Origin of the sequence: Clostridium sp. AWRP (assembly GCF_004006395.2) — a bacterium.
In the GTDB taxonomy this organism is placed as follows: domain Bacteria; phylum Bacillota; class Clostridia; order Clostridiales; family Clostridiaceae; genus Clostridium_B.
This window is the reverse complement of the sequence record NZ_CP029758.2, coordinates 230,687-346,029: the sequence shown is the minus strand read 5'-3', so window position 1 is coordinate 346,029 and position 115,343 is coordinate 230,687. Positions and strand designations below refer to the sequence as shown.

The 115,343-nt window shown below is 31.4% G+C and carries 100 protein-coding genes, 6 tRNA genes, 1 pseudogene, 4 riboswitches and 1 other annotated feature (2 of these 112 running past the window's edge); of the genes and pseudogenes, 24 read left to right on the top strand and 83 right to left on the bottom strand.

The features are described 5' to 3' along the window. From DMR38_RS01635 to DMR38_RS01590, 10 genes are all read right to left on the bottom strand, one after another. A protein-coding gene (locus DMR38_RS01635; protein WP_127719697.1) for a hypothetical protein crosses the window boundary here: on the bottom strand, positions 1-1,138 show its 5' portion. It extends 416 nt beyond the left edge of the window; only the first 1,138 of its 1,554 coding nucleotides appear in the window; its start codon is at positions 1,136-1,138; its stop codon lies off the left edge, out of view. 90 nt (positions 1,139-1,228) lie between these two features. Next, the gene (locus DMR38_RS01630; protein ID WP_127719696.1) at positions 1,229-2,167 is read right to left on the bottom strand and encodes a glycosyltransferase; all 939 of its coding nucleotides are present in this window, start codon (positions 2,165-2,167) and stop codon (positions 1,229-1,231) included. After that, positions 2,168-3,283 carry an FAD-dependent oxidoreductase gene (locus DMR38_RS01625; RefSeq protein ID WP_127719695.1) on the bottom strand — a complete coding sequence of 372 codons (1,116 nt, stop codon included), beginning with the start codon at positions 3,281-3,283 and terminating at the stop codon, positions 2,168-2,170. It abuts the gene before it with no gap. 40 nt (positions 3,284-3,323) lie between these two features. Further along, a complete protein-coding gene (locus DMR38_RS01620) occupies positions 3,324-4,277 on the bottom strand; it encodes an aldo/keto reductase (RefSeq protein WP_175412894.1) in 954 nt (317 codons plus the stop codon). Between the two features lie 15 nt (positions 4,278-4,292). Continuing rightward, positions 4,293-5,228: a glycosyltransferase family 2 protein gene (locus tag DMR38_RS01615; RefSeq protein ID WP_127719693.1), complete on the bottom strand. Its 936-nt coding sequence runs from the start codon at positions 5,226-5,228 to the stop codon at positions 4,293-4,295. 27 nt (positions 5,229-5,255) lie between these two features. Further along, the gene (locus tag DMR38_RS01610) at positions 5,256-6,044 is read right to left on the bottom strand and encodes a sugar phosphate isomerase/epimerase family protein (protein ID WP_127719692.1); all 789 of its coding nucleotides are present in this window, start codon (positions 6,042-6,044) and stop codon (positions 5,256-5,258) included. 35 nt (positions 6,045-6,079) lie between these two features. Continuing rightward, positions 6,080-7,792, bottom strand: a complete 1,713-nt coding sequence (locus tag DMR38_RS01605; RefSeq protein WP_127719691.1) for a methyl-accepting chemotaxis protein — start codon at positions 7,790-7,792, stop codon at positions 6,080-6,082. A gap of 349 nt (positions 7,793-8,141) precedes the next feature. Next, positions 8,142-9,080, bottom strand: a complete 939-nt coding sequence (locus tag DMR38_RS01600; RefSeq protein WP_127719690.1) for a DMT family transporter — start codon at positions 9,078-9,080, stop codon at positions 8,142-8,144. 226 nt (positions 9,081-9,306) lie between these two features. Then, positions 9,307-9,636 (bottom strand): DUF3870 domain-containing protein, encoded by a 330-nt coding sequence (locus tag DMR38_RS01595; RefSeq protein ID WP_175412893.1) that lies wholly within the window; start codon positions 9,634-9,636, stop codon positions 9,307-9,309. Between the two features lie 110 nt (positions 9,637-9,746). Next, positions 9,747-11,459, bottom strand: coding sequence for a methyl-accepting chemotaxis protein (locus DMR38_RS01590; protein ID WP_127719688.1), 1,713 nt, complete (start codon positions 11,457-11,459; stop codon positions 9,747-9,749). A 132-nt stretch (positions 11,460-11,591) separates the two neighbouring features. On the opposite strand from DMR38_RS01590, the gene DMR38_RS01585 reads away from it, so the two are divergent. The 3 genes from DMR38_RS01585 to DMR38_RS01580 all read left to right on the top strand — a co-directional run bounded on the left by DMR38_RS01585 (position 11,592) and on the right by DMR38_RS01580 (position 12,694). Then, the gene (locus DMR38_RS01585; RefSeq protein ID WP_127719687.1) at positions 11,592-12,059 is read left to right on the top strand and encodes a staygreen family protein; all 468 of its coding nucleotides are present in this window, start codon (positions 11,592-11,594) and stop codon (positions 12,057-12,059) included. A gap of 61 nt (positions 12,060-12,120) precedes the next feature. Beyond that, positions 12,121-12,381 (top strand): hypothetical protein, encoded by a 261-nt coding sequence (locus tag DMR38_RS21660; protein ID WP_127719686.1) that lies wholly within the window; start codon positions 12,121-12,123, stop codon positions 12,379-12,381. Further along, a complete protein-coding gene (locus tag DMR38_RS01580) occupies positions 12,371-12,694 on the top strand; it encodes a hypothetical protein (protein WP_127719685.1) in 324 nt (107 codons plus the stop codon). The genes DMR38_RS21660 and DMR38_RS01580 overlap by 11 nt, the downstream gene beginning before the upstream one ends. Positions 12,695-12,937: 243 nt before the next feature. Here DMR38_RS01580 and DMR38_RS22190 read toward each other — a convergent pair whose 3' ends face one another. Beyond that, entirely contained in the window at positions 12,938-13,030 is a 93-nt protein-coding gene (locus DMR38_RS22190) for a hypothetical protein (RefSeq protein ID WP_243124562.1), read from the bottom strand. Positions 13,031-13,358: 328 nt separating this feature from the next. Further along, positions 13,359-13,868: a winged helix-turn-helix domain-containing protein gene (locus tag DMR38_RS22185; RefSeq protein WP_127719683.1), complete on the bottom strand. Its 510-nt coding sequence runs from the start codon at positions 13,866-13,868 to the stop codon at positions 13,359-13,361. A gap of 55 nt (positions 13,869-13,923) precedes the next feature. Next, a riboswitch (TPP riboswitch) is annotated at positions 13,924-14,022 on the top strand. Positions 14,023-14,070: 48 nt separating this feature from the next. On the opposite strand from DMR38_RS22185, the gene DMR38_RS22180 reads away from it, so the two are divergent. After that, positions 14,071-14,754, top strand: a complete 684-nt coding sequence (locus DMR38_RS22180; RefSeq protein WP_243124410.1) for a cache domain-containing protein — start codon at positions 14,071-14,073, stop codon at positions 14,752-14,754. Positions 14,755-14,778: 24 nt separating this feature from the next. After that, positions 14,779-15,747 (top strand): annotated as a pseudogene (locus tag DMR38_RS22175) (methyl-accepting chemotaxis protein). A gap of 163 nt (positions 15,748-15,910) precedes the next feature. Here DMR38_RS22175 and DMR38_RS01555 read toward each other — a convergent pair. From DMR38_RS01555 to DMR38_RS01535, 6 genes are all read right to left on the bottom strand, one after another. After that, the gene (locus DMR38_RS01555; protein WP_127719682.1) at positions 15,911-16,912 is read right to left on the bottom strand and encodes a carbon-nitrogen hydrolase family protein; all 1,002 of its coding nucleotides are present in this window, start codon (positions 16,910-16,912) and stop codon (positions 15,911-15,913) included. A gap of 1,014 nt (positions 16,913-17,926) precedes the next feature. Next, positions 17,927-18,187, bottom strand: a complete 261-nt coding sequence (locus tag DMR38_RS01550) for a YkuS family protein (RefSeq protein WP_127719681.1) — start codon at positions 18,185-18,187, stop codon at positions 17,927-17,929. A 208-nt stretch (positions 18,188-18,395) separates the two neighbouring features. Continuing rightward, positions 18,396-18,566: a hypothetical protein gene (locus tag DMR38_RS21650; protein WP_175412892.1), complete on the bottom strand. Its 171-nt coding sequence runs from the start codon at positions 18,564-18,566 to the stop codon at positions 18,396-18,398. Positions 18,567-18,631: 65 nt separating this feature from the next. After that, on the bottom strand, positions 18,632-19,429 hold the full coding sequence (locus DMR38_RS01545) for an EFR1 family ferrodoxin (protein ID WP_127719680.1): 798 nt from the start codon (positions 19,427-19,429) through the stop codon (positions 18,632-18,634). 144 nt (positions 19,430-19,573) lie between these two features. Further along, positions 19,574-20,065: a GNAT family N-acetyltransferase gene (locus DMR38_RS01540; RefSeq protein ID WP_279230812.1), complete on the bottom strand. Its 492-nt coding sequence runs from the start codon at positions 20,063-20,065 to the stop codon at positions 19,574-19,576. A 96-nt stretch (positions 20,066-20,161) separates the two neighbouring features. After that, the gene (locus DMR38_RS01535; protein ID WP_127719678.1) at positions 20,162-21,589 is read right to left on the bottom strand and encodes a pyridoxal-dependent decarboxylase; all 1,428 of its coding nucleotides are present in this window, start codon (positions 21,587-21,589) and stop codon (positions 20,162-20,164) included. A gap of 116 nt (positions 21,590-21,705) precedes the next feature. Between DMR38_RS01535 and DMR38_RS01530 the strand changes: the two genes are divergently transcribed. Further along, positions 21,706-23,199, top strand: coding sequence for a PLP-dependent aminotransferase family protein (locus tag DMR38_RS01530; RefSeq protein WP_207670769.1), 1,494 nt, complete (start codon positions 21,706-21,708; stop codon positions 23,197-23,199). 247 nt (positions 23,200-23,446) lie between these two features. Here DMR38_RS01530 and DMR38_RS01525 read toward each other — a convergent pair whose 3' ends face one another. The 31 genes from DMR38_RS01525 to DMR38_RS01375 all read right to left on the bottom strand — a co-directional run bounded on the left by DMR38_RS01525 (position 23,447) and on the right by DMR38_RS01375 (position 62,383). Beyond that, positions 23,447-23,908 carry a GNAT family N-acetyltransferase gene (locus DMR38_RS01525; RefSeq protein ID WP_127719677.1) on the bottom strand — a complete coding sequence of 154 codons (462 nt, stop codon included), beginning with the start codon at positions 23,906-23,908 and terminating at the stop codon, positions 23,447-23,449. 161 nt (positions 23,909-24,069) lie between these two features. Then, positions 24,070-25,509 carry a 23S rRNA (uracil(1939)-C(5))-methyltransferase RlmD gene (gene rlmD / locus DMR38_RS01520; protein WP_127719676.1) on the bottom strand — a complete coding sequence of 480 codons (1,440 nt, stop codon included), beginning with the start codon at positions 25,507-25,509 and terminating at the stop codon, positions 24,070-24,072. Positions 25,510-25,839: 330 nt separating this feature from the next. Continuing rightward, positions 25,840-27,597, bottom strand: a complete 1,758-nt coding sequence (gene pyk / locus DMR38_RS01515; RefSeq protein WP_127719675.1) for a pyruvate kinase — start codon at positions 27,595-27,597, stop codon at positions 25,840-25,842. 41 nt (positions 27,598-27,638) lie between these two features. Continuing rightward, complete coding sequence (gene pfkA, locus DMR38_RS01510; RefSeq protein ID WP_127719674.1) at positions 27,639-28,595, bottom strand: 6-phosphofructokinase; 957 nt, start codon at positions 28,593-28,595, stop codon at positions 27,639-27,641. 215 nt (positions 28,596-28,810) lie between these two features. Then, positions 28,811-32,287, bottom strand: coding sequence for a DNA polymerase III subunit alpha (locus DMR38_RS01505; RefSeq protein WP_127719673.1), 3,477 nt, complete (start codon positions 32,285-32,287; stop codon positions 28,811-28,813). A gap of 159 nt (positions 32,288-32,446) precedes the next feature. After that, positions 32,447-33,751, bottom strand: a complete 1,305-nt coding sequence (locus DMR38_RS01500; protein ID WP_127719672.1) for a DRTGG domain-containing protein — start codon at positions 33,749-33,751, stop codon at positions 32,447-32,449. An 11-nt stretch (positions 33,752-33,762) separates the two neighbouring features. After that, the gene (gene whiA / locus DMR38_RS01495; protein WP_127719671.1) at positions 33,763-34,713 is read right to left on the bottom strand and encodes a DNA-binding protein WhiA; all 951 of its coding nucleotides are present in this window, start codon (positions 34,711-34,713) and stop codon (positions 33,763-33,765) included. Between the two features lie 13 nt (positions 34,714-34,726). After that, positions 34,727-36,055, bottom strand: a complete 1,329-nt coding sequence (locus tag DMR38_RS01490) for a gluconeogenesis factor YvcK family protein (protein WP_127719670.1) — start codon at positions 36,053-36,055, stop codon at positions 34,727-34,729. Then, positions 36,052-36,936: an RNase adapter RapZ gene (gene rapZ / locus DMR38_RS01485; RefSeq protein ID WP_127719669.1), complete on the bottom strand. Its 885-nt coding sequence runs from the start codon at positions 36,934-36,936 to the stop codon at positions 36,052-36,054. The genes DMR38_RS01490 and rapZ overlap by 4 nt, the downstream gene beginning before the upstream one ends. A 121-nt stretch (positions 36,937-37,057) precedes the next feature. Next, positions 37,058-37,972 (bottom strand): UDP-N-acetylmuramate dehydrogenase, encoded by a 915-nt coding sequence (gene murB, locus DMR38_RS01480; protein ID WP_127719668.1) that lies wholly within the window; start codon positions 37,970-37,972, stop codon positions 37,058-37,060. A 205-nt stretch (positions 37,973-38,177) separates the two neighbouring features. Next, positions 38,178-40,046: an excinuclease ABC subunit UvrC gene (uvrC, locus tag DMR38_RS01475; RefSeq protein WP_127719667.1), complete on the bottom strand. Its 1,869-nt coding sequence runs from the start codon at positions 40,044-40,046 to the stop codon at positions 38,178-38,180. A gap of 17 nt (positions 40,047-40,063) precedes the next feature. After that, entirely contained in the window at positions 40,064-40,672 is a 609-nt protein-coding gene (locus DMR38_RS01470; RefSeq protein WP_127719666.1) for a metal-dependent hydrolase, read from the bottom strand. A gap of 142 nt (positions 40,673-40,814) precedes the next feature. Beyond that, positions 40,815-42,242, bottom strand: a complete 1,428-nt coding sequence (locus DMR38_RS01465) for a penicillin-binding transpeptidase domain-containing protein (protein WP_127719665.1) — start codon at positions 42,240-42,242, stop codon at positions 40,815-40,817. Between the two features lie 4 nt (positions 42,243-42,246). Continuing rightward, complete coding sequence (locus DMR38_RS01460; RefSeq protein ID WP_127719664.1) at positions 42,247-43,449, bottom strand: FtsW/RodA/SpoVE family cell cycle protein; 1,203 nt, start codon at positions 43,447-43,449, stop codon at positions 42,247-42,249. 52 nt (positions 43,450-43,501) lie between these two features. Then, positions 43,502-43,942 carry an FHA domain-containing protein gene (locus DMR38_RS01455; protein WP_127719663.1) on the bottom strand — a complete coding sequence of 147 codons (441 nt, stop codon included), beginning with the start codon at positions 43,940-43,942 and terminating at the stop codon, positions 43,502-43,504. 69 nt (positions 43,943-44,011) lie between these two features. After that, entirely contained in the window at positions 44,012-46,834 is a 2,823-nt protein-coding gene (uvrA, locus tag DMR38_RS01450; protein ID WP_127719662.1) for an excinuclease ABC subunit UvrA, read from the bottom strand. 38 nt (positions 46,835-46,872) lie between these two features. Continuing rightward, complete coding sequence (gene uvrB, locus DMR38_RS01445; RefSeq protein ID WP_127719661.1) at positions 46,873-48,855, bottom strand: excinuclease ABC subunit UvrB; 1,983 nt, start codon at positions 48,853-48,855, stop codon at positions 46,873-46,875. Positions 48,856-48,858: 3 nt separating this feature from the next. Next, the gene (locus DMR38_RS01440; RefSeq protein ID WP_127719660.1) at positions 48,859-50,160 is read right to left on the bottom strand and encodes a PDZ domain-containing protein; all 1,302 of its coding nucleotides are present in this window, start codon (positions 50,158-50,160) and stop codon (positions 48,859-48,861) included. Positions 50,161-50,276: 116 nt separating this feature from the next. After that, positions 50,277-51,452 (bottom strand): S41 family peptidase, encoded by a 1,176-nt coding sequence (locus DMR38_RS01435; protein ID WP_127719659.1) that lies wholly within the window; start codon positions 51,450-51,452, stop codon positions 50,277-50,279. A 173-nt stretch (positions 51,453-51,625) separates the two neighbouring features. Further along, positions 51,626-52,516 (bottom strand): permease-like cell division protein FtsX, encoded by an 891-nt coding sequence (gene ftsX, locus DMR38_RS01430; protein ID WP_127719658.1) that lies wholly within the window; start codon positions 52,514-52,516, stop codon positions 51,626-51,628. Further along, positions 52,506-53,192, bottom strand: a complete 687-nt coding sequence (gene ftsE / locus DMR38_RS01425; RefSeq protein WP_013236991.1) for a cell division ATP-binding protein FtsE — start codon at positions 53,190-53,192, stop codon at positions 52,506-52,508. The genes ftsX and ftsE overlap by 11 nt, the downstream gene beginning before the upstream one ends. A 186-nt stretch (positions 53,193-53,378) precedes the next feature. Then, on the bottom strand, positions 53,379-54,320 hold the full coding sequence (locus DMR38_RS01420) for a transketolase family protein (protein WP_127719657.1): 942 nt from the start codon (positions 54,318-54,320) through the stop codon (positions 53,379-53,381). Then, positions 54,320-55,144, bottom strand: a complete 825-nt coding sequence (locus tag DMR38_RS01415; RefSeq protein ID WP_127719656.1) for a transketolase — start codon at positions 55,142-55,144, stop codon at positions 54,320-54,322. The genes DMR38_RS01420 and DMR38_RS01415 overlap by 1 nt, the downstream gene beginning before the upstream one ends. A gap of 176 nt (positions 55,145-55,320) precedes the next feature. Beyond that, on the bottom strand, positions 55,321-55,671 hold the full coding sequence (locus DMR38_RS01410; RefSeq protein WP_013236988.1) for a type II toxin-antitoxin system PemK/MazF family toxin: 351 nt from the start codon (positions 55,669-55,671) through the stop codon (positions 55,321-55,323). Then, positions 55,631-55,951 (bottom strand): hypothetical protein, encoded by a 321-nt coding sequence (locus tag DMR38_RS01405; RefSeq protein WP_029170139.1) that lies wholly within the window; start codon positions 55,949-55,951, stop codon positions 55,631-55,633. Before DMR38_RS01405 ends, DMR38_RS01410 begins: the two co-directional genes overlap by 41 nt. A gap of 940 nt (positions 55,952-56,891) precedes the next feature. Continuing rightward, the gene (locus tag DMR38_RS01400; RefSeq protein ID WP_127719655.1) at positions 56,892-57,500 is read right to left on the bottom strand and encodes a germination lipoprotein GerS-related protein; all 609 of its coding nucleotides are present in this window, start codon (positions 57,498-57,500) and stop codon (positions 56,892-56,894) included. A gap of 95 nt (positions 57,501-57,595) precedes the next feature. Beyond that, positions 57,596-59,095 carry an NAD(P)H-hydrate dehydratase gene (locus DMR38_RS01395; protein WP_127723842.1) on the bottom strand — a complete coding sequence of 500 codons (1,500 nt, stop codon included), beginning with the start codon at positions 59,093-59,095 and terminating at the stop codon, positions 57,596-57,598. Further along, the gene (gene acpS / locus DMR38_RS01390) at positions 59,067-59,471 is read right to left on the bottom strand and encodes a holo-ACP synthase (protein ID WP_065079011.1); all 405 of its coding nucleotides are present in this window, start codon (positions 59,469-59,471) and stop codon (positions 59,067-59,069) included. The genes DMR38_RS01395 and acpS overlap by 29 nt, the downstream gene beginning before the upstream one ends. A 253-nt stretch (positions 59,472-59,724) precedes the next feature. Continuing rightward, positions 59,725-60,075 (bottom strand): DUF6514 family protein, encoded by a 351-nt coding sequence (locus tag DMR38_RS01385; protein ID WP_127719654.1) that lies wholly within the window; start codon positions 60,073-60,075, stop codon positions 59,725-59,727. Positions 60,076-60,311: 236 nt separating this feature from the next. Then, positions 60,312-61,001 carry a spore cortex-lytic enzyme gene (gene sleB, locus DMR38_RS01380; RefSeq protein ID WP_127719653.1) on the bottom strand — a complete coding sequence of 230 codons (690 nt, stop codon included), beginning with the start codon at positions 60,999-61,001 and terminating at the stop codon, positions 60,312-60,314. A 119-nt stretch (positions 61,002-61,120) separates the two neighbouring features. Continuing rightward, complete coding sequence (locus DMR38_RS01375; protein WP_127719652.1) at positions 61,121-62,383, bottom strand: CBS domain-containing protein; 1,263 nt, start codon at positions 62,381-62,383, stop codon at positions 61,121-61,123. Positions 62,384-62,622: 239 nt separating this feature from the next. Beyond that, a riboswitch (M-box (ykoK) riboswitch) is annotated at positions 62,623-62,789 on the bottom strand. A 288-nt stretch (positions 62,790-63,077) separates the two neighbouring features. On the opposite strand from DMR38_RS01375, the gene DMR38_RS01370 reads away from it, so the two are divergent. Beyond that, on the top strand, positions 63,078-64,922 hold the full coding sequence (locus DMR38_RS01370) for a YgiQ family radical SAM protein (protein ID WP_127719651.1): 1,845 nt from the start codon (positions 63,078-63,080) through the stop codon (positions 64,920-64,922). A gap of 74 nt (positions 64,923-64,996) precedes the next feature. Here the strand turns inward: DMR38_RS01370 and DMR38_RS01365 are convergent, their stop codons facing one another. The 4 genes from DMR38_RS01365 to DMR38_RS01350 form a co-directional block, all read right to left on the bottom strand. After that, complete coding sequence (locus tag DMR38_RS01365; RefSeq protein WP_127719650.1) at positions 64,997-65,698, bottom strand: hypothetical protein; 702 nt, start codon at positions 65,696-65,698, stop codon at positions 64,997-64,999. A 78-nt stretch (positions 65,699-65,776) separates the two neighbouring features. After that, positions 65,777-66,673 (bottom strand): YegS/Rv2252/BmrU family lipid kinase, encoded by an 897-nt coding sequence (locus DMR38_RS01360; protein ID WP_127719649.1) that lies wholly within the window; start codon positions 66,671-66,673, stop codon positions 65,777-65,779. Between the two features lie 137 nt (positions 66,674-66,810). Beyond that, complete coding sequence (locus DMR38_RS01355) at positions 66,811-67,239, bottom strand: CBS domain-containing protein (protein ID WP_013236977.1); 429 nt, start codon at positions 67,237-67,239, stop codon at positions 66,811-66,813. Positions 67,240-67,359: 120 nt separating this feature from the next. Further along, positions 67,360-67,920 (bottom strand): TVP38/TMEM64 family protein, encoded by a 561-nt coding sequence (locus DMR38_RS01350; protein WP_243124409.1) that lies wholly within the window; start codon positions 67,918-67,920, stop codon positions 67,360-67,362. A gap of 487 nt (positions 67,921-68,407) precedes the next feature. On the opposite strand from DMR38_RS01350, the gene pssA reads away from it, so the two are divergent. Then, a complete protein-coding gene (pssA, locus tag DMR38_RS01345; RefSeq protein ID WP_127719647.1) occupies positions 68,408-68,929 on the top strand; it encodes a CDP-diacylglycerol--serine O-phosphatidyltransferase in 522 nt (173 codons plus the stop codon). Between the two features lie 53 nt (positions 68,930-68,982). Here pssA and DMR38_RS01340 read toward each other — a convergent pair whose 3' ends face one another. Further along, on the bottom strand, positions 68,983-69,351 hold the full coding sequence (locus DMR38_RS01340; RefSeq protein WP_065079003.1) for a hypothetical protein: 369 nt from the start codon (positions 69,349-69,351) through the stop codon (positions 68,983-68,985). Positions 69,352-69,944: 593 nt separating this feature from the next. Here DMR38_RS01340 and DMR38_RS01335 point away from each other — a divergent pair. From DMR38_RS01335 to DMR38_RS01320, 4 genes are all read left to right on the top strand, one after another. Further along, positions 69,945-71,453: a PAS domain S-box protein gene (locus DMR38_RS01335; protein ID WP_127719646.1), complete on the top strand. Its 1,509-nt coding sequence runs from the start codon at positions 69,945-69,947 to the stop codon at positions 71,451-71,453. A 15-nt stretch (positions 71,454-71,468) separates the two neighbouring features. Beyond that, positions 71,469-71,852 (top strand): ATP-binding protein, encoded by a 384-nt coding sequence (locus DMR38_RS01330; RefSeq protein WP_127719645.1) that lies wholly within the window; start codon positions 71,469-71,471, stop codon positions 71,850-71,852. 134 nt (positions 71,853-71,986) lie between these two features. Further along, positions 71,987-73,975 (top strand): methyl-accepting chemotaxis protein, encoded by a 1,989-nt coding sequence (locus DMR38_RS01325; protein WP_127719644.1) that lies wholly within the window; start codon positions 71,987-71,989, stop codon positions 73,973-73,975. Between the two features lie 11 nt (positions 73,976-73,986). Further along, positions 73,987-74,271: an STAS domain-containing protein gene (locus DMR38_RS01320; RefSeq protein WP_127719643.1), complete on the top strand. Its 285-nt coding sequence runs from the start codon at positions 73,987-73,989 to the stop codon at positions 74,269-74,271. 89 nt (positions 74,272-74,360) lie between these two features. On the opposite strand, the gene larB is transcribed toward DMR38_RS01320, so the two are convergent. Next, positions 74,361-75,107 (bottom strand): nickel pincer cofactor biosynthesis protein LarB, encoded by a 747-nt coding sequence (larB, locus tag DMR38_RS01315; RefSeq protein ID WP_127719642.1) that lies wholly within the window; start codon positions 75,105-75,107, stop codon positions 74,361-74,363. A gap of 45 nt (positions 75,108-75,152) precedes the next feature. Further along, complete coding sequence (locus DMR38_RS01310) at positions 75,153-76,868, bottom strand: nucleoside kinase (RefSeq protein ID WP_127719641.1); 1,716 nt, start codon at positions 76,866-76,868, stop codon at positions 75,153-75,155. Positions 76,869-77,040: 172 nt separating this feature from the next. Here DMR38_RS01310 and DMR38_RS01305 point away from each other — a divergent pair, with 172 nt between their 5' ends. The 9 genes from DMR38_RS01305 to leuS all read left to right on the top strand — a co-directional run bounded on the left by DMR38_RS01305 (position 77,041) and on the right by leuS (position 85,059). Then, complete coding sequence (locus DMR38_RS01305) at positions 77,041-77,736, top strand: DUF421 domain-containing protein (RefSeq protein ID WP_127719640.1); 696 nt, start codon at positions 77,041-77,043, stop codon at positions 77,734-77,736. Continuing rightward, entirely contained in the window at positions 77,733-78,113 is a 381-nt protein-coding gene (locus tag DMR38_RS01300; RefSeq protein ID WP_127719639.1) for a DUF4363 family protein, read from the top strand. Before DMR38_RS01305 ends, DMR38_RS01300 begins: the two co-directional genes overlap by 4 nt. Before the next feature lie 339 nt (positions 78,114-78,452). Then, positions 78,453-79,385, top strand: coding sequence for a class II fructose-1,6-bisphosphate aldolase (gene fba, locus DMR38_RS01295; protein WP_127719638.1), 933 nt, complete (start codon positions 78,453-78,455; stop codon positions 79,383-79,385). Positions 79,386-79,512: 127 nt separating this feature from the next. Next, positions 79,513-80,043, top strand: coding sequence for a CYTH domain-containing protein (locus DMR38_RS01290; protein WP_127719637.1), 531 nt, complete (start codon positions 79,513-79,515; stop codon positions 80,041-80,043). 8 nt (positions 80,044-80,051) lie between these two features. Further along, on the top strand, positions 80,052-80,930 hold the full coding sequence (locus DMR38_RS01285; protein WP_127719636.1) for a DUF5685 family protein: 879 nt from the start codon (positions 80,052-80,054) through the stop codon (positions 80,928-80,930). Then, a complete protein-coding gene (locus tag DMR38_RS01280) occupies positions 80,914-81,495 on the top strand; it encodes a DnaJ domain-containing protein (protein ID WP_127719635.1) in 582 nt (193 codons plus the stop codon). The genes DMR38_RS01285 and DMR38_RS01280 overlap by 17 nt, the downstream gene beginning before the upstream one ends. A gap of 31 nt (positions 81,496-81,526) precedes the next feature. After that, positions 81,527-82,045, top strand: a complete 519-nt coding sequence (locus DMR38_RS01275; RefSeq protein ID WP_127719634.1) for a hypothetical protein — start codon at positions 81,527-81,529, stop codon at positions 82,043-82,045. Between the two features lie 76 nt (positions 82,046-82,121). Then, positions 82,122-82,196, top strand: a tRNA-Gln gene (locus DMR38_RS01270). A 101-nt stretch (positions 82,197-82,297) separates the two neighbouring features. Then, positions 82,298-82,504: a binding site (T-box leader), on the top strand. Positions 82,505-82,626: 122 nt separating this feature from the next. Continuing rightward, positions 82,627-85,059, top strand: coding sequence for a leucine--tRNA ligase (gene leuS, locus DMR38_RS01265; protein ID WP_127719633.1), 2,433 nt, complete (start codon positions 82,627-82,629; stop codon positions 85,057-85,059). Positions 85,060-85,137: 78 nt separating this feature from the next. Here the strand turns inward: leuS and DMR38_RS01260 are convergent, their stop codons facing one another. Then, a complete protein-coding gene (locus DMR38_RS01260) occupies positions 85,138-85,926 on the bottom strand; it encodes a GTP pyrophosphokinase family protein (RefSeq protein WP_127719632.1) in 789 nt (262 codons plus the stop codon). Between the two features lie 187 nt (positions 85,927-86,113). Here DMR38_RS01260 and DMR38_RS01255 point away from each other — a divergent pair, with 187 nt between their 5' ends. Beyond that, positions 86,114-86,923 carry a DUF2225 domain-containing protein gene (locus DMR38_RS01255; RefSeq protein WP_127719631.1) on the top strand — a complete coding sequence of 270 codons (810 nt, stop codon included), beginning with the start codon at positions 86,114-86,116 and terminating at the stop codon, positions 86,921-86,923. 43 nt (positions 86,924-86,966) lie between these two features. On the opposite strand, the gene DMR38_RS01250 is transcribed toward DMR38_RS01255, so the two are convergent. The 5 genes from DMR38_RS01250 to DMR38_RS01230 form a co-directional block, all read right to left on the bottom strand. Next, on the bottom strand, positions 86,967-87,653 hold the full coding sequence (locus DMR38_RS01250; protein WP_127719630.1) for a metallophosphoesterase: 687 nt from the start codon (positions 87,651-87,653) through the stop codon (positions 86,967-86,969). Between the two features lie 4 nt (positions 87,654-87,657). Further along, complete coding sequence (locus DMR38_RS01245; protein ID WP_013236956.1) at positions 87,658-87,924, bottom strand: EscU/YscU/HrcU family type III secretion system export apparatus switch protein; 267 nt, start codon at positions 87,922-87,924, stop codon at positions 87,658-87,660. Positions 87,925-87,997: 73 nt separating this feature from the next. Then, complete coding sequence (locus DMR38_RS01240; protein WP_243124408.1) at positions 87,998-89,842, bottom strand: hypothetical protein; 1,845 nt, start codon at positions 89,840-89,842, stop codon at positions 87,998-88,000. A gap of 108 nt (positions 89,843-89,950) precedes the next feature. Beyond that, entirely contained in the window at positions 89,951-90,577 is a 627-nt protein-coding gene (locus DMR38_RS01235; protein WP_127719629.1) for an ECF transporter S component, read from the bottom strand. Positions 90,578-90,665: 88 nt separating this feature from the next. Beyond that, positions 90,666-90,782, bottom strand: a riboswitch (FMN riboswitch). Between the two features lie 66 nt (positions 90,783-90,848). Continuing rightward, complete coding sequence (locus DMR38_RS01230) at positions 90,849-93,002, bottom strand: Tex family protein (protein WP_127719628.1); 2,154 nt, start codon at positions 93,000-93,002, stop codon at positions 90,849-90,851. A gap of 163 nt (positions 93,003-93,165) precedes the next feature. Between DMR38_RS01230 and DMR38_RS01225 the strand changes: the two genes are divergently transcribed. Then, a complete protein-coding gene (locus tag DMR38_RS01225; protein WP_127719627.1) occupies positions 93,166-94,500 on the top strand; it encodes a M28 family metallopeptidase in 1,335 nt (444 codons plus the stop codon). Between the two features lie 73 nt (positions 94,501-94,573). Here DMR38_RS01225 and gdhA read toward each other — a convergent pair whose 3' ends face one another. The 14 genes from gdhA to DMR38_RS01155 form a co-directional block, all read right to left on the bottom strand. Beyond that, on the bottom strand, positions 94,574-95,920 hold the full coding sequence (gene gdhA, locus DMR38_RS01220; RefSeq protein WP_127719626.1) for an NADP-specific glutamate dehydrogenase: 1,347 nt from the start codon (positions 95,918-95,920) through the stop codon (positions 94,574-94,576). A gap of 165 nt (positions 95,921-96,085) precedes the next feature. Beyond that, positions 96,086-97,324 (bottom strand): MFS transporter, encoded by a 1,239-nt coding sequence (locus tag DMR38_RS01215; RefSeq protein ID WP_127719625.1) that lies wholly within the window; start codon positions 97,322-97,324, stop codon positions 96,086-96,088. An 86-nt stretch (positions 97,325-97,410) separates the two neighbouring features. Beyond that, positions 97,411-98,518 (bottom strand): peptide chain release factor 2 gene (gene prfB, locus DMR38_RS01210; protein ID WP_127719624.1). Its coding sequence is split into 2 segments (ribosomal slippage): positions 97,411-98,439 and positions 98,441-98,518, totalling 1,107 coding nucleotides; the frame shifts between segments, so codons are not numbered across the junction. Positions 98,519-98,538: 20 nt separating this feature from the next. Beyond that, positions 98,539-101,052, bottom strand: coding sequence for a preprotein translocase subunit SecA (secA, locus tag DMR38_RS01205; RefSeq protein ID WP_127719623.1), 2,514 nt, complete (start codon positions 101,050-101,052; stop codon positions 98,539-98,541). A 180-nt stretch (positions 101,053-101,232) separates the two neighbouring features. Beyond that, positions 101,233-101,760, bottom strand: coding sequence for a ribosome-associated translation inhibitor RaiA (raiA, locus tag DMR38_RS01200; protein WP_127719622.1), 528 nt, complete (start codon positions 101,758-101,760; stop codon positions 101,233-101,235). A gap of 433 nt (positions 101,761-102,193) precedes the next feature. After that, positions 102,194-102,874, bottom strand: coding sequence for a ComF family protein (locus DMR38_RS01195; RefSeq protein ID WP_127719621.1), 681 nt, complete (start codon positions 102,872-102,874; stop codon positions 102,194-102,196). Continuing rightward, complete coding sequence (locus DMR38_RS01190; RefSeq protein WP_127719620.1) at positions 102,847-103,869, bottom strand: hypothetical protein; 1,023 nt, start codon at positions 103,867-103,869, stop codon at positions 102,847-102,849. The genes DMR38_RS01195 and DMR38_RS01190 overlap by 28 nt, the downstream gene beginning before the upstream one ends. After that, positions 103,853-106,090, bottom strand: a complete 2,238-nt coding sequence (locus DMR38_RS01185) for an ATP-dependent RecD-like DNA helicase (protein WP_127719619.1) — start codon at positions 106,088-106,090, stop codon at positions 103,853-103,855. Before DMR38_RS01185 ends, DMR38_RS01190 begins: the two co-directional genes overlap by 17 nt. Positions 106,091-106,220: 130 nt before the next feature. Next, positions 106,221-107,396 (bottom strand): methionine adenosyltransferase, encoded by a 1,176-nt coding sequence (metK, locus tag DMR38_RS01180; RefSeq protein WP_127719618.1) that lies wholly within the window; start codon positions 107,394-107,396, stop codon positions 106,221-106,223. 189 nt (positions 107,397-107,585) lie between these two features. Beyond that, a riboswitch (SAM riboswitch) is annotated at positions 107,586-107,685 on the bottom strand. Positions 107,686-107,763: 78 nt separating this feature from the next. Further along, positions 107,764-107,848, bottom strand: a tRNA-Tyr gene (locus DMR38_RS01175). A gap of 5 nt (positions 107,849-107,853) precedes the next feature. Beyond that, a tRNA-Thr gene (locus DMR38_RS01170) sits at positions 107,854-107,929 on the bottom strand. Between the two features lie 21 nt (positions 107,930-107,950). Beyond that, positions 107,951-108,026, bottom strand: a tRNA-Val gene (locus DMR38_RS01165). 9 nt (positions 108,027-108,035) lie between these two features. Next, positions 108,036-108,120 (bottom strand) — tRNA-Tyr (locus DMR38_RS01160). Between the two features lie 5 nt (positions 108,121-108,125). Further along, positions 108,126-108,201: transfer RNA gene (locus tag DMR38_RS01155), tRNA-Thr, on the bottom strand. Positions 108,202-108,450: 249 nt separating this feature from the next. Between DMR38_RS01155 and yyaC the strand changes: the two genes are divergently transcribed. Further along, positions 108,451-108,999, top strand: a complete 549-nt coding sequence (gene yyaC / locus DMR38_RS01150) for a spore protease YyaC (RefSeq protein ID WP_127719617.1) — start codon at positions 108,451-108,453, stop codon at positions 108,997-108,999. 92 nt (positions 109,000-109,091) lie between these two features. Here yyaC and DMR38_RS01145 read toward each other — a convergent pair whose 3' ends face one another. The 7 genes from DMR38_RS01145 to DMR38_RS01115 form a co-directional block, all read right to left on the bottom strand. Next, a complete protein-coding gene (locus DMR38_RS01145; RefSeq protein ID WP_013236940.1) occupies positions 109,092-110,123 on the bottom strand; it encodes a rod shape-determining protein in 1,032 nt (343 codons plus the stop codon). 97 nt (positions 110,124-110,220) lie between these two features. Then, positions 110,221-110,475, bottom strand: coding sequence for a sporulation transcriptional regulator SpoIIID (gene spoIIID / locus DMR38_RS01140; RefSeq protein WP_013236939.1), 255 nt, complete (start codon positions 110,473-110,475; stop codon positions 110,221-110,223). Positions 110,476-110,695: 220 nt separating this feature from the next. Continuing rightward, complete coding sequence (locus tag DMR38_RS01135) at positions 110,696-111,412, bottom strand: M23 family metallopeptidase (protein WP_127719616.1); 717 nt, start codon at positions 111,410-111,412, stop codon at positions 110,696-110,698. 151 nt (positions 111,413-111,563) lie between these two features. Next, complete coding sequence (gene spoIID, locus DMR38_RS01130; protein ID WP_127719615.1) at positions 111,564-112,610, bottom strand: stage II sporulation protein D; 1,047 nt, start codon at positions 112,608-112,610, stop codon at positions 111,564-111,566. Between the two features lie 184 nt (positions 112,611-112,794). Beyond that, positions 112,795-114,054: a UDP-N-acetylglucosamine 1-carboxyvinyltransferase gene (gene murA, locus DMR38_RS01125; protein ID WP_127719614.1), complete on the bottom strand. Its 1,260-nt coding sequence runs from the start codon at positions 114,052-114,054 to the stop codon at positions 112,795-112,797. 94 nt (positions 114,055-114,148) lie between these two features. Beyond that, positions 114,149-114,886, bottom strand: coding sequence for a hypothetical protein (locus DMR38_RS01120; protein WP_127719613.1), 738 nt, complete (start codon positions 114,884-114,886; stop codon positions 114,149-114,151). 342 nt (positions 114,887-115,228) lie between these two features. Next, a protein-coding gene (locus DMR38_RS01115; protein ID WP_127719612.1) for a F0F1 ATP synthase subunit epsilon crosses the window boundary here: on the bottom strand, positions 115,229-115,343 show its 3' end. 284 nt of this gene lie beyond the right edge of the window; 115 of the gene's 399 nt are visible here — the last part of the coding sequence; its start codon lies off the right edge, out of view; the stop codon is at positions 115,229-115,231.

Here is a 115,343-nt window from a genome sequence, read left to right as displayed (position 1 = left end):
TTACAATAGCTGCAATATGTTTATACCTACTTTTTGTTTTGTACAACTCATAAGGAAGCCACGCCATACATATAGGATAAGAATATGAAAAAAATCTCAACCATCCATATGAATTACCACCAAGCAGCATAACATAATGAAATATTAACATAGTTAAAACCAATATAAAGAGCATGAAAAAATCACTTTGAAGCAATTTTTTTGTTACTATGCGTATAAGCACAATACCAAAGAATAGTGGCAAAAATGGTAGAGATTTCTGACTGACATACCCAAACACTGTGCTAGATGTACTAGTTGTAATTGCATATTGACTCTGTGCAGTATTTGAATAAACAGAGTTCAGAAAATAAAGAGGATTACCTGTAATAGTCCAGTTCAAAAATATCCATAATAAAATTCCATACAAAAAAGGTGCATACAATACTATAGCAGTCCCTTCTGCATAATAGTACATTTCTTTTCTATTATCTGCGGGAATAAATTGTTTTTCTTTTTTATTAAAAAATATATTTATTAAAACTGCAAGACCAATTGCAGCAGCAAACGGTATGGCTTCATATCTACAATAAAATGCAGCTGTTAGTGCAAATGCAATTTTTATGATATACTCAGGTTTACCTTCACTCATCCAGAAAGTCATATACGTTACTGCATACATAGCTATAAAAAAGAAAATACTTTCACTCATTCCATTCATTCCATAAAAAAATATAAAAGGATTTGACACATATAAGAAAATTATAAGTATTGAATATTTTTTAGGTATATAAAATCTTGTAAAAGCTTTTAACAATAATACAGCACTCATAGCTGCAAAAAATGATGTTATTATGACTGCAGAAATACCCGATGAAGCCATTGGTCTCCAAACCTTAGCAATTTCCATAAATGGCAGTTGCATTATACTTGGAAGTGGATTCCAAACGAGTCCAATAGATGCAAGTCTTATAGGTTTTATATAGAGAACATAGAACGCATTAGCAGTTCTACTAAAAGCATCATTCAATAATATTCCTTTGAAATAACTAAAGTAAATACCACCTATAATTTCTGCTACGAATACTACCGAAAATACTATTAATAATTCTGTTTTTGGAGATTGCTTGGTCTTAATTTTATTGTATCTCTTTTTCATATTTCAAAATAACTCCTTAAAGTTATATAAGTCATTTTCAAAGAAATAACTAGTCAATATACCAGCGTATTTTCTTCCAAATGATTAAATTTATTGATTTTTTGACATTTTATCAATAGACTTATACACATATTGAGGTCTGTCCTTTACTTCTCGCAGCAATATGGTCATATATTTTGACAACAATGCAAGTATAAAAAACATGCCTGTAAAACTTATTGACAAGAAAAGCATTATTGTTGTCCATCCAGGTTGTATAGACTTTACAGTAAGATAACTTTTTAAAGTATATATTCCTGCCAGCAGCGAAATAATAAAAAATATAAGAGAAATCATTCCAATTATTCTCGTACCTATATTTGAAAAATTTATTAAAATGTCAATAGCAAAGCCAACTCTCTCTCCTACATTCATATGGTTCTTTCGAGTAACCTTATCAATGCTCCTATAATATATCATTGCAGTATCAAATCCTGAATAGTTATATAAAGCTTTTCGATATCTAAATCTCTCTTTGCTGTTAAGAACTCTATTTAAGCATCTTCTTGATATCAATCTAAAAGTTTCAGTAGTCAATTGCATTTTTCTATATGATACTCTATTTAAATATTTATAAAATAGTCTGGAACTGTAACTGCTCTTACCTTTTGGTGAAGCTGATACCACATCAAAACCTTCAATACATTTTTTATACATATTCCATACAATTTCAACATCATAATCTATAATTAAAGAATCAAATTCATATATATAATCACCAATAGCCAAATCTACACCTGCCAGCATTGACAACTCCATTCCATGCTTCCATGCCATGTTAATTATTTCAATACTACCATGTATCTTGTCTTCAATTTCTAATATTTTTTTTATGGTATTATCTTTACAAGCATCATTTACCAGCACAAATTCATAAGTATCAAACTTATCTTTCATAATTCCATCAATAGTCATAAGAAATTTTATAATGTCATTTTCTTCATTATGCATATAGGCAACCATTGAAATAAAATTTTTTTCTTTAATCATCTATAACACCTCATCCAAATCATATATAGTATTAAATTTACCAGAAAGTACAGATATAAAAATAGGATCTTTAGAAAACCATTTTATAACCGTTGGCCTGGAATCATCTATTTCGGATGCCATCAATATAGGCTTAATTGCAAATAATGAAGTATCATATGTAATATCAATTTCAGATTTTAAATATTTTTTTAAAAGAGTTTTCATATATTTCCATGATGTAGGAGGCTTATAAAGACATTTATTACAATTTTCTAACTGATCAGGGGAACAATCTACATTTTTCTGACACTCAAAAGTAGGTAATTCATCATAAGATGTTCTATGAGGTGTAAAGGTAACAGATGTTAGTGAATGTAATCCAGAAAATCCAAAAGGCATTATAGAAAAAAAAGGTCCATCCATTACAGTTATACCAATGTTCCTTATTTGATCCGATGTTTTGCACATAATTACTTCACACATTTCATATTTTATCTTAAAAGTTTCCAGTTCCATCTTTTTTATTATCTGGTTAACGCTGGCATAAGTTGCATTCAATATATAATTGGAAACAAAACTACTTCCATTTTCCAGTGTTATCTTATAATTACTATTTTGTTTTTGAATAGTTTTTATCTTTGAGTTATAAATAATATTTACTTTTTGATATTCATGCAATTTATCAACATAATAATCTCTAATTTTTTTGGCATCAAATGTATATTCTTGGGTTATAAATGCACCACTTACACTACCTTTTTTGAAATATTTATACGGATTAATTTCTTCACACTTTATTCTTGTATTATCACAAAACTTTTGGAATTGACGGGCAGATGTCCATGAATACTTTTCAGATATGCCATAAATTTTTTGAAATTTATCATTAATAGCAAATTTAAATTCATCGTTAAACTTATTAAAATACTTTGAAGATTTTATTGCAGTGGAATAACTTCTGGGATAATGATATCCATTATGAACTCTTGCTTGATTTACATATGATCCCCTAGATAACGCTTCATTATCATATTCAAGAACAATAATTTTCTGTCCTTTTTTAGCACTGAAATACGCTGCATATAATCCGTATATGCCTGCACCAATTATAATTTTATCCACTTTACCTTCCATTCATGCCATCTCCATTCAAATCAATAAATAAAATAACTGACTATTCAATAGCATTTAGTTCCTTCAGTAAATTCTCACTTATTTCTATGTCAAGTGATCTTGCATTCCATTCTAACTGTTCTGGTTTTGATGCGCCAATAACGGGCAACACTCCTCTATCAATTACCCATCTTAAAGCAAGTAATGCCGGATCAACTTCATATTTATTAGCTATATCAATAAACGAATCTATTCTATTCTTATTCTGATTGTATATATTTAATGTCTTATTATATTTAATCAGTGATGACTTTGCAACCCTAGAGTCTTTGGGAACTTTTCCATATCTATACTTACCTGTAAGAAGCCCCTGGGCTAATGGGGAAAAGCACATTATTCCAATGCCATTTTTATTACAAAATTCCTTAACACCATTATATTCAATTTTCCTTATAGCAAAAGAATAAATAGGTTGTTCTACAATAGGTGCTTCAAGAAATAACTCCTTGCATACGTTCACACATTTTTCAAGTGCTTCTTTAGGCCACTCTGAAGTTGCCCAATATCGAATTCTTCCGCTTCGAATCAAGTCATTAAAAGTTCTCACTACTTCTTCCATGGGAACTTCCTCATCATATCTATGTGCATAGTAAACATCTATATAACCTAGATTTAACCTCTTCATGGATGAATCAAATGCTTCCATAACATGTTTTCTTGAAAGTCCTCTTTCATAAGGCGAATTCCCCATAGGCCAGCTTCCTTTTGTCGATACTATATACAAATGTCGTGGATATTTCTTCAGAGCTTTTCCAAGAAGAATTTCCGCATTACCATTTCCATAATTGTTAGAAGTATCAAAAGATCTGATTCCAATATCCCATGCTTTGTCTATCATCATTTGAGCATATTCAATATCATTATGCTCAGTACCAATTGTAAGTGCAGTACCATAAGTCAATGCTGTAGTTTTTAATCCAGACTTACCTATTCTATAATATTTCAAGATTTTCACAATCCTTTCAAATTATTAATCAAGTGGATTCATAAATTCATCAATTATATATGAAGGTCTATGCTTTACTTCAATAAAAATTTGTCCAATATATTCACCAATTATTCCAATTGCAATGAACTGAAGTGCACTAAAGAAAATAACTATTGTACAAAGCAATACAACCCACCAATTTGAAATTTTTAAAAAAAGCATTGCACCAAAAGCAATTATTCCTATTAAACAAATAAATAATTCTATAATTCCTATTAAAATAATATATCTTAGTGGTTTTATTCCCGCAGATGTGATACCATCCACAGCATATTTTACAAGCTTTGCATAAGAATATTTGGTTACTCCAGCATACCGTCTATCCCTTAAATATTCAATTGTAGCAGTTTTGTATCCAATATTTGGAACAATGACTCTAAAAACAGTATTTACTTCAGGAAGCGATTTTATTGTTTCTACAACTTTTCGCGACAGCAATCTATAATTTGCTACATTTTCCTCAAAATCTATGTTTCCAGACATTTTTTTTACAAATTTATAATAAACAGATGCCGTAAATCTTTTAAAAAAGGAATCATAGGGTCTCTCTTTCCTTCTTGCATTTACAACCTCATAACCATGCTGCCACATCTTTACCAATTGTATTACAAGCTCTGGAGGATCTTGTAAATCCGAGTCCATAATTATTACAGCATCTCCAGATGCAGCATTTAACCCAGCATTAACTGCTCCTTCTAATCCATAATTTCTGGAAAACTTCACAATTCCAATTTTTTTATATGTCATTCTTTCTTCTTTTAATATATCTAATGTATTGTCTCTAGAACCATCATCTACTGCAATTATTTCATACTGAAAATCTTTAAGTGATTCCATAACTTGAACCATTTTAGCTATATATGCTCTTGCCGTTTCTGCCTCATTATACATAGGAGCAACAATACTAATTTTCTTCATAAATTTTTCTCCTTTTGCTAATGAAATTTATTTAAATACAGAAAGTATGTATGATATAGTCTTATTAACTGTATTTATATTATTACAATTTTTCATTTCAATGGAAACATATTTTTCATAACCACTGCATTTCAAAATATTATAAAGTTCTCTATGCTCTTTTCTTGGCAAAATTGGCTTAAGAAAGGGTTCACTAATATGCACATGATTAATTAACTTTACATTATTTGAAACTAACCCCATATCTTCATCATTTGCTAAAATAGTACCTAAGTCTAAATTTAACTTAAATCCACTACTATTAACTTTCTTTATAAATTTTATAGCTTCTTCTGTGGTATTAATAAAGTTTGTATCATATATTTTAGGGTTTGGCTCAATACTAAAAATAGTATTTTTTGAAAAAGCATAATCTCCAAGTTTTTTAAATACCTTCAAGGCTTCATTATAATCATCTTCTGATTTTATAACTCTATTTTTAGGTGAACCAAATACAATATTTTTACATCTTAAAGCCGCTGCAAAATCTATTGCCTTTGTGAGCAAATTTACCGCATCATTTAAGGCATCCTTTGTTTCAAACATATTAATTTTAAATCCAAAGAGAAGTGACTGCATACTTGAAACTTCAAAACCAAATTTATCATATACTTGGTTCATTTTATTCCAAGCCAAATTTATCTTATCATATGGATTAGACTTTATTAGTCTTCCAGGTGCAACCTCAATTCCCTGAAGTCCATATTTCTTAATAATTTCATACATATAAATATCATCATTATAATCCCAAGCAATATTAGAAATAGATACCTTCATGCGGTTCCACCTTTCAACTAAATTTTGTTATTATTTTATATTTCAAATTTACTTACTATATCTGTAAGTTTTTCTGCGAGCTCTGCCTGACTTTGAGAAGAAGCAGATATATCTGAAACAGCCTTAGTAACCTCATTTACGCTGCTGGAAATTTCCTCAGATCCAGCAGCAGACTCCTGAGCAGTAGCTGCTGCACTTTGAATACTAGCATTTACCTCAGATACTATCTCACTCATCTGTTTTGAAGCTACAGCAATTTCCTCTGACATCTGATTCATAAATTCTGCATCCTTTTCATACTGCAGTCCTGTGTCCATTAGAATTTGATAATTTGGTTTAACACTATTTGACATATAATTCAAAATTTCTTTGCCGCTGTCAGACAAATTATTAAAAGCATCTTCCACCGCAAGTACCATTCTATTTATATTTTCAACTGCTTCTGAGGATTCTTCTGCCAGTTTTCTAACTTCATCTGCAACTACTGCAAATCCCTTGCCATGCTCACCTGCACTTGCAGCTTCAATAGCTGCATTTAACGCTAGAAGATTTGTCTGCTCTGCTATATCCCCAATAGAAGCTGCCATAATTTTAACTTCTGAAACCACTTTGCCATTTTCAATAGCCTTTATAATATCATCTCTTCTTTTATTATATATATCAGTACCTTCTTCTATATTCTTAGCTGCTTTTTCCTTTATGTTCACAGCACGTTTTTTTATTTCTGTTGAAGATTTTGTAGCTTCACTTGCCTTTTTGGTAAGCTTATGCGTATTTTGTTCAATTTTTTCACAAGAGGCACTTATTTCTTCTGTAATCCTACTTAAATCTTCAGATCCACCTGCTATTTGTGAGGTAGACTCATTTACGGATGTCATCATAGAAGATATTTCCTCCGTAGTAGCAGATAACTCCTCACTAGAAGCACTTATATTTTCAGTACTTTGAGTTATCTCAGTTATCAAATTTCTAATATTTTTATTGGCCTTACCCAATTCTCCAGCTATAGTTCCCATCTCATCTTTACTTAATATCTGAAGGGATTTACTTAAATCCCCCTGACTTATAGCATCTGTAAATTTCAAAATATTATTTGCTTCTCTTGAAATTGATGAAGCAATCTTATTTCCTAAAAAGAAAGCTGTAACTATTCCAATTAGAACAATTATCATTATCATATACAATGACTTATTATACGTAGCTGTATTTTCAGTATTCTTATTACTAGCTTCCTTTACTGCACTTTCACTTAACTGCTCAATAGTAGCGGTCAATTTCCTTCTATACGTAATAGCTTCTTTATTTAAATTTGCTGCTTCATCATATTTTCCCTGACGCATAAGCTCTACAATCTTATCACATATGCTCCTCCAGTCAGCTATCTGATTTTCCAATTTAGATAGTAAATTCTTTTCCTGTAAAGTCAAATTAGAATTTTTATATTTATTAAGCAGACTATTATCTTCATTTTGATAAGTGGTTATGGTCTTCACAGTATCTTCAACTTTATTCTTATCCCTGCTTTCTACAAGATTCACTAATTCTAGACGATGATGCATTATATCAGCATCAACCTTATCAAGATTTTTAACATTTTGCAAGTTAACACTATACATACTACTAGAACCTTTATTTATTATATACATATTTAATGTGCCTATTATTCCTACTATTACAACAAATAAAATTACTGTAAAAAAACCTATAACCTGTTTTTGCTTAATTTTCAAATCATTAAACCATCTCATATATTATTTCCCCCTTGTAAAATATTGAATGGCTTGTCCTAAATAGCATAAAGCTTAAATATATTACTAAACTTCATCTTAATAAATAATTTAAATTACTATTATATTGTTTAATTAAAACTATTATTTATTAAGATGGAAATTATTAAATTGTAAAAATAAAACCTCACACCTATAGATTATAGATGTAAGGTCGGTTGTATCATTAACTCCATATATGTCTGATACCCAAATTACGGCATATATATCATAGTTTCCATTACATTATCAATAATATTAACACAAATACATGCCTTATTCAACAAAATTTTTATACTGTAAAGTCAAATTAACACTATGCAATTTTTATTTAACCTTCTACTTGTCCAACTTTAGCTCTACCCTTAGCTGTAAAGGAAAAATAGGATCCAATTAGTATGAAGCATATACCTATGACAGTATTCATAGGTATTTTTTCACTTAAAGCAATTAATGCAAAAATAGGTGCAAGTGCTGGTTTAATAAAAAAAGCTATAGATGCTGTGGTTGCTGAAGTCTCATCCATAGCCATAAAATAAAACATATATCCCAATCCTGTTACTACAATTCCTAAAAATATTACTGGAATTATATTAACAGCACTTATTCCATAAATAATTGGTATATGAGACATAAAACTTAAACCACCCTTAGGGTTTATCATGCTGCTAACTACTGGAAGATTTGATAATAATATAATCACAAGCATAATAATATCTCCAACTAAAAAACTAACACAGTTTAAAGTAATACTTCCATACTTTTCAGATCTCAACTTTCCAACTATACCATAAAGTGAAAAAGTAACTGCTGCTAAAATAGATAATACTATTCCTTTTACATCACTAACTGTACCAAAAGGATTTAGTATGCACACTATACCAACTAGACTAAGTATAATTGATATAATAGTACCTCTATTTAAATCTTCTTTTAAGAATAAATATGCAAACATTACCGTAAATACAGGGTTTGTACTAAAAATTATGGCAACCGTAGATGCCTTTGTAAATGTAATTGCCAATTGAAACAGAGACATACTAAGTACAACACATAAAAATCCTGTACCTAGAAAATAATATAAATCATCTTTTCTAAATTTCATTTTTCTATTTTTTACAGCTTTAATAGTTGGCGGTAATAAAATTAATCCTCCTATTAAAAACCTAAGAAAATTTAATTGCAGTGGGTTTAAACCCACTGCTAACTTGCCTACTATCTCCATCGTACTAAAAATTACAGCAGCTAAAATAATATATACGTAACCCACAATTAGAAACATCCTTTCCTAAAACATTATTTGAATATGTTAATTGAAACCTTTTTAAATTTTACTTATGCCTCCTTTTATTCAACTTATATACTTTTGATTAAAAAATAACATCAAAAAACGGCATTAATATACTTTAACATATATTAATGCCGTGTTCCTGTCACTTTTATGCAAAGGGATAACTTTACACCATAACAAAAGGGCAATTTCATTAAATCCATATTTATTTGTCTTCATTACCGCTTTCGGTAACAAGTATATATCTTTCATAACAGTTTGTCAACGATGCTATTATAGCTTTTTTAGCAATTCCAAAATAATTATCATCAATGTCTTTTACCATATCATCTATATCATTTATGTTTCTACCAGCCAACAATTTTTTTATATATCCTCTTGCTGTATTAGTTACAAGTGTACATTCTATTTCATATATTTCTCCCGTAACCCTATCTAAAACAGCTGTCATTGCAATCTCAGTATAAACTTCAGTTGCAGTTATTCCACCTGGAAGTTTTGCATAACCACTAATAAATATCTTATTTCTTTTCAACTCACTTATCTCCTAATTTACATTAATATTGATGAACCTTTATGGCAAAATTTCTAAACAACACTATTATATCATATTTATCGTAAAAAAACTTTAGATATGAACTTCTTCTAAATCTTAAATTTTTGTACCATTTCGCTGAGTTTTTGTGAAAATTCAGCCTGACTCTGTGCAGTCAAAGCTACCTGATTTATTGCCTTGGTTGTTTCACTAACACCAATTTTTATATTTTGCGCATTTTCACTCGATTTCTGTGAAGTTGATGCCACATTTTGAATTGCATCGCTTACTTGGGCAACTGTAGCAGTAAGCTCTTCCGACATAGATGCTATTTCTTCTGACATCTTACTTACAAAATCTGAATCCTCACTATAGTAATCTATTATACCTCTAAGCTGTTCAATTTTTCCGTATATCTCTTCATTTATAAACTTTAACAAATCACTACCATTTTCAGATAACTTTTTAGACGCATCCTGAACTTTTAAAATAGTGTCCTGTATACTTGCTACAGCATTTTGAGATTCCTCTGCAAGTTTTCCTACCTCCTGTGCAACTACCTCAAAGCCTTTTCCCTGTTCTCCTGCCCTAGCTGCCTCTATAGATGCATTTAATGCAAGCAAATTTGTCTGCTCTGCAATACCTGAAATAGTATCTGCCATAACACTTATATTCTTAACAACCTTTCCATCTTCAATTGCCTGCAGCATATTGTTTCTCTTTTTCTCATACAAATTTTGTACCTGTTCCATAATCTCTTTTCCGTCTTCTTTACCTTTTGTTGACTTTTCTTTTGCATTGTTTGCATTATCGCTTCCCTCTATTGCTTTGCCAGATAACTCATTGATACTTGAATCTACTTCTTGTATAGATGCAGATATTTGTTCTGATGATGCACTTGCATCTTCAATTTGAGATGTTATATTTGTTACTGCATTGTCTATTTCTTGAACTTTTGATGACAATTCTTCTGATGTAGAAGAAAGTTCTTCACTAGATGCACTCATATCCTGTGAATTACCTATTATTACCTTTATAAGTTCTTTGATATTCTTCTGGGCTTTTATAAGTGCTTCACTGGTTTTACCAAATTCATCTTTTCTAGTAACTTGATACTCATGGGTTAAATCAAATTTTGATAAATTTTCTGCAAAATCTAATGTTTCCATTAGTGATTTGCTTATATCTCTTGATACAAATAATCCAAGGCCTATTGCAATTAGTAATCCTATTATCATTAATATTATCATAGCTCTATTTGAATTTATATATACTAAATGGTCATCTACATTAGATGCCTTAGCAATACCATTATTTATACTTATAAGTTTTTCAAGGTTACTAAACATTTCTGTTTTATAACCTATTAATTCTTCATACTGTCTTACTATCTTATCATTATTTGCCGTATCTACAGATTTTACAACGTTTTCTCTTAACGTTCTATATTGATTAAGTTGACTTTTAAATGTAGGCCATATTTGCTTTTCTTCATCATTCATGGATAACTTTTCGTAACTAGAGATATATTTATCACTTTCAGCTTTATTTTGTTGAATATCTTTTTCTAGATCATCCTTTTTAGAATTATCATTTACATACACCAACTGTAATATATCAGACTCAGCCTGTGTCAAATTTTGTTTCATATCTGTAAGCATGTACACACTCTGAAGTCTATTACTGTACATTTCCTGAGAATTTGTATCCGCAATTCTCAATGAATTTATACCTATAATTCCAACAATAAAAATTAATATAGATGTAATAAGAAAACATAAAATTAATTTTACCCTTACTGGCATATTTTTAAAAAAAGCCATACATTATCTCTCCTTCCATTTCCTTATATACTATATATTATAACAAAACCTAATAAAATCCAAATTACTAACATAACATTTATAACTATCATATACTATTTTATAAGAATCATTATATTAAGAAGGAATTATATGAGTATATTAAATCCTAAAAAACTTTCAGTAGAATTTAGAAAAGGAGTTACTACTACGGATCCTATTGTACCCAGACACTACACCCTTACCCATTCTGATATAACTGCAGAGCTTTTTTTGACTATTGGGATAAGCTATGCCTATGATAAAATTAATCATACGAGAGATGAAGTCCTTGGTAAATGGATTAAAAAAAGTAAGAGCTACTCTTTTTATATACATCTATATGTAGGTGGGGCATTTAGCCAAAAGGTTATAACTATGCGAAATTATATATTTAGACGTGAATTACCTCTTGCCTTAGAAGCTATTAAATATGGGGATAAAGAATTTTTTGGTGCTCATCCTGAATTAGATAATTCTCCAATAATAGTTTACTTTATGTCAACTATTCCCAAGTTTAATAAAATAGAAAACTGGGGAACTTTTTCAAATTATAATATTAGTAAACCTTCCAGCATGTAGACACCTCCTATTTTAGAAGATAGAGTTTCCCCATTTTTTCAGAAATGACTAAATACTACTTGTGGATAAGTTAAAAATAAACTTGAAAATTGTCCACATATTTATAAATTGTCTTGAGATTGCTGCACTTACAAGTAAGTACAGTATACCGGTATCTGTGTACTCAAAAATGTATTCTAATATTGAGAAGAATTTTATAAGCGAGAATGAAGAAGCTTTAAAAGGACTAAATTTTATTAGGGAAAGTTTTGACAATAAGGGCATTAAAGCACTTGATAGAGGTTATGATAACAAAACGTTTTATAAACATTTTGCAGTTTGATTTTGAAAATATAAGAGTACGAAGCTTAAATTCCATAAGAACTATGAATTTATTTCTAACTTTAATTATAGGATTTATTGCAATGATGTCAGAAAGGAAAGCACAGAGTGCATTAATTAAATGTATCGAAAATATTTCTAATCGTATTTATGGTATACCCGACTTTGATTATTATGCATTAGCTGGCGGTATTTATACAATATTGGAAAAAACACTTACTGGAATTAAAAGTTTTCTCCAACCTGTTTTTAAAATTAAAGCATCTCAACAACTAATTATGCCTCAAGTATTGAAATTAATGGGACAGCTTTGACGTGAATTTTAATTTTGGGGAAACTCTAATTTTAGAAGATATTGCTTTAAAGATAAATTGATGCTATAGATATCCAAGTTGAAAGCTAAATTATTTATAGTAACTTTTGGCATTAACAAGGGACTTCATAACAGAGTGCTCTTTATCTGAATTACAATCGAGAAAAAGTTTTTCGATAAACTTTTTGAATTTACTAATAGACTCTCGAATTTTGCACTGAAAGCATATATCCTTAAGCCATTTTCACACATTTTCTTGTGAATTTAGCATAGGGGAATATGTTGGAAGATTAATCAAAAATAGTTTTTCTTTATGAAGTTCTGCAAATTCTTCGATATTCTTTGCTTTGTGAATTCTGTAATTGTCCCATATTAAAAATATCCTTTTACCTTTGCTTTGCCCAACAAGTTATTTTAAAAACTCAAGCATTTCTATAGAAGTAATTGAGTGTTGTGCTGGATATATATTGATTAGAGTATTATAATTCTTAGATATCTCTGTAGCACCAATGATATTGAAACCTGCTCGTATGTTATTACTTTCAATTATAGGGGATTGCCCTATAGGACTCCAACTCCTGCGGTTAACAGACTCTAGTCTTATTCTTGTTTCATCTTCAACATATAGGACGGAGTCATCTGTGTTCTCAATGATAGGCAGTAAATCAGCTATTTTTTTTAAAGATAGCTTGCAGCTCAGCATCTCCTTTGGTTAGTTTATATTGACCTCTTTTAAAGGAAAAGCCAAGACTTATTAGTAGTTGTCTTATCCACTTTTGTGAATAGGAGTTACCATATTTATCTTCAATATATTGGGATAATAAAGCTGTTGTCCAGCTGGACCGCGTATAACCAAAAGCTTCAGGTGACTTGCTTAGAACTACGTTCTTTAAATCCTTAAGCATTTCATCAGTAAAACTGCTTTTAGAACCGCCGCGATTATCTATAATTGAATCTATTCCATATTCGTTCCACTTGTGTATATAGGCAGTTATAGCTGCACGTGTTCTGCAAAGGGTGTTCATTATATCATTGGTATGAATTCCGTTATATCTCATTATTACAGTGCTTAAAAGCGCTCTGGTATACTTGCTCGTTGATGAGTTAATTATTTCATTTAATTCATTTATTGTATATCCATGTAGAGTTTCAACTTCTACTAAATGCATTTCCATATTATTTACTCCAATACTATATTTATTTATCAACTTGGATATCTATATACTTAGGTAAAATTTGCAGGGGAACTAATATAGTTGAGAAGGATAAAACCTAACCCTTAGAACCTGTCAGTTAATACTGTTGTAAGGAACCAAGCACAAACATGATAAAAAGTCTATTCTTATAGGAAAGGTAAAAAGAATAGGCGGTATGAGAATGAGCATAGTAGATACAAACGGGAATTTGCAGAACACAGATGGAACAACTGCAAATCTTAAAGAAAGATTATATATTCAAAAAGCCTTGTCTGGTAAAAGTAATGTATCAGATCCATTGATAAGCAAAAATAAAAGCGATGTAGTAGTTATGTATGCAGTTCCTATTAAAAACAATAATGAAATTGTAGGAGTATTACTTGAAACAAGGGATGGTAATCGTTTAAGCGACATAACTAATGAGGCTAAGTTTGGAAAAACAGGTTATGCATTTATGATAATAAAAGATGGAGCACTCATTGCTAATCCTGATAAAAATAAAGTCATAAAGATGGATAATCCCATTGAAGATGCAAAAAAAGATGCTAAACTGCAAGCTTTAGCAAATATTCATAAGAAAATGGGAACAGGAGAATCAGGAATGGATCAGTATGTTTATAATGGAGAAGATAAATATGTAGGATATGCTCCAGTCAAAGGAACTGAATGGTCTGTTGGAGTTTGCGTGTCAAAAGGCGAAATATTGTCAGAATTAAATACTCTAAGAATTCCCATTATAGGATTTTCCATACTATTTATGTTGCTTGGAGCTGCCATAGTTTATATTATTGCTAATAGCATCTCTAAAGGAATAAAATCTGCTTCGAAACATTTGAATTCATTAGCAGAAGGAGATTTATGCTAGGAAGTTTCACCTAAATATTTGCAAATGAAAGATGAAGTCGGAGCCATGACAAATTCCATGAAAGTGATGCAGGAATCATTAAAAGGAATGATTAACCGAATAAAAGAAAATTCTTTAAATATTAATATGCAGTCAGAAAACTTATCTTCCACTGCAGAAGAAATATCTAGTTCATCACAAAATGTTTCAGAAGCTATAAACGAAATTGCAAAAGGAACAAGTTCCCAATCTGAAGACTTAATAAATATAACAGATATTCTTAATAGCTTTAGTGATAAGTTATCTAAAATGGTTAATGAAATACAGGTTGTAGATTCGAAGTCTAGGGGAATTAGTTTAATGGCAAAAGAAAGTGGTACAGAAATGAATAAACTAAATCAATCTGTATCAAATGTTAGTAATTCATTTAAGATTTTTAATGGTAAAATTGTTGGACTTGGAAATAATATAAATGAAATAAATAAAATTATCAACATAATAAATGACATTGCAGAGCAAACAAATTTACTAGCATTAAATGCTGCTATTGAAGCAGCTAGGGCAGGAGAATCGGGTAAATGATTTGCAGTTGTTGCAGATGAAATAAGACAACTTGCTGAACAATCTCAATTATCATCAAAAAATATTAGTAAATTAATTAGTAAGATATCTAAAAATACTGATACTATAGTTCAAGACTCTGTGAATATGGATAGTGAATTAGTAAATCAAGTTAAAACTATAGATAGTTCGATAATATCATTTAAAAACATTATAGAAGCAGTAAATGACGTAATTCCTAAAATTGAAACAGTTATGAATTCTTCTGAAGACATAAATAAAGATAAAAATACTATTTTAAATAGGGTAGAAAATGTATCCTCAGTTTCACTTGAAGTTTCAGCAACTTCAAAAGAGATTTCAGTATCATCAGAAGAAATAGCAGCATCATCACAAACACTTAGTAATATGACTAAAGAAATGCTTGATGAAGTAAATAAATTTAAAATATAATATTTTAAATGTGCGTCCAGATGGGTACATACTTATCGGTGGAAATCCGATCTGGATACCAAGACTGATAATCATGTACCTGACCTGCTGCTTCTTTCTTTAAAAGTTATAAAAACTTCATCAAGTAATATTCACATTTTTAGTGTAATGGTTATTCTTGTTTTTAAAGAATTTTTGTCTGTCCAGCTTCGTTACCTATTGATAAATTAATTTCATCATATGTTATAACTTTATTTTTGATTTCTCCGAATTTTCTAACAACTGGAGTAGGATTCTGATTAAAATTCATACTAAGGCTTTGATTAGAGTAGTGTCCAGCTGGATCAATATAATATTTAAAGTCAATTGTTTTTTCTACATCTATATCCGCATATGCAATTCCTTCTGTTTCTGCTTCAATCATTTCACTAATTGGTTCTCCATCTGGTCCATAAATACAAGTATGTCCACTTTTAAACGTGTCAAAGTAATTTCTCTTCTCTTTCGTTTCACAAATCATATTTTTCATTTCTTCTGAGTAAATTGACGAAGTCATTAATACAAAAGTTTGAGTAGAAATTGCATAATATCTACTTGAAATTTCATCATCAAAATATCCAGGCCAAGATGCTACATGAACTTGTTCATTTTGAGAATTCATAGCAAGAAGGTCTAATGGTACTTGATGTTCCCAACACATACATCCACCTAAATTTCCAATTTCAGTTTCAAATACAGGCATTAAGCTTCCATTTCCATCACCCCAACAGAGTCTTTCAGCAACAGAAGCTCTCATCTTTCTATGTTTTCCAATTAAGTCTCCTTCTGGATTAAACCATAATTGTGCTAGATATAATGATCCTCCGTCTTTTTCACTACAAGAAATACAAACGTAAGTTTTATTTCTTTTTGCTGATTCACTTATTTTTTGAACTGCCAAACTAGGGATTTCTACAGCATTTTTATATAATTCGTGATACCATTTTCTTGTGTATTCTGGATGTCCAATAAAAGCAAACCAAGGATATCCTGGTAAGAAAGCTTCTGGAAACGCTACTAATTTTGCCCCCTTTGATGCTGCCTCATCAATTAACTTACAAGACTTTTCAACTGTTGCATCTAAATTCAAGTATACTGGTGCAGCCTGAACTGCTGCTGCTTTAAACTTTGGATATTGTTTTGACATAATTATACTCACCTCATTTTAATATTTTTTCATGTTTTATATGCAACTTTTATTAATCAGTAAAAATTTATGCAAGTTATTTATTAATTTAATTATAGCACTTATTTTTTTTGTTGAACAACAACTAATAGTTTATATATATAAACTATTAGTTGTTGATTCACGCTCAAGCTTCTCACATTTATTTCTAATTATAAAATTCAACTTGAATTTTTTACTTTCAATAATCATATTGACATTTTTTAAGTTCTCAAATGATATTTCTTTTTTTGCTTAAATAATGCTTTTTATTAACTAAAAGATATAACTTATATGATTTTAAAGGAATTTTATTAAACTTTGTATTATCAAGCGAAAACCAATTGTATTTTCTCTCTACGCATTATCAAAGATGGTGAACAACTTCTATTTTGTCAGATAAACCAGCCCCTTGCCTGCTTTATTCCTAGTTATTTTGCGCTTATTGTTTTCTTTCTATTAAGTAGAAGCAAATACTATAGAAGTGATTGAGAGATTGCAAGCACCCAAATAATAAACAAAACTTCAAGCAAAAAAGATACTACCTTCAAGCATAGTTGTTATGTCACTAATAATGATGTCTAGAATTATAGAAGGTATATGACAAACAACAGTACTTGCATTAGGTACTGCCAAAATTGGGGGTCCATATTATTCTCTAATAGGCCTTTTATAGGACTTTTAGGTTCTTTTATGACAAGCAGTAACATGTCTTCGACTATAATTTTGGGGAACTTCAGTCAACAACTGCAGAAATTTCTGTAAAATAAGGAAATGTGTTAAAAAAATATTGCCTATTGCTCTAGTATTAACATTAATTTTTGGAATAGTTCTTTATATTTCTCAAATTATATTGATAATTGAACTATAGACTACCATACAATGCCAATCCACACATAAAACATAGGACTAAGGTATTTCAACTCCTTAATCCTATTATATTTCTATGTTAATTGCTCATATACTACATTATACGAACAAAAATGATGATATCTACTATCTAGTAGTTTCCTGCTGAATCATATTCTTTACTTCTTCTTCTGTTAAACCATCAGCATTAATAACAGGAACTTTTGTAGAAGTATCACTAATGCCCATCATATCTGTATTATATCCTGCTGTAACAATTGCATCTAAATTTTTGCACTTTGAAACATTATTCTCAAGATCTTCTCCTAAAATTTGCACTGAATATCCTTGAGAATTTAGATAATTTGCCATTCTGGACAATCCTTTTTCCACACCAATGTTTTTCATATATTATCACCTCGAATTTATTTTTCCACTCATAGGTGTGGATATACATACTTATCACGTTTATTTTAATAAAAATTTTTTGTTTCATAATAGTGTATTATAATTTAAATTTACTTACACTTTCATCAAGTTCCTCTACAACTTTATTGAGCTTCTGCACAAAACCAGATACATTCTCAGAAGATGCATATAGTTCTTCAGATGATACTTATATCTCTTCCGATGATGCAGAAGTCTCTTCTGATACAGCTGTAAGGGATTCCACCTTACTTGAAATAGTATCCTTCGATTTCATAATAGTTTCGACAGAACTATACGTATGATTAATTAAAGTACTTATATCTTTAATTGCTGATAACATATCTTTAAAAGATTTCATAGTATTTTTTACAATATCTTACGCTTTATTAAATTCAAACTTTGCTTTATTATTTTACTATGAGTTTAATTTTCTCCAAGGTTTTTGATTGTAAGCTCCTTTGCTTTAACGGCTCGATATTGTTTGAACTTTTTGCCCGGAATGATTACTGCATTAACTGGGCAAAAACTTAGGCATCGCATGCATAACTCGCACGAATCGTGCCACTCAGGATACTCTTTCATATTGATGTTGTTCACCGGACACAACTTTGAGCATAGTCCACATTTAATGCATTTTCCCTTATCCACGGTAATTTTTCGCCCTTCAGCCAGAGCAATCCGGTTCATCACAAAATCATTACAACAGATATTATAAAGGCCCTTTGAAAGAAAGGGAATACGCCTCCAAGAGGTATTACCCTCAATAAGATTCTCTGCATATTCTCTAGCCTTTCTAAGACCACTGTTTATTTTTTTTTCGTTTTCTTCCTCATTGATCTGTTTAGGAAACCAGTTATTAGGCATCACAATCTCACAAGCACCGATACAGTCATATCCCTTTTCTGTTAGAACTTTTTTCAGTGGTCCCACAATAGCACCGGAGAAAGCCATCATGGTATCCACCATGAAAACAGGTGTTTGCTCAGCCCTTGGAAGCGCTTTCAGAAAATCCCATACAAAGGGCAATGTAGATTGGAAAGCAACCGGAAAGGCAATCCCGAAAGGGGTAGCGATGTCTATTTTCTTTGGATCAGTATCTTCAATTTTATAAAACGTAACCTGTATTCCTTTTGTGGTAAAGGTTTTTATCATTTCTTTCACTACCAACAACGTATTTCCGGTTCCTGAATAATAATAAAAGTTGATGTGTGTTCCTAACATAATCGATTCCCTCCTGTTCTATGAATACAATAAGAAGCATATCCAAAATCTAACATCTTCAAATTAAATTAATTAAATGATGTACGGCTTAAATCAATATCATGCTTAATAATATATACCTTAAGAGTCTACTAGATGCAAATTTCACGGCTTACTGATATGAGTAGTGTTATATTCACCACGATATTCATAACCAATCTCTAATGCCATTTTTTTCGAGATCAGATTCGCTGCATCCCAGCAAGGGCAGATTTTCCTTCTTACGCATTCCTGTATAATTGCCGACGCACACGTAAGCGCCAGCCCATGCCTTTTATATTTATTATGCGTTGCGACTTGTATCTCAATGCCTCCGTTATAAATCGTCATTGTAGAAGCTCCTGATGCCAATTTACCATTTTTTTGCACTGCGAATCCGAATCCTCGTGCCTGATAATCCTCTGCGGATGAAAAGCTTTCGCAAAACTCCTGTGACCAAGCCTCTTTCATTTCCTGATGATAAATATTTTCATTAAAGGGTACAAGTTCAAATTCTTCTGGCATGGAATCAATGAATGATTGTAGCACGCTATTATCAACTGTATATATCCAAAGTAGGTAGCTGCCACCAAGATATATTACGGTCAATAACCACATTGCCACTTAAGGTTTTCACTTAATGCCTATATCATGTGAAAGCATAATCATGATTGATTAACGGCTACTGTTTCCATGGTTTGCAGTTACTTATGGTTAATCAATTGCCATTATTGTTTTAACGTAGGAGTTATACGCCTTATTTAATACTTCCCACGCAATTTCAATATCTTTTTCCTCTGTTCTCCAATTACTGATTGCTGCACGCATTCCAGGTTTTCCTTTATATATGGTTTGAGTAAAAAATGCACTACCATCTTCATTCACTAAATTCAAAAATTGTTGTATATTCTCTAATGTCATAGTATGTTCACCAAAATCAATGGTAAAACAGACAACATTTAATCTGGTAATTGACAGTAATTTGAAATTGTTCGATTCATAGATTTTTCTACTTAGCAATTGAGCTAATTCGCAATTCCTCTCAATGATCTCCTTATATCCGTTTTGCCCATATGCCTTTATTGTAAACCATACAGGAAGAGCTCTTAACCTCCTTGAATTCTCTGGAACTAAATGAACAAAGTCAGGTGTTTGGGAAATCTCGCCTAAGTATACGGCATTATTTTGAAAAACCTGAAGCTGAAGCTTTGGATGTTTTGTGAATTGCATTGCACTATCATAGGGAACATTGAGCCATTTGTGCGCATCTATCGTAATGGAATCTGCTTCTTCCATTCCTTCTACAAAATGCTTATATTTTGTGGAACAAGAAGCAAAACCACCAAAGGCTCCATCAACATGGAGAAAGAAATTATATTTTTTCTTTAATGTTCCAATCTGTTTTAAATCATCAAAATCAACCGTATTCACTGTTCCTGCATTTGCTACAACAATACATGGTTCCCCATTCAATTGCTTTAAGTAATTTTCTAATGCTTTGATATCTATTGCCTCTCTTTTGTCGATTGTTGGAATGTAATGCATATTATTTCTTCCCATACCCAACATAGACATCACTTTTAGTATACTCGAATGAGGCGTGGCACTCACAATCTGAATCGGCGGGATTGAATATAGTCCGTCTAAGGATAGATGAATGCCTAATTGTTTGGCTACCCACTGCCTGCCAATTGCCAATCCTACAAAATTAGCCATGGTAGCGCCTGTTACAAATGCTCCTGAAAATTGTTCTGTTAATCCGAAAAGCTGCTTTAATAAATTTATGGTTTCTTCTTCAATTTTTGCTGCACTTGAATGATCACAAGCTGTAGCATTTTGATCAAATGTGCTCACTAACCAGTCTCCCATTAAAGCCGCTGGAGTTGCCCCTCCCGTTACAAAACCAAAATACCTTGATCCCCCACTTGAAACGATCCCCTTATAAAATCTTTGCATAAACTCTTCTAATGTGTTTTCACCGCCTAATCCATTTTTGTTTAATTGTGAAGGCGAATAAACATTGTTGCTATCTGGAAAAGCTGGTATTTTATTAATGTTTTCTAAAAAATCAAATGAGTAGTTCTTTACTTTTTCTAATAAAGTATTAATATTAGTTAAATCATTTTCTAAATTTTTATCCATTGATATGCTCCTTTCAAATTTTCATGCTTGACATTGTTATAGTATGTTATAATATAATTACTACATAACATGTATAACAGTCAATATCAGACTATAACACTTAGAGGGAGTGCAAGATGGAAATTAAAATAGATTTAAATAGAAATACGAATATATCTTTATCAAAACAAATTTATCAGTCAATTGCTGATCGTATATCCTCTGGTTTATTAGAAAAAGGCTCCCGCTTACCTTCTGTCAGAAGCCTTTCAAAAACACTAAATGTAAGTATGGTTACCGTTTCCAAGGCATATTCAATGCTGGCGGATGATAGCATTATTTCTACCATACAAGGGAAAGGTACTTATGTTCAAACAGAAAAAATAAAGAATCATAAAGATCATGACACTGATTTGACTTCTCTTAATTGGCAGCTTTCCATCCCTGATCACCTTCCAAGAGCTCAATTTTGGTGGCAAAATATTAGTTTAACAACAAAATCACAAATATGGTTGTCAGCTGCCTCCGTTCACAGTTCCCTACTTCCTGAACACCTTATTTCCAGACATATATCATCCTTCATCTTAAAAAATCCAGATATACTTTCAGAGTACGGACCTGTACAAGGAGATTTAGAATTTCGTTCTGCCATAGCTGATTATTTAATTTCCAGCGGTATTTCAATATCTAAAAACGAAATTATAATAACGAATGGTTCGCAACAAGCGATTAATTTAGTTGCCAGAACATTTATAGGTTCGGGTGACATTGTAGTGATGGAAGCTCCAACCTATACAGCTGCTATTGACGTTTTCCGCTGGCAAGGAGCTACTATTTTATCTGTTCCTGTTGATAAAGATGGAATGCGGATTGATTTGCTTTTACGACTATGTGATACTTATTCCCCAAAATTAATTTATACCATACCCACCTACCATAACCCAACTGGAACAGTGATGAGTATGCAAAGAAGAAAAGAATTAATTGAAATTGCGAAAGACTTTAATTGTTTAATTGTTGAAGATGATCCCTGGCGTGAAATTTCGTTTGAAAAGAATCCTTTACCTGCATTAAAAAGTATGGATACCGATGGTCATGTAATATATATAAAAGGATTTAGTAAATTTCTATCACCTGGCTGCAGAATTGGTATTTTGGCAGCATCTGGTACAATACTAAATAGACTTATTGCAGCTAAGTCTAATTCTGATCTTGGTAGTCCAGTATTAACTCAAAAAGCGTTATTACCTTTTGTTCAATTGGACTTCATGAAAAAACATTTAAACAGTATGAATAATATTTTATATAATAGGCGTAATTTAATTTTAAAGCTTCTTAAAAAACATATGCCCGATACTGTTGAATGGAGTTCGCCAATGGGAGGGCCAAATATTTGGGTCACTCTTCCATCATGGCTAAGTGCAGAAAGTCTTGTTTTTGAAGCTCAAAAGAACAGTATTGCCTTTCTTACCGGGTCAACCTGTTATTCAAGCGAACCTGAATTTAATCATATACGTCTAAGCTTTTCTTCTTTGGATCAAGAACAATTAGAAAATGGCATTATTACTTTAAGTAAAATTGTATTCTCATTTATAGATAAAAAAAATTCGGAAGACAGTCCTATTGTTTGATTTCTATTTCTATAGCAGTGAGAGATGTATCTCTCATAAATCTTGTAATCACTTTAATCAGTCCTTCCTTTTTCTGTAAATTGGGCAACAAAAATGAGGCTATGTTTTTCAGTAACGAAGAACATAACCTTCATGGTTGTTTTGCCCGATGGCAGATTTATTTAATTGTGTTTTAGGTTTATATGAAAACAGAGACATCAAGATTTTTCTATCTCAATGTCTCTGGATTTTTTTAGTTAATCGTTTTTCAAAATATTTTTTCCATTACAAAATTAGTCAGCATCTGCTTGTCACGCTCAACTTGCTGTTCTTTAATAACCTTATATCCTTGTTTTTCAAAAAATGGTTTTGCAGTTATTGATGCGTGTGTTGTTATCAGTACTACTCCATGTTCAATTGCATAATCTTCAAGATTATGGACAATGGCAGTTGCAATACCAATGCCTTGATAATCTTTGTGAACAAAAATTTTGTCAAGGTATCCAGTATTGTTAATGTCACCAAAGCCGACAATCATCCCATCGTGTTCACAGACAACTGTGTAATTCTGGGTTAACGATTTATCCCAAGCAGCCTTATCAACTATTGCGGTCACCCAAACGTTAAGTTGTTCTTGTGTATAGTCTTTTGCATTTATACTATGAACGGTATGGTAAAACAGCTGAGTTATTTCACTACAATCTTCAGACTGGTATTTTCTAATATTCATGCTATTTGATCCCCCTCGAATAGATATTATCTAACATTACTCAAAATTGCCCTATGTCATCTATATTTTCCCTTAAAAATCAGGGCAAAAATCGGGCATTTTTAGCCTAATTTTTGCCCATTTTTTGTTCCAAAACTACAACATATTGTGGTCGTAGTGGTTTATTTATCGTTTTGACCACAACGTGTCATCAGAATCACAGTTTCCACATGGGAAGTCTGAGCAAACATATCCACAGGCTGCACTTCCTTAGTCATATATCCAAGCTCCCTCAAAACTGCTAAATCCCTGGCAAGAGTTGCCGGATCACAGGACACATAAACTATAGTCCTCGGTGCCATATCTGCTATTGCCTTAAGAAGCTCCATATCACATCCCTTTCTTGGCGGATCAACCACTACCACATCAGCCTTTATTCCCTTGCTTATGAGTTCTGGTATCACTACTTCAGACTTTCCCGTTATAAACTCTACGTTATTTACCCCATTCTCTTCAGCATTTATTCTTGCATTTTTTATGGCTTCATCGATTATTTCCACACCATATACCTTTTTTGCCTTTTGAGATAAAAACAAAGATATAGTTCCTGTACCACAATAAGCATCAAATACAACTTCATTCCCACTTAAACCTGCATATTCCAATGCTTTACTGTAAAGCACTTCCGTTTGAAGAGGATTTACCTGAAAAAATGAAAGAGGGGATATATTGAATTTAAAATTACCTATAGTATCCCTTATAGTATCCTCTCCCCATAGGTTTACACATTTTTTCCCTAATATCACATTTGTTTTATTATTATTTATATTATGTACTATACTCTTTATTCCAGGTACGTTCTTACACATAAGTTCTACAAGTTCTTTTTTATGAGGCAAGTTTTCAGTAAAGGTTACAATTACTAGCATAACTTCACCTGTAGCAAATCCTTTTCTAGTTATTATATGTTTTATAGTACCTCTGCCTGTTTTTTCATCATAAGGATCTACATTATACTTTTCAATCCAATCTCTCATGAGCTTCACTATTTTATCTGAAGTTTCGTTCTGAATAAGACAGCTTTCCATATCTATTATTTCATGACTTGCTTTTGCATAAAATCCTATATTTATCTTTTTATTACATCTACCTACTGGCAATTGTACTTTATTTCTATATCTATAGGGATTTGTCATACCTAGGGTGTTATACAATTTTACTGAAGTACCTTCGCTGCTTTTCTCTAAAACATTATCCCTAAATATTTTATCCTGTTCCTCTACTTCAAATTTTCCTATTCTCTCTAAACAATCTTTTACTCTCTTTTTTTTGAAGTCAAGTTGCCCTTCATAGGACATATGCTGAAGCTGACATCCGCCGCATCTTTTATATATACTGCAAAGTGAATTTGCTCTATAAAGAGATGGTTCAAGTACCTCTACCAATTTTCCAAAAGCAAAATTTTTATTTACTTTTATGACTTTTACCTTTACCTTCTCTCCCTGAATAGCTCCCTGTATAAAAATTGTAAACCCGTCTACCTTTCCAACTCCCTCTCCCTGGTATCCCATACCATCTATTTCAACTATATATTCTCTATTTTTTTCTATTTTTTCACTCATATATTCACCTACTTAAACAAAATCTAGAACTTTTAATTATTAATTCTTAACTTACGAAGCTTTGCTTCGCATCATTTTTAAACTGCAACAGTTAATTTCTTAACTCAACCACAGTCAATATATAGTCCAATTTCTCATTCAAAATTTCCATAAGTACAGTATACAATTAAAGAAGCACTTTGTACAAAAAAAAATTGCACCCGCAAAGGTGCAAAAAATAGAATCAGTTGTCTTACTTTCTCTGTTATATAATTTTAGCCACATATTGTTATATTATACATTAAAGTCATGTTAAATTTCAATAAATATTTTACATATTGAAAAACATAACTACATTATATTTACTCTGCCATTATATACTATTCCTCTTATGACGTCCATAGTAATAAATGTGCCTGTCTTTAATATTTCAGTAGCACCTCCTGCATTGCAAATAATAGGTATTTCTCTTGTAAGACATTCAATAGCAAGATGAGAAGTTAAGCCACCTTTTTCTGATATGATTCCTGCAACTCTATCCAAAATATTAATATATCCTTTATCCAAATCTTTAACTACTAGAATATCGTCCTTTTCAACTACTTCATCTGCTTCTTTCGGACTACTTACTATCTTTGCAGTTCCATAACCTGGTCTAGCCCCTGAGCCTCTTCCCTGAGCTAGTATATCTCCTACTATATGAACTTTAAGCATATTGGTAGTTCCAGAATAGCTTACAGGTATGCCTGCTGCTATGATTACCAGATCTCCTTTTTTTACATATCCACTTTTCAAAGCTATTTCAACAGAATTTTCTATCATTTCATCTGTAGACTCTACTTTTTTGGCGAGTATTGGAAATACACCCCAATTTAAAGCAAGTCCCCTGGCTACTTTACCACTTGGGGTTACAGCTATAACATGACATCCTGGTCTGTATTTTGAAACCATTCTAGCAGTATTACCGCTTTGAGTAGCTGTTATTATAGCAGAAGCTTTTAATTCTGAAGCCGTAGTACATGCAGCAAGGCTTATAGCATTTGGCACATTCTGTATATGTGCTTCTCTCTTTTTCTCAAGCAAAGAATCATAGTTAATTTGCTCCTCTGCTCTCTTAGCTATCCTTGCCATAGTTTTAGCAGCTTCCACAGGATATTTTCCATTAGCAGATTCTCCACTTAACATTATAGCATCTGTACCATCAAATATAGCATTAGCTATATCAGAAGCTTCTGCCCTTGTAGGTCTAGGATTTCTTATCATAGAATCAAGCATCTGCGTAGCAGTTATAACAGGTTTTCCTGCCTTATTACATTTTTCTATTATAAATTTCTGAATCATTGGAACTTTTTCTATAGGAATTTCTACTCCCATATCTCCCCTTGCTACCATTATTCCATCAGAAAATTTTATTATTTCATCTATGTTGTCAACGCCTTCTTGACTCTCTATTTTAGAAAATATCTGTATATCTTGTCCTCCATTTGCTTCAAGTACTTTTCTTATAGCCATAACATCAGCTGCTTTTCTTATAAAGGATGCAGCTACCATATCTACTTCCATATAACAACCGAATTTCAAATCATCTTTATCTTTTTCAGTTATGGCAGGGATAGATATAGAAACTCCAGGTACATTTACACCTTTATGATTGCCAACCATGCCACTGTTTTTAACTGTACAATTTATTTTATTTGCTTCAACACCTTCAACTTCAAGTCCAACTAAACCATCATCAATAAGTATGCTGTCGCCCTTTTTTACATCGTTGCTCAATTCACCATAAGTTATAGAGCATTTACTTTTATCTCCTATAACATCTTCTCCACAATAAACAGCGAAATGATCACCTTCTTTTAATGCTACCTTATCTTCTTTAAAATTACCTGTTCTTATTTCAGGTCCCTTTGTATCAAGCATTATTGCTATTGGCTTATTGTATTTTTCTCTAAGTTTTTTTACCATATTTATTCTTTCTTCATGCTCTTTGTGATCTCCATGAGAAAAGTTATGTCTTGATACATTCATTCCAGCTTCAATAAGCTCTGACAAAACTTCCTCCGAACCACTTGCAGGTCCAATAGTAAAAATCATCTTAGTTTTTTGCATAGTAACACACTCCTTAACACAAAATTGGTTTAAAATATTATTTACGCTAGCGCATAAGCTATCTCATACAGCTTTTCATCAAACCTTCTTGGCTGGCTTAATGCCTCATTTATATCCAAATCAATAACTTTACCATTTCTAGTTCCAACAACTCTAGAAGACTTTCCTTGCTCTAACAATTCAACAGCCCTATATCCAAATCTTGAAGCTAAAATTCTATCTGAACAAGTAGGACTTCCTCCTCTTTGAATATGTCCAAGTTTTGTAGCTCGAGTTTCTATACCAGTAATATTCTCAACCTTCTCAGCTAAAGCTTCAGCTCCACCAATACCTTCTGCAAGTAATATTAAATTGTGCATTTTTCCCTTCATCTTTGCTTCTAATATACCTCTACACAATTCTTGTTCATCATATCCTTTTTCAGGTAAAATTATATTTTCAGCTCCACCTGCAAGCCCAGAATAAAGAGCTATATCTCCACAATTTCTTCCCATAACCTCTACAATACTTACTCTTTCATGAGAAGTAGAGGTATCTCTTAACTTATTTATAGCATCTAAAACGGTATTTACTGCTGTATCAAATCCTATAGTAAAATCTGTATATGCCAAATCATTATCTATAGTTCCAGGTAATCCTATCGTAGCTATTCCTAATTTAGATAATTCATTAGCCCCCCTAAAGGATCCATCTCCACCTATTACTACTAATCCATCTATTCTAAATGTTTTTAATATATTTACTGCTCTTTTTCTTCCTTCTTCTGTTTTAAATTCCTTAGATCTAGCAGTTTTTAATATAGTTCCTCCCCTTTGTATAATGTCTGCAACACTACTTCTCTGCATGGGTACTATTTCGCCATTCATTAATCCACTATATCCTCTTTTAATTCCCATTACGTTTAAGTTTTTATCTAGAGCTGTCCTCACTACTGCCCTTATAGCAGCATTCATGCCAGGAGCATCTCCTCCACTTGTTAATACAGCTATTGTTTTCATATGCACACCCCCTATGACCGCAGGGACTATTTATGTCCCGCTTTAGTTAAAACCAACTTAATTTACTACAATTACAATCATAATTATAACATACAATTATGTACTTTTCACCACATTATGAACTTTATTCAAATAAAATTCTAATAGCCAAAATATTATAAGAATCTCTTTCTTATAATATTTTGGTTGTTTTATCACAAAAATATACTTCTTATCTATATAATTTTTACATTATTATCTCCAAAGTTTTTTCTTAAAAAAGACATAAGTTCCAAATCAGATTTTATCCATAATTCCCTGTCCAACCTAAACTTTTTTCTTTCTTTTTTTGTGCACAAATATACAGGAATATTTCCTTTAAAATTTACAAATACTGATCTAAGTGTCTCTAAAGCTTCTTTTAAAATATCTTGATCTTCAATCAAAATATAAAGTTTTTCCGTATCTATTCTCACCAGAGGCTCTATAACTTCACAAAGAAGCTTAGGCTGTTCATCTTCCCTAACACTTACTCTTCCTTTCACTATGATCATATAATCATCTTCAATTAGGCTCTTGAATCTCTGAAACACTTTGGGAAATACTATTATCTCCATAATTCCATAAAGATCTTCTAACTTTGCAAAAGCCATCATATCATTATTTTTAGTAATCTTTTTAGATACTTCGGAGAGTATCCCACCAACTATAACTCTATCTCCATCATTTACTTTAGCTTCCTCTACAAAATTATCTTCTAAAGTCTTCCTACCTACTATATCAGATATTTTAGTATTTGCCTGCAATTCTAATGTCCTTGCATATTCATCCAGCGGATGTCCTGAAAGGTATAATCCAGTCATTTCCTTTTCCATAGCTAGCATATCCATTTTCTTAAATTCTTCTATAGAAGGATACTTTATTCTTACACTGCTGTCTTCAATTTGAGAAAATAAGCTCACCTGTCCTTCTATATTCTTTTTTCTAGAATTTATAACGCTGTCAATTACTTTTTCATGTACTGCTATAAGTTGAGACCTCAGCACTCCAAAACAGTCAAAAGCACCTGCTTTAATTAAACTCTCCACTACCCTCTTGTTTATAGAATTTAAGTCTATACTATTACAGAAATCCACCAGGTCTTTAAACTTACCATGTTTTGACCTTGATCTAACTATACTATCTATTACATTTTCACCTACATTTTTTATAGCAGATAACCCAAATCTTATATTTCCATCTTCTACTGTAAACTTTGTACAGCTTTCATTAATACTTGGAGGCATTATTTCTATTCCAATACTTTTGGCAAACCTTATATAATAGGCTACTTTTTCACTATCTCCTTTTACACTATTTAGCATAGCTGCTGTAAACTCAGTAGGATAATAATACATTAAATACGCCGTTCTAAATGCCACTACAGCATAGGCTGCAGCATGTGATTTGTTAAATGCATAGGATGCAAAATCCATCATAGAATCAAATATGTCATTGGCTATTTTTTCAGATATACCATTGCGCACACAGCCTGGTACCTGTATTTCTCCTTTTTCATCTACAATTCCATATACAAAATTATGTCTCTCTTCCTCCATAACATGGTGCTTCTTTTTTGACATAGCACGTCTTACCAGATCACTTCGACCCATGGAATATCCTGCTAAATCCCTTACAATTTGCATTACCTGTTCCTGGTATACCATGCATCCATAAGTAACAGAAAGAATGTGTTCAAGCTGAGGGGTTACATATTCTATTCCCTCAGGGTTATTTTTGTTTTTAATATATTTGGGTATTTCTGACATAGGTCCTGGTCTATAAAGGCTTATCCCTGCTATTATATCCTCCAAAGAATCTGGTTTTAGTTCCTTCATAAAAGAACTAAAACCAGGCGATTCAAGTTGAAATACCCCTACAGTTTTTCCTTCACCTATCATATTGTAAACAGCTTTATCATCATAATCTATAGTATCTAAATCAATTTCTATACCCTTATCCTCTTTAATCATTTCAACAGCATCTCTTAAAACAGTCAACGTACGCAATCCTAAAAAGTCCATTTTGAGAAGTCCTAGCTCCTCCAGAGTGTTCATAGTAAATTGTGTAACTATATTATCTTCATTTTTTTGAAGTGGCACATAATTTACAAGAGGTTCTGAAGCTATAACAACTCCTGCCGCATGGGTAGATGTATGCCTTGGAAGTCCTTCAAGTGCTCTAGCAATATCTATAAGTTCTTTAGTTCTTGACTCACTGTCATAAGCTTCTTTAAACTCAGGATTCATATCAAGTGCTTTATCTATAGTTATATTGGGAATTGAAGGTATCATTTTGGCTATTCTATCTACTTCCCCATAACTGTAATTCATCGCTCTACCTACATCTCTTATACACATCTTAGCTGCCATAGTTCCAAAAGTTATAATTTGAGACACACTGTCTTTTCCATACTTTTCTACCACATAATCTATTACTTCTCCACGCCTTTCATAACAAAAATCACTGTCAATATCCGGCATAGAAACTCTTTCAGGATTTAGGAAACGTTCAAATATAAGCTTATATTTTATAGGATCTATTTTAGTTATTTCAAGTGTATAGGCAACTATAGAACCTGCTCCACTTCCTCGTCCAGGTCCTGTCATTATCCCATTTTTTCTCGCAAATCTTATAAAATCCCATACTATAAGAAAGTAGTCAACATAGCCCATTTTCTTTATTATGCCCAGCTCATATTCCAGCCTACTTTTCAATTCATCTGTTACATCATTATATCTTTTATAAAGTCCCTTATAGCATAAATCCTTCATGTACTCATAAGGATCTGTGTCTTCCGGTAGGGGAAATTTAGGAAGCTTTGATTTATGAAACTCATAGTCAAAATTACATTGATCTGCTATTTTAATCGTATTCTCTAGAGACTCTGGCACGTTGGAAAACATATCATACATCTCATCTGGCGACTTTAGATAAAATTCATCCGAAGGATATCTCATTCTATTTTCTTCATCTACAGTTTTACCAGTTTGTATACAAAGTAAAATATCATGAGCCCTGTAATCTTCCTTTTTTATATAATGCACATCATTTGTAGCAACCAAAGGTATGTTTAATTTTTTAGACATAGAAATCAACTGTTCATTTATCTTGAGCTGATCTGCTATTCCATGATATTGAACTTCTAAATAAAAACCATCTTTAAAAGTATTTTTATAAAACAAAGCTGTCTCTTCAGCTTTATCTATATTTCCTTTTAATATATTGGATTGAACTTCACCACTCATACAAGCACTTAGTGCTATTAGCCCTTCACTGTGATTTTTCAAATAATCATGGTCTACCCTTGGTTTATAGTAAAATCCTTTTATAGAAGCTGTGGATACTATTTTCATTAAATTTTGATATCCTTCTTCATTTTTCACCAAAAGCACCAGATGGTAATTTTCATTTTTGCCATTATTTTGCTTTATAGTCATATCTCCCTGAGATACATATATTTCACAGCCTATTATAGGCTTGATTCCCTGGGCCTTTGCTTCTTTATAAAATTCCACACACCCATACATAACACCATGGTCTGTTATTGCCATACTATCCATTCCAAGTTCTTTTGCCCTAGCTATAAGTTCTGGAATTTTAGCTGAAGAATCCAGGAGGGAATATTCCGTATGCTGGTGTAAACTCACCCATTTATGTTTTTCTTCACCCATTAAATCATCCCTCCTCCTTTAAACTAAATAACTCAACTTTCGCACATACGAAGCTTATTGAAGTTTTTCTTCAATAATGCTATATTTTAGATTTTCTAAAGTTTTAACGGAAGGAAATCATCCTTAATTGTGAATTGTGCATCGTGCATTGTGAATTAATTACCTTCTTATCATTTTTGCAGATAAAATGCTTTTTCCCACTATATCATTTTTATCATCAAACATATTAACTTCTACTCTGCAGTAATTTATACCCTTTCCTATTATATCTACATATATAGTGATTTCGTTATCAATTTGTACAGGTTTCATAAAATATGTAGCTATGCTATCTACAAGTATATTGGCATTATTTTTCTGCCTTAAGATTACAATTGCCATGGTAGATAAAAGCATATTCAAAGTACCCCAGGAGCCTGTTCCCATAGAGTCCAACATTTCAGGGGTTATTTTTCCTGTAAAACAGTTTCTTCCATCTTTAATTTGGAATTCAAATTTTTTCAATATAGCATCTTCAAGGGTTTCTGCTAATTGAGGCTGCCTTGCCATATATTGAAGTGCTTTTATTACATCTCTCCTAGTTATAACTCCAACTAATTTTTTCCCCTTTACTACAGGAAATAATTCTATACCGTCCCAGCCCATTATGTGAGCTGCATAGGCAACCGTAGTTTTAGGTGTCACCGTAATGGGTTCTTTAGACATAACTCTACTTATAAGCTCGTCATCAGAACCATGACTTGGTAAATCCTTTGGTGCAACAATTCCTACTAGTTTATTTTCATCATCTACTACAGGATATCTGTCATGTTTAAATTCTTTCATCATTTGCTTCCATTTAAGTACCGTATCTTTAACATTAAGATAAGACGGGTTAATTTGCATTATATCTTCTACAAGTACTATTTCTTTTTTTATTAAATTTTCTGAAATAGCTTTATTTATCATACTAGCTACAGTAAAAGTATCATAGCTAGTAGATATTATTGGAAGACACTTTTCGTTAGCCAGGTTCTTTATCTGATTGCTGCATCCAAAGCCACCAGTTATAAGTACTCCTGCATCGTTTAAAAGGGCAAGTCTTTGTGCTTCTTCTCTATTCCCTATTATGACTAAACAATCTTTTTTTATATACTGTTTCATGGCCTCTATGGTCATAGCTCCTATTATAAATCGATGCAGCACTTTATGTACTCCATTTTTTCCCCCAAGCAAACTTCCATCTACTATATTTATTACTTCACCATAAGTTAGAGACTCCATATTTTTCTTTTCAACTTTTTCAATTCGCACAGTTCCCACTCTTGGAATTGTAGTGACTATTCCAAGGCTATCTGAATCTTTTATAGCCCTATATGCCGTTCCATCACTAACCCCTAACTCACTTGCTATACTTCTCACTGAAATTTTAGTACCAGTTTCTAGTGAAAGTATGTACTTGATTATATCCTCATGTTTTGACATATAATCTGTGCCTACCTTTCTTTTCTCAGTTCATCTGCTATTTTCTCAATTCTCCTAAGTCTGTGATTTACTCCAGATTTACCTACTTTAGGGTTCAACATTTCACCTAATTCCTTCAAAGATTCATCCGGATAATTTAACCTAAGTTCTGCAATATCCCTTAAATTTTCAGGCAGCCTACTTAACCCTATTTCTTTTTGTATAAGCTTTATACTCTCCATTTGTCTTACTGCTGCATTAACAGTTTTACTCAAATTTGCAGTCTCACAATTCACCAGCCTATTTACGTTATTCCTCATCTCCTTCATTATCCTTATGTTCTCTAATTCCAAAAGAGAAGAGTGTGCTCCTATTATATTTAAAAGATCCACTATCTGCTCTCCCTCTTTAATATACACTATAAAACTGCTCTTTCTCTGTATTACTTTAGAACTTAATCCATATCCATTTATAAGTTTACTCAAATCCAAGGCATAATCATTGTCATGAGTTACAAATTCAAGGTGATATGTCTTTTCTGGATTACTTATGCTCCCACCACCTAAAAAAGCTCCCCTTATATATGCCTTTTTTAGTTTTTCATTTTCACTAATACTTTTTGGTATACTATAATCCAGTGAAAAAACATCTTCTTCTTCCTTTAAAAGTCCTACTTTTTTAAGTATGGATCTTACATCTGTATCTTCCGTTATCATTATTACGTACACATTATTTTTTTTTAAAGAATTACTCCTTTTAACCAGTATTCTAGTATGTATATGAAAAATATCCTTCAATATCTTAAATATGAATCTGGCAATTGCAGCATTTTCAGTAATTATCTTAAAGCTAAACTGCCTATTCCCTCCAAGCATCAAAGTTCCACTAACCTTCATTATGGCAGACAATTCTGCTATAGCTTCTTCCTCATCTATATCCGAATACCTACAAACTTCATTTTTTACCTTTAATGAAAATGACATATATATCTCCCACTTATCTCCTATTTTCCTTTAATCTTTCTGATAGATAGAAATATTCTATTATCTTCTTTCTATCAAATAGCAGCTTTTTATCCATAATAGTTTCTATAAGTATGGAAGCTAATTTTTCAGAATTATGCCTTATAAGTCCATTCTTAATACTTATAAAATCTCCTTCAATTACTTTTACTCCCATAGAATCTACTAAATCCTCATTTATTTTAACTAAATGAGATTCTTCTTCTTTATATTTCCCTTCTAACTCCGTATTTATTTTACCTACATTTATAATTACATAATCTATTATAGGGGCACCGACATGGTTAAATATAGCCCTAATATGGTCTTCTACAGAAAATCCATCTGTCTCTCCCGGTTGAGTCATTATATTTGAAACATAAAGTTTTACAGCATTTGTATTTTGCAGTGCATTAGCTATATCACCAACTAAAAGATTTGGTATTACACTAGTATATAAGCTGCCTGGTCCAAGTATTACTGCATCGGCTTCTTTTATAGCCTCTACAGCTTCTTTTAATGCCCTAGCATCTCTAGGTTCTATAAAAACTTTATCTATTGGACTATTTCTTTCCAATGCTTTTTGAGGAATATTTGATTCTCCCTCTACAATAGATCCATCTTTTAATCTGGCCTTTAAAGTTAAATTGTCAAGGGTAACAGGCATTACCTTACCTGTTACCGCAAGTACAGAACTCATCTTATGGACAGCTTCTTCAAAATTCCCAGATATTCCATCCATAGCTGCCAAAAATAAATTTCCAAAGCTCTGATTTTTCAATCTTCCATCCTTAAACCTATACTGGAGTAAATCTTCCATAAGTGGCTCAGTATCAGCAAGTGCCATTATACAGTTTCTTATATCTCCTGGTGGGAGCATTCCAAGATCTTCCCTTAAATCTCCAGAACCTCCTCCATCATCTGCTACAGTTACTATAGCAGTTATATTAGACGTATAGTATTTAAGTCCTCTTAGCATAGTGGAAAGGCCAGTTCCTCCTCCAATAGCAACGATTTTAGGACCTTTTACCAAAAGACGTTTTTCATATATTAAATTTTCCAACTTTCTGGAATCTAGAGACACACTTAAATATCCTTTATTTATAAGTGCTATTATAGACCTCATACCTTGAGTTATGGAAATATACACTACAAATATCCCGGATATGATTAAAAATACATAAAATGATATATAATAAAGGCTGTAAAATCTTCTGTTTACAAATTCTATTACTCCAAATATTATAAAGAGTACTCCCATGGCCCCAAGCATAACCCACCTTTTAACTTTTATGCCAGGTCTAAGCCAATCTACAATCTTCATAATTTTTTACCACCTTTATTAACATCTTCTTCTATATCTCTATGATCAATATTAACCTTATGTCCATTATTTTTTAGTCTACTATAAATGGCATTTGCAATAAATACAGAGCGATGCCTTCCCCCGGTACATCCTATGGAGATAATCAGCTGTCTCTTCCCTTCTTTTATATAATTTGGGATCAAAAATTCTAACATGTTCTCCAGTTTATTTATAAATTCATTTGTTTCCTTAAAACTCATTATATATTTCATTACAGAGGTATCCTTGCCTGAATATTCTTTTAGCTCAGGTATATAGAAAGGATTTGGTAAAAATCTCACATCAAATACTAGATCTGAATCAACAGGTATGCCATATTTAAATCCAAAAGAGAGTACGGTAATCATAAGCTCTGTTTCCATCTGTCCTTCTTCTGAATATATCTTAGTTATCTCTTCTCTAAGTTCCCTTGTTACTAAGTTAGATGTATCTATTATATTGTCTGCCCTGTCTTTCAATTCTCTAAGTTTGTTTCTTTCCATAATTATACCATTTAGAATTCTTCCGTCAGGTGCTAGGGGATGTTTTCTCCTGGATTCTTTGAATCTTTTAATAAGTACTTCCTCTGAAGCATCTAAAAACAATATTTCATATTTATAACCCTGTTTCTTTAGATAATTCAAGCTTTCAAATATATCATTAAAAAATTGACCTCCCCTTATATCTATTACCAGGGCTATTTTATCTATTTTACCATCAGTTTTGTAGCATGCTTCCGCAAATTTCGGTATTAGTGTAGGAGGAAGATTATCTACACAAAAGTACCCTAAATCTTCTAAACTTCTTATAGCCTGAGTTTTTCCCGCTCCAGATAATCCTGTCACTATAACAAATCTCATAGTCACATCCCTCCATTTAAAAATATTTTTACTTTTTCTAATTATATCACAACAAACTACAACAATAAATATAACCTAAAAAGGGGAATCAGTGCAATACACAGCACCAATTCTCCACTCTCTACTCTTCCCCTATAACCCTAACTTCAGTATACAAATCTACATTAAATTTTTCCTTAACTTTATGCTGCACAATAGCTATTAAATCTAAAATATCCTTTGCTGTTGCACTTCCTCTATTTATTATAAATCCCGAATGTTTTTCAGATACTTGGGCGTCACCTACACTCTTTCCCTTTAATCCACTGTCTTCTATAAGTTTTGCAGCAAAATAACCATCTGGCCTTTTAAAGGTACTTCCTGCAGATGGATATTCTAGTGGTTGTTTTTCATTCCTCCTTCTATTTAAATCTTCTACACGGTTTTTTATCTTCTCATAATCCCCGTGCTCCAAATTAAAGGTTACTTCTAGGACAGTATATTTATATTTTAAAATGGAACTGCTTCTATATTCCAACTCTAATTGTTTTCTATCTAATATTTTGATTTTTCCTTCATTATCTATAACTTTTGCACTTTCTACAATATGCGAAATTTCACCATTATAGGCACCTGCATTCATTGTAACTGCCCCACCTACACTTCCAGGTATACCACAGGCAAATTCAAAACCTGATAATTTGTTATTAAGGGCAGTAGTTGAAATATCCTTTAGCGATACGCCGCTTCCTGTAATAATCTTATTGTCCTCAACTTTAACTTCATTTAGTTTTATAAGTTTAATCATTATGCCTCTTATTCCGCCATCTTTAACAAGTAAATTAGAACCATTTCCCATTATATAATAAGGTATATTATGTTCTTTACATAACGTTATAACATCTACTACTTCCTGAAATTTTTTAGGAGTAACTAATATATCTACAGGACCTCCTACTCTAAAAGAAGTATGTTCCTTCATAGGTTCGTCTATTTTTATGTCTTCTTTATCCAATATTTTCTCTAAATTTGTAGCAAACTCTTTAAACTTATTCATTATAAATATTCTCCTTGAAAATTAAAATTAAGCGTTACTCTATGTAATTATAATATACAATGCAATTACAAATTGTATCATATTTTCTTTTATCTATCAAACTAAATTTTTTTCCAAAATAAAGTTAAAAAATATAGGATTTATAAACAGAATTCTTTGCATCAGATGGAGTTTTGGCTTCATCTGATGCAAAGAAATCCTATATTCAATTTTCATTCTTTTTAAAATATGAAATTATGCTTTCCGCCGTACGTCTATCTATTGAAGGCGTATCCATAAGTTCATTCATTGCAGCTTTTTTTATATTCTCTATACTTTCAAATTTTTTTAACAATTCTTTTCTTCTCTTGTTACCTACATTAGGTATGTCTTCTAATACAGAATGAAGTACTCTTTTGTTTCTCAAGCTCCTATGATAGGTTATTGCAAACCTATGAACTTCATCTTGTATTCTAGCAATGAGTTTAATTACATTGGAATGCGGAGATATCAAAACTTCCTCATTTTTATATATAAGTCCCCTAGTCCTATGTCTATCATCTTTTACCATTCCACACACAGGTATGCCTATATTAAATTTTCTTAACACCTCCAAGGCCGCATTTACCTGACCCTTTCCACCATCCATAAGAATTAAATCTGGAAAGGCACAAAACTTTCCTGCACTAAACTTCAAATTTTTTTTCTTTATTCTTTCTATCTCATCAAAGCCATGTTTAAATCTTCTAGTCAGTATTTCCCTCATACTATCGTAGTCATTGGCTCCTTTTACAGAATTTATTTTGAATCTTCTATAATCACTATTTTTAGCTCTTCCATCTTCAAACACTACCATGGTACCTACTGAGTCCACACCCTGAATATTAGATATGTCATATGCTTCTATTCTGTGGGGTATATCTTCCATATCTAATACTTCTGTAAGTTCTTCAAGAGAAGTATTGTACATCTTTTTATCTTGAATTAATTTCAATTTAAAATTTTTTAAAGTTGTCCTGGCATTTTCCTCCACCATATTTAAAGTAGCCCTTTTTTCTCCTTTTTGAGGTATTTTAATATATACCCGGGCATCTTTTTTCATACTAAGCCAATTCTGGAGGAGTTCAATTTCGTCAGCTTCAGGCACATATATTGTTTTTGCTATATATGCAGTTCCCCCATAAAATTCCTCTATAAAATTTGATACTATTTCACTCTTAGGCAAATCCTGTGTATTTTCTAAGATAAAATGCTCTCTTCCTATTATCTTTCCGGATCTGGAAAAAAATACTTGAACACAGCTGTCCACATTATCTGAGTACATATTTATAAAATCTTCATCTTCAAATCCTCCAGTGGTTATCTTCTGTTTTTCAATTATCTTTTGCACTGCTAGAATTTTATCTCTCAACTCTGCAGCTTTTTCAAATTCGAGTTTTTCTGAGGCAATTTCCATATCTTCTTTAAGTTTTTTACTTATGTCTCTATTTTTTCCCGATAAGAAATCCATAACTCCACTTACGATTTTTCCGTATTCCTCTTTAGTAATATATCCAGTGCAAGGAGCCTTACACAATCCTATATAGTAGTTTAAACAAGGCCTTCCCTTCACTTCTCCTTCTTTTATTGACAGTCTGCAAGTTCTAATTGGAAATATCTTTTTTATAATTTCCATAGTTTCATATACAGCAGAAGGACTGATATAAGGTCCAAAATATTTGCATCCATCTTTTACCATATTTCTAGCGGATATTATTCTCGGGAAATCCTCATTTACTGTTATTTTTATAAGAGGATACCCTTTGTCATCCTTTAAAAGAATATTATACCTAGGTCTATATTTTTTAATTAAATTACATTCTAAAATAAGAGCTTCCATTTCTGAATCTGTAACTATATATTCAAACTCAGCAATATGCTTCACCATAGCCTTTACCTTTTCAGAATGATTCTTAGAATTTTGAAAGTACTGCCTAACTCTATTCTTTAAAATTTTTGCCTTTCCAACATATATTACCTCACCTAAAGAGTTTTTCATTAAATATACTCCCGGTTTATCCGGTAATACCTTTAACTGATATTCAAAATCAAACACTACATCCACTCCTAAAACTACTTACAAAATATGATTGGAAGCTTGTATATTGTAAATAAAAGCCCAAATATCATTAAAAAGTCCTCTATTACAGAACCAATTTTAGAATTAGTATTATAAGTTAACGGCAGCTTAAATTTTTTATTCTTAAAAGGGTAAAAAAGGGGTACCCCTCTATTGGTAACCATGTCACAAAGGAGATGCATTCCATATCCTATCATAAAATAGTACACCAAATAATGTACATTATACATGTTTCCTAAATATCCTATAATAAAAGAAAACAATATCATCCCCATCAAGCTGTGAGTCAATCCATTTCTATGAGAAGATACAGCTATTATTATAAACGATATACCAATAGCTTTAATAATAGGTGCATTAGTATAAAGATAATCGTACCAAAGTAGTCCTATCCCTAAAGAGCTATACACCATAATCTTACTTGTCTTATTTCTAAATGGAAGTATATATTTGTTTATTATACTTTTAGGGTGATCCACATCTGGGAGTATTGATGAAAATGCCACTACTAAAAGCCCCATATAATTAAATTTCCCCGGAAGTACATTGTAAACGGACAAAAAAGTAACTATTCCCATTTCTGCATGAGTTTTCCCCTTCATATTTTCTCCTTTTTATCCTGTCATAATGTTAGATATTTTTGCATATAATTCGATAATCCGCTTATTGCCTATATTATAACATTAAATTTACAACAAATTTACTTTTTACAACAAAATTTCCCGGGGAATTTTAAAATTTCAATTATTTTCTTAATGCTGTTCTTATAACTTGCGAAGCTATAGAAGCAGCTAACTTTCCTCCCTGTCCTCCATTTTCTACAATTACCGCCACAGCTATCTGTGGATCATCATAAGGTGCAAAACCTATAAACCAGGAATGAGGTGGTGAACCAGGTCCTTCTGTCTGATTATCTGCTGTCCCCGTTTTTCCTGCTACTTCTACACCTTCCACAGAAGCATTAGTTCCTGTTCCCGATTCTACAACAGATTTCATAAGATCTTTCATAGTATTTGCTGTATTTGAAGAAATTATTTGGCCTACTTGTTCTGCCTGTATGTTCTTTACTTCTTCACCTTTACTTGTAAGCACATCGCTTACCAAATGAGGTTTCATGAAGACACCACCATTGGCTATAGTGCTTGTAACTACTGCCATTTGAAGTGGACTTGCCAAATCACTGCTCTGCCCTATGGCACTCTGAGCTATACTTCCCTTTTCATAGGATTTTAACACTGGAAATTTGCTAGGTTCTACAGGTATTCCATCTGTAGGTATTTCCTTGTTAAAGAAAAACTTTTCAGCAGTTTGTTTTAACCTGTCATTTCCAAGCTCAATTCCAAGTGATCCAAAATAAACATTGCTAGAATGAGTATACGCTTGTTTAAAATTAATGCTTCCAAGAACCTCTCCTTCAAAATTGTGCAGAGAATATCCTCCACCTAAAGGAAGTTCACCATTATCCTGAAAATATCTATTTTGAATTCCTGATATATTTTCCAATGCACTTACAGCAGTTACCGTTTTAAAAGTAGATCCAGGTGGATAAAGTCCTGCTGTAGCTCTATTTAAAAGAGGTTTAGTTTTATCCTGATTTAACTGCTGCCACGTATTTGCAAGGTCATTAGGATCAAAAGAAGGTCTTGACACAAGTGCTATTACTTCACCAGTCTTTGGGTTTAATGCCACAACTGCCCCTTTATTTCCATCAAGCAGGTCATAAGCCATTTTTTGAGTTTCCAAATCCAAAGTTGTTTTTAAACTATTTCCAACTTTCTTTTGAGATTTTCCCTTATTCTGGATAAGGCTCTTTATACTATCCTGAATATTACTGGACATTAACTGTTCATCATATTTCTTCTCAAGTCCTGTAATTCCATATTTTTGATCCACATATCCAAGTACATGGGCAAACATTGCCCCCCCTGTGTATTCCCTTTTCTGAGTTTCAGAATTTATAGGATCGCTCTTAGTAAGTGCATTACCATTTCTATCATATATGGTTCCTCTAAGCACCTCATTTCTCTTTATCCATAATCTTCTGTTATAAGGACTATTCTCTATCTTAGGTCCCACTACCATTTCAAAATAAGTCATATAAGAAATAAGTGCTATAAAGCATATTAAGAAGACCATCATCACTTTTTTTATATTGTTCACTATGTTATTCATAATGCTACCTACCCTCTTCTGATATCTTCTGAATTATACCCAGTGAAAAAAATGTTATTAGCATAGAACTTCCTCCCCTGCTTACAAGAGGTAACGTTATACCTGTAAGTGGAATAGCATTCATAACACCACCAACTATAACTAAAACCTGAGATGCAATCATTGCACTATAGCCTACTGCCAAAAGTCTTGAGAATTTATCATTTCCATAGACAGCAGCTCTCATACATCTATAAAACAATAAAAAGTACAGTATTATTATGGCAAATCCTATAAGTATTCCAAGTTCTTCACACAACACCGCAAATATAAAATCTGTAGTATTAATAGGCACATATTCCGGATGTCCTAGTCCAAGTCCCGTTCCAGTAAGTCCTCCAGATGCTATAGAAAACATAGATTGGACAATTTGATAACTCTGATTATTTGCATAAGGCCAAGGATTTTTCCATATCATAACTCTAGTTCTAACATGATTAAACAACCTATAGCTTACTACTGACCCTGCTGCTGAAAGCAAAAAACATATAGCTACATACCTAAATTTAGAAGTAGCTATATACAGCATAGTTACAGATATTCCAAAAAATATGAGAGCAGATCCAAGGTCCCTTTGAATTACCATAAACACTAAGGATAGCATTACTACTGCACAAGGTATTATTAAATTTTTAAAATTTTTGTAATCCTTTAATTCTGCCGCTAAATAGGCTACCAAAAATAGTTTTCCAAATTCCGATGGCTGAAACTGAATTCCACCTAGGCTAACCCAGTTTTTTGAACCATTAATTTCAATACCTGAAAAAGTACCCATTGCCATAAATATTAATGTAACTACTAAATATATATATTTATACTTGCTGAATCCACTAGTATCTGGCATTAACACAACAATGAGTATGAAGCCAGTAACTCCAATTGCGAACCAAATTATTTGTTTAATAGATGCTGCAGTATCTATTCTATATATCATCACCATACCTATAACTGACAATATACTAGAAAAAATGAATATATATTTATCTCCGTCGGAGAAAAATTTTCTTATTACAAAGTAAGAATATCCTATAAGAAGACAAGTTACCAGTGCCATTATCATAGCACCTTTGTCAAAAGGTTGCTTTATAATTGCCAAATTGAGGAAGCATACAAAACATAACAAATATGTATATCTTAATAACTTTTTTTCATCTCTAGTAGTATCCAATATTCCACCACCCACTTATTCATGATAGTTTTTAAAAACTAATTATATTTTATCATCCTATAACTTTAAAGGATGTGTTTCCAATTTTAATTTCATCACCAGAAGCCAAATAATGCTTGCCTCTTAATTTTTTACCATTTAAAAGAGTACCATTTGTACTTCCCATGTCCTCTAGTATACATTCTTTTCCATTTTTCACATAAATTCTTGCATGGTGTCCTGAGGTATACGGATCCTCTAGCATAAGTTGATTATCGCTTTTTCTTCCTATGGTTATCTCCCTTCGCACTGGAATTACAGCACCTCTTCTAAGATTTGCATTTTCACCTGGATTAACTACTTCAAGTCCAAAGGATTTCCTATTGACATTTCTACCTCTCTTGCTTCCATTTTTAACATCCTTGTACATTATTCCCAGTGCCCAAAATATTATAATATATACTATACCTATGATAACAATTTTAAAAACTATACTCAATTTACTAAGATCCATTTAAATATCCTCCCTTAATACATGGAAAGACTAGCATTATAGGTGTGCTTATGCTAGTCTTTATGTAAATTATAACATCTTTTTTAAGTATTGTCCTGTGTAAGAACCCTTATTTTCAGATATTTGTTCTGGAGTACCCATGCAGAGAATGTTTCCTCCTTTTTCTCCACCTTCAGGTCCAAGATCAATGATATAATCCGCACACTTTATAACATCTAAGTTGTGTTCTATAACCACAATTGTATTACCTACATCTACAATTCTCTGAAGTATATTTATAAGTTTATTTACATCATCTATATGAAGTCCTGTAGTAGGTTCATCAAGTATATACATTGTTTTCCCCGTACTTCTTTTAGATAATTCATGGGCAAGCTTTATTCTCTGTGCTTCTCCACCAGACAATTGAGTGGAAGGTTGACCTAATTTGATATATCCTAACCCTACATCCATAAGAGTTTGCAGTTTATTTTTTATTCTTGGTATATTTTCAAAGAACTTCAATGCTTCTTCTACAGTCATATTTAGTACATCATCAATATTTCTATTTTTATATTTTACTTGAAGGGTCTCTCTATTATATCTTTTTCCCTTACAAACTTCACAAGGTACGTATACATCTGATAAAAATTGCATTTCTATTTTTATTATTCCATCTCCGCTGCAAGCCTCGCATCTTCCTCCTTTTACATTAAAGCTAAATCGTCCAGGTTTATATCCTCTCATCTTGGATTCAGAAGTACTTGCAAACACTTCCCTTATTATATCAAATACTCCTGTATAAGTTGCAGGATTGGATCTCGGAGTCCTTCCTATAGGACTTTGATCTATATTTATAATTTTATCTACATTTTCTGTTCCTAAAATATTTTTATAATGTCCAGGCCTATCTTTTGAATTGTTTAATTGCTTATGTAGTGCCTTATATAATATTTCATTTACCAAAGTACTTTTTCCAGATCCAGATACACCGGTAACACAAGTAAATATACCTAAGGGAAAGGATACATCTATATTTTTCAAATTGTTCTCTGCAGCACCTATTACTTTTATATATTTTCCGTTACATTTCCTTCTATGTTCAGGTATTTCTATTTTCTTCTTTCCGCTCAAATACTGCCCTGTTATGGATCTATCACATTTTATAATATCCGAAATAGGCCCTGCAGCTACTACCTCTCCACCATGTTCTCCCGCTCCCGGTCCTATATCTACTATAAAATCCGACTGTTTCATTGTATCCTCATCATGTTCTACTACTATCAATGTATTTCCAATGTCTCTTAAATGTTTTAAAGTAGCTATAAGTCTGTCGTTGTCTCTTTGGTGAAGGCCTATACTTGGCTCATCCAATATATAAAGTACTCCAACCAAACTTGAACCTATTTGAGTTGCAAGTCTTATTCTTTGGGACTCTCCTCCGGATAAAGTTCCGGCAGTTCTGGACAATGTCAAATAATCCAATCCTACATCTATTAAAAATTGCAGCCTACCACATATTTCTTTCAATACTTGGTCACTTATAATCTTATCTTTTTCCGAAAGCCGTATCTCCTTAAAAAATTTTAATTCATCTTTTATAGACATATTACACAGCTCAAATATGTTTTTTTCTCCCACCGTAATTGCTAATACCTCAGATTTTAATCTGGCTCCTTTACATTTTGGACATGGATTATCACTCATATAATTTTCTATTTCTTTTTTTATATAGTCTGAATTTGTCTCAACATACCTTCTCTTTAAGGTATTAACTATTCCTTCATAAGAATGATTAAATTCCATCATTCTATTTTCTTTTCTGTATTTAACCCTTATTTTTCCTCCTCTTAATCCATAAAGTAATATGTCTACTATTTTAGGATCTAATTTTTCTATAGGTGTATCTAATTTAAATTTAAACGTACTCGAAAGAGCCTTTAATATACTAAAAGTCCAGGAACCTTCCTTTAAACTTCCTTCTCCCCAGGCTGTAACAGCACCTTCTAATATACTCTTTTTCCTATCAGGTATTACTAAATTCTCATCTATCTCAAGCAAGGTACCAAGACCATCACAAGTATCACATTTTCCAAAAGGTGAGTTAAAAGAAAAAGTTCTAGGAGTGATCTCTCCTATACTTATACCACATTCCGGACATGCAAATTTTTCACTAAAAAGTATGTCCTCCCCGCCCAATATATTTACAATAAGTATTCCATCGGACAATTTTAAGGAAGTTTCTATAGAATCTGCAAGTCTGCTTCTTATTTCACTTTTAATTACCAACCTATCTACTACTATTTCAATAGTATGCTTTTTATTTTTTTCTAATTTTATCTCTTCATCTTGAAGATCTACTATCTCTCCATCAATTCTAGCTCTTACAAAACCATTTTTCACTATACTTTCCAGTACCTTTATGTGTTCTCCCTTTTTTCCCTTTATTACAGGTGAAAGTATCTGTATCTTCGTTCTCTCAGGCATTTCCATAATTTTGTCCACCATTTGATCCACTGTCTGCTGGGTTATTTCTTTGCCGCACTTTGGGCAATGGGGTACCCCTATACGTGCATACAATAACCTCAAATAATCATATATCTCTGTAACTGTTCCTACTGTAGAACGTGGATTTCTACTTGTAGTTTTCTGATCTATAGATATAGCAGGTGACAAGCCTTCTATATCTTCCACATCTGGTTTATCCATCTGGCCCAAGAATTGCCTTGCATATGCAGATAATGATTCAACGTATCTTCTCTGACCTTCTGCATAAAGGGTATCAAATGCTAGTGAAGATTTTCCTGAACCTGAAAGCCCGGTAAAAACTATTAACTTATCTCTTGGTATGGTCAAACTTATATTTTTCAAATTGTGAACTTTAGCACCTTTTATTACTATGCTATCTTTCATAAACTTAACTCCTTAGTTATCTAATTCTTTTATCCATATTATTTATTTTTCTGTTTTTTTAACTTAAGTATTGTATCTCTTAGTTTAGCAGCTTCTTCAAATCTAAGTTCTTTTGCTGCCTTTTTCATCTGTCTTTCATGAGCTTCAATGAGTTCATCTATTTTTTCATTGTCCGCCTTTACTGCCTCTTCTAAACTATTATATTCTTCTTTTTCTTCCAAAACCATAGTTGACTCTATAACTTCTCTAATTGCCTTATTAATTGTTTTTGGAACTATGCCCATCTTCTTATTATACTCAATTTGTATTTTTCTTCTTCTTCTAGTTTCACTTATAGCTTTATCCATAGATTTTGTAATAACATCGGCATACATTATAACTTTGCTTTCAGAGTTTCTTGCAGCCCTTCCTATAGTTTGAATAAGAGATCTTTCTGACCTTAAAAAACCTTCCTTATCTGCATCTAAGATTGCAACTAATGCAACTTCAGGTATATCAAGTCCCTCTCTTAGAAGATTAATTCCCACTAAGACGTCAAATTCTCCCTTTCTCAAATCCCTTATTATCTTCATCCTATCTATAGTAGCTATACTGGAATGAAGATATCTCGCCTTGACATTCATGTCTTTAAAATAATCTGTTAAATCTTCTGCCATCTTTTTAGTAAGTGTAGTAACAAGTATCCTATATCCTCTTGATATAGTTTTTTGTATACTATCATATAAATCATCTATTTGTCCTTTAATTGGTTTCACTACAATTTCAGGATCTAAAAGTCCTGTAGGTCTTAATATTTGTTCTGCCACATTTTCGGAATGTTCCAACTCATAGTCTGCAGGTGTAGCACTTACAAATACAACCTGATTTATCTTTTTTTCAAATTCTTGAAACTTTAAAGGTCTGTTATCATACGCAGAAGGAAGTCTAAAGCCATATTGAACTAATGAATCTTTCCTGGATCTATCTCCCGCATACATGGCTTTTACCTGAGGAAGAGTAACATGACTTTCGTCTATAAAAAGCAAAAAATCATCTGGAAAATAATCAATAAGGGTTTGTGGCGGACTTCCCTTAGCTCTTCCATCCATTATTCTAGAATAATTTTCAATTCCACTACAATATCCTACTTCTCTCATCATTTCTATGTCAAAATTAGTTCTCTGTTTTAATCTTTGTGCTTCAAGCAATTTATCCTGAGATGTAAGTTCCTTAAGTCTGTGTTCTAATTCTTCTTCTATCTTTTCTATGGCCAATTCCATTTTTTCTCTTGAAGTGGCAAAATGAGATGCTGGAAATATATTTGCATGTTTTCTAAGTCCAATGGTATCTCCTGTGAGCACATCAAACTCCCTTATCTTATCAATTTCATCTCCAAAGAACTCTACCCTTATAGCGTGATCTGTAGATGCTGCTGGAAATATGTCCACTATATCCCCTTTTACCCTAAAGGTGCCTCTTACAAAATTTATATCATTTCTTTCATACTGTATTTCTACTAATTTTTTTAGGACTTCATCTCTATTTTTTATCATTCCCGGCCTTAGAGACAAAGTTAATTTTTTATATTCTTCAGGGTTTCCAAGTCCATAAATGCAAGATACTGATGCCACTACAACTACATCTTTTCTTTCCAGGAGTGCAGAAGTAGCAGAATGTCTTAATTTATCAATTTCATCATTTATAGATGCATCTTTTTCTATGTAAGTATCTGTCTGAGGTATATATGCTTCTGGCTGATAATAATCATAATATGATACAAAATATTCTACAGAATTATTGGGGAAGAAATCTCTGAATTCCGAACATAACTGTGCTGCTAAAGTTTTATTATGTGCAAGCACCAATGTAGGTTTCTGTACTTTTTCTATTATATTGGCCATAGTAAAAGTCTTACCGGACCCAGTTACTCCAAGTAACGTTTGAAATTTATTTCCTTTTAAAACACCATCCGCTATACTATCTATAGCTTGGGGTTGATCTCCAGTAGGTTTAAATTTAGAATGTATTTTAAAAACTCCCATTTTCTAATCATCCTTATCTTTATCTTTATCCTTATTTTTCATATCATTTAGCATTTGAGAAAATCGGCTTTTATCAAACTTTACAACCATACTGTCCTTAGGCACCTTTCTGGGTACAAAAACTATTCCAAGCCTCTTATCTTTGTTCATCTTGTTATAGCTAACCTGTTCTAAAGCCCCAGATACATTTTTTACTTTAAACCAAATAAAATTTGAATATTCCCTTACTATTTCAGTTATTCTATCTTCACTTTCAATTTTTTCACCATTTACTTCCATCAACAAATCTCCAGTTTTTATTCCCATTTCACTTGCAGGTGAATTAGGTGCCACGGCAAGTACCATAATCCCTTCACTGCTGCTTATGTATTTAGGTGCCCCTCTATTTTCTAAATACCTCTGCAGGATAATAATTCCTTCATGAGCTAAAGGTGCAAATATAACTACAAAGAATTTCAACACAATATTTAAAACTGCCAATTGCGCTAACCCAAATAAAATAATACCGTATAGCATTACAATAACACCAGATATTTGACTCTTTTCCTTTACACTTTTAGTAAAAGTCACACTATTGTATCCCACTACAGCATAAAATGGCATTAATGTAAGAACTGCATTCTTTAAAATATTAAACGGTATAGAAGTTTTTACTATAGGCCACCATCCAGGAAGAGACACCTGCCACGAACTTGCTATTGCAGATTTATCATGAATCATAAAAAATATAGCCACAGGAACTATCCAGTATCTTCGCAGGGCAAACCCGCCTATTATGCTGCCACCTTTACTTGTAAAAACCGGAATAGATCCTGTCTTTCCATCCAATATAATTAAAATTCCCTCTACAAAATGTATTACAGCTACCATACTCATAAGAGCAACTACATCTATCTTTAAAAAATTCAAATTTGGAAGGTTAAACTCTGAAGATAATATAGCCATCGTAAGACTTAAGAATCCAAGTACTGCCCCAGAGTAAGAAAAACATATGAACCTTGGATTAAAAAACATAAATATTATAGATGCTAAAAATACTAAATCTACAGAAGAATTTTCATCAAAAACTATTCCTAAATAGGACATAATAGTAGTAATGACAATCCCTGCAAAAATTCCTATTACGATTTGTGATATTGTAAGTTCAAAAGGAGAATTAATTCTTTCTCCAATTATCATCTTTTGCATTACAGTTATCTGTTTATTTTTTCTATATAACACAAGTGCAAGAACAGCTAAAATAATTATTAAATACGGTTCTGTCAATGCAAAAGCTATGGACTTCAATGTATATAATAATATCATTAAAATTAGTTCCCCTCTCCATAAACTAAGTTAGACAGAACTGATCTGTCTAACTTAAAACTTCAAATACAATTATATTTGCTTAAGGCATTTTCCTAGTTCGTCAGAATTTAAATCTATTTTATTTTGCTTTTTGCTATTTCAAGTGCTTTGCTAAATTGAGGATCTTTGTTCCTATCATAAGCAGCTTTCTTAAGTTCTTCAGGATATATCACTTCTACATTAGGTTTTATACCCTTCTTGTGTATGTTTTCCCCATTTGGAGTATAATATTTTGATATAGTAACTTTGAGGGCAGTGCCACTTCCTGTATCAAGTATAGTTTGAACTACCCCTTTTCCATAGGTTTTTTCTCCAACTAAAGTTCCAATTTTATAGTCTCTAATGGCTCCTGAAAATATTTCCGATGCACTGGCACTATTTCCATTAGTCAATACTGTCAAAGGCAAATTGGTAAAATCCCCACCTTTTGATTTATACTCTTTCCTATTGTTGTATTTATCAACTGTAGAAACTATAACCTTACCACTAGGTACAAAATTAGATACCATATCAACACATTGATCTAAAACTCCACCTGGATTATCTCTTAAATCTATAATCAATGATTTCATGCCCTGACTCTTCAATTTGTTCAACTGATCTTTAAAGTTTTTTGCAGTATTTTCATCAAACATACTTACCTGAATATATCCTACATTATCCTGCAGCATTTCACCTTTTACAGTATCAATATCTATTTTCTGCCTTTTAACTCTTACATCAAAATTTCCTTTTTTCTCTCTATATAATGTCAGCGTAACTTCCGTATTCTCCTGACCCTTCATTAAAGATACAGCTTTATCTAGATCTTTTCCACTAACACTAGTACCATTTACTTTCTCAATTATATCATTTTTTACTATTCCCGCTTTTTTTGAAGGGGAATTATCAAATACATCCATTACAACAATATTGCTATTTTTTGCTGCAACCTGAATTCCAACACCACTATAATTTCCCTGAGTTTGAACATTAAAATCTTCAAATTCTTTTTTATTCATAAATACAGTATAAGGATCATTTAGCGATGAAGTCATTCCCTTAATGGCACCTTCAACTAAAGTTGAATCGTTTATAGGTCCATCATAATATTTATATAATTGACTTCTAATTTCAAATAGTTTTCCAAAATTTCCTACAGTATTTCCCTGAGCGCTTGTTATAAAACTTGTAGTTCCAAACATTGTAAGGATATTTGTTATAAGTACAATTGCTATAGTCCATCCTATCCATTTTCTCTTGCTATTCAATTTGCTCACCTCATTTTTTGAAACATTCACTATTATAGTATTTATGTAAATCTTAAATAATTATAACACTAAAAAAAATAAATTTGTAAAACTATTATAAAATTGGCATGCAAAAATAAAACTTCTGCATGCCCTATATAGCTCTAAAATTTAATTAATTATCCTATACTAATTTAAACTTCTAAGAATTTTCTAATAGATAGTGCACTTCCTACAGCACCTATAATAATACCCACCAGAATAAATATTCCCAAAATACTAGTGATTACATAAATAGGACTAATTAACTGCATTATTACAAGAGAGGACGCTGCTTTAACATATAATATTTTATACAGATAGTAAAGTATTATATCTGATACTATTCCCCCTGCAATACCTATTATAATACCTTCTATAATAAAAGGCCATCTTATAAACCAGTCTGTAGCTCCAATGTATTTCATTATCCCTATTTCTTTTCTTCTAGAATAAACAGTTATCTTTATTGTATTTCCTATTAAAAATAGTGAAACTCCTATTAATATTATAAATATAATAGTTCCTACCCATTTTATAGTTCTAGTTATAGCTATAATTTTATCCACAATTTCTCTGGCATCCTGCACACTATATATTCCGGGCATTCCCTGTACATTTTTAACTACCTGGGACACAACTTGGGGATCTGAAACCTTCACTATGTATGCACTTGGAATTGGATTGTCCTTCTCAAGTCCCTCTACTAAAGACTTATTTTCCTTTCCCAACTGATCTCTAAACTTATCTAGTGCCTGAGACTTTGTTTCGTAACTTACATTCACTACTCCATCTGTAGTATTTATTTTATCCTCGATATTTCTCTTCTGAATTCTAGTTATATTATCCTGAAGATATATCTTTACCTCTACTTTAGATTGTACTTCCAATATACCTTGTTTGATATTCATCATAGCAAGTAGATATATACCGAAAATAAAAAGCGTAGCTGCTACCGTAGCTGCAGATGCTATACTTATAGTTTTATTTCTATTTAAATTTCTAAATGCATCCTTAATAGAAAAACTTACAGTACTAATCCTCATATCCGTATGCACCCCTTTGCTCATCTCTTACTATAATACCTTTTTCCAGTGCTATAACTCTTTTTCTCATAGAATCAACTATATCGCTTGCATGAGTTGCCATTAGTACTGTTGTTCCAGCCTCATTTATATCGTTTATTGTTTCCATTATGTCCATAGAAGTATCTGGGTCCAAATTTCCAGTAGGTTCATCAGCTATTAATATAGATGGGTTATTTACTATAGCCCTTGCCAGTGAAATTCTCTGTTGTTCTCCTCCAGAAAGTTCATGTGGAAATGACTTGTATTTATTTGCCAATCCAACTAAAGAAAGTACAACAGGTACCTTTTTTCTTATTTCTTTTGGATGAGCTTCAATAACCCTCATTGCAAATGCTACATTTTCATAAACATTTAAAGTAGGTATCAGTCTAAAGTCTTGAAAAACTACTCCTAATTTTCTTCTATATAAAGGTATCTTACTTCTTTTTAATTTTGTGATATTGAGATTGTTAACTATAATGTCTCCTGATGTAGGTTGAACTTCTTTCAAAAGTGCCTTTACAAAAGTAGTTTTTCCCGCTCCACTAGGCCCAACTAAAAAAACAAATTCCCCTTTTTCAATTTTCAGATTTATATTTGACAGTGCGAATATGTTATTATTGTAAACCTTGCTTACGTTTTTGAACTGTATCATTTAAATCTCTCCTTATATTCAACAAGTTTTTCAGCTTGCTACATTACAAAGTTCATTATATCATACGGGAGTAGGAAACTAAAAATTAAATATATGAAATTATTATTAACAAACTAAGGTTTAAAGTTTACTTTTATTAAAAAAACGATGTTATACCAAATCATAACATCGTCTTCTACTAAATTGCTATTTTAAAGCTATACCCTTTTTAACAGCTTTCACTATATCATCTGCTGTAAGTTTATAGGCTTTTAAAAGTTCTGCCGGTTTTCCACTTTGACCAAAAGTATCTTTTATGCCTACCCTTACTACTGGAGTAGGTAAATTTTCACTTAAAACTTCACATACAGCTGATCCAAGTCCCCCTATAACACTGTGTTCTTCTGCAGTTATAACCGCACCAGTTTGCCTTGCTGCATTTATTATTGCTTCCTTGTCTATAGGTTTTATTGTATGTATGTTTAAAACTGATACTTTAATTCCTTCTTCTGCTAGATTATTATATGCTTCCAGTGCTGCATCAACCATTATGCCAGTTGCAATAATAACTGCGTCTTTTCCTTCTCTAAGCTGAACTGCTTTTCCTATTTCAAATTTATAATCTGCATTATCATTTATAACAGATACTCCTGACCTGCCAAGTCTTACATAACAAGGTCCATCCATTTCAGCTACAGCTTTAACAGCAGCTTCTGCTTCTACTGCATCACTTGGGCATATAACTGTCATATTAGGTATACTTCTCATAAGCGATATATCTTCTACAGACTGATGAGATGCTCCATCTTCCCCTACTGTAATACCAGCATGAGTAGCACATATTTTAACATTTAATTTAGGATAGCATATAGAATTTCTTACCTGCTCAAATGCCCTTCCCGTTGCAAACATGGCAAAAGTGCTTACAAAAGGTATCTTATCGCAAGTAGACAAACCTGCTGCTACTGCCATCATATTACCTTCTGCTATTCCCATGTCCATAAATCTATCTGGATATGCATCTTTGAACTTAGCAGTTTTAGTAGATTTTGAAAGATCCGCATCAAGGACTACTACTTTTTTATTTTCAGCTCCCAATTCCACTAATGCTTTTCCATAAGCTTCTCTAGTTGCTATTTTACTTGACATTACTCCTCACCTCCGAGTTCAGCTAATGCTTTCTCACATTGTTCTATATTTGGTGCTGAACCATGCCAGCCAACTTCATTTTCCATGAAAGAAACTCCCTTACCTTTAATAGTCTTACATACTATCATAGTTGGTTTGTTTTTAACTGTTTTTGCTTTTTCAATAGCATCTATTAGTTCTTCAAAACTATGTCCATTTACTTCTATAACATTCCACTTAAATGCCTTAAACTTATCTCCAATTGGATATGCTGACATTACTTCTTCACAAGGTCCGTCTATTTGAAGTCCATTAGCGTCTACAAAAGCTGTAAGATTGTCTAGTTTATAATGTCCTGCAGCCATAGCTGCTTCCCAAACTTCACCTTCTTCAAGTTCTCCATCACCTAATAAAGTATAAACTCTGTAATCCTTTTTATCCATTTTCCCAGCTAATGCCATTCCTACAGCTGCAGATACCCCCTGTCCTAAAGAACCTGTAGACATATCTATTCCTGGTACTTCATTCATATTAGGATGTCCTTGAAGCATTGATCCAATCTTTCTAAGTGATTTTAACTCTTCTACATTAAAATATCCTTTTCTTGCAAGGATACTATATAATGCAGGTGCTGCGTGTCCTTTTGATAATACAAATCTATCCCTATTTAAATCTCTAGGTTGCTCCGGATTAATATTCATTTCATAAAAATATAAAGTGGTTAAAACCTCCACTGCAGATAATGAACCACCTGGATGACCTGAACTAGATTCGGTTAACATTTTTATTATGTCTTTTCTTATAGTTACAGCAATCTTCTTAAGTTCTTCTATGTCTTTTTTCACACCCTTAACCTCCTAAGCTATATAAGCAAAAACTATACTTATTATTTTAACACAAAATTTTATTTTTATATATAATCTTGGCCATAAAACTTCACCCCTACATTTAAGATGCAGGGGCCTATAGTTCACAATATTAACTATAAAATTCATAAAATATTAGATGAAATTGGAATACTTTACTGTAGTCCTACACTCACTAAAAGTGCACCATCTACCTTTTTCATATCTACATCTGTCATATGACCAATTTTTTCCTTTAGTCTTCTTTTATCTAAAGTTCTTATTTGTTCAAGCAGCACTACCGAATCTTTATTTAGCCCATAGGCTTCTGAAGAAATTTCAACATGAGTAGGTAGTTTTGCTTTATTTATCTGAGAAGTAATAGCCGCAACAATTACAGTGGGACTGTACTTATTACCTACATCATTTTGTAGGATAATAACCGGCCTTACCCCTCCTTGTTCAGACCCAACTACTGGGCTCAAATCAGCATAAAATATATCTCCTCTTTTCACTACTGTTGTCATCTGACAAATCACTCTCCGAAAGCTTCGCTTCATATTCTTTTAATTCCTTTATGTCACTTGCAAAGCCCATTTCTGCGAATTCAAGATTAAGCTGCGCCATTTCCCTATATCCTTTTTCCATTTCTGATATTCTATTTAACCTTTTTTTCTCATTAATATATAATATGATAACTTCCCTAATAAATTCACTTCTTTTTTTGCAATCTTCTTTAAGTGCTTTGTTAAATTCATTGTATAGTGTTTCTGAGAGGTTTACCACCAATCTTTTAGAATTTGACATATACAAATTAATACCTCCTATTACCCTAAGCGAAAGATATATACAACGTAATTATATTACCAAATCCACAAGTGTGTCAAAGAAATTATCTATAATTTCAACATTTTTCTACTTGTATTTTTTACATAGGGCTTTTCATATCTATATTGATTTAATATAACTTTTGCCATGCTTCTATTTAAGTCTATTATAATTTTATATGTAACAATTTCAGATATTAATTAAATATATATGTAATAATTCATTGTAGTTATTTGCATATTGTATAATTTACTTTTTTACACCCAATTACTAATTTTATGTTAATCATTTGTAATGCAAATCAACTTTATGAATAAAATTTTCATTCATTAACCTTATTATTATCCTATACCAATTTCTAAGCTTATATTCATAATTTTCTGGTGTGTATATGTCTATATATCAGATTGGAAAATATGTTTTAAGAAATGTTTCAGTTTTTTCATATATATAATTACTTTTATAATAATTATTGAAAACGCAGTTTATTAAAAGCCATATGCAAGTATTCCTTTCTAAATATGTAATTAATTTAATTCTATGATTTTATTTACAATTAAGATATAACTGCTGAATATAGCAATTATCTTAACTTAAAAAGTAGAGTACATATGACAGTTAAAAACATATATATATGAACTTATTATCTTCTGTAATTTTAACTACTTTACTATCTTTTGTATTAAACTTCAATCAATTTTTTCAACCATGAGCATGACTTTACCGCCTACATTGCCTTTATAATCATTTGAACTTTTACGATTAATTAGCTCTTGTCCACATTGGCTGATTGAAGATGCTTATTATTTACAACATTACTTTAAATTAATTTTTATTATACATACCTGCAATGCTTAACTATAAAAATATCACCCCCCAAAATACATTAAGTACTTCAATACAGGTTCTTATAATAGAACTAATTTATTTTAAACATATCCTCTTTTAATTCCACATTGGCTTTAAAATTAGTATATTTAATTTCTATTCGCTTTTTATATTTAGAATCGTATATTATGACGTATGCAGGAACATTATCTTTTATGTCTACATACAACTGGGCTTTATACATATTTCTATTATTGCCAGGTATGTCTAAATTTATAACTTGATATTCTTCATTTGCCACCTTTTTAAATGAATTTTCAATCTTTTCATTCGTATAAAGGAGAGAGATATATTCTTTTATAAAACTAAACTTAAATAAACTTTGGAAATTTTTATCTATATAATAGGAATTTCCTTGCTTAATATCCTTAACATGTATCTTGTTTTCTTTATAAATAATTATTCTATTGTTGTCTAAATCAAATCTCTCTCCATATTTATTGTCATAAAATTGCTTTCCATTGTAATTTATCTGCTGCTTATCATTTTTTACTAAAATATTTACATTGCAACTGTAGCTGTTCAAATTCTTTAAATAATAAATTATTTTTTCCGTATTTTGAGGGTCTTTACCACAAGATGAAAAAATTACACTTAAAATAAAAAACATAATTCCTAATATCAGTAGTCTTTTTTTCACTTCGTTCCTCCAGTTTTCACAGCTTTTTACTACTAATCTATTCTATTATGTTTTTCTATATTACTTTTTTATGAAATAATTATATAAAAATAAAATTATTCTGTTAATTTTTTTATTGAAAAAGGTAATTGATGTAAAACATGACTGGCATTTACAGAATACATATCTTTCGATAATTCTTCTCCCACATATCCATGTATAAATGCAGCAATAGAAGCTGCTTCAAAAGGACGTTGTTTTTGTGCAGAAAAAGAAGCTATAATTCCCGTTAGACAATCTCCCATGCCACCTGAAGCCATCGCTGAATTTCCTGTAGAATTTATGGCAACTGAGTTTCCATCTGTAATAATCGTATTATATCCTTTTAAAAGTACAATTACATTATACTCCTTCGCAAAGTCTTTGGCTACTTTAATTCTATTTTCCCTTATATATTCAATTCCTAAACCGGTAATTCTAGACATTTCTCCCAAATGAGGGGTTAAAATTATATCACATTTTTTCTCTTTTAGAATGTTAAGATTTCCACTTAAAACATTGATTCCATCTGCATCTATTACTACCGTTTTTCTGAAAGTAGTAATAACTTTTTTTACCAACCTTAAAGTACTATCATTAGCTCCCATACCTGGTCCTATAGCTATAGCATCACTTTTTTCTATAGTATCTTCTAATTTTAGATTTTCTTCCAAAGCAATAGTCATACCTTCAACAAGCTTTTCACTAAGTATAGGTTGTATATCTCTATAACATCCTAAAGTAACAAGCCCTGCACCGCTTCTTACTGCTCCCTGAGTACATATATAAGCTGCTCCTGTAAATCCTCTAGATCCAGCTATAACAAGCACCCTTCCATAATCCCCTTTATGACTAAACTTATCTCTGATTTTTAGTTTTCCTTTTATAAAATTTTGATCCATTATAAATTCAGAACCAGAAAATTTTTCGACAGCTAAATTTGGAATTCCTATGTCCTCTACTATCACTTCACCTGTAAATCTATCACTTCCATATTTTAAAAATCCCATTTTATATAGCTGAAAAGTAATAGTTTTATTAGCTCTCACACAGTTTCCAATAACATTTCCACTATCGCCATTAAGCCCTGAGGGAATATCTATAGAAATAACATAGCTGCCATACTTATTAATAAGAGTTATTACAGAATCTTGTATTCCCAGTATATTTCTGGAAATTCCTGTTCCAAACAAAGCATCTATAGTAACGTCACTTTCTTTTATACACTCTTTAAGTTGTGTAAGGCTTTCTTCTGAATCTACTACATTTAAATTAATTCTTAAATTTTTTAAAATATTGTAATTTATGCTGCAATCTTCACTCATTCCACTTTCTTTTCCAACTAAAAATACATGAACCTTTTTGTTTAAATTATAGAGATGTCTTGCTACGGCAAAGCCATCTCCACCATTGTTTCCCTTTGTACAAATTACGCAGAAAGAATCACATTTTTTCAAATCTATGTTTTTCACTACCTTTAGTGCTGCATTTTCCATAAGTACAATCCCTGGTATTTTTAATTCATTTATACTGTACCCATCTACAGATCTAGCTGTTTTTACAGTCGCTATCTTCAACTTCATCTACCTCCATTACAGCATAGGCTATAGCATTATCCACTCCATGAGATATACTGAGATGGATCTTGTAATTTCCACATTTATTAGCTATTAACTTCGCCTTTCCCTTTAATACTACAATTGGTTTACCTAAAGCAGTTCTATCTACTTCTATATCTCTAAAATCAAAGCCACTAAATCCAGTTCCTAGTGCCTTTACTATAGCTTCCTTAGCAGCAAACCTTCCTGCTATAAATTCAGGTCTCAAATTTTTATTTTTAAGATATTCTACTTCATTTTTGCTAAAAATTCTATCTATAAAATTCGAATGTTTACTAACAGCCTGTTCTATTCTCCTGATTTCAACTATATCAACTCCAACCCCAAATATCAAAATATAACACCTCCAATTTTAATACTTTTAATTATATACCTATTATACCTATATTATATTAATTTTTAATAAATATAATATAGGTATAATAAATATATTAATTTTTTATCTAATGGCTACCTAATGTAACACCCCCCACGCACTCTGTGAAAGCAACTATCATCAAATCAAAGATTTGGAATATCTGCTTTTCCAATTAAGTAAGATTCATTGATATAAAAAAAAGAGGATTTCTCCCCTTTTCTATATTAAATTAATATGCTGCATAATTTTTTTGGTTGTCAAAATCCATACTGTAGTCATCTACGTAATCACCTATCACATCAACCAAGTGTAGCGGTGAAACTTTATTTTCATATAATAATTTCAGTAAATTATGTACTTTATACTTTTCAGGACTTATATTTTGAATACTATCTCTTTGCACATTTATCAATTTTCCATCTAATATATCCTGTCTCTCAACTTCAATTCCATAAGCCTGAACCTCTTCAACATCCTTATGGGAATATGAAATAGCTATTTTCCCTTTAAGTAACCTATAAAAGTATACATACTTAATTTGTTTTACTTTCTCATTACTAATAAAATTCTCTATTATCATAAATTCTCTCCCCCTATAACATAGCTCATTATTGTCTTAAAAATATATTAGCACACACAAGGGAAAAAATGTGTCACTTCCTGATTAACTTTTCTTAGAAATTATCCCTTATATATGACAATAAAAATCTATTGCTCACTTATCTTAAAAGCATATATATTTTTATCCTATTTACTAACAATTTTTATTAAATGATGCTGTCGAAAGGTTATCTATTTCGACTATCTATTTTTAAACTATCTGCAAAATCTATGTTTACCTATAATTTTAATAAGAGGTCTCGACCATATCCATGAACTTGTTGCTGTAGAGGGATTAAAATAGTATATTGCTCCCCCTGAAGGATCCCATCCATTTAAAGCATCTCTTGCTGCATTTATAGAGCTCTGTTTCATATTTGCATGTATTTGTCCGTCTACTACAGCAGTAAAAGCTCCTGGTTGATATATAACTCCCGCTACAGTAGATGGAAACCTAGGATCCCTAGTTCTATTTAGTATTACAGCTCCTACTGCTACCTGTCCTTCATAAGGTTCTCCTCTAGCCTCTCCATTTATCAATCTAGCTATTAATGTTACGTTTTGGCTATTTCCACCAGTATTGCTCCCAGTATTTATTGCAAGAGCTGCTAAAGTTGCATCTCCAACTATACCATCAGACTTTAGTCCATTTTTTGACTGAAAATACTTTACTGCGGTGTAAGTTTGATACCCATATATTCCATCTACACTGCCATTGTAATACCCCCAGCTTCTAAGTTTTTGCTGTATTTGTATTACCATATTTCCTCTTGAGCCATAGTAGTATGCCACAGCTTTTACTGCATTATTATAGGGGAGCAAAAATAGAGAAGTTGATGCATATGTAAACACTATAGCAAGTATTAGTACTAATTCTCTTTTAAATCTCATAATTTTCTTACCCATATGACCATCTCCTTTTAATGTTAGTTCTCCTAAATGTAGTCTTTACACAAACAAATTAAAAAATACATAAAAAAAATACTATCAATTCCACTTATTTAAAGTGAAATTGATAGTATTTTTTACCCTGCTTTTCTTAGTCTTTTTCTCCAATTTGGTATTAATATGTCTTCTACTAAGTCATTCATTATAACTATGCCACACAACTTTTCTTCATCATCTATTACAGGTAATGAAATAAGATTATATTTTGAGCACATCTCTATGGCTTCATCTACATTTTCATTATGATTTATACTTACTACATCCTTGATCATTATCGCCTTTAATGTATCTTCAAAATTCGACAATATCAAGTCTTTCAAAGACACTACACCTTCAAGCTGCTTTTGATCATTTATAATATATATATAATGTGATACCTCATCTTCCGGATTAATTTCTTTTAAAAACTCAATAGTATCTTTAACTGTTATATTTATATTAAAACAGATAAAATCCTTATTCATTATACTTCCTACAGTTTCTTCCTTATACTCCATAAGTGACCTTACTTCATCCGCATCATTTTTTTCCATATTTATAAGTATCTTTTCTGCAGTATCCTTATCTACTTCATCTAAAATGTCTGCTATTTCATCATTGGGCATATTGTATAACACTTCATCCCTTTTAGACTGGCTCAAATTTTCCAGAATATCTAACTGTACTTCTGGATCTATTTCCTCTAATGTATCCGCTGCTAAATCCTCATCTAAACTTTCAAAAACTTTCTTTCTGTAATTCACATCCATATCTTCTAATATATCTGCTAAATCAGCAGGATGGAGCTTAGATAACTTTTTATATGGTACGGAAAGTTTTAAATTGTTATTTATCATTTCTAGCGATTCTACATTATCCCAAATTATAAGGCTATCTTCAGGCTTTTTGTTAAATAAATCATAAAACTTCTTTATGATTTTTTCTATACCAAGCCTTCTTCCTAAAGCAAGAACCCCTGTATCTACTGCTACAACCCTATATTCTCCTGCCATTTCTGCAATTCTGAGGTCATTAACTCTTACAAGTTTCTTTCCGTTTATATCCACTATCTGTCTATCCAAAAGATGTTTTGATAAAAGATAGGAATAACTTTGAAGTATTATTTCCCTTATACCCTCGCCTTTAATTATAACCTTGCCGTTATCATCATAAAAGTTTATGTTCCTACACTCACAATTAAGTATTTCTTTGCCTTTTTTTATCTTATATCCTATGGCCCTTGGCATTCCATGATCAGAAGATACATAAACGTCCCAAAGTTTCCCTACATATTCGTCAAATTCATTATAAACCTTTTTATAAAGAACTTTACTCAATAAGAAACTAGATAACTTTTTCATAAATATTCCTCCTTATATGCAGAGAAATATTTATAGAATCTACATCAACATTTTAAAAGTTATCAATAGCATTGCCATTACCAATTAGATCTAATACTTCCCTGCACTACTTCTATTAAATTTTCTTCTAAGATGCACCGACCTCCATAAGGTCCGTTTTCCATTTAACACACCACCTAAATTAAAAAATTTAAACATATGCAAAACAACTAAAAAAAGCCCATAGGGCTCTTAAACTAAAACTTTTTTAATCGTACGAGTTTTAGCACTATATAGCTTTAGACTTTCATCCAGCTGCATTAAGTAAAACCTTACTACGGTAATACCTGTTCACCCATTGGCATCTCTCGATGTTTCGGGGCAGCAGCATATGTCTATATAGGAGCCTCACCTAACATAATTAAACATAAACACTTACTTTTATATTATAATTATATTACAAATTCACTATAATGCAACTAGTAAATATTAAATTTATTTATATTTACCTGTTATGATACTTTAATTTCATTTTACTCATTTTAATGTAAAATATCATAATTTATCTTTGCATGTTTATATTATTTAGTGTGCGTCCTCTTCTCCTTATCACCATTCAAAATCTACATATTCCTAAATATTTATCTCATAATATAATATGTTATACTAAAAATAAGTGAAACTAAATCTGAAATATAAGAACGGAGAATGTAAATTGAATTTAAATACTAGTTTTTTACCTATATGTAAAAACGACATGAACGCGAGAAATATAAATCAGTTGGATTTTGTCCTTATAACAGGAGATGCTTACGTAGATCATCCTTCTTTCGGCTCAGCTATAATATCAAGAGTTCTGGAAAGGGAAGGTTTTAAAGTAGGAATAATAGCTCAACCTAACTGGAAAAATACAAATGACTTTATAAAACTCGGAAAACCTAAATTGGCCTTTCTGATAAATTCCGGAAATATAGATTCTATGGTTAATCACTACACCGCATCAAAGAAAAAAAGGCATGATGATCTTTACTCCCCAGGAGGTAAATCTGGTTACAGACCTGATAGGGCTGTAATAGTATACTGTAACAGAGCAAGAGAAGCCTATAAGGATGTTCCAATAGTAATTGGTGGAATAGAAGCCAGCTTAAGGAGATTTGCCCATTATGATTACTGGAGTGATAATGTAAGAAGAAGTATCCTTCTAGATTCAAAGGCAGATCTACTTATATATGGCATGGGAGAAAAAACCATAGTACAAGTGGCAAATCTATTAAAATACGGAATGGATATCCATAAAATTACAGATGTAAGAGGTACAGTATACCCTTGTAAAGATAAAAAACTCATAAAAGACTATGTGGAAGTACCTTCTTTTGAAAAAGTGACACAAGAAAAAAGTGCTTATGCTGAAAGTTATAAACTAGAATATTATGAGCAAGACGCATTAAGGGGAAAAACCTTAATACAAAAACATGGAGATCATTATATTGTTCAAAACCCACCACAGTTTCCATTAACCGAAGAGGAAATGGATATAGTATACGATTTACCTTACATGAGAACATACCACCCTATATATGAAAAACTTGGTGGAATACCTGCTATAAAAGAAGTAAGTTTCTCCATTACAAGTCATAGGGGTTGTTATGGTGGCTGTTCTTTTTGCGCTCTTACTTTTCACCAGGGTAGAACTGTCCAAAATAGAAGTGAAAAATCTATAATTGATGAAGCTAAATTATTAACTACTTTAGATGATTTTAAAGGATACATACACGATGTAGGAGGTCCTACTGCAAATTTTAGGCATAAGGCATGCAAAATACAAGAAAAGGTAGGAGTGTGTAAAAATAGGCAATGCCTCTTCCCTTCCCCTTGCAAAAACTTAATTATAGATCATAGTGAATACTTAAATCTATTAAGAAAAATAAGAAAAATTCCTGGTATAAAAAAGGTATTCATACGTTCAGGCATAAGATATGACTATTTAATAAATGATAAAAGTACAGATTTTTTTGAAGACTTATGTAAATACCACATAAGCGGACAATTAAAAGTAGCTCCTGAACATATAAGCGAGAGAGTTCTAAATCAAATGGGAAAACCTAAGATGGACGTATACAATAAATTTGTAAAAAAATATTTTGAAATAAACAAAAAAATAAATAAAAAACAGTATCTAGTTCCTTACCTCATGTCCAGTCATCCAGGGAGTGATCTAAATGCAGCTATAGAACTAGCTGAATATATAAAAAGCATGGGTTATACCCCTGAACAAGTTCAAGACTTTTATCCTACACCTGGTAGTTTATCTACAACTATGTACTATACAGGCATTAATCCTTTAAGTGGTGAGAAAGTATATGTACCTACATCACAAAAAGAGAAAAATGAACAAAGAGCTCTTTTACAATTTTCTATTCCTAAAAATTATAATTTAGTAAAAGAGGCTTTAATAAAATGCCATCGTGAAGATCTAATTGGATCTGGTCCCCACTGCTTAATACCGAAAAATCCTCCAAAAAGACGTCATCGTAAAAGCAATCATAAAAGTTCTAAGTAAGAAATTGCTTTATATTCCGGATATTTTTACAACCTTCAGTACGTTGAATGTTGTAAAAATGTTCGGAGCATAAGTTATTTTTTACCTGAAACTTTCTTAGGAGCTTTATAATTAAGCTTATCAGCTGTTTTTTTCACTTTACTCAAAGCATATATAAAAACAACAATCCAACCTACATCTCCAAGTATATTTTCTGCTAAAACTCTAACACCCATAAGCCACGCTATGAGCTCTGATATAGTTATGCAAGCTGCCAACAATACCATGTATATACCAAGTTTATTGGCATTGGTTTTATTAACAAATCCCAAAACAAAAAATATTACTAAAGTATTAAATACCAAGTATCCCCAGTATATATATTGATTTGATAAAACGAGAGTATATCCTAAAATAAACTTGTACTCCTCTAAGTTTTGCAGTACGGCTTCGCACTTATACATCATTACAGCATATGCAGCACAAAGTACTGCAGTTATTATAAATATGTAATAAAATTTAACATTATCTTTTCTTACAAAAATATAAAGCACTGTAAAAACTATAATTGGAACTGAGAGTAAATTCAAGAAAAAAGGTACTTTTAGCAAATATAAATATTTCATACTGCTGGAAAAGTACATAATAAAAATAGAAATGTACCTTAACAACATAGCCCCTATAATAATAAAAGCTTCAACTTTTATTTTATTCGATAAAAATCTAATTAAAATAGCTCCTCTAAAAAGCATTATAAACATGACAAGCAATAAAAAAACATAAACGTAGAATGCCATATATTCTCCTTCTTTATTAATAGTACTCTAATTATATTTATTAATATCGCCTATCTTATATTACTATTTAAAATAAATTTATAATTTTATCTCATCTTTTAATCCTAAGACCTCTATTCCACCTTTAATACACTCTACAACAAGTGGAAAATCCGGTCCCCTTTCACCATCTATATCAGTAACTATATCTTCATCGCAATACACTTCTATTTTATTTGATTTAAAGTATATAAGTCCAGAAGTATCTTCCAAGTGATCTCCTTTTAGCATTTTTATAAATAGTGATATAATATCCTTTATCATTCCTGCTTTTATTATAATTACATCTAAAAGTCCATCTTGAATTTCAGCTTTATATGCAAATTTAAAGTTTCCTGCCATCTGTCCATTAAATATGAGCATAAGGTACATATCTCCATCAAAAATCGCGTTCTCAGACTTGACTTTCACCTTAAGTTTCCTCAAATTTGGAAGTTGTTCTAAACCTTTAACATAATAAGCTAATTTTCCCATAGTATTTTTCAAATTTACATCTGTTTTTTGAGATACATCCGTAAACAGTCCCGTACTGGCAACATTTATGAAATATTTGTCGTTTACCTTTCCTAAATCTAATTTTTTAGGAACACTATTTACTATCTGTTGACAGGCCTTTTTAATGTTTTGTGGCATTCCTATAAACTTAGCAAAATCGTTGGCAGTTCCTACTGGAAGTATGGCTATGGGCATATCTATATTTAACTTTTTCATGCAGTTTACAACATTGTCTACTGTTCCATCCCCTCCAGCTATCAGTATGTATTTGTAAGTTTCATCTATATCTTCAAATGCCTTTTTTATGTCAAATTCAAAACTTATTCTAAAAGGAACTATTTCATAACCATATTTTTGATGTATCATAATAACTTTATCTATATTTGATATTATTGTATTTTCTCCTGAATATGGATTATAAATAAATTTCACTTTATTCATGTTAAACTCCTCTAATTATATAAATTACAAACCTTGATTCTTTATTTAAATATATCACCTGATATTATATCACCTAAAGTAATAAATCCACAAGATTACTTGTAAATCTTGTGGATTTATTTACAAATTATTAAATTCTAGAATGCTGAGTAGTTATTTTCCGATATACTACTCAATGCATCTCCGGCCTGAGTATTTGACTTAGGATTTACTGCTAAATCTCCTAAAGATACCATTCCAACTACATTTTTATTTTCAACAATAGGTAACCTTCTTATCTGCTTATCACTCATTATTCTAGATGCATCTTCCAAATTCATATCAGGTGATCCGGTTACAGGATTTGCCGACATAATATCTCTTACAAATTTGGATTCGGTACCTCCACTCTGGGATGCTGATCTTATAGCTATATCCCTATCTGTCACAATTCCTATAACTTTTCCATTTTTACAAACTGGAACAGCTCCTATATTATTTTGCTGCATAATTTGTGCTGCTTTTTCCACAGTATCATCATCATTTAAACTTATTACAGATTTAGTCATTATATCTTTAACTTTCATTTAAAACACCCCTTTATACATTTTCAAAGAAATAACTAGTCAGTATGCTAGCCTATTTTCTTTCAAATGCTTTAAATTTAATTTCATATTTATTATGTCCTAATCTAAAGATTATGTTACTTATAAATTATTGGTATCTTTAGACTTTTTTTTATGCATATATATAGAAATACATGCTATAATAAATAAAACTATTATGGGCAATACAAATTTAAATGAAAATGGCTTTGTCAAATTTCCTCCTATTAAGGAGTAAGTGACCATTTCAGGTAAAATTCCTACTAAAGTTCCAAGAATAAAATCTCTATATTTAATTTTTGTAAGTCCTGCAGCATAACTAAGTGGATCATAGGGGAATACAAAACTTAATCTCATTGCAGTCATAATCCTAAATCCATACTTTTCTATATTGTCATTTAATGTTAAAGCTCTCCCTTTAAGAATCTTATTTACAAAAGATCGGCCTAAAAATCTAGATAAAAAGAAAGCTAGTGTGGCTGATCCAAAGCATCCAATCATACTAAGCAAAAGAGCCCTATATGAATTAAATATGCTCCCCGCAATTATTGACATAAGAGATGCAGGCAGTATAAGCACTACAGGTCTTATAGTATAAATTAAAATGAAAATAATATCTGAAAATTTTCCATAACTCTGTATATAACTTCTGATGCTATCCATACTTATCCTATATAAACTTCCTTTATATTTGTATAGAATAAATATGATAGTAAAAGCCAAAAAAAATACTATCAAACACTTAAAAATACTTTCTTTACTATTTCTCATAAATCCACAACTATCCTTTTTCTAATTTTAAAAGATAAATTAAATTACTAAATATATAATAAAATAAAGAGTAAATTCTATATGCACTTTTAGTATTATAACTTATACATGTAATATTTACATATTTTTGATAAATATTCAATAGAAAATGTATTACTTATTTATAAATTAAAGGCTTTTCCAAAATGATTTTAGTTGTGAATTGAAGTTCCCTGCATATTTTTAACAGAAAATTCACAAGTTTGTCATAGAAAAGACACAGACTATGTACTTAACTATTTTCATAAAATGAGGTATAATTAACTTACGTAATTATATACTTTTTATAATAAGTTAAGGGAATATAATTTAATTTTGTTATTTTTAAGGAGTGGTCACAGTGGCTAAAATAGCTAGAAGTTCAGTGCCTAATGCGTTTACGTTTGCTAATCTTAGTTGTGGTATAATGTCTCTAATGATGTCTTTCCAAGAAAATTATTTATGGGCTGGTATATTTATACTACTTGCATGTTTAGCTGATAGATATGATGGAAGAGTTGCTAGGTTTTTAAAAGTATCCAGTGAATTAGGTAAACAACTGGATTCTCTTGCAGATTTAGTTTCTTTTGGAGTTGCCCCATCAGTTCTTGCATTTAATATCTATAATTTTTATACTTTTGGATTATTAGGTTATATATTAGTATTGTTATTACCAATATGCGGAGCATATAGACTGGCAAGATTTAATATTACTGATTTTGATGGACAATTTTTTGGTATTCCAATAACTTTTGCAGGTATGTTTATGGCTTTATATTGTCTGATTACATTTAGACATCCTGTTCCTGCAGAATTTACCATTTTACTTATCATAATACTTTCTTACCTTATGATTTGTAAATATAGGTTTAAGAAGTTCTAATTTTAGTAAATAACCACATTTTATAAAAGAGATTAAGTAGAGATGTATTTTACTTAGTCTCCTTTTGTATCATCATCCTCATCCATATCATCTAAATTATTTAGAAACAATTCTTCATCTATTTCTGTTTCCACATATTTAATTTGCATTTTTTCTTTTATAACTTCAGTAGTAAGTTTACAGTATTCTGAGTATACTTCAGTAGAATCCTTTAATGTATCCACAACTTTATCAATTACATTTCCAAGCTTATATACTCTTTTTAAAGAATCTTTAACTTCACCTTTGTGCACTCCTGCTATAGAATTTAATTCTCCAGCTCCACCTATTAGCAGTCTGTAGGAATTAGTTAATTTAGATAATAGCTCTGCTAAATTATTTACATCACAATAATAATCTTCAATTATTTTTCTATGGGACAATATTTATCACCCTGCCTCAAATTTAAGATTTTCGCAACATGGTGGAGAAAATTTTTTTAATTAATAGTTAATGTGGATTTTTTTCCGTTACACTACAAAAATCTTTGATTAAACTTTTCACCACTCATTTCGCTAAAGCGAAATATTGCTGATTTATATAAATTTAAAGATTTTTTGCCACAGCTAAAAATCATCCTTCACTATTAATTTTTCACTATTAATTCTTAACTTGCGAAGCTTTGCTTCGCAATATTTTAAACTGCGAAAGTTGAGTTATATATAAATCTAGCTTCCACTTATGAAATCTATAGTATTACTATATTATCTATATTATTATTTAATAAAATTAATGCACTGATTACAAAAATTTATAATTAGTGCATTAATTTTATTCTTGCATATATAAATTTAACGATATTGAATTTAATATAAATATGTCCATTTAATTCTTATTAGTGAAATTAAATACAATATGGCTTTAAAAAAATATATAATTATTGTATCATTAGAGTATATCATTTATATTGGTAGCATTCAGTACCATAATCTTGAAAAATTATTTTTATATTTAGTGTGTACAGAGGTGGTATACTTTGAACTATAAATCAGGAGAAAGTGACCTTTATCATAAAGAAACACTTTACCTAGATAGTTTAAAACGCTTTACTAAACGTAAAGCACATAAAGAAAATTACAACTTATGGATTTTAGAAGGAGTCTTGAAAGGTATTACTGATATTATAAAGGTATTTGACTCCAATGGTAGAATCCTATTTTTTAATGAAGCTGGATGTAAGTTTTATAAAAAAACTAAAGATGAAGTTAAAGGTAAAAAGTGTTTTGAAATTTTAAATATGAAAGAAAACTGCAAAGACTGCGGCGTAGAAGAAGCCCTTAGAACCAAAAAACTAATAAGAATAGAAAAATATTTTCCAGAATATAACAAGTTTATGGATTGCACTTATAATCCTGTGATGAATAATTTTGGAGAAGTAGTATTTATTGTAGAACAACAAAAAGATATTACTAAGAAAAAAATATTAGCAAACACAATTAGAGAAAGCGAAGAAAGGTACCGCAAAGTTATTAATCTTTCACCAGAAGCAATCATTATAACAGTAGATAGTAAAATTGTACTGGCAAATCACAAAGCCTGTAACTTAGTTGGTACAGACTATGATAAAATAATTGGAGAAAATATTTATAAATATGTATCAAAGGAATTTATAAAAACTGCTCACAGGCGAATGAAACAGATATTAGAAGGTAAAAAATCTAAATCCATATCTGACTATAAAATTGTACGCTATGGTAATACCTTAATAGATGTAGAAATATCAGCAAGTTATTTAATGTACAAAGGCAGCCCTGCCATTCAAGCAATAATTAGAAATATTTCTGATATGAAAAGGAGACTAAACGAAGCCTCTAAGCTTCAAAGGAAATACATCGAAGACACATCTCCTATACCTGAAAAGCTTCAATTAGAAAGTCTGTACATGCCTGCTAAAACAGTAAGTGGAGACTTCTTTAGGTTATACAAAGTCAATGAAGATTTAGTTCTTGGAATAATTGGAGATGTTAGCGGCAAAGGAATTACAGCAGCTCTTAACGTACTAGCATTTTTTGTTCTATTTCGTGAAGCAATTTTAATAAGCTGTAATCCACTTGAAATAGTTAAGATTTTAAATAAAAAAATTGCTGACTATTTAAGTGATAACCACTGCATCGCTGCTTGCTGTTTTAGTTTAGATTTTAGCAAAAATGAAGCAAGAGTAGCAGGTGCTGGCATAAGCCAGTTTATGTTTCAAAAAAGCAACTGCAATCCACAAGAATTAATAGTTAAAGGTCCTTTTCTAGGTATGTTTCAAGATGCAGTATTTGATGAAAATGTGATTTCCTTTAAAGAAGGTGATAGATTTTATTTTCCTACGGATGGGTTAGACTTCATATTTAATGATAATGAAATTAGAAAAAGTTATCTTAAATCACACACATTAACTGAATTTATAAATTACTTGAAAGCTAAATTAAATGACATAATCAATGAAACCGGAGCATTAAAAGATGACAGCACAATAATCGCTTTGGAAATAAAATGATTTTGGAGGATATATATGAAAAGTAATGAATTTATTTTATATGGTTTGTCCAAGTACAAACAGATTATCGATAAAATCACTGCTGAGCTAAACGCTTCAAAGTACAATTTTGATATTAAGCTAATACTTACTGAAGCTTTAACCAATGCCTTTAAGCATGGTAATAATATGAACATGGACAAACCTATTTATTTAAAATATATATATGATGATTCAAATGTTCAATTTGAAATTAAGGATTGTGGTACTGGATTTAAAGATACAATAATTAACGAACAATTAGATACTGAAAACATACTAGAAGATGAAGGAAGAGGATTATTTCTCATTAAGAATCTTTCAGATCACATTGAATTAAAACAAAATACCCTAATTATAGAAAAGTCTTTGGCTAGCTAGAAAATAACAATAATATTCATCATTATAATTATTTTAAAAACTTACCCAAGTGTAAAATTTATTTATCTCCCATTTTTATAGAAGATGGGAGTTTTAGCGATTAAACAAGAGTATGAAAGTTTGGAGGTATTTTAATGAAAAAAAGTTTAAAAAATAAATTAGGTTTAATGTTCTTTGTATTTATAACTGTCCCTCTTATTATTTTAGGAACTTTCTCTTATATTAGGACTTCTAGTTTATTACAAAATACAATTAAAAACCAATTAGAAAGTACTTCAAGTCAAACAGTACAGTCTATAGATGAAAAAGTAGATTCGGTGGACAAGTATATTAAAATTTTAAGTTCTGATGAACGTATGGCAAAAATTGCCTCAGGTGATACCACCTACAACAATGAAGTCTATAATTATCTACAAAAAATACAAAAAGAAAACAGTAGTATAATAGAAAGTCTAGTTATCACAAATACATCAGCTAAAGGAATTATTAGTAATTCAAGTGAAAATTATACCGTTGACTATAGTGATAGAGACTATGTCAAAAACGCTTTAGAAGGCTCTAAAAACACTGATAAAAAAACTGTTTTAATATCAAAAGTTACAGGCAAACCTGTAATAGGAATCGCTCATCCTTTAAAAATTGACAATAAAATTGTAGGTACATTAATCGGAATAATACCTTTTAAAGGAGTATCTAACATCAAATTAGGTAACTTTGGATATGCATATATGATTAATAAAGATGGGCTTATTATCTCTCATCCTAAAACAGATAAAGTATTTAAAGAGAATATTTTAAATAACTCTAATAGCCAGTTAAAATCTTTAATAAATGAAGCTAAATCAAGTAGAACTTCTGAAGGATACTATAGCTATAACGGATCACGTAAGTTTGGAAAATTTGTTTCCAATAATAATTGGATTATAGCAGTAGAAGCTGACTGCAGTACATATATGTCTCCTGCTTCAAGTATTAGAAATTTTACAATTATAATAGCTATATTAGCTTTACTTATTACAATATTTTTATCATATAGATTTTCTATGAGAGATATAATAAATCCAATTAAACAATTAGAAAGTTTAATGACCAAAGCTGGTGAGGGTAACCTAACTGTAAGGTCTAAAATAAATACAGAAGACGAATTACAGACATTAGGTGAATACTTTAATAAAATGATTGAACATCAGCATAATACAATACATAATGTCAGAGATGCATCAGAAAATTTGGCTGCTTCTTCACAAGAACTAGCCTCTTCTAATGAGGAAATAAGTTCTACAACAGAACAAATGGCTGGCACTATAGAAAAAGTTGCACAAGATGCTGAAACTCAGAATAGCTCTATTGTAGAAGTATCAGAAGTCTTGGTTCAACTGTCAAGTTTGGTTCAAATATCGCAAAATAGGGCACTCACAGCTAAAAAGAATTCCAAACATACCATGGACACTGCAGAAGAAGGAAGAAATAAAATTGAAAATACAGTTGATGCCATTGAAAATATCCGTAAATCATCAGTTGAAACAGAAACTACTTTAAAAGTCCTGCAGAAGCTTTCTAAAAAAGTAAGTGGAATTATTGATACTATAAACAGTATTTCATCTCAAACTAACTTACTAGCACTAAACGCAGCTATTGAAGCAGCAAGAGCAGGAGAACACGGAAAGGGCTTTACCGTAGTGGCAGAAGAAGTTCGTAAACTTTCAGAAGAAACTAACACTGGAGCAAATGAAATATCTTCATTGGTAAGCGAAATGGTAAATGAAATAACCAAAGCTGTAAAAAACATGAATTCCAGCAAGGATGCAGTTAAATCTGGTGTAGTAATAGCAAAAGATGCCGATAAATCTTTTGTAAGCATCATAGACGCCGTAAATCAAATATCGAACAATGTAAATGAAATAGTAGATGTGACAAAAGATGAAGTTGCTACTTCTGATAAAATAGTAAATCTTATTAATACAGTTGCCACTATTACTGAAAACACTGCAGCTAGCAGTGAAGAAGTTGCCGCATCTGCTGAAGAACAAAATTCAGCAATTGAAAATGTGGCAGCTAGTGCTGAAGAATCTAGTGCATTAGCCGTATCCTTAAACAATCTTGTAGAAAAATTTACAATTTGAGGTGATTTAAAATGAAGGATTTAAATATTGAAATACCAGAAAACTTTGCTGTTGATGAAGCAGATGATCTTAGACAAAAACTTAATTCTCTAATAGATAAAGGTGAAAAAAACTTTTCATTGGATTTTAGTAAGTGTACTTTTATTGATAGTACTGGACTTGGAGTTTTAGTTTCAATTTACAAAAAATGCCAAAGCATGAATGGGAGCTTTAAACTTTATTCAGTTAGAAATGCAGATGTTATGAAAATTTTTAATATGACACGATTAGATAAGGTATTTGAAATAAATAATTAACTAAAAAAATCCTGTTACACTAGTTTTTTAGTGCAACAGGATCTTTTTAACTTACATCTGCGAAATATAATACCAGAAACTCTGTTTACCTAAAGCTTGTTTATAATACTAGCAATATATCCTGCCCCAAATCCATTATCAATATTTACTACACTTACCCCGCTGGCACAACTGTTAAGCATTGAAAGAAGAGCAGCTATTCCTCCAAAACTCGCTCCGTATCCTACACTTGTAGGTACTGCAATAACAGGTTTATCAACAAGACCTCCTATGACGCTAGCAAGTGCACCTTCCATACCTGCAATTACTATAATTACTTTAGCTTTTCTTATAGTATCTAATTTATTAAACATCCTGTGTATTCCCGCTACACCTACATCAAAAATTTTTTCTACTTTATTTCCAAAAATATTAGCAGTTTCAAAAGCCTCTTCTGCTACAGGTATATCTGATGTTCCTGCCGTAACTATAGCTATATATGATTCCGTCTTCTCTTTGGAGTTTTTTACTATAGTTATAGTTCTCCCTGATTCATTATACTTTGCATAAGGGCAAATTTCTTTTACAGCTTTATACATTTCTTTACTAGCTCTAGTTCCCAGTATATTATTATCTTTGGTAAGCATAAACTCAACAATTCCCTTTACCTGATCTACAGTTTTACCTTCACAATATATTATTTCAGGGTAGCCAACTCTTATTTCTCTATGGTTGTCTACCATAGCATATCCTAAATCTTTAAATGGAAGATCCTTCAATTTTTCAATTCCTTCTTCCACCCCTGTTTTGTTTTCTTTAATATTTTCTAGCAGATTTCTGAGTTCTGATTCATCCATTTTTTTTCACCTCATAAAGTAAAGTTATTTATGCCATAACAATTATCAACTATAGAAACAACTTCCGCCTATAAATTCCCTTAAAATAGAATTATCGGGAACAAACTTAACATCCACTGATTTAAAGAAATGGAGGAAACTTTTAAGTCTCAATGCTTCATAATACACAGGGCTAGAGCTACTTATACCGTCCAATTCTTTAAGTGCATAATCCTTTAGTACACACAGCTCGTACACTAACGTAGAATTAAACATAACATCTGCATTTTCCTGAAATACAAATATATTTTTTTCTTCTCCATTTTTTATAGAAGGCCACATCTTTAAAGTATCTTCCGCACTATACCCTCTAAAAAGGAAATCTCTAACTATTCTCCTTATAATTCTCACATCAGTAGTAGCTATTCTATTATGATTATCTAAGTTTAATTGAGTAAGAGCACTTATATATATTTTAAATTTATTTTCTTTTGGAATAGCAGAAGTAAGAAGTTCATTCAATCCATGTATTCCTTCAATTACAATTACACCTTTTTCCGGAAGCCTCAGCTTGTTGCCAACCCATTTTCTACATCCTGTTTTAAAATCAAATGTGGGTACTTCAATTTCTTCTCCCCTCATAAGTGCTTCTAGATCATCATTAAAAAGTTTTAAATCAAGGGCATATATAGATTCAAAATCATAATTCCCATTTTCATCTTTCGGTGTATGATCCCTATCTACAAAGTAATCATCCAGTGAAATTGGCACAGGTATTATTCCATTAACTCTTAATTGTATTGAAAGTCTTTTTGAAAAAGTAGTTTTTCCAGAAGAACTTGGTCCTGCAATCAACACAACTTTTACATTTTTTCTTTCGCTTATCATATCAGATATATAAGCAATTTTCTTTTCATGAAGTGCCTCCGCTACCCTTATCATGTATGCAATTTCTTTATTTTCAACTTTATGATTTAGAGATCCTACATCTCCTACTTCAAGTATATTTCCCCATTTTTCAGTTTCATAAAATATCTTGCTTAATTTTTTATATTCTACAAATTTAGGCAAGTTATGAGGATCAGATTCCACAGGATACCTTAGTATAAATCCTGGCTCATAATACATTAAATCAAATATCTTCAATACTCCCGTAGAAAATGCCATAGATCCATAAAAATAGTCATATCTGCCATCTAATTCATATAACTTTACCTCATCTGTCTTTACATAATTTAAAAGTCTTACTTTATCTTCCATACCATAGTTCCTAAAAATCTCTATTGCACATTCTTTAGGCATCCCTATTTTTTTTATAGGTATATCCTGTTTTATTATCTCTTCCATTTTCTTTTTTATCTTCTTTATATCATCTTCACAAAGAGGAGTATCTTTATGAATTTCCCCAAATATACCTTTACTTAAAGAATGCTCTATAGTAACTTTTGCCCCATTAAATAAATCATATACAGCTTTAATAAGAACAAATTGAAGTGTTCTTGCATAGGTTTTATTTCCTAACTTGTCCCTTATATCTACTATCTTAAAAGTCCCAGATTTCTCTAATGAATTAGTAAGTTCAAAATATTCTTCATTGACTTTCGCAAGTACCACAGGTATGTCCTGTACAGGATAATTGTCCTTAAATATTTTATACAAACTTGTTCCCTTTTTAACCAATATATCTTTCTGCCCAACTTTAAGATTTAATAAATCTTTTCTGTCTTTCTCTTGTATTTCACAAATATCTTTGTACATCAATTTAGTACTTACCTTCCCCATATAATCATCCCCTTTGACCTAAATATCTTACTAAATTAAGTGCTACTATCATTATACTTCATATTTATTCTAAAATGTTCTCATTTTTACTTATATTTTTTTGTATTAATGTAAATATATAAATAGATATATATTTTCAATATATAATTTGCAACTTGAAGGGTGGTATTTTATGTTCATAGTACTTTTTAGAACTATTATCTTATATTTACTAGTTGTAATATCCATGAGGCTTATGGGTAAAAAGCAGATAGGTGAAATGGAACCTTTTGAATTAGCTGTAGCAATAATGATATCCGAATTAGCTTCTCTTCCAATGCAAGATACCAGAATTTCTATAATTCACGGTATAATTCCAATAATAACTCTTTTGACTTTACAAACTCTTTTAGCGCTGCTCCAGCTTAAAAGCGAAAAAATAAGATTGTTTTTTAGTGGAAAACCAACCATATTAATTGATAAAGGAAAGCTGGACTTAAAAAAATTAAAGGATGAAAAATTTAATATAAATGATTTAATGGAAGAACTGAGAATGCAAGGATATTACAATTTATCCGATGTAGAATATGCCATACTTGAAACCAGTGGTCAACTTTCTGTTATACCTAAAACCGAACTCACCCCTGTAACTAAAACGGATTTAAAAATAAAACCTTCTCAAGATGTACTACCCATAACACTCATAATAGATGGTAAAATAAACTTTAAAAATTTAATTATAGCAAAAAAGGATGAAGCTTGGCTCAAACAAATGATGAAGAAAAACAGCATAATTTCTACAAAAAACATATTAGTAGCTTTACTGGATTCAAAAGGAAAATTTTATTACCAACTAAAAGAAAAAAATACACAGGATGTGATTAAATGAAAAGTTCTATAACATCTTTTACCCTATTCATACTGATGATGCTATCTATACTATTTTCAATACAATATTTAAATACAATATGTAGTAAATTAGAAAGTTCAAACATAAAAATAGAAAAATCCATTGAATCAAATTCCTGGGATGAAGCCCGTAAGAATTATGAGAATTTCATGGTTCAGTGGAAAAAATATTCACCAAAGGTATCAATTTTTTCAAATCATAATGAAATAGACAATATAAACAGTGAGTTATGGAAATTAATGCAGCATATAACATATAGAAATGGAGAAGAATCCCTAGCCTCTATAAATGTAATAAAAAATTTGCTGCATCACATACTGAAAATGGAGCAATTAAACATCCAAAATCTATTTTAAATTCAATTTTCTATTTAAATTTTATATATTCCATATTGTATTTATGGTAAAAAGGATTTACTTCTGATATACTGTAATTGTACGTTTAGTACCTTTAGGCTTAACTAGCTAATATTGTAAAAATGTTTAAAAAATAAGTTTGTCCATAACTTTAAAAACTTTATATAGGGTTCATAACTTAAACTTATAGATTTATATGTAAAAATATTTTATTTTTATATTAATAAAACATAAGAATAAACTGAATTGCTTATAATATATCCATGTGTATACATCTAGCTTTCACTTAGAATCCCTATATTATAGCTATAAAATATTATATTGGAAGGTGGAATAATAATGGCATTAGTTACTACTAAAAACATGTTCAAAAAAGCTTATGAAGGAAAATATTCAATAGGCGCTTTTAATATTAATAATATGGAGATAATTCAAGGTGTAGTTAATGGAGCAAAGGCAAAAAACTCTGCTGTTATTTTGCAATGTTCAGCAGGTGCAATAAAATATGCAGGTCCTAAATATTTAAAAGCCATGGTAGACGCTGCAATAGAAGAAACAGGTATTGATCTTGCACTTCACTTAGATCATGGTCCTGATTTTGAAACTGTAAAGTTGTGTGTAGAAAATGGTTTTACTTCAGTAATGTTTGATGGTTCCCATTTTGATTATGAAGAAAATGTAGCAAAAACTCAGGAAGTTGCAAAATATGCTCATGACCACGGAGTAGTAGTGGAAGCAGAGCTTGGTGTACTTGCTGGAGTAGAAGATGATGTATCTGCTGCAGAACATATATATACCGATCCAGATCAAGCAGAAGACTTTGTAAATAGAACTGGTATAGATTCACTAGCAATAGCTATAGGTACTTCTCATGGTGCATTCAAATTTCCACCAAACTTCAAACCTAAATTAAGATTTGACATACTTGAAAAAGTTCAGGAAAAGCTTCCAGATTTTCCTATAGTACTTCATGGCGCTTCCGCTGTAGATCAAGAAGCAGTAGCAACTTGCAATAAGTATGGAGGAAATTTAGCTGGTGCTAAAGGAATACCAATAGATATGCTTAGGAAAGCTTCTTCAATGGCTGTATGCAAAATAAATATGGATACTGACTTGAGATTAGCTATGACTGCTGCTGTGAGAAAAACTTTTGGAGATAAACCAGAAGTTTTCGATCCAAGAAAATACTTAGGTGCAGGAAGAGATGAAATACAAAAAGTAGTAGAATACAAAATAGATAATGTTCTTGGTTCTGCAAATTCCTTAAAATAAAAAATAAGAGGCTTCCTTATTAGGTTTAAGGAAGCCTCTTATTAAATTTTTATTAATTTAACCTTTAGATATTAACTTTTATGGTATAATTCAAAATAACAATAGTTTTTCATAGGGAGTGAATTCTTTGGAAGAGTGTGAAACAAGAATAATAAAAATAGATCCTGATCATATAAGATTAAAACTAAAACAGATGAAAGCTATAAATGTTAAAATGGAAAATCAAACAAATTATATATATGACTTTAAAGATGGACGTCTTATAAAAAATAAAGGCTATGCTAGAATAAGAGTTGTAGAAGATCTCCTCCACAATTCAACCCATTTTTACATGACTACTAAAAAACTTTTAAGTCAGCAAAAATATAAAGTAATGGAAGAAAATGAAACTGAAATATTTGACGCAGAAGCAGGTAAAAAAATATTTAAATCACTTGGACTAAATTTACTTCAATCTATAAAAAAATATCGGGAAAGTTACAAATATAAAAACAGCTTAATTGAAATAGACATAAATGATACATCCTTCTGTCCTTTCCCTTATATAGAAATAGAAACTAAAAGTGATGGTGAATTAAATGAACTGGTAGAGTTACTTGGATATTCCATAAAAGATACTACCTCCAAAACTATATATGAAATATTAAATGAAAAATAGGAGAATCTATGTTTGGTTATGTAACTCCATACAAAATGGAGCTTAAAATAAAAGATTATGAAAAATTTAAAGCTTATTATTGCGGATTATGCAGGTCCATAAAATATAACATTGGAAATGTTCCTAGGATCTCTCTAAATTATGACATGACTTTTCTTGCGCTGCTTTTAGACTCTTTAGAAACCGGTGAACAAACTTATGTAAAAAAAAGATGTATCCTTCATCCCCTGCAAAAAAAAATTTTTTTAAAGGACAATGATTCTCTGAAATATGCAGCTTTTTGCAATATATATCTAAGTTATTTCAAACTTTTGGATGACACAGTCGACGAACATTCTTTAAAAAGCAAGATATTTTCGATTTGTCTCAAAACATACTTTAACAAAACAGATGAAAATTATAAAAAAGTTTTCATACATATAAAAGAAAATTTAAGCAATCTTTATGAACTTGAAAAGAAAACTAATAATAAATCCATAGATATGATAGCTCATCCTTTTGCACACCTTACTGGATTTATATTAAGTTCTTTTAAGTGTGAAAAAATTAAAGAGGAACTGTACTTTCTTGGATATAACCTTGGAAAATGGATATATATTATAGATGCTTTAGATGATTTACGTGATGATATGTCAAAGGGAAAATTTAATGTTATAAACAAATGTTTTAACGCAGAAAATTTAAGCTATGAAAAATTTTCTAAAGAAATAGAAACTAGAATTGATTTCATTTTAGGTACTTGTGCTGCACAGTGCATGAATACTTTTGAAAAACTTCCTATAAAAAAGAATGAAGAATTACTACACAATATATTACAATATGGACTTTTAGATAAAATGGATAAAGTTTTTAAAAGGGGTGTTTACAAAGATGAAAAATCCATATGAAGTACTTGAAATAAATGAAAATGCTTCAAAAGATGAAATAAAAAAAGCTTATAGAACCTTAGCTAAAAAATATCATCCTGATCAGTATGGTAATAATCCACTTAAGGATTTAGCCGAGGATAAAATGAGAGACATAAATGAAGCCTATGACTATTTGATGAAAAATGAAGGGACAAATACATATAATAATGGAAGTAGTGATGCCTATACTGGCAGCAATTCTAGCACATATCAATCTGTAGAAAATGATATTTATAATGGGAATTTAAGCAGTGCAGAATCAAAACTCATGGAAATAAATACAAGAGATGCAGAATGGCACTACCTCATGGGAATTTTAAATACTAGAAAAGGCTGGTATGACCAGGCTAGCACTAATTTAAGCACTGCCTGCAGTCTTGATCCAAATAATTTTAAATACCAAGAGGCATTAAACAAGTTAAGGGGTATGAATAATTCCTATAGACAACCTTATTATGACAACAGGAGAAGAGACCCTGACATATGTAACATCTGTGCTACATTATATTGTTTAGACTGCTTATGTGGAGGTGGAAATTGCTAAAATTGTCAATCTAAAAAAGAGGTGGATGTAAATGACAAAATCTCAAAATAAAACCTCCAATATGACTAAAGGAGGTTTTTTAACTACCTTAGGAGTCATTTTAATATACTTAAGTGGCATAGTTCCAGTGAATAAGGGATTTCTTCTTGCTTTGACTTCTTTTATCATACCATTATCGGTGCTCGTTACAGATTACAAAAATGCTATTACTATTTATGCAGCTACTTCCCTACTATCCCTTTTAATATGCGGGTTTAAAATCACAGTACTTTCCTACATAGTATTTTTTGGTCTCTATGGATTAATAAAATATTTTGTTGAGAAACTCAGGAAATTACCTCTTGAAATTATACTAAAACTTGCTTTTTTTAATATATGTTTATTAGTGCTATTTCTACTTTACAGTCTATTTTTCCCTGGTCTTTTAAAAATAAAAATAAGTCCCTATTTAATAGTATTAGGTGCACAAATAGCTTTTCTAATATATGACTATTTATTAACCTTATTTATAAATTATGTTAACAGGTATATCTTAAAAATAATAAAATAGTATTGTATTTAATGATAAACTATTGACATATGAATTTATGGTGATATAATGTTTATTGTTGAGATTTAAATAACAGTGCCCATTCGCCAAATGGTAAGGCACCTGTCTCTGGAACAGGTATGTGTTGGTTCGAGTCCAGCATGGGCAGCCAAGAAAGAACTCTTTATTTTAGGAGTTCTTTTTTAAAATAAAATTTAAGAATAAATTCTTGACAGAGAACTGTTTAATATTATAAAATGAGAAATAAACTAATATTTAGCTTTGAAAAAGGAACAGTAGTATTTATATCACTAAAGAGAGCTGTTGTTAGGTGAAAAACAGTGTGAACATAATGCGAACTCACCTTAGGAGCTTATCTGAAGAAAATCAGATACGGTATGAACCGTTATTTTTTGAGTGAAACCAGTTTATGGGTTTAATTAGAGTGGTACCGCGGAAGCTAAATCTTTCGTCTCTTAATTTTAAGAGATGAGAGATTTTTTTATATTCTAGCAACAAATAAACACCACAATTTTACTAGACTTCTTTAGCTTACAAAAGCGTAAAGGCTATATTAAATTACAAATAAAGGAGAAGATATTATGTACAGTATCGAAACTGATAAAAAATGGCAAAAAAAATGGGAAGAAACATCACTTTATAAATTTGACGATAACAATTTAGATAAAAAATTATATGTACTGGAGATGTTCTCCTACCCCTCAGGTAGTAAACTTCATGCAGGACATTGGTTTAACTATGCTCCTGTAGATTCCTGGGCAAGACTTAAGAAAATGCAGGGATATAATGTGTTCCAACCAATGGGTTTTGATTCTTTTGGTCTTCCTGCAGAAAACTATGCTATTAAAACTGGAATACACCCAAGTGACTCAACAGAAAAAAATATAGCTACTATGGAAAAACAACTTAAATCTATGGGTGCAATGTTCAACTGGGAAAACGAAGTAATTACCTGTCATCCTGAGTATTACAAATGGAACCAGTGGTTATTTTTACAATTATATAAACATGGTTTAGCTTATAGAAAAAATGCCCCTGTAAACTGGTGCCCTAGCTGTAAAACAGTACTTGCAAATGAGCAGGTACAAGATGGATTTTGTGAAAGATGTGGTACTGAGGCAACTAAAAAGGATTTAACTCAATGGTTCTTCAAGATTACAGATTATTCAGAAGAACTTCTTCAGTGCCTAGATAAGCTGGATTGGCCAGAAAAAACAAAGGCTATGCAAAGACATTGGATAGGTAAATCCACCGGTACAAACGTAACTTTTAAAGTAGCAGATTCCGATATTGAGTTCAGCGTATTTACCACAAGAGTTGATACCTTATTTGGTGTTACTTATGTAGTTTTATCACCTGAAAATAAATTAGTTGATAAATTGACCAAAGAAGAATATAAAGATAAAGTAGAAAAATACAAAGATTTAGCTAAAAAACAAAGTGAAATCGAAAGACAATCAATTACAAGAGAAAAAACTGGTGTATTCAGTGGTTCTTATGCTATAAATCCTATAAATGGCAGAAAGGTCCCTATATGGATAGGAGATTATGTACTAAATACTTATGGTACTGGTGCCGTAATGGCAGTTCCTGCCCACGATGAAAGAGACTTTGCATTTGCAACAAAATATAAGCTCCCTATTGAAAGAGTTATAGAAGGTGGAGATTCCTTACCTTATGTAGAACATGGCAAAATGATAAATAGCAGTGAATTCAATGGTCTAACTACAAAAGAAGGCAAAGAAGCAGTAACTAAAAAGCTTGAAAGTATGGGATTAGGATCTGGAAAAGTAAATTACAGACTAAGAGACTGGTTAATTTCAAGACAAAGATATTGGGGAACTCCTATTCCTATAGTATATTGTGAAAAATGTGGAATAGTTCCTGTACCAGAAGATCAACTGCCAGTTAAACTCCCTTATAATGTAGAATTTTCTCCTGATGGTAAGTCTCCTCTTTTAAAATCAGAAGAATTCATGAATACTACATGCCCTTGCTGCGGAGGTCCAGCAAAAAGAGAAGCCGATACTTTAGACACATTTGTATGCTCTTCCTGGTATTATTTAAGGTATGTTGATAATAAAAATAGTGAAAAACCTTTTGATAAAGCTAAAATAGATAAAATGCTTCCAGTAGACATGTACGTAGGCGGTCCTGAACATGCTTGTATGCATCTTCTGTATGCCCGATTTATTACTAAAGCTCTTAGGGATATGGGGTTCTTAGACTTTGACGAACCTTTCCTATCTCTTAGACATCAAGGCATAATACTTGGTCCTGATGGCCAAAAAATGAGTAAGTCAAAAGGAAATACCATATCTCCAGATGACTGCATACAAGAATATGGTTCTGACGTATTTAGAATGTATCTTATGTTTGGATTTGACTACAGCGAAGGTGGAGCCTGGAACGATGACGGAATTAAATCCATAAGTAAATTTGTAGATAGAATTGAAAGAACTATCTCTTCCGTAAAAGAAATTATAGAAAGTGGAGATACTGGAAAAACTTCTATGGATGCTGCCGAAAAGGATCTTAACTATACAAGAAACTTTTCAATCAAATCTGTATCAGAAGATGCTAATAAATTTCAATTTAATACATCTATAGCTAGAATTATGGAATTTACAAATGCACTTTCAAAGTACATTCAGCAAAAAGATAAAAATGTATCGCTGCTAAAAGATACTGTAATTGATTTTGTAAAAATCATAGCGCCTTTTGCACCTCACTTTGCAGAAGAGCAATGGGAATCTCTAGGAAAAAGCTATTCCATATTTAATGAAAAATGGCCTGATTTTGAACCCAATGCACTTATAAGAGATGAGGCAGAAATAGCTATTCAGATAAATGGTAAAATCAAAGCTAAAATAAATGTATCCACGAACTTAAAAGAAGACCAGATAAAAGAGTTATCTCTTTCTAATGAACATATAAAATCTCTTTTAGACGGTAAAGATATAAAGAAAGTCATAGTTGTAAAAGGCAGGCTTGTAAATATAGTAGCAAAATAACAATATGTAAATAGCTGTCATTATTAATTTCAGTTGCTAGTTTTGGTTAAAACTTGCAACTGAATTGTAACATGACAGCTATTTATACATTTGAAGTAACTTTTCTGTAGATCGGAGTAAGCTTACAAGTTCAGATACTTCTCCCTCTTCAATTAAATTATTTAACTGGACTTGATATCTAGTTGATTCAGTTAACTTTCCCATAGAAGACATAGTAAGTATATTGTTCATTATATCAGAAACCAAGCTTGATTTTACTTCAAACAACTTTTGAGCATCTTTTATTTCATCCTTAATCTCAAGCATCTGTTGATCAAGCTGGAAAGCTGCATCTGCCGCACTCTTAAGTTTCAATTTTATTCCACCAGGTATATCCTGCTTATATTTGTAATTCAGCGAGTGCTCTATAGTAGCCCAAAAATTCATGGCAAGAGTCCTTATCTGAAACTCAGCTAGTATTTCTTTCTCACCCTCTGCCATATTAACAGGGTACTTAATTATTACATGATAACTCCTATATCCACTTTCCTTCACATTAGATATATAATCTTTTTCATACATTATACTCATATCTTTCCTATTTCTTATTATCTCAACTACCTTTTCTATATCATCTACAAACTGACACATAACTCTAATACCAGCTATATCTTCCATCTCATAACCTATTCTGTCAAGAGGTATATTGAATTTATTGGCTTTCTCTAATATGCTAGATATCTCCTTTACTCTTCCAGTAACAAATTCTATTGGTGAGTATTCATTCTTTTTTCTATATTCTTTTCTTATACTTTTAAATTTCACTTTTAACTCTTCAACAGCTTGACTATATGGTATTAAAAATGTTTTCCATTCCCCTATTGCCACATAAATCACCCCCAACGAATTATATAAGTACATTATTATTATATCAAAAATTTAAATTATTCAATATAGTATATATGTTCTCTATACATTTAATAGTATAATTTTAATAATTTTTTTGATATAATAATATTATAACTTAACAATCAATACAAATAATATATTATTCATAATGAAGGTGGCTGCGGATATGTCTAAAAAAAACTCTTTGGGTCTAAAAAGTTTAAATGAAGATGATGGCTTAAGTGAAGAAGAAAGACAAAAACTATTACTTTACAATAAAAAAGTAGTATGTCCTGTTTGTGATAATAATTTTAATGCAAGAGCTATTAAGAAATCTTCTTATAGGATACTAAAAAAAGATTCTGACTTTTTTATAAGATATTCTATTATAAATCCTTATTTTTATGACGTATGGGTATGTGATGAATGTGGTTATTCGGCTATGAAAAGTGATTTTGAACACCTGAGTGATTATGATGCAAACATAATTAGGGAAAAAATCTCTCCTAAGTGGAAAAGCAAGAATTATCCTGAAGTATATGATATAGATTTAGCTATAACAAGGTACAAGTTATCTCTTTTAAATTATTACATTATAAATGCTAAATCTAGTAAAAAAGCAATGAATTCTTTAAAAATCGCCTGGATGTACAGACTTAAGGAAGATGAAAAAAAAGAAATGGAATTTTTAAACCAGGCATTAGAAAACCTTCAAAATGCATACTACAATGAACCTTCTCCTATATATGGTATGGATAAGTTTACTACAATGTATCTTATAGGAGAACTTATGCGACGTACAGGCAGAGAAGAAGACTCCATAATCTGGTTCAGTGAGGTAACAACTTCTACTATAGCATCACAAAAAATTAAAAATTTAGCTAGAGATCAGAAATATCTTATAAAGAATATAATAACTAAAACTGAAAATAATAATGCTGCAGATGATTCAGTGGATAATAAAAAGCATGGTCTTTTTTCTAAATTTCACAAATAACCTGTTCATATATTTTTAGAGTAAACTTATTTTTAAGTTTACTCTATATTATTTTTATGGGATTAAATTTTACATAATCTGCAGAAGCTAGTATATACTCTACTCCATTTAATTTTCCCGTTACAGCCTTGGACAAAGATTCTCCATGAAGATGCCCATATATAACCTTCTCTACACCATATTCCTCAAATATATCTGTAAATCCCGAAGACATGAACTTTTCACTTATAGGTGGATAATGTATCATTACTATAAATTTTTTATATCCTGCCTCTACTGCACAATTTAAAGAATTTTTCATTCTTAAAAGTTCTCTTTTATATATTTTTTCATCATGAGCAGAAAAATTATCACTTTCTGGACAATTCCAGCCTCTTGTACCGCATATTCCATAATCCTTATAGGCAAAAAAATTATTCTGTATAAAACCCATGTCTTCATACATATTATTTAGTTTAGTAATACTGTTCCACCAATAGTCATGATTTCCCTTTATCATCAATTTTGTTCCTGAAAGTTGGTGCACCCACTCTAAATCACAAGCTCCTCCTTCCATATTCATAGACCAAGATATATCTCCTGATATCAATACCTTGTCTTCACTAGTTATTTTGCTGTTCCAATTTTTTCTAATTTTTTCATCATGATTAGTCCAGTTATTTCCAAAAATATCCATAGGCTTACTCCCAGTTAAATCCAAATGCAAATCTGATATTGCAAATAAAGCCAAATAATCACCTTCTACTTATATTTTTATCTATATCTATCACATAAGCTATTACTTTAGCTACCGCATCGTATAACTCAAAAGGCACATTATCCCCTATGTCCACATTACTCAAAAGATTGGCAAGCTCTTTATCATAAACTATAGGAACACCGCTCTCTTTTGCCTTATTCAATATATTATCCGCTATTTGACCTATGCCTGCTGCAGTAACTATAGGTGCTTCATAATTATATTCATATTTTAAAGCTGCTGCTTTCTTTTTCTTATCCATAATATTCCCCTTCAATAAGAGTTCAGTAATGAGTTCATAATAATCAGTAAGATATTTGAAAAAATGCCTAAAGTTACGCCTTTGTATTTATAACACCTATATCATTATCCTGAAAAAATTCTCTACAAGTTGATATGTTCATCTCTTCTTTCTTTTCATCAAATCTAACATATACATTATACCCTATATCAGATAAGCTCTCCAATACCCTTTTTTCAGTTTTCTTAAATAAATTAAGCCATTCCTTATTGCATTTGATATCTATATCCATATTACTATTTTTAACGCTTAAATATGCATCTACTGTACCCATATTTTCAGTACTTACAGAAGTTACTATTTTTACATTAGTAGAATCTATTTTTTTTCCTTTTTTCCTTTCATCCTTAATCATCAGTTTGCATTGATAATCTTGTTGATTTAAATTTATAGGAACATCCATATAATAGTATGAATTAGATACAGTATTGAATACTTTAAAATCGTTCATGTTATTGTTAAGCACTTGTGCAATATTTCCACTAAGTTGATTTTTGCCATCTCCTTTTTGATCTAAAACTGTTCTTATAATATCCTTCATCTCACTGGTCTTTATGTTTATCTGTTCTTTTATCTGGCTTACAATGTCATCCATACCATTTTGCTTTACAAAATTATTGTGATGAGGACTTTCAACTTTACTGCCTTCTTTTTCAGAAAACTTTAAAACCGTATTTGAAGTATCTTTTTGTTCCGAATTTTCTATATTTTTAGGAGAAATACCTTTATCTGTACCTGTTTTTTGTTCTATATTTTTAGAAGAAATATCTTTACCTACACTTGTCTGCTGCTCTATGTCTTTAGATGAAATATCCTCTTTTACATTAGATGGCTGCTCTATATTGGGGTATTGAGTTTTTTCTTCACCTACTGAATTTTTGGTTTTATTTAAAATCTCATTTAACTTACTTACATCCAATCCCTCACTATTTAAAACAGTTTTATTTTCCACACTGGCCCTTTCTGTACCTGCTCTACTAAGAGTATCTTTTTCATTCTGTGTAGAAGCAGTATTATCCTTAGTAGGTATATTTATTGCTTTACTGCCACTATCTTCACTTCTATATACTTCAGCTTGAGCCTTTTCGGAAATAACTTTTAAATTGTCTTTTGTACCTTCAACTTGGTTTGGGGTTTGTACATTAGTGGAATTCTGTCCAGATAGATTTTCTCCCAAGGATTTTATTTCGTTATATATGGTGCCATCCTTTTTAAATACATTGTTAAAACTTTTTATATTATCTTCGTTTAGTTCCATATTGTTTTCCAGAAAAGTAAGCAAATCATTACCACTTATCTGTTTTAGTTGGGTAAAAAAATTTTTTAATGTACTGGTGGTAAATTTACCTTCTGTGCTTTCAGGGGATATACCTCTACTATCTAAATATTTATTTATAAACTCATTCTCTTCATTAGGATCATTTTTTATTTTGTCTATAAAATCCAGGGTAGTTTTTATATTAGAAATATTGCTTTTGGTAAGTGGTATTTCGTGCTTAAGCATGCTTTTTACAAGCTGGTAGTCATCACTACTTAAATTAAGATCACCGAACTCTCTAATAAAACTACCTATAGGATCTTTGCCGACCCTTTGTTCTCCATCTTGTGAGTTCACAATTTTTAATTTAAGTTTTCCATTTTCGAACCCTTGTACTTCTAGTCTTACAAGTTTATTTGGCAAAAAATCTACTGGGTTTTCTATTTCTGCAGAAAATTGCCATCCATCTAAAAGTTTTAAAAGTATTTCTCCTGTAGACTTTTTTAGATCTAAAATCCTAGCAGAAAATCTTTCACCTACTTCAAAAGATAATTTAGTAGATATGCGCTTGTTATCTACATTATAACTACTGTTTACATTCCATATACCTGGCAAATTCATCACCCTTTATAAATTTATTCTCTTTTTAAGTTATGTATAAATTATCGTACAAAAATGTTTTTTCATAAAGATAAAATAAAAAAATCTGGGATAAACCCAGATTCTTTTCTAATTGTTATGTTCTGCTAAACCCCTACTTTTACTCTGCTCTTGTTTCAATACTGGTGATACACTCTTATACAAAAGTAGTGTAAGTGCTGTAAGTAGTACTCCCTTTAATAAATTAAATGGTACAATAGCAAATAATATCAAAGTATTTATATCTGTTATACTTCCATTTACTTTTCCTGCTGCTGCTACCATTGCACTTATAGGGAAATTAAGTAGTTTTTCATAAAGTGGAAGTAATATAAAGTAGTTTAACACTGCAGCAGATACTGACATAGCAATAGTTGCTGCCCCAAGGCTAATTGCTGCTGTCTTTTTAGTTTTATGTCTGTTATATAAATATCCTGCTGTAAATACTAAAACTGAACCCACTGCAAAATTTGCGAACTCTCCTATAAATGCTGTTTTTCCATCAAATATTCCATGAAGTATATTCTTTAAAAGCTCTATGGCAATTCCAGCTCCAGGTCCAAGTGCAAAAGTACCTATTAAAGCCGGTAAATCACTTATATCAATCTGTAAAAATGATGGGAACACAGGAATTGCAACTTCTATGAACATAAGTAAAAATCCAATTACACCTAACAATGATATCTTTACTAGCCTGTTTAATTTATTACTTCTCATATCTAACATCCCCCTAAAACATTGTGTATAACCTTCTAAGGTAAGTTAAAAAAGCCCTGATAAAATATCAGGGCTAATAAACACTACATTTTACCTTCTTTCATCCAGACTCTACTGTCGGCCTCGGAATTTCACCGAATCATACCAATTATGGCTCGCGGGCTATACCGCCGGTGGGGAATCACACCCCGCCCTGAAGATTATATTTTAAATTTTCAAGTTCATTATAATACTTTTACCATCACATTTCAACATATTCTTAAAATAATTTTTATTTCATGCTAAGGGATATTCTCTTTCTCTTCTCGTCTACTTCAAGTACAGTTACCTGAACTATATCTCCTACTTGAACTACATCAAGTGGGTGCTTCACAAATTTATCTGACAACTGACTTATATGAACAAGTCCATCCTGATGAACTCCAATATCTACAAAAGCTCCAAAATCTGCTACATTTCTAACTGTGCCTGTAAGCACCATACCCGGTTTTAATTGATTAATGTCTATTATTCCAGTCTTAAGTATAGGTTTAGGAAGTTCTTCTCTTGGATCTCTGCCTGGCTTTTTTATCTCTTTTATTATATCTTTTAGAGTTGGTTCACCTACATTAAGCTTCTTTGAAAGAACATCTATGCCTATTTTATCAACTCTATTATCTATACCTGAAAGTTCTCCATTTTTTAAATCTTCCATGCTGTATCCAATGATTTCCAAAAGTCCTTTTGCTGCATCATAAGATTCAGGATGCACAGAAGTATTATCAAGGGGCTCACCGCTTTCCATTACCCTTAAAAATCCTGCACACTGTTCAAAAGCTTTGGCTCCCAATCTTTTAACCTTTAAAAGCTCTTTTCTATTTTTAAATTTTCCATTTTCTTCTCTATAAGCTACAATGTTTGATGCTATCGCAGTATTTATTCCAGATATATAGGATAGAAGAGAGGGCGTTGCTATATTTAGATCTACCCCTACACTATTTACACAGTCTTCTACAATTCCCTTTAAAGATTCATCCAATTTCTTTGGTGCAACATCATGTTGATACTGTCCTACCCCTATGGATTTAGGGTCTATTTTAACAAGTTCTGCTAAAGGATCTTGAAGCCTTCTGCCTATAGATATAGCTCCCCTCAAAGATACATTTATATCTGGATATTCCTTTGCTGCAAGTTCTGATGCAGAATAAATTGAAGCTCCTGCTTCAGATACAATTACATAGTACAGATCTTTTCCCTTCTCTTCCTTCACTTCTTTTATAAGTTTTCCAATCAGTTCTTCAGATTCCCTACTAGCAGTTCCGTTTCCAAGAGATATAACATTTACATCATGCTTATATACTAGCTCTTTTAGTTTCTTTATAGAGCCTTCTACATCATTTTGAGGTGCTGTAGCATATACTATTGCGGTATCTAACAATTTGCCTGTATCATCCAATACTGCAATTTTGCATCCATTTCTAAAACCAGGGTCATAGCCAAGTACATTTTTTCCCTTTATAGGTGATTGCATCAAAAGTGCCTTCAAATTAGCTTTAAATATTTTTATGGCGCCTTCTTCTCCCATATCTGTAAGTTGTGACCGTATTTCTCTTTCAATAGATGGGTAAATTAGTCTCTTTAGCGAATCTTCTACACTTTTTTCTATATAAGTATCTGTTATATTATTTCCTCTAAGAGATTGATTCTTTAAGTAAATTTCTATATTCTCCATATCACAGCTTATCTTTACAGATAAAACTTTTTCCTTTTCCCCTCTATTTATAGCTAGTATTCTATGAGGTGGAATAGACTTGACTGCTTCTCTATAATCATAATACATTTCATAAGGAGTTGGTTCTTTACTTTCACCCTTCGTTTCAATTATTCCATTTTCCCAAACAAATTTTCTTATCCATTTTCTATACTTTGCTTCATCAGAAATAACTTCACTTATTATGTCAACTGCACCTGCTAGTGCATCTTCTGAAGACTCAACGCCCTTTTCTTCGTTTATAAATTTTTCTGCATACTTTTCTATATCATCTTGAAAATTCCCATCCAAAATAGCTTCTGAGATAGGCTTAAGCCCCTTTTCCTGTGCAATAGTTGCTCTGGTTCTTTTCTTTGGTTTATATGGTCTATATATGTCTTCTACTTCTGTTAAAGTACTGCTGTGTTCTATAGAATTCTTTAATTCTTCCGTAAGTTTTCCCTGTTCTTCTATTATCCTTATTACATCTTCTTTTCTAGATTTAAGATTTCTAAGATATGTAAGCCTTTCTGCCAGTTTTCTTAAAGTTACATCACTCATACTCCCTGTAAGCTCTTTTCTATATCTGGCTATAAAAGGCACTGTATTACCTGAATCTAAAAGTTCGATTACACTATTTATATATTTTCTATTTACACTAAGCTCTTCAGCTAATGTATCTATTATATTATTCATTTTTACCTCCTGGTTAATTTTATTTATGATAAATCTCTAAGCTAAAAGAAGGATTAAACATACTGAAAAAGTATAAATCAGCTAAAAATATATTACAACAGTTATATACATTTTGGCAAATTAATATATATTTAGAAACACTTTATTTTAGAGGTTATTATTAATGAAAAAATTTATGTTTATGCTGCCATTAACTATATTTTGTATTATTTGTTCATTGAGCTTTCAATACTACTATTTTGTGCATCCACTAAACTCTTCAAAAGTTAAAAATACTATTTCCTATCTATCTTCAGATAATTTTAAAGGAAGGCTTACTGGAACCTTGGAAAATTATGAAACAGCAGATTTTATAAAACATTATTTTAAAGCAGAAAATCTAAGTCCCTACAATAAGGATTACCTACAATCCTTTAATGTAGTTTACCCTGAAAAAATAGATGCTGATCCATATCTCATAGTAAAGGATAGAAATGGCTTTATAGTAAAACAGTATAAGTATGCTGCAGATTATAAGGAAGATATGCTAAACTTTAAAAATAGTAGTGTATCTTTTAAAAAAGATAATGTTATTTCACTATCAAAAAACAGCTTTCAAGTCCATACATCAAACCAATATTTTTTGTTTTATACTCCAAAAAATGATAACTTAGATTTTAGAAGTTCCTTTATTTCAAACTCTAGGGGAAGTATGTACATTATGCTAAAAGAACAAACTGCCAAAGGAATAAAAAATTATTTAAATTCAGGTTGTGAAATAAGCTGTTTCATACCTTTTCATAATAAATTAACTTCTGCTTACAACGTAATAGGATACATAAAAGGTAAAAATCCTGCTCTACCACCCCTTGTTCTATCTGCCCATTTTGATCACCTTGGTTCTGATCTTTCTGGTACAGTATATAGCGGCGCCCTAGATAATGCTTCTGGTACTTCTTTTTTACTGGGTCTTATAAAATATATAAATTCTCTTGGGAAACCCGAGAGAAATATAGTAATTGCAGCTTTTAATGCAGAAGAATTTGGCTGCCTAGGGTCAAAAAATTTCGCACAACAATATAAAGACACCCTAAGAGGAGGAAAAGTTATAAATTTTGACATGTTAGGCAGTGATAAAAACGTTCCTCTTTCCATAATGGCAGGAAAATGGGATTCAAAAAATTCACCTTTTGTAAAAGAAATAGCACAATTATGTAATAATGGCAAGATAGACTTTAAGTATACTTTTGAAAATTCCAGTGATCATCAATATTTTAGAGCTTATAACATAGACGCCCTAACTTTATCAGATGCAGACACATCAAAAATACACACACCTATGGACAAATCTCAATATATAAATACAAAATCCATAGATAGGTGCTTCAGTGTAGTCTCAAAAGAAATTGACAACTATGCTTTCAATTATAATCCTTTTATTTTATACTCTAAACATCTATTAGCCATATCGTTTTGTGGAATACTTATAATGGTTAGTTTATATTTGATTAAAAGTTGATAATTGACAATAGTCAGTTGAAGGAGGATTTTTCTTTAAAAATCCTCCTTAACTTCCAGGTCCCTCTATAAACTTAAATTATACCCTGGGCCATCATAGCCTCAGCAACCTTTAAAAATCCAGCAATATTGGCTCCTACAACCATATTTCCTTCATTGCCATATTCTTTTGCTGCGTTTTTAGAATTATTATAAATATTAATCATTATATTTTTGATCTTATTATTTACCTCTTCAAATGTCCATGAATATCTTATACTATTTTGAGACATTTCAATGGCAGAACATGCAACTCCTCCTGCATTGGCTGCCTTAGAAGGTCCAAAGAGAACCTTATTACTCAAAAATACATTTATTGCATCTAAAGTTGAAGGCATATTTGCTCCTTCTGATACAGCTATAACACCATTTTTTACAAGAGTCTCAGCAGATTCCTCATTTATTTCACCTTGAGTTGCACAAGGAAAAGCTACGTCACACTTAACATTCCAAATTCCTCTAAAATCTGGTACATACTTAGCAGTAGGCACACTCTTTAAATATTCTTTTATTCTTCCCCTTCTAACTTCTTTAATTTCTTTTACTACATCTAAATTAATTCCATTTTCATCTAAAATATATCCATTAGAATCAGAACAAGTAATAACTTTAGCTCCAAGCTCAGTTGCTTTTTCAATAGCATAAATAGCCACATTTCCCGAACCTGAAACTACTACTTTTTTATCCTTGAGACTCAAATTATGATCTTTTAGCATTTCTTCAGTAAAATAAACTAATCCATATCCAGTTGCTTCTGTTCTGGCAAGACTTCCTCCATAAGCCAGTCCCTTGCCAGTCAAAGTGCCCTGTTCACTTACACTTTTAAGTTTATTATAATAGCCATATAGATATCCTATTTCTCTTCCACCAACGCCTATATCTCCTGCAGGCACATCTCTATTAGAACCTATGTATTTGTATAGCTCGGACATAAAGGCTTGGCAAAATTTCATAACTTCGTTATCAGATTTACCTTTTGGATCAAAATCCGAACCACCTTTTGCTCCTCCAATAGGTAAGCCTGTTAAGGAATTCTTAAATATCTGCTCAAATCCTAAAAATTTTACAATACTTTGATTTACAGATGGATGAAATCTTAACCCACCCTTATATGGTCCTATAGCCGAATTAAATTGAATTCTAAAACCTCTGTTTACTTGAACCTCTCCATTATCATCAACCCATGGTACTCTAAAACTTATAGCTCTTTCTGGCTCAGTTAATCTTTCAAGTAATCCTGCTTTAATAAAATCAGGTCTTCTATCAAATACTGGTACTAAAGAAGCTAAAACTTCTTTCACTGCATCAAGAAATTCTTTTTCACCTGAATTTCTTTTTTGTACAGTACTTAAAACTTTTTGAACATACTCTTTGCCATCCATATTATTACTCCTTCATAAAATAATTGTAGTTATCTTTACTATTTTACTTATAATTATACCAAAATCAACATAACTTAAAAACATATTTTATCATATTATAGAAATTCTGCACAAATTTAAATTTCTATTTATCCACATACACATTATCTAATATATGTAACATAATCAATTATATCTAGGTTTCCTGTTCTTTACTTCAACAAAAAATACAGTGATAACCGTAAATAGAAACATGATTAATCCACAACTAAAGAATCCAAATCTACCACCAAATTTTTGCATAACTACGCCAACGAAAGCACTGCCAAAAGGGGTGCTTCCAATATTTAAAAGGGCATATATACTCATTACCCTCCCTCTATATTCATCTTCTGTATTAAACTGCAGTGTAGCATTTGCCTTATTTAAAAAAGTAAGTCCAAAGAATCCTATCCATACAAATAGCATCCCTACTAATAAATAACTGCTTGTAAATAAAGTTACTATTTGTAAAATAGCCAATATAAATGAATTTATAATGAGAAAATACTTACTTCTAAGTCCTCTGCCTATTCCTGCCATAAAAATAGCTCCTAAAAATGATCCTGCACCTGAAAGACTTAAAAGAATACTATACTCCTTTGCTCCACCATTCATGACTTGCTTTGCAAATACAGGTATAATTACATTACTATTAAATGCAAAAGTACATACTATAGCCATCATAAACATTACAGATAGGAGTATTTTCTTACTTACAGTATACATAATTCCACCTTTTAAGTCCTGAATTAGATTGAAGTTTTTGGACTTTAATGTTGGATTACCTTTGGCCTTTATTTGAAATACACCATAGATAACAGGTATAAAACTAATTGTATTGATAAGAAAGCACTGAAATACCCCTACTTTATTCATTATTATTCCTGCAAATGCAGGTCCAACTATACGAGATATATTAAAAACAGTTGAATTTAAAGATATGGCATTTGGAAGATCCTTTTTTCCTACAAGTTCAATAAAGAAAGACTGCCTCGTAGGCATGTCCAAACTTGTTATAATGCCATTAATAACAGACAATATGGCTAATATCCAATATTTACTATATCCAACATAAACAACAAAAGTCAATATAAAGGACTGTATCATGTAAGAAAACTGAGTCATCAAAATAATTTTTCTTTTGGGATATCTTTCTGCTATAACACCTGCAATAAGAGTAATCAACAGTACTGGTGCATATTGAAATACTGATATAAGTCCAAGAAGGAAAGGAGAATTAGTTATCTTATACACATACCAACTGAGTGCAGTATTTTGAACCATAGTTCCCATTAATGACAAAAGCTGTCCTGATAAAAAATATCTAAAATCTCTATGTTTTAGGGATGAAAAAACGTCCCCCACTGTACTTTTAAAACTCAAGCTAAATCCTTCTTTCAATTTTCAATTACGAGTTAAAAATGGATGCAAATAAATGCTATCAGATTATACGCCTGATAGCACTTTTCTTACTTTGCCTGCTGTCTTAAATAAGCTAATATAAAATTATCAATTTCTCCATCCATTACTGAAGACACATTTCCATTCTCTACTCCAGTTCTATGATCTTTTACAAGAGTATATGGATGGAATACATAGGATCTTATCTGGCTTCCCCATCCCATGTCCTTAAGTTCTCCTGCAAGGTCTTCTATTTTTTCCTTATGTGCTCTTTCTTTAAGTTCCACAAGTTTTGATTTTAACATGAGCATTGCAGTTTCCCTATTATAATGCTGACTTCTTTCATTCTGGCACTGTACAACTATACCCGTAGGTATATGAGTTATCCTAACTGCAGATTCCGTTTTGTTTACATGCTGTCCGCCTGCACCAGAAGACCTATAGGTATCTACCCTTAAATCTTCTGGCCTTATGTCTATATCTTGATTTTTGGTAAGTTCCGGCAAAACCTCTACAGATGCAAAAGAAGTCTGTCTTTTCCCATTAGCATTGAAAGGTGATATTCTAACTAATCTATGGATACCCTTTTCAGCTTTCAAATATCCATAAGCAAATTCCCCTATTATCCTTAATGATACACTTTTTATTCCAGCATCATCTGCAGGAAGAATATCTAAAGTCTCAACTTTATATCTAGATTTTTCTGCCCATCTGGTATACATCCTCAAAAGCATCTCCGTCCAATCCTGAGCATCTGTGCCACCTACTCCCACATGTAAATTCAATATGGCATTGTTTTTATCATATTCTCCTGATAAAAGTATTTCTATTTTAAGTTTATCAATTATGTTTTGGATATCTTCCACTTCAGATAATATATCTTTGCAGCCAGACATATCTTCCTCTTCTTCCGCAATATGAGCTAGAATTTCTGCATCGCTTATTCTACTCTCCAACTTATTATACATATCCATCTTTTCATTTAAAAACTTTTCCTTAGAAGTTACTTCCTGAGCTTTTTCCAGGTCATCCCAAAAATTAGGTTCCTGCATTTTCATCTGCAGCTCTTCTATCCTATTCTTATAGTTACCCAGGTCAAAGAGACTCCTTTATTTTATTTAATGTTTTTTTTAATATGCTCAATTTTGATAGGGATTCTTCCAAATCAATTATCATACGACCACCTCAATATCATCTTAGTTATTTGCAAGTCTTCCACAACAATTTTTATACTTTTTACCGCTGCCACAAGGACAAGGATCATTTCTTCCTACAGTTTTTTCTTTCCTTATAGGTTTTTTCTTCATTGCAGTTTCTTCACCTTGATTAGTAACTACGTTCTTAGCTACCCTTTCTCTCTCAGGTGCTTTTTCGATTTGTACATGAAGAAGATACTTAACAGTATCCAACTTAATATTATATATCATTTCCTCAAACATTTCGCTGCCTTCAAACTGATATGCTTGCGCTGGCTCCTGCTGCCTGTAGGCTCTAAGTCCAATAGCTCTCTTTAAGTGCTCCATATCATCTATATGATCCATCCACTTTGTATCAACAACTCTAAGTAAAATAACTCTCTCAATTTCTCTCATCTGCTCTGGAGTACACTCTTCTTCTTTTTCTTCATAAATTTTTTGGCCTATATCTATATATTTCTGTTTAATTTCTTCATTAGAAAGATTTATAATATTTTCTTTCTTTACGGAATCTTTTTGTACATAAACTTCTTCCATATATTTCATTAGCTTTTCTACTTCATCTTCAAAATCTTCTTCTATACCAGATATATGAGAATCTACAACAGAAGTTACTAAGCTTTTTATCATATCAATCATGTAATCTCTAAGGTCTTCTCCCTCAAGTACCTGAGATCTCTGTCTATATATAATTTCCCTCTGCTTATTTATTACATCGTCATATTGAAGTAAAGTTTTTCTTATATCAAAGTTATTTCCTTCTACCTTTTTCTGTGCACCTTCTATAGCATTTGTAACCATTTTACTTTCTATGGCCTCATCTTCTTTGAGTCCCAATTTTTCAACTATTCCCTGAAGTCTATCTGAACCAAATATTCTCATCAGATCATCTTCTAGTGATACATAAAATCTTGATGTACCTGGATCTCCTTGACGCCCTGAACGTCCTCTAAGTTGGTTATCAATTCTTCTTGACTCATGTCTTTCAGTTCCTATTATTTTAAGTCCACCAAGGGCAACTACACCCTTGCCAAGCTTTATATCAGTACCACGACCTGCCATATTAGTTGCTATAGTAATTGTTCCCTTTTCTCCTGCGTGAGAAATTATTTCTGCTTCCATTTCATGAAACTTAGCATTTAGAACTTGGTGAGGCACTCCTCTTTTCTTTAACATATCTGAAAGTAACTCAGATTTTTCTATACTTACTGTACCTACAAGTACAGGCTGACCCTTTTTATAGGTTTCATATATTTCATCTGCTATAGCTTTAAACTTTCCTTTCGCACTTTTATAAACTACATCAGGGTAATCCATTCTCGCTATAGGTTTATGAGTAGGTATTACTATTACATCAAGTCCGTATATTTCTCTAAATTCGTTTTCCTCCGTCAGTGCAGTACCTGTCATACCTGATAATTTATTAAACATCCTAAAATAATTTTGATAAGTAATAGTTGCAAGTGTCTTTGATTCTCTCTCTACTTTTACATTTTCCTTAGCTTCTATAGCTTGATGTAACCCATCGCTGTATCTTCTGCCTTCCATCATTCTTCCTGTAAATTCATCTACAATGAGTACTTCTCCATTTTTTACCATATAATCTTTATCTCTTTTCATTATATAGTTAGCTTTCAAAGATTGAACTACATAATGCTGTATCTCCATATTCTCTGGATCCGCATAGTTGGCCAATTGGAAGAAGTTTTCAGCCTTTTTTACACCTGTATCTGTAAGTATTACTGAATTTGCCTTTTCATCTACATCATAATCCTCTTTTTTTAACGATTTTGCAAAGTGATCCGCAATATTGTAAAATTCTGTTGACTTTTCTCCTTCACCTGAAATAATAAGAGGTGTTCTTGCTTCATCGATTAAAATAGAGTCAACCTCATCCACTATAACAAAGTTAAGCCCTCTTTGTACTCTTTCTTCTTTATAAATAACCATATTGTCTCTCAAATAGTCAAACCCAAACTCACTATTAGTTCCGTAAGTTATATCACAATTGTATGCTTCCTGTCTCTGCGTTTGATCCAAATCATGTAGTATTACACCTACTTTAAGTCCTAGTGCTTCATATATAGGTGCCATGGTATCTCTATCTCTTTTTGCCAGATAGTCATTTACTGTAACTATATGAACTCCTTTTCCTGTAAGTGCATTTAAATATGCAGGTGCGGTAGCAACAAGTGTTTTACCTTCACCAGTTTTCATCTCTGATATTCTTCCTTGATGGAGCACTACTCCACCTATTAGTTGCTCTCTATATTGCTTTAAACCTATTGTTCTATATCCTACCTCTCTAACAACAGCAAAAGCTTCAGGTAATATTTCATCTAAAGATTCACCCTTAGAAAGTCTATCTTTAAATTCATCTGTCTTTGCTCTAAGTTCTTCATTAGTCAATCCCTGCATTTTTGAGTCCAAACTGTCTATTTTATCTACTATAGGGATAACTCTTTTTACTTCCCGTTCACTATATGAACCGAATATTTTCTGAAAAAGTTTCATTATTTTCATCCTCACCATGTTAAATTTGTTTACAAAAGTATACACTTTATAAATTATATCATCTAATTATTGGGTATTCAACTTATTAAATAATAGTTTACCTTAGTTTAATAATATACTGCCTATTTTTAAGCCATAAAAAGAGGAAGCTTTATGCTCCCCCTTTATTGCATCTAACTTTTAAAATTCAGGCTCTATTAATCCGTAATTTCCATCCCGTCTTTTATATACTACATTCACTTCTCCATTTTCAGCATCCTGATATACAAAGAAACTATGACCTAAAAGTTCCATTTGAAGGACTGCCTCTTCAGATGACATTGGTTTTATTGCAAATTTTTTGGTTCTAACTATTTTTTGTTCTTGTTTATCTTTTTCTGACTCATCTGGTATGAATTGGAATCTTAAAGATTCTGAATTATTTCTTCTTAGCAGTTTTGTCTTTTGCTTTCTTATCTGTCTCTCTAATTTATCCACAACTAAATCAATTGAAGCATACATATCTGAGTTTCCTTCTTCTCCTCTTAGTATAACTCCCCCAAAAGGAATAGTGACCTCAATTATTTGTCTAGTTTTTTGTACGCTTAATGTAGCATGTGCTACTACATCAGGGTTGAAATATTTTTCTAGCTTACATAGCTTCTTATCCACCGCATTTTTCAATGCATCAGTTACCACGATATTTTTCCCTTTTACAGTTATTTTCATATTTCCAGCCCCTTCCTATTGTAATCCTAAACATATGTAAAGGATTAATCTATGTTTTGTTAGTTATATTTTAATACTGTTTATCATAAATTACAATAGCTATTAACGACACATTCATACTACTTTCTTAATTAATAGCAAAAACTAATAATAAATAACCTTTTAAAATTAATACAGCAGCCTTAAAAAAGGCTACTATATTGCACTGTTAGTGCATTTGCAAGTTAGCTGACCTGGTCTTTGCCCCCACACTCGCCTGCTGGAACTTTCGCTACCGGGAATTAACCTCTCACTACTAATCCTCTCGTATTTTACGGCAGGACTTACTTCTAAGCCGCACCATGCTCATTAAATATTTTATCTAACTTACGTGGATCGTTTCGCCTGCGACTGGCATCGACTTTCAACCACAGACCTAACTTGACTAATAAAATTATACTCTACTTTTTGCTCCAGTCAATACGCTAATTTTTTTTGCTCCATTTTTCAAAAGTTCTGAACAGCACCCAAAAGCTGTAGCACCAGTAGTTAAAACATCATCTATTAACAAAATTTTTTTATTTTCTATAATTTTTTTATTGCGTACCTGAAAGCTTTCTGACATATTACTCCATCTCTCTGTTTTATCCAATCCTATTTGATCCTTTGTTTCCTTTATTTTGTCTAGACAGCATATAACAGGCTTATTAGCATACCTTGCCAAACTGTTCGCCAAATATTCAGCTTGATTATATCCTCTATTTTTCAATGCTTTCTTAGTCATAGGTACATATGTAAAAACATTAAAGTCAATGTGATTGCTAGTCATAATATCTCTCATACACTTTGCTATGACATCTCCAGCTTTAAAAGAACTCTTGTATTTTAATTTTATTATAAGTTCCATCATCGTTCCAGAATAATAAGCACTACTATAGCATTGAAATTTTTTATCATCATATCCAATTTCAAAACTGTCTTTACAAACTTTTATATTGCTTTCACAATCTTTACATATGGTTCTATCATCATATATATCCTTTTTACACAGTATACATCTTTCATCTCCACAATATATAAGCCCTAGTACACAATCCAATAAAAATTTTAAATTTTTAGTAATCCCATGTTCCATGCTTCCCTATTAAAATTACTAGTTATACTCTTTGCTTTCTCAATCTCTTCTGTCTCTACATTGGAAACCAGTATAACCTCCTCTTTTAAATTTTTTTCACCTCTTCCAACACTCCCACACAAGTAAACAAATTCTTTATAAGTAAAGTTAACATCATCTGCAAAATATACTATTAATTCTGAATTTTTTGCATTTAATACAGTTTGTTCAAAACAGTTAGTTATTAATACTGAGTTTTTTGTCTGTAAAAACTTATAGATTAATTTCTTATTCGTTTCCCCATTAGCAAAACATACTATATCCTGTGTTAAACTTTTACAATATTTATGCATATATGAAGCTACCATATCTATTTTATATTCGCTGGGTACATATATTATTATCTTCTTACCTATACTTATTGACCATTTTAAATAATCGTATACCAAAAAAGGCATTTCTTTATTCATATTCAGTCTAGTAAGTATACTCCTCGGTTCGATTATTAATCCTTCATTCTTAGCAGGCAAAAATACCTTTTTGCTATTTTCAACTATACTTTCTATAGAATATATTATAGCTTTACTATCCTCATGAGTTAATTTGCTAATTAATTTGCATATCTCGTACTTATTGTATAATGAAAAACTACTTATATCATCATATATGACTAATTCAAACTCCTTTTCCAATTTTGCCGCATTTTCAAAATTGCATATCTGCAATTTACAATTTAAATTACTTTTACCTCCTTTTACATAGTGATAGTCCATAAAATGTGTATACTTTTTTATATTTTTTATTATATCCACATTACCCATTTTTTCGTTAGTAATATAAATAATGTTTTTATTTTGTCTTATGTACTTTTCAATAACCCCCAGAAAGATTTCAGTAGAATTGTAAGGAACTGAAATGCAATTTAAAAAAGTATCTTTGGTACCACTCCATTTTACTATATTCTCACTTATTTTTTTTCTCTCATTAATAAGACATGTTTCATTCCACAGTAGCATTTGTTTCACTCTCCATTATATCCATTATTCTATATTTCAATAACGAATACCTTTCAAAACTTTTATTATTATTTATCATAAAATTTAAGGCTTTTAAACTTCCCACAAGTATTACCATCTGTTTTGCCCTAGTTATAGCCGTATACAATAAATTTCTATTCATAAGCAGCGGCGGTCCCATAAACATAGGTATAATAATTACCGGGAATTCACTACCTTGACTTTTATGTATGGTTATTGCATAAGATAAATCCAACTCATCTAAGTACATACTATCATATATGACTCTTTTTTCTTCGTCAAACACAACTACCACTCTATTTTTTTCTTCATCTATGTCTTCTATATATCCAAAATCACCATTAAAAACACCCATACCACTTTCCTTGTTTTCTTCTGAAATACCTTGCCATTTTAAAGTATAATTATTTTTAATCTGCATCACTTTATCTCCTACCCTAAAAGTAATGTCTCTAAACTTTTTTTCTCTCTTATTAGAGCTTTTAGGATTTAGAACTTGCTGAAGTTTTTTATTTAAATTTGATACTCCTAAAATTCCCTTTCTCATAGGAGATAGTATTTGAATATCCTCTATTTTATTCCAATTACTATTAAAATTTGGCAGCCTTTTATCTATTAATCCTACCAATGTATCTAATATATCCGAAGGATCCTGACATTTTATAAAATAGAAATCCTTATTCTTTTTATTTAAAATGGGCATTTCTCCAGAATTTATCTTATGGGCATTAACTATAATCATGCTTTCTTTTGATTGCCTAAATATCTCTTTTAATCTAACTACTTTAATACATTTACTGTCTATGAAGTCTCTGAGCACATTTCCAGGTCCTACAGATGGAAGCTGCTCTGCATCACCTACTATTATTAACCTAGTTCCCATAGAGACAGCCTTCAATAAGTTATTCATGAGCACTATATCTATCATAGAAGCCTCATCTATAATAACTACATCGCATTTCAGTGGTGATTGCTCTCCTCTTGAAAAAAATAAAGCTTCTTCATCACTTCCCACCCCCATTTCAAGAAGCCTATGTATTGTCTTTGATTCTCGTTTTGTAGATTCTGACATTCTCTTTGCTGCCCTTCCCGTGGGAGCACCCATTAAAACTTTAAGCTTTGCTTTTTCAAATAATCTAATTATGCAATTAATTATTGTAGTTTTACCTGTTCCAGGACCTCCTGTTATTATCTCCACTCCATTTTCAACTGCCCCTCTAATAGCCTCTTTTTGAGAAACAGCAAAGTTCATATTATTTTCCTGCTCAAAATCTTCTATCTCTTTGTCTATATTAAAATCCACGTCCTTATATTTAGTAAAAGCCAGCATCAATATTTTTCTAGTTACACTCAATTCACAATAATAGTAAGTCATAGAAAATACACATACTTTATCTTCCCACTTCTCCAATTTTATTTTTCCATTTACAGAACTTTCATATATGTTTTCTTCCAGTTCTTTTTGAGTTATATGGAGTATGTCAACACCTTCCTTTATAAGGTTATCTATAGGCATATACGTATTTCCCAAGCTGCAAAACTTGTTCACCAAATACCTTATTCCACTTTGTATTCTAAATGGAGAATTATTTTCTATTCCAAGGCTTCTTGCTATCTTATCTGCCGTTTTAAAACCTATACCACTTATTTCTTCTGTAAGAGTATATGGATTTTCTTTCACAATACTTATAGAATCTGCCCCAAATTTTTTATGTATCTTAACACACTGGCTGGGAGTTATTCCATAAGTTTGCAAAAATATCATTATATTTCTCACTTCATTTTGTTTAGAATAGGATTCCTCTATTAAAGCTATTTTTTTTGTTCCTATACCTTCTATTTCTTTTAGCCTTCCTATGTTATTGTCCAATATTTGAAGAGTATTTTCACCAAACTTCTCTACTATTTTCTTTGCTGTTACAGGGCCTATTCCTGCTATTATCCCAGATGCCAAATATCTCTCTATGCCAATAGTAGTACTAGGTATTATTTCTTCAAAAGCCTGCACCTTAAATTGATTTCCAAACTGAGGATGAAGAACCCATTCCCCTACAGCCTTCAAATTTTGTCCTTCAATTATATTAGGTATACATCCTACTATAGTTACTACGTCTTTATTTTCTCTTATTTTAGCAACTACATACCCATTATCTTTATTTTGAAATATTATACTCTCTACAATTCCCTGTAATTCTTGCATAGAATCTCTCCTACTCCTATTTACAAACAAAATCATATGTTTATAAATAATTATACCACATTAAACTTTGTCTTAATCTAACATATTAAAAAAGCTCTATATCATACTACAATATAGAGCTTTTCATTATTTACATATATTTTTTTATTTCTTCAACTTTATCTAATCTTTCCCAAGGTACATCAATATCAGTTCTTCCAAAATGTCCATAAGCCGCAACTTGCCTATATATAGGTCTTCTAAGATTTAAATCTTTTATTATAGCAGCTGGTCTCAAATCAAATACCTTATTTACTATATCTACTATTTTTTCTTCCGGTATATTTCCTGTACCAAAAGTATCTACAGTTATAGATACAGGCTTTGCTACACCAATAGCATAAGCAAGTTGTATTTCCAACTTATCTGCAATACCTGCAGCCACTAAATTTTTTGCTACCCACCTTGCAGCATAAGCAGCAGATCTATCAACCTTGGTTGGATCTTTACCAGAAAAAGCACCGCCGCCATGTCTTCCATAACCACCGTAGGTATCTACTATTATCTTTCTTCCTGTAAGTCCAGAATCTCCCTGAGGACCTCCAACAACAAATCTTCCTGTTGGATTTATAAAATACTTAGTTTTATAATCTAAAAACTCTCGTGGTACAACAGGTCTTATTACATTGTTTATTATGTCTGTTTCAATTTGTTTTCTAGTTACCATTTCGTCATGCTGAGTAGATACTACTATGGTATCAACTCTAACTGGTTTATTGTCCTCATATTCTATAGTAACTTGAGTTTTTCCATCTGGCCTTAAATAATCTAAAATTTTATCTTTTCTAACCTGTGCTAATCTTTTTGCAAGTTTGTGAGCAAGGCTTATTGGCATAGGCATGTATTCTTGAGTTTCATTTGTAGCAAATCCGAACATCATGCCCTGATCTCCAGCGCCTATAGCTTCTATGGCTTCCATTGAACCTTCCTTGGCTTCTAAGGCTTTATCAACTCCCATAGCTATATCCGATGATTGTTCATCAATCGAACTTATTACCGAACAAGTATCGCAGTCAAATCCATATTTAGCTCTAGTATATCCTATTTCTCTTACAGTATTTCTAACTATTTTTGAAATATCGATATAACAATTGGTTGATATCTCACCCATAACCAAAACCATACCTGTAGTAGTTGCAGTTTCACATGCTACTCTTCCATAAGGATCTTGTTCCAGTATGGCATCTAAGATAGCATCTGAAATCTGATCACACATTTTATCTGGATGGCCTTCTGTAACTGATTCAGATGTAAATAGTTTTCTCATTTTCTATACCTCCCATGTAAAAACATATTTTTTCTTACATTAAATGAATTACTCTTACATTAAATGAATTACTCTTACATTAAATGCAAATTCAAATCCTATATTCACAATATAAAACTGAAATGTCAAAAGTGACATTTCAATTAAAAAAACCTCTTCGATAAGAAGAGGTTAAATAACTTAACTACTCTCTTATCTTGCAGAATCCTGCAGGAATTGGCACCTTGGTGACTTTCACTGGTTGCCGGGTTTCATAGGGCCTTGTTCCCTCCGCCTCTCTTGATAAGAGCTATAACATAATTTTTCATTTGTTAAGATTATACAATTTTTATAAAACAAAAAACACCTAAAAGTGTCTTTATATTTATGGTGGAGGAAGATGGATTCGAACCATCGAAGTCACTGACAACAGATTTACAGTCTGCCCCCTTTGGCCACTCGGGAATTCCTCCGCATTTGGTGCTGGCAGTAGGAATCGAACCCACGACCTACTGATTACAAGTCAGTTGCTCTACCTGCTGAGCCATGCCAGCTTATTCTATTATTATTGTAAATGGTGGGCACAATAGGGCTCGAACCTATGACCCTCTGCTTGTAAGGCAGATGCTCTCCCAGCTGAGCTATGCGCCCTTACATTTATGGTGGAGGAAGATGGATTCGAACCATCGAAGTCACTGACAACAGATTTACAGTCTGCCCCCTTTGGCCACTCGGGAATTCCTCCATATTTGGTGCTGGCAGTAGGAATCGAACCCACGACCTACTGATTACAAGTCAGTTGCTCTACCTGCTGAGCCATGCCAGCTTATCTTATTATCATACGTTCCTTAAAACAAGAACGTACTCAACGTAAATTAGTATACAGTTTTATTTACTTATTATCAAATTTAATATATGATTAAATTTCAATATTACATATACCTTTCTCCATATTTCTCTATATTTCTTTCAAAATCATATTCACTTAATTTAGCCTTAATAATTTATATAAAGTCATCATATAAATTATATATAGTGTTCTTCGCAAGTACATACATAAAAGAAGGTGAATATATTGAATAAAGCAAAAAGTAATTATAAAGATCCCTTAGCATATTACAAACTTGCCTATTTTTTAAAAAATTACATTAATAACGATACCATAATTGTATGTATTGGTACCGATAGATATATAGGAGACTGCCTGGGTCCCCTAGTAGGTACACTTTTAAAATGTAAGCATTTTCCTCTACCTGTCTACGGTACAATTTCAGATCCTATACATGCTTTAAACATTGAAAGCAAACTGAATAAAATAAATTTACTTCACCCGCATAAAAACATTATAGGAATAGATGCTTGTTTAGGTGATCTAGAAACTATAGGCGATATCCAAGTAAGAGACTTCCCCGTTCATCCTGGCAAAGGTGTAGGAAAATCTCTCCCGGATGTAGGAAATTCCTCAATAATAGGTATAGTTGACTCAAATAACAATGAAGACTTATTTAATAATACCAGCAATAATATACGTCTTAATTTAGTTTTAAGTATGGCTGAAGTAATACTTTATTCATTAATTCATTCATATTATCTATATTACAACAACATCTTTACTGATATTTAACTATATCTAACATTTTAGTGTATTTAAGAAAATTAAAATCTAACTTATTAAAAGATACATAATACTAAATAAGTTAGATTTTGTTCTTTGTTTTAATCTATTAACGTTATATCATCGCCACTAAAAACTACTTCCATTTTATCTAAATATTCAAGTACTTTGCCTGTACCTAGCGCTACACATGACACTGGTTCTTCTGCAACATAAACGGGTACATTAGTTACTTTTTGTATTAAATTACTCAATCCATTTAAAAGTGCACCTCCACCAGTCATAAAAATACCTTTATCAGCTATATCGGCTGATAATTCTGGCGGCGTTTTTTCCAGTACTGCACGAGTTGTATCTGCTATAGAATTTACAGTTTCTTTTAACGCTATTCTCATTTCTGCAGAAGATACAGTTATATTTTTAGGAAGCCCTGTAATTAAATCACGGCCTCTTATTTCCATACTTACTTCTTCATCTCTATCAAAAGCAGATCCTATTTTTATTTTTAAATCTTCGGAAGTTCTTTCGCCAATCATCAGTTTATGTTCTTTTCTTACATATTTCATTATAGCTTCATCGAACTTATCACCTGCAACTTTGATGGAAGATCTTACAACTATTCCTCCAAGTGAAATTACTGCTACATCAGTTGTTCCTCCACCTATATCTATTACCATATTTCCACTTGCCTTAGTTATGTCAATGCCAGCTCCTATAGCTGCTGCTAGTGGTTCTTCAATTAAAAACACCTTTTTTGCACCTGCATTTTTAGCCGCATCAATTACAGCTCTTTTTTCAACTTCAGTAGCTTCACATGGAACGCAAACAACTATTCTCGGTGAAGATATCCTATTTTTACCACAAGCCTTGCTTATAAAATACTTCAGCATTTTTTCCGTTACATCATAATCAGATATAACTCCATCTTTTAATGGACGAATAGCAACAATATTACCAGGTGTTCTACCTATCATCTGCCATGCTTCTTCTCCTACAGCTAGTACTCTATTTTTTATCTTATCTATGGCAACAACTGAAGGTTCCTTTAAAATTACCCCCCTGCCTTTAATATAAACAAGTACGGTTGCTGTACCTAGATCTATTCCCATATCAGTTCCTATACTAAAAAACATTCCCTTTTCACTCCTAATCTCCTTTGCTTTTCAAACTAAAAGGTAAATTTATTTACCTTTATTATCATATCATATTCTAATTATAATAGGAATGTTTTTAGCCTTCAATAGCTTTATATTTCATTTTGGTAGCCTTACCACCTCTTATATGCCGCTCTGCCTTATTATAATCCAATATACTCTTGGCTTCCTGAGCAATTTGAGGATTTATTTTAGGCAGCCTTTCTGTCATATCCTTGTGTATAGTACTTTTACTTACTCCAAAAACCTTAGCCGTTTTCCTTATTGTGGCCTTAGATCCTATTATATATTTGGCAACTTCCAAAACCCTTTCCTCAATATAATCTTTCAATTTTATTCAACTCCTTTTTACAGTTACCGTTTTACAATCAACAATTAATGATGAGACTTTACATTATATATCCATAAACGTATTTACTCGTATTTATCATTAAACTAAATAATCTCTGCTAATTACTTGTTCCTATATATTTATAAATATGCTGGTTAATATTTTAAAATTCATTGTGTATGGGCCATTTCTCCATAAAATTCTAAGAAATGGCCAAATATTAGTATTTTATATACTTACCTGGGTCAACAAATTCTTTTCCCTTCAAAACAGCAAAGTGTAAGTGATCTCCGTATTTTTCATAAGCTGATCTCAATGTACTTTTCCCAACTACTCCAATAACCGTTCCTTTTTTTATGGTTTGACCTGCACTAACTTTCACACTTGGATCTAGGTTAGAATAAACTGTTTTTAATCCATTTTGATGATCTATAATGACTTCTACTCCATCCTGTGTTGCTGTATTTACTGATTCTACCTTTCCATCCATAGCTGCAAACACGGGTTTGCCAAGTGGAGTTTGTATATCATATCCTAAGTTTGGTCTATACGTTGCTGTAGAATCCCAATATACTGGATTCTCTGAATAACCTCTTGCAATATTACCCTCTACTGGCTTTTGAAAGGAAGTGCTTACTGAGTTAGATACTCCCTTCGATGCTTCATTATTAGATACATTGGATTTTACCTTATTATCCTTTTTTACTTGAAGAGCATTGTTATAATTGGAAGAAGGCTTTTCATTTGCCTTTGCTGTTTCCTTAATTTTTTTCTGCTCTACAGCCTGACTTTTTTGAAGCTGTGCACTTTGATTTTTATTATTTCTTGCTGTTATTACTGCCGCTGTTACTGCAATACATAAACATATAAACAGTATTACATAAAAGCTCTCCTTTTTTAAAAAGTTGAATGCTTTGTTAAAAGATTTTTTGTTCATAATAACACCTCCTTTTTGTAGTTTGTCCAGAGAATAGAAAAAAATACATATTTTATGAAATTATTTTACAAAAAAAAGAGGAAATTTTCCTCTTTTTTACTTAATATTTATTTAATGTATTCCAGTAACATACAATTAGCTGATATAATTATTATTTTTTAAATAAGTTTACATTTTTTAGACTAGTTCCTTCGTAATAATGAGATAATATATTTTTATAGTCTTTTCCATTTTTGCCCATATAATTAGCTCCCCACTGGCTCATTCCAACTCCATGTCCATATCCAGTGCATTGAATATACACACCATCTTTAAAATCTATACTAAAATTTGCCGAATTCAATCCCATAATAGTTCTAAATTTCGTACCAGATATAGTAATATCACCAAGTTTAATTTCTTTTACAGAACCACTTTCATTTTTACTTTTTATAACTACCTGGTTGGGTAAGTTTTCTAAAGATAACCCTGAATTAGCATAACTTGAGTTTACCTTATTTATAAAATCTATATATGACATTTTCACTGAAGTTTTATATTTTCTTGCACTTTCTTCTCCTGGACTTTCTACGCTCTTTAAATACCCCTCTGCTTCTCCAAATACGTCTTCTGAATTTTCAGTTCTTCCTGCACTTACTGCAAAATAGTAGGGTTCCATCACCAATTTATTTTTGTAAGTCAGCACCTGTCCTGAAGTAGCTTGTACTGCATCTACAATTTTGCTCCAATATTTATCCCCATCACTCTTAGGCCAGTTTTTCATCCTATCTTCTTTATTAACAAACACCTGGCACTTAACTGTATCACATACATCTGCACCTGTATTGCTCTTGTATTTTTTACCTCCATACATTCCCATATGTGCAGCTGCAAAAGTTCTAGACGCCACAGCCTGTGCTTTAAGCGCTTCTTCTGAAAATTCGGCAGGCATTTCAGCAGCTACTACTCCTGTTACATATTGCTCTAAATCCATTTCTTTTACTGTATTTTCTTTAGTTATGTACACCTTTATTTTTTCTGATCTAGTGTCCTGTTTTTTTAGTATTATATTTTTTGACTTTATTAGGAATTGAGGTAAGTTATCATATTTTTGGTTTCCCATTCCCACCATAAATAAGGAGAGTACAATTACAAATAATGTACCCATAAACACTAAAATAATAAATTTTTTTAAAAAGTCTAATATATCACCCTTCATATTTTTCTCCTGTTAGGCGTTTGAAAGAAAATAGCAAGTCATTTCTTTGAAAATGCCTTATATATATTTTGAACTACAATATTATATTTTTATTGCCGCATCTTATAAAATATTCCAATAAAAAAACAAAGAAAAAATTTTGTTCTAATCTTCTCTTTGTCTAATAATATATATAATAGGGGTATTATTCATTTATTCTCTCAATATCAGCTCCTAGTGCTTTTAATTTTTTTTCAATATCTACATAACCTCTATCTACATGATATATATCTGCAATTTCTGTTTCACCTTCTGCTGCCAACCCGCAAAGTATAAGGCTTGCACCAGCTCTTAAGTCTGTTGCTTTAACTTCTGCTCCAGTAAGTTTTTTTACACCTTCTATAATTGCACTTCTTCCATCTATCTTTATGTTTGCTCCCATCCTTTTCATCTCTGCTACGTGCATAAATCTATTTTCAAAAATAGTTTCTGTTATTATACTTGTACCCATAACAGTACATAAAAGTCCTGTCATCTGTGACTGCATATCAGTTGGAAAGCCAGGATAAGGCATAGTTTTAATATCTACAGGTCTTAATTCATCTCTTCCATCTACAATCAAGCTACTTCCTTGTGAGCTTATATGAACTCCAACTTCAGTTAACTTGGCGATTATAGGTTTTAAGTATTCTTCATTAGCACCATTTATTTTAATCTTACTTCTAGTTATAGCAGCTGCCACCATAAAAGTGCCAGATTCTATCCTATCAAATATTGGTCTATGAGTACTTCCCTTTAAGCTTTTTACTCCTAATATTTTAATAGTACCTGACCCTGCACCAATAATATTTGCTCCCATACTATTTAAAAATTTTGCCAAATCCCTTATTTCGGGTTCTTCTGCTGCATTCTCTATTATAGTTTCTCCTTCTGCCATTACCGATGCCATCATTATATTTTCTGTAGCCCCCACTGAAGGGAAATCCAGATATATTTTGTTTCCTATCAACTTCTTAGCACTTGCTTCTACATATCCATGGCCTACATTCACCTCTGCTCCCAAAGCACTTAAGCCCTTCAAGTGAAGATCTATAGGTCTAGTTCCAATATTACATCCCCCTGGGAGACATAATCTGAACTTTCCAAACCTAGCTATCATAGGACCCATTATTAAAAATGACGCCCTCATTTTTTTTACCAATTCGCTGCATGGATTGCAATCTTTTATATTAGATGAATCTATTATGACTTTATTTGTATCTTTGTCTATATTTATATCTGCAGATATACTCCTTAATATGTCACTTATTACAAAAACATCTTCAAGCATTGGCACTTTTTCTATTACGCATTTATCTCCACTTAAAATACAAGCTGCTATAATAGGCAATACAGAATTTTTAGCAGTACTGATATTTACTTCTCCATGCAGTTTATTTCCTCCCTTAACTACTATTTTACTCATAATGTTCCTCCATTCTATAATTGCTAATATGTTACTTAATTTTTGTACCGCCTTATAAGTTACATTTAACAAAAACATCCATATTATATGATTCCTAATATGTCACCATTATTTCTGGAGTTCCCATAATTATATAAGTGCCTGTATCATATTTTACAACAGCATAGTTAAAATCTATTAAACCTGTGCCACTTTGTATTGGCTCATACTTATGGGTATAAGCAGTAGAACTGTATCCTTCCTCTAAAGCTATAGTTTTAATGTCAGATGTACCATAGAATTTTAAAATGTTTTTAACTTCGCTATTTACAATACTTACGTCTTTTTTCTGAGTTTTTGCCTTTACATATTCAAAATACTTACACTTTTCTTTTCTATTCCCTATAGATCTATCTACCATATTTTTCAAATCCTGTAATTTGTACTGACTAGATTTTCTTGTAATGTTAACTGTAATGATATTATAATTTTCATTTTCTACACCTTCTACATAGCCATCTGCATAGTATCCATTAAATTCTATACGATAAATTTTATTATCTCTCCACACTTTTTTGTTACACTCATTATATTCCGTTAATACTTTAAATGTTTCATCTACAACCTTTTCCTTGCCACTAGAAGTATTAAAAGTAGCCATAATTCCATATTCCACTGGGGTACTGTTAGTCTTTTCCAATATGTTTTTAAACATATCTGTTTCCTTCACATTAGAAACGGATTTTTGAAATAAGGTAGATCTTACACCCAAATTATCTCCTGAAGCACAAACATAATATTGAAAAGAAAATACAAGAACCAATAAACAGCTTAACATTTTTAGTTTTTTCATATATATTTAGTTCTGCACAAAATTAAGCAGGACATTTTCACCCCCTTCTATTTCTCTTTAAAAATTATGGACAACTTTCCCTTTTAATATTCAATAATTTACTACTTAGTTTAAGCTACTAAATTTTATTTGATAGTCTTTCTATTTGTGCTAAAAAACTGACCTTAGTATTTCAAAAAATAGAAATTCCACAGGAGGGACCTATATTAGTATATAAACTTAAATAGCAAAATGTGAATATTTTCAAGCATAAAAAAGCACTATCCAAAATCATTATGTTAATGATTTTAGGTAGTGCTTTTTTATCTTCAATTAAAATACAGCAAATTATCAAAAGCTTCATTATTTCAGATTAATTCTAGCCAGTGCCCTAGCCAATGCCATTTCTGCTCTTTTTACATCGACTCCATCTTTCTGATTAGCTAATCTTTTTTCAGCTCTCTCTCTAGCAGCTTTT

What these genes read in the sequence shown, in the direction of transcription:
- gdhA (WP_127719626.1), bottom strand. Translation starts at nt 95,920, where the DNA reads ATGGATGGCAAAGAGTATGTTCAAAAAGTTTTAAGTACTGTACAAAAA.
- DMR38_RS01490 (WP_127719670.1), bottom strand. Translation starts at nt 36,055, where the DNA reads ATGAAGATTGTAGATTGGCTTAGACCTGGCATAAAAGTTAAAAGGTGG.
- DMR38_RS01605 (WP_127719691.1), bottom strand. Translation starts at nt 7,792, where the DNA reads ATGAGATGGTTTAATGATTTGAAAATTAAGCAAAAACAGGTTATAGGT.
- DMR38_RS01590 (WP_127719688.1), bottom strand. Translation starts at nt 11,459, where the DNA reads ATGGCTTTTTTTAAAAATATGCCAGTAAGGGTAAAATTAATTTTATGT.
- DMR38_RS01465 (WP_127719665.1), bottom strand. Translation starts at nt 42,242, where the DNA reads ATGAATAACATAGTGAACAATATAAAAAAAGTGATGATGGTCTTCTTA.
- metK (WP_127719618.1), bottom strand. Translation starts at nt 107,396, where the DNA reads ATGAGAAAACTATTTACATCTGAATCAGTTACAGAAGGCCATCCAGAT.
- fba (WP_127719638.1), top strand. Translation starts at nt 78,453, where the DNA reads ATGGCATTAGTTACTACTAAAAACATGTTCAAAAAAGCTTATGAAGGA.
- DMR38_RS01195 (WP_127719621.1), bottom strand. Translation starts at nt 102,874, where the DNA reads ATGGAACATGGGATTACTAAAAATTTAAAATTTTTATTGGATTGTGTA.
- ftsX (WP_127719658.1), bottom strand. Translation starts at nt 52,516, where the DNA reads ATGAGGATTAGTACTGTAAGTTTTTCTATTAAGGATGCATTTAGAAAT.
- DMR38_RS01610 (WP_127719692.1), bottom strand. Translation starts at nt 6,044, where the DNA reads ATGAAGGTATCTATTTCTAATATTGCTTGGGATTATAATGATGATATT.
- DMR38_RS01280 (WP_127719635.1), top strand. Translation starts at nt 80,914, where the DNA reads ATGAAAAATCCATATGAAGTACTTGAAATAAATGAAAATGCTTCAAAA.
- DMR38_RS01410 (WP_013236988.1), bottom strand. Translation starts at nt 55,671, where the DNA reads ATGACAACAGTAGTGAAAAGAGGAGATATATTTTATGCTGATTTGAGC.
- DMR38_RS01355 (WP_013236977.1), bottom strand. Translation starts at nt 67,239, where the DNA reads ATGAAAGTTAAAGATATAATGACTAAATCTGTAATAAGTTTAAATGAT.
- DMR38_RS01190 (WP_127719620.1), bottom strand. Translation starts at nt 103,869, where the DNA reads ATGCTACTGTGGAATGAAACATGTCTTATTAATGAGAGAAAAAAAATA.
- DMR38_RS01525 (WP_127719677.1), bottom strand. Translation starts at nt 23,908, where the DNA reads ATGAATATTAGAAAATACCAGTCTGAAGATTGTAGTGAAATAACTCAG.
- larB (WP_127719642.1), bottom strand. Translation starts at nt 75,107, where the DNA reads ATGGATGAATCAGAACTCAGAAATCTGCTAGAAAATATTAAAGAAAAC.
- DMR38_RS01585 (WP_127719687.1), top strand. Translation starts at nt 11,592, where the DNA reads ATGAGTATATTAAATCCTAAAAAACTTTCAGTAGAATTTAGAAAAGGA.
- DMR38_RS01405 (WP_029170139.1), bottom strand. Translation starts at nt 55,951, where the DNA reads ATGTCAAATTCTAAAAGATTGGTGGTAAACCTCTCAGAAACACTATAC.
- spoIID (WP_127719615.1), bottom strand. Translation starts at nt 112,610, where the DNA reads ATGAAGGGTGATATATTAGACTTTTTAAAAAAATTTATTATTTTAGTG.
- DMR38_RS01300 (WP_127719639.1), top strand. Translation starts at nt 77,733, where the DNA reads ATGAAAAGTTCTATAACATCTTTTACCCTATTCATACTGATGATGCTA.
- DMR38_RS01185 (WP_127719619.1), bottom strand. Translation starts at nt 106,090, where the DNA reads ATGCAAGAATTACAGGGAATTGTAGAGAGTATAATATTTCAAAATAAA.
- DMR38_RS01135 (WP_127719616.1), bottom strand. Translation starts at nt 111,412, where the DNA reads ATGAACAAAAAATCTTTTAACAAAGCATTCAACTTTTTAAAAAAGGAG.
- DMR38_RS01235 (WP_127719629.1), bottom strand. Translation starts at nt 90,577, where the DNA reads ATGAGAAGTAATAAATTAAACAGGCTAGTAAAGATATCATTGTTAGGT.
- DMR38_RS01420 (WP_127719657.1), bottom strand. Translation starts at nt 54,320, where the DNA reads ATGTCAAGTAAAATAGCAACTAGAGAAGCTTATGGAAAAGCATTAGTG.
- DMR38_RS01305 (WP_127719640.1), top strand. Translation starts at nt 77,041, where the DNA reads ATGTTCATAGTACTTTTTAGAACTATTATCTTATATTTACTAGTTGTA.
- DMR38_RS01325 (WP_127719644.1), top strand. Translation starts at nt 71,987, where the DNA reads ATGAAAAAAAGTTTAAAAAATAAATTAGGTTTAATGTTCTTTGTATTT.
- DMR38_RS22185 (WP_127719683.1), bottom strand. Translation starts at nt 13,868, where the DNA reads ATGGAAATGCATTTAGTAGAAGTTGAAACTCTACATGGATATACAATA.
- DMR38_RS01470 (WP_127719666.1), bottom strand. Translation starts at nt 40,672, where the DNA reads ATGAAGGGGAAAACTCATGCAGAAATGGGAATAGTTACTTTTTTGTCC.
- rapZ (WP_127719669.1), bottom strand. Translation starts at nt 36,936, where the DNA reads ATGAGATTTGTTATAGTGACAGGATTATCTGGAGCGGGAAAAACTCAG.
- secA (WP_127719623.1), bottom strand. Translation starts at nt 101,052, where the DNA reads ATGAAACTTTTTCAGAAAATATTCGGTTCATATAGTGAACGGGAAGTA.
- DMR38_RS01440 (WP_127719660.1), bottom strand. Translation starts at nt 50,160, where the DNA reads ATGATATTATTATATACATTGAAGTCCATAGCTTTTGCATTGACAGAA.
- uvrB (WP_127719661.1), bottom strand. Translation starts at nt 48,855, where the DNA reads ATGGGAGTTTTTAAAATACATTCTAAATTTAAACCTACTGGAGATCAA.
- DMR38_RS01245 (WP_013236956.1), bottom strand. Translation starts at nt 87,924, where the DNA reads ATGGATAAGAAAAAGAAAGCAGCAGCTTTAAAATATGAATATAATTAT.
- rlmD (WP_127719676.1), bottom strand. Translation starts at nt 25,509, where the DNA reads ATGAGTGAAAAAATAGAAAAAAATAGAGAATATATAGTTGAAATAGAT.
- DMR38_RS01555 (WP_127719682.1), bottom strand. Translation starts at nt 16,912, where the DNA reads ATGTCAAAACAATATCCAAAGTTTAAAGCAGCAGCAGTTCAGGCTGCA.
- DMR38_RS21650 (WP_175412892.1), bottom strand. Translation starts at nt 18,566, where the DNA reads ATGAAATCTTTTAAAGATATGTTATCAGCAATTAAAGATATAAGTACT.
- DMR38_RS01145 (WP_013236940.1), bottom strand. Translation starts at nt 110,123, where the DNA reads ATGTTTTTTAGTATAGGAACTGATATGGGAATAGATCTAGGTACAGCA.
- DMR38_RS01550 (WP_127719681.1), bottom strand. Translation starts at nt 18,187, where the DNA reads ATGAAAAACATTGGTGTGGAAAAAGGATTGTCCAGAATGGCAAATTAT.
- murA (WP_127719614.1), bottom strand. Translation starts at nt 114,054, where the DNA reads ATGAGTAAAATAGTAGTTAAGGGAGGAAATAAACTGCATGGAGAAGTA.
- DMR38_RS01330 (WP_127719645.1), top strand. Translation starts at nt 71,469, where the DNA reads ATGAAAAGTAATGAATTTATTTTATATGGTTTGTCCAAGTACAAACAG.
- whiA (WP_127719671.1), bottom strand. Translation starts at nt 34,713, where the DNA reads ATGTCATTTTCATTAAAGGTAAAAAATGAAGTTTGTAGGTATTCGGAT.
- DMR38_RS01375 (WP_127719652.1), bottom strand. Translation starts at nt 62,383, where the DNA reads ATGAAAAAGTTATCTAGTTTCTTATTGAGTAAAGTTCTTTATAAAAAG.
- DMR38_RS01310 (WP_127719641.1), bottom strand. Translation starts at nt 76,868, where the DNA reads ATGGGGAAGGTAAGTACTAAATTGATGTACAAAGATATTTGTGAAATA.
- DMR38_RS01505 (WP_127719673.1), bottom strand. Translation starts at nt 32,287, where the DNA reads ATGGGTGAAGAAAAACATAAATGGGTGAGTTTACACCAGCATACGGAA.
- DMR38_RS01320 (WP_127719643.1), top strand. Translation starts at nt 73,987, where the DNA reads ATGAAGGATTTAAATATTGAAATACCAGAAAACTTTGCTGTTGATGAA.
- DMR38_RS01350 (WP_243124409.1), bottom strand. Translation starts at nt 67,920, where the DNA reads ATGGATAGCATCAGAAGTTATATACAGAGTTATGGAAAATTTTCAGAT.
- DMR38_RS01540 (WP_279230812.1), bottom strand. Translation starts at nt 20,065, where the DNA reads ATGTGGTTATTGACCGTAATATATCTTGGTGGCAGCTACCTACTTTGG.
- sleB (WP_127719653.1), bottom strand. Translation starts at nt 61,001, where the DNA reads ATGGGTAAGAAAATTATGAGATTTAAAAGAGAATTAGTACTAATACTT.
- DMR38_RS22180 (WP_243124410.1), top strand. Translation starts at nt 14,071, where the DNA reads ATGAGCATAGTAGATACAAACGGGAATTTGCAGAACACAGATGGAACA.
- ftsE (WP_013236991.1), bottom strand. Translation starts at nt 53,192, where the DNA reads ATGATACAGTTCAAAAACGTAAGCAAGGTTTACAATAATAACATATTC.
- pyk (WP_127719675.1), bottom strand. Translation starts at nt 27,597, where the DNA reads ATGCAAAAAACTAAGATGATTTTTACTATTGGACCTGCAAGTGGTTCG.
- murB (WP_127719668.1), bottom strand. Translation starts at nt 37,972, where the DNA reads ATGAATAAGTTTAAAGAGTTTGCTACAAATTTAGAGAAAATATTGGAT.
- DMR38_RS01625 (WP_127719695.1), bottom strand. Translation starts at nt 3,283, where the DNA reads ATGGAAGGTAAAGTGGATAAAATTATAATTGGTGCAGGCATATACGGA.
- DMR38_RS01545 (WP_127719680.1), bottom strand. Translation starts at nt 19,429, where the DNA reads ATGTTAGGAACACACATCAACTTTTATTATTATTCAGGAACCGGAAAT.
- DMR38_RS01615 (WP_127719693.1), bottom strand. Translation starts at nt 5,228, where the DNA reads ATGAAGAAAATTAGTATTGTTGCTCCTATGTATAATGAGGCAGAAACG.
- DMR38_RS01500 (WP_127719672.1), bottom strand. Translation starts at nt 33,751, where the DNA reads ATGTCAAAACATGAGGATATAATCAAGTACATACTTTCACTAGAAACT.
- DMR38_RS01360 (WP_127719649.1), bottom strand. Translation starts at nt 66,673, where the DNA reads ATGAATAAAGTGAAATTTATTTATAATCCATATTCAGGAGAAAATACA.
- DMR38_RS01120 (WP_127719613.1), bottom strand. Translation starts at nt 114,886, where the DNA reads ATGAAAAAACTAAAAATGTTAAGCTGTTTATTGGTTCTTGTATTTTCT.
- DMR38_RS01275 (WP_127719634.1), top strand. Translation starts at nt 81,527, where the DNA reads ATGACAAAATCTCAAAATAAAACCTCCAATATGACTAAAGGAGGTTTT.
- raiA (WP_127719622.1), bottom strand. Translation starts at nt 101,760, where the DNA reads ATGAAAATAACTGTAAAAGGGAAAAATATCGTGGTAACTGATGCATTG.
- DMR38_RS01530 (WP_207670769.1), top strand. Translation starts at nt 21,706, where the DNA reads ATGGAAATTAAAATAGATTTAAATAGAAATACGAATATATCTTTATCA.
- leuS (WP_127719633.1), top strand. Translation starts at nt 82,627, where the DNA reads ATGTACAGTATCGAAACTGATAAAAAATGGCAAAAAAAATGGGAAGAA.
- DMR38_RS01455 (WP_127719663.1), bottom strand. Translation starts at nt 43,942, where the DNA reads ATGGATCTTAGTAAATTGAGTATAGTTTTTAAAATTGTTATCATAGGT.
- DMR38_RS01225 (WP_127719627.1), top strand. Translation starts at nt 93,166, where the DNA reads ATGAAAAAATTTATGTTTATGCTGCCATTAACTATATTTTGTATTATT.
- uvrA (WP_127719662.1), bottom strand. Translation starts at nt 46,834, where the DNA reads ATGAAAGATAGCATAGTAATAAAAGGTGCTAAAGTTCACAATTTGAAA.
- pfkA (WP_127719674.1), bottom strand. Translation starts at nt 28,595, where the DNA reads ATGAAAACAATAGCTGTATTAACAAGTGGAGGAGATGCTCCTGGCATG.
- DMR38_RS01385 (WP_127719654.1), bottom strand. Translation starts at nt 60,075, where the DNA reads ATGATAATAGAGAATTTTATTAGTAATGAGAAAGTAAAACAAATTAAG.
- DMR38_RS01285 (WP_127719636.1), top strand. Translation starts at nt 80,052, where the DNA reads ATGTTTGGTTATGTAACTCCATACAAAATGGAGCTTAAAATAAAAGAT.
- DMR38_RS01535 (WP_127719678.1), bottom strand. Translation starts at nt 21,589, where the DNA reads ATGGATAAAAATTTAGAAAATGATTTAACTAATATTAATACTTTATTA.
- DMR38_RS01630 (WP_127719696.1), bottom strand. Translation starts at nt 2,167, where the DNA reads ATGATTAAAGAAAAAAATTTTATTTCAATGGTTGCCTATATGCATAAT.
- DMR38_RS01365 (WP_127719650.1), bottom strand. Translation starts at nt 65,698, where the DNA reads ATGGCATTCTACGTTTATGTTTTTTTATTGCTTGTCATGTTTATAATG.
- DMR38_RS01255 (WP_127719631.1), top strand. Translation starts at nt 86,114, where the DNA reads ATGTCTAAAAAAAACTCTTTGGGTCTAAAAAGTTTAAATGAAGATGAT.
- DMR38_RS01230 (WP_127719628.1), bottom strand. Translation starts at nt 93,002, where the DNA reads ATGAATAATATAATAGATACATTAGCTGAAGAGCTTAGTGTAAATAGA.
- DMR38_RS01240 (WP_243124408.1), bottom strand. Translation starts at nt 89,842, where the DNA reads ATGAATTTGCCAGGTATATGGAATGTAAACAGTAGTTATAATGTAGAT.